The 113,634-nt window shown below is 43.4% G+C and carries 126 protein-coding genes, 1 tRNA gene, 6 pseudogenes, 3 riboswitches and 1 other annotated feature (1 of these 137 cut by a window edge); of the genes and pseudogenes, 85 read left to right on the plus strand and 48 right to left on the minus strand.

From position 1 onward, the window contains the following. On the plus strand, positions 1-211 hold the 3' portion of the coding sequence (gene degA, locus NYE49_RS05905) for a transcriptional regulator DegA (RefSeq protein WP_047182399.1). Its footprint begins 803 nt before the window's first position; only the last 211 of its 1,014 coding nucleotides appear in the window; the start codon falls outside the window, past its left edge; it ends in the stop codon at positions 209-211. 208 nt (positions 212-419) lie between these two features. Beyond that, entirely contained in the window at positions 420-1,448 is a 1,029-nt protein-coding gene (gene iolX / locus NYE49_RS05910) for a scyllo-inositol 2-dehydrogenase (protein WP_047182400.1), read from the plus strand. A gap of 49 nt (positions 1,449-1,497) precedes the next feature. Here the strand turns inward: iolX and NYE49_RS05915 are convergent, their stop codons facing one another. Beyond that, complete coding sequence (locus tag NYE49_RS05915; RefSeq protein WP_047182401.1) at positions 1,498-2,007, minus strand: DinB family protein; 510 nt, start codon at positions 2,005-2,007, stop codon at positions 1,498-1,500. A gap of 49 nt (positions 2,008-2,056) precedes the next feature. Continuing rightward, positions 2,057-2,718 (minus strand): annotated as a pseudogene (locus NYE49_RS05920) (LysE/ArgO family amino acid transporter). A gap of 66 nt (positions 2,719-2,784) precedes the next feature. Here NYE49_RS05920 and NYE49_RS05925 point away from each other — a divergent pair. Further along, the gene (locus tag NYE49_RS05925) at positions 2,785-4,239 is read left to right on the plus strand and encodes a PLP-dependent aminotransferase family protein (RefSeq protein ID WP_080344183.1); all 1,455 of its coding nucleotides are present in this window, start codon (positions 2,785-2,787) and stop codon (positions 4,237-4,239) included. A 7-nt stretch (positions 4,240-4,246) separates the two neighbouring features. On the opposite strand, the gene NYE49_RS05930 is transcribed toward NYE49_RS05925, so the two are convergent. After that, the gene (locus NYE49_RS05930; protein WP_047182404.1) at positions 4,247-4,885 is read right to left on the minus strand and encodes a pentapeptide repeat-containing protein; all 639 of its coding nucleotides are present in this window, start codon (positions 4,883-4,885) and stop codon (positions 4,247-4,249) included. A 205-nt stretch (positions 4,886-5,090) separates the two neighbouring features. On the opposite strand from NYE49_RS05930, the gene NYE49_RS05935 reads away from it, so the two are divergent. Next, the gene (locus NYE49_RS05935; protein ID WP_015483069.1) at positions 5,091-5,897 is read left to right on the plus strand and encodes an alpha/beta hydrolase; all 807 of its coding nucleotides are present in this window, start codon (positions 5,091-5,093) and stop codon (positions 5,895-5,897) included. 27 nt (positions 5,898-5,924) lie between these two features. On the opposite strand, the gene cysC is transcribed toward NYE49_RS05935, so the two are convergent. The 3 genes from cysC to NYE49_RS05950 all read right to left on the minus strand — a co-directional run bounded on the left by cysC (position 5,925) and on the right by NYE49_RS05950 (position 8,513). Next, positions 5,925-6,524, minus strand: coding sequence for an adenylyl-sulfate kinase (gene cysC / locus NYE49_RS05940; protein ID WP_003245829.1), 600 nt, complete (start codon positions 6,522-6,524; stop codon positions 5,925-5,927). Continuing rightward, complete coding sequence (gene sat, locus NYE49_RS05945) at positions 6,521-7,690, minus strand: sulfate adenylyltransferase (protein WP_047182406.1); 1,170 nt, start codon at positions 7,688-7,690, stop codon at positions 6,521-6,523. Before sat ends, cysC begins: the two co-directional genes overlap by 4 nt. Before the next feature lie 112 nt (positions 7,691-7,802). After that, the gene (locus tag NYE49_RS05950; protein ID WP_080344184.1) at positions 7,803-8,513 is read right to left on the minus strand and encodes a phosphoadenylyl-sulfate reductase; all 711 of its coding nucleotides are present in this window, start codon (positions 8,511-8,513) and stop codon (positions 7,803-7,805) included. A 186-nt stretch (positions 8,514-8,699) separates the two neighbouring features. Here NYE49_RS05950 and NYE49_RS05955 point away from each other — a divergent pair, with 186 nt between their 5' ends. Together NYE49_RS05955 and NYE49_RS05960 are read left to right on the plus strand one after the other, a co-directional pair. Continuing rightward, positions 8,700-9,386: a 2-phosphosulfolactate phosphatase gene (locus NYE49_RS05955; protein WP_047182407.1), complete on the plus strand. Its 687-nt coding sequence runs from the start codon at positions 8,700-8,702 to the stop codon at positions 9,384-9,386. After that, on the plus strand, positions 9,383-10,141 hold the full coding sequence (locus NYE49_RS05960; RefSeq protein ID WP_015252388.1) for a phosphosulfolactate synthase: 759 nt from the start codon (positions 9,383-9,385) through the stop codon (positions 10,139-10,141). Before NYE49_RS05955 ends, NYE49_RS05960 begins: the two co-directional genes overlap by 4 nt. A 44-nt stretch (positions 10,142-10,185) precedes the next feature. Here the strand turns inward: NYE49_RS05960 and NYE49_RS05965 are convergent, their stop codons facing one another. The 7 genes from NYE49_RS05965 to NYE49_RS05995 form a co-directional block, all read right to left on the minus strand. After that, a complete protein-coding gene (locus NYE49_RS05965; RefSeq protein WP_047182408.1) occupies positions 10,186-10,815 on the minus strand; it encodes a YitT family protein in 630 nt (209 codons plus the stop codon). Positions 10,816-10,910: 95 nt separating this feature from the next. Next, complete coding sequence (locus tag NYE49_RS05970) at positions 10,911-12,026, minus strand: mandelate racemase/muconate lactonizing enzyme family protein (protein ID WP_047182409.1); 1,116 nt, start codon at positions 12,024-12,026, stop codon at positions 10,911-10,913. 8 nt (positions 12,027-12,034) lie between these two features. Beyond that, entirely contained in the window at positions 12,035-13,303 is a 1,269-nt protein-coding gene (locus tag NYE49_RS05975; protein WP_047182410.1) for an MFS transporter, read from the minus strand. Positions 13,304-13,414: 111 nt separating this feature from the next. Continuing rightward, entirely contained in the window at positions 13,415-14,263 is an 849-nt protein-coding gene (locus NYE49_RS05980) for a GNAT family N-acetyltransferase (protein ID WP_047182411.1), read from the minus strand. A gap of 4 nt (positions 14,264-14,267) precedes the next feature. After that, on the minus strand, positions 14,268-14,699 hold the full coding sequence (locus NYE49_RS05985; protein ID WP_250540422.1) for a GNAT family N-acetyltransferase: 432 nt from the start codon (positions 14,697-14,699) through the stop codon (positions 14,268-14,270). Positions 14,700-14,807: 108 nt separating this feature from the next. After that, entirely contained in the window at positions 14,808-16,646 is a 1,839-nt protein-coding gene (locus NYE49_RS05990; RefSeq protein ID WP_047182412.1) for a bifunctional homocysteine S-methyltransferase/methylenetetrahydrofolate reductase, read from the minus strand. Positions 16,647-16,735: 89 nt separating this feature from the next. Then, positions 16,736-16,853: riboswitch (SAM riboswitch) on the minus strand. 106 nt (positions 16,854-16,959) lie between these two features. Then, positions 16,960-17,451: a YajQ family cyclic di-GMP-binding protein gene (locus tag NYE49_RS05995; RefSeq protein WP_003233034.1), complete on the minus strand. Its 492-nt coding sequence runs from the start codon at positions 17,449-17,451 to the stop codon at positions 16,960-16,962. 98 nt (positions 17,452-17,549) lie between these two features. Here NYE49_RS05995 and NYE49_RS06000 point away from each other — a divergent pair, with 98 nt between their 5' ends. Beyond that, positions 17,550-18,446 carry a S1 RNA-binding domain-containing protein gene (locus NYE49_RS06000; RefSeq protein WP_072173900.1) on the plus strand — a complete coding sequence of 299 codons (897 nt, stop codon included), beginning with the start codon at positions 17,550-17,552 and terminating at the stop codon, positions 18,444-18,446. A gap of 52 nt (positions 18,447-18,498) precedes the next feature. On the opposite strand, the gene NYE49_RS06005 is transcribed toward NYE49_RS06000, so the two are convergent. The 3 genes from NYE49_RS06005 to NYE49_RS06015 are packed head-to-tail and all read right to left on the minus strand — an operon-like array spanning position 18,499 to position 20,530. Next, a complete protein-coding gene (locus NYE49_RS06005; RefSeq protein ID WP_003244950.1) occupies positions 18,499-19,083 on the minus strand; it encodes a sporulation delaying protein family toxin in 585 nt (194 codons plus the stop codon). Further along, positions 19,080-20,009: a sporulation-delaying protein SdpB family protein gene (locus NYE49_RS06010; RefSeq protein ID WP_342410975.1), complete on the minus strand. Its 930-nt coding sequence runs from the start codon at positions 20,007-20,009 to the stop codon at positions 19,080-19,082. The genes NYE49_RS06005 and NYE49_RS06010 overlap by 4 nt, the downstream gene beginning before the upstream one ends. After that, positions 19,994-20,530, minus strand: a complete 537-nt coding sequence (locus NYE49_RS06015) for an SdpA family antimicrobial peptide system protein (protein ID WP_047182414.1) — start codon at positions 20,528-20,530, stop codon at positions 19,994-19,996. The genes NYE49_RS06010 and NYE49_RS06015 overlap by 16 nt, the downstream gene beginning before the upstream one ends. A 177-nt stretch (positions 20,531-20,707) precedes the next feature. Here NYE49_RS06015 and NYE49_RS06020 point away from each other — a divergent pair, with 177 nt between their 5' ends. The 4 genes from NYE49_RS06020 to nprB all read left to right on the plus strand — a co-directional run bounded on the left by NYE49_RS06020 (position 20,708) and on the right by nprB (position 23,704). Further along, positions 20,708-21,055, plus strand: a complete 348-nt coding sequence (locus tag NYE49_RS06020; RefSeq protein ID WP_003245674.1) for a PadR family transcriptional regulator — start codon at positions 20,708-20,710, stop codon at positions 21,053-21,055. Then, entirely contained in the window at positions 21,052-21,639 is a 588-nt protein-coding gene (locus NYE49_RS06025) for a hypothetical protein (RefSeq protein ID WP_047182415.1), read from the plus strand. The genes NYE49_RS06020 and NYE49_RS06025 overlap by 4 nt, the downstream gene beginning before the upstream one ends. A gap of 19 nt (positions 21,640-21,658) precedes the next feature. Continuing rightward, positions 21,659-21,952 (plus strand): DUF3784 domain-containing protein, encoded by a 294-nt coding sequence (locus NYE49_RS06030; RefSeq protein WP_003233021.1) that lies wholly within the window; start codon positions 21,659-21,661, stop codon positions 21,950-21,952. 135 nt (positions 21,953-22,087) lie between these two features. Continuing rightward, positions 22,088-23,704, plus strand: a complete 1,617-nt coding sequence (gene nprB, locus NYE49_RS06035; protein WP_342410976.1) for a neutral protease NprB — start codon at positions 22,088-22,090, stop codon at positions 23,702-23,704. A gap of 46 nt (positions 23,705-23,750) precedes the next feature. Here the strand turns inward: nprB and NYE49_RS06040 are convergent, their stop codons facing one another. Then, positions 23,751-24,602 carry a DegV family protein gene (locus NYE49_RS06040; protein ID WP_015252379.1) on the minus strand — a complete coding sequence of 284 codons (852 nt, stop codon included), beginning with the start codon at positions 24,600-24,602 and terminating at the stop codon, positions 23,751-23,753. A 137-nt stretch (positions 24,603-24,739) separates the two neighbouring features. On the opposite strand from NYE49_RS06040, the gene NYE49_RS06045 reads away from it, so the two are divergent. Together NYE49_RS06045 and NYE49_RS06050 are read left to right on the plus strand one after the other, a co-directional pair. Next, positions 24,740-25,582: a YitT family protein gene (locus NYE49_RS06045; protein WP_003245017.1), complete on the plus strand. Its 843-nt coding sequence runs from the start codon at positions 24,740-24,742 to the stop codon at positions 25,580-25,582. 18 nt (positions 25,583-25,600) lie between these two features. Then, a complete protein-coding gene (locus tag NYE49_RS06050) occupies positions 25,601-26,056 on the plus strand; it encodes a BsuPI-related putative proteinase inhibitor (RefSeq protein WP_047182417.1) in 456 nt (151 codons plus the stop codon). 30 nt (positions 26,057-26,086) lie between these two features. Here NYE49_RS06050 and NYE49_RS06055 read toward each other — a convergent pair whose 3' ends face one another. The 3 genes from NYE49_RS06055 to yitU form a co-directional block, all read right to left on the minus strand. Next, positions 26,087-26,284, minus strand: a complete 198-nt coding sequence (locus tag NYE49_RS06055) for a DUF3813 domain-containing protein (RefSeq protein ID WP_003245613.1) — start codon at positions 26,282-26,284, stop codon at positions 26,087-26,089. Beyond that, complete coding sequence (locus NYE49_RS06060) at positions 26,285-26,437, minus strand: hypothetical protein (RefSeq protein ID WP_015483078.1); 153 nt, start codon at positions 26,435-26,437, stop codon at positions 26,285-26,287. It lies immediately after the preceding gene. 103 nt (positions 26,438-26,540) lie between these two features. After that, complete coding sequence (gene yitU / locus NYE49_RS06065; protein WP_014476412.1) at positions 26,541-27,353, minus strand: 5-amino-6-(5-phospho-D-ribitylamino)uracil phosphatase YitU; 813 nt, start codon at positions 27,351-27,353, stop codon at positions 26,541-26,543. Between the two features lie 120 nt (positions 27,354-27,473). Between yitU and NYE49_RS06070 the strand changes: the two genes are divergently transcribed. From NYE49_RS06070 to NYE49_RS06130, 13 genes are all read left to right on the plus strand, one after another. Then, entirely contained in the window at positions 27,474-28,241 is a 768-nt protein-coding gene (locus tag NYE49_RS06070) for a prolyl oligopeptidase family serine peptidase (protein WP_015383329.1), read from the plus strand. 63 nt (positions 28,242-28,304) lie between these two features. Next, positions 28,305-28,613 carry a metal-sulfur cluster assembly factor gene (locus tag NYE49_RS06075; protein ID WP_014479422.1) on the plus strand — a complete coding sequence of 103 codons (309 nt, stop codon included), beginning with the start codon at positions 28,305-28,307 and terminating at the stop codon, positions 28,611-28,613. A gap of 64 nt (positions 28,614-28,677) precedes the next feature. Beyond that, positions 28,678-28,848 carry a YqaE/Pmp3 family membrane protein gene (locus NYE49_RS06080; protein ID WP_003232996.1) on the plus strand — a complete coding sequence of 57 codons (171 nt, stop codon included), beginning with the start codon at positions 28,678-28,680 and terminating at the stop codon, positions 28,846-28,848. 61 nt (positions 28,849-28,909) lie between these two features. Then, on the plus strand, positions 28,910-30,340 hold the full coding sequence (locus tag NYE49_RS06085; protein ID WP_047182418.1) for an FAD-binding oxidoreductase: 1,431 nt from the start codon (positions 28,910-28,912) through the stop codon (positions 30,338-30,340). Further along, complete coding sequence (locus NYE49_RS06090; protein ID WP_003232993.1) at positions 30,340-30,879, plus strand: MFS transporter; 540 nt, start codon at positions 30,340-30,342, stop codon at positions 30,877-30,879. Before NYE49_RS06085 ends, NYE49_RS06090 begins: the two co-directional genes overlap by 1 nt. Before the next feature lie 204 nt (positions 30,880-31,083). Next, positions 31,084-32,121, plus strand: a complete 1,038-nt coding sequence (argC, locus tag NYE49_RS06095; RefSeq protein WP_047182419.1) for an N-acetyl-gamma-glutamyl-phosphate reductase — start codon at positions 31,084-31,086, stop codon at positions 32,119-32,121. Between the two features lie 19 nt (positions 32,122-32,140). Next, complete coding sequence (gene argJ / locus NYE49_RS06100; RefSeq protein WP_047182420.1) at positions 32,141-33,361, plus strand: bifunctional ornithine acetyltransferase/N-acetylglutamate synthase; 1,221 nt, start codon at positions 32,141-32,143, stop codon at positions 33,359-33,361. 14 nt (positions 33,362-33,375) lie between these two features. After that, the gene (argB, locus tag NYE49_RS06105) at positions 33,376-34,152 is read left to right on the plus strand and encodes an acetylglutamate kinase (protein WP_014476417.1); all 777 of its coding nucleotides are present in this window, start codon (positions 33,376-33,378) and stop codon (positions 34,150-34,152) included. Then, on the plus strand, positions 34,149-35,306 hold the full coding sequence (locus NYE49_RS06110; RefSeq protein ID WP_047182421.1) for an acetylornithine transaminase: 1,158 nt from the start codon (positions 34,149-34,151) through the stop codon (positions 35,304-35,306). The genes argB and NYE49_RS06110 overlap by 4 nt, the downstream gene beginning before the upstream one ends. A gap of 70 nt (positions 35,307-35,376) precedes the next feature. Beyond that, the gene (locus NYE49_RS06115; RefSeq protein ID WP_047182422.1) at positions 35,377-36,438 is read left to right on the plus strand and encodes a carbamoyl phosphate synthase small subunit; all 1,062 of its coding nucleotides are present in this window, start codon (positions 35,377-35,379) and stop codon (positions 36,436-36,438) included. Continuing rightward, on the plus strand, positions 36,431-39,523 hold the full coding sequence (locus NYE49_RS06120) for a carbamoyl phosphate synthase large subunit (RefSeq protein WP_047182423.1): 3,093 nt from the start codon (positions 36,431-36,433) through the stop codon (positions 39,521-39,523). The genes NYE49_RS06115 and NYE49_RS06120 overlap by 8 nt, the downstream gene beginning before the upstream one ends. Further along, a complete protein-coding gene (argF, locus tag NYE49_RS06125) occupies positions 39,511-40,470 on the plus strand; it encodes an ornithine carbamoyltransferase (protein ID WP_047182424.1) in 960 nt (319 codons plus the stop codon). Before NYE49_RS06120 ends, argF begins: the two co-directional genes overlap by 13 nt. A gap of 85 nt (positions 40,471-40,555) precedes the next feature. Continuing rightward, positions 40,556-40,735: a YjzC family protein gene (locus NYE49_RS06130; RefSeq protein WP_003245356.1), complete on the plus strand. Its 180-nt coding sequence runs from the start codon at positions 40,556-40,558 to the stop codon at positions 40,733-40,735. Positions 40,736-40,780: 45 nt separating this feature from the next. On the opposite strand, the gene NYE49_RS06135 is transcribed toward NYE49_RS06130, so the two are convergent. Next, positions 40,781-40,966 (minus strand): DUF2929 domain-containing protein, encoded by a 186-nt coding sequence (locus tag NYE49_RS06135; protein ID WP_003245236.1) that lies wholly within the window; start codon positions 40,964-40,966, stop codon positions 40,781-40,783. A 250-nt stretch (positions 40,967-41,216) separates the two neighbouring features. Here NYE49_RS06135 and NYE49_RS06140 point away from each other — a divergent pair, with 250 nt between their 5' ends. From NYE49_RS06140 to comZ, 4 genes are all read left to right on the plus strand, one after another. Then, entirely contained in the window at positions 41,217-41,951 is a 735-nt protein-coding gene (locus tag NYE49_RS06140; RefSeq protein ID WP_015483082.1) for a hypothetical protein, read from the plus strand. 81 nt (positions 41,952-42,032) lie between these two features. Further along, positions 42,033-42,590, plus strand: a complete 558-nt coding sequence (locus tag NYE49_RS06145) for a hypothetical protein (protein WP_047182425.1) — start codon at positions 42,033-42,035, stop codon at positions 42,588-42,590. A gap of 89 nt (positions 42,591-42,679) precedes the next feature. Further along, positions 42,680-43,633 (plus strand): transcriptional regulator Med, encoded by a 954-nt coding sequence (gene med, locus NYE49_RS06150; RefSeq protein ID WP_047182426.1) that lies wholly within the window; start codon positions 42,680-42,682, stop codon positions 43,631-43,633. Positions 43,634-43,647: 14 nt separating this feature from the next. Then, positions 43,648-43,839: a ComG operon transcriptional repressor ComZ gene (gene comZ / locus NYE49_RS06155; RefSeq protein WP_003224559.1), complete on the plus strand. Its 192-nt coding sequence runs from the start codon at positions 43,648-43,650 to the stop codon at positions 43,837-43,839. A 29-nt stretch (positions 43,840-43,868) separates the two neighbouring features. Here the strand turns inward: comZ and yjzB are convergent, their stop codons facing one another. Continuing rightward, a complete protein-coding gene (gene yjzB, locus NYE49_RS06160; RefSeq protein ID WP_187955975.1) occupies positions 43,869-44,114 on the minus strand; it encodes a spore coat protein YjzB in 246 nt (81 codons plus the stop codon). A 164-nt stretch (positions 44,115-44,278) separates the two neighbouring features. Between yjzB and fabH the strand changes: the two genes are divergently transcribed. The 9 genes from fabH to NYE49_RS06205 all read left to right on the plus strand — a co-directional run bounded on the left by fabH (position 44,279) and on the right by NYE49_RS06205 (position 54,139). Further along, a complete protein-coding gene (gene fabH, locus NYE49_RS06165; RefSeq protein ID WP_015483083.1) occupies positions 44,279-45,217 on the plus strand; it encodes a beta-ketoacyl-ACP synthase III in 939 nt (312 codons plus the stop codon). Between the two features lie 22 nt (positions 45,218-45,239). After that, on the plus strand, positions 45,240-46,481 hold the full coding sequence (gene fabF, locus NYE49_RS06170; RefSeq protein ID WP_003244890.1) for a beta-ketoacyl-ACP synthase II: 1,242 nt from the start codon (positions 45,240-45,242) through the stop codon (positions 46,479-46,481). A gap of 75 nt (positions 46,482-46,556) precedes the next feature. Next, complete coding sequence (locus NYE49_RS06175; RefSeq protein WP_015383343.1) at positions 46,557-47,342, plus strand: DUF2268 domain-containing protein; 786 nt, start codon at positions 46,557-46,559, stop codon at positions 47,340-47,342. A gap of 191 nt (positions 47,343-47,533) precedes the next feature. Further along, a complete protein-coding gene (appD, locus tag NYE49_RS06180; RefSeq protein ID WP_047182427.1) occupies positions 47,534-48,520 on the plus strand; it encodes an oligopeptide ABC transporter ATP-binding protein AppD in 987 nt (328 codons plus the stop codon). Further along, positions 48,517-49,506 carry an oligopeptide ABC transporter ATP-binding protein AppF gene (appF, locus tag NYE49_RS06185; RefSeq protein WP_047182428.1) on the plus strand — a complete coding sequence of 330 codons (990 nt, stop codon included), beginning with the start codon at positions 48,517-48,519 and terminating at the stop codon, positions 49,504-49,506. The genes appD and appF overlap by 4 nt, the downstream gene beginning before the upstream one ends. A gap of 87 nt (positions 49,507-49,593) precedes the next feature. Further along, on the plus strand, positions 49,594-51,222 hold the full coding sequence (locus NYE49_RS06190; RefSeq protein ID WP_015383346.1) for a peptide-binding protein: 1,629 nt from the start codon (positions 49,594-49,596) through the stop codon (positions 51,220-51,222). Between the two features lie 78 nt (positions 51,223-51,300). Further along, the gene (locus tag NYE49_RS06195) at positions 51,301-52,251 is read left to right on the plus strand and encodes an ABC transporter permease (protein ID WP_041056500.1); all 951 of its coding nucleotides are present in this window, start codon (positions 51,301-51,303) and stop codon (positions 52,249-52,251) included. Between the two features lie 15 nt (positions 52,252-52,266). Then, on the plus strand, positions 52,267-53,181 hold the full coding sequence (gene opp4C, locus NYE49_RS06200; protein WP_015383348.1) for an oligopeptide ABC transporter permease: 915 nt from the start codon (positions 52,267-52,269) through the stop codon (positions 53,179-53,181). Positions 53,182-53,386: 205 nt separating this feature from the next. Then, positions 53,387-54,139 carry a YjbA family protein gene (locus tag NYE49_RS06205; RefSeq protein WP_047182429.1) on the plus strand — a complete coding sequence of 251 codons (753 nt, stop codon included), beginning with the start codon at positions 53,387-53,389 and terminating at the stop codon, positions 54,137-54,139. Positions 54,140-54,173: 34 nt separating this feature from the next. Here NYE49_RS06205 and trpS read toward each other — a convergent pair whose 3' ends face one another. Next, positions 54,174-55,166, minus strand: a complete 993-nt coding sequence (gene trpS, locus NYE49_RS06210) for a tryptophan--tRNA ligase (RefSeq protein WP_015483084.1) — start codon at positions 55,164-55,166, stop codon at positions 54,174-54,176. Between the two features lie 58 nt (positions 55,167-55,224). Next, positions 55,225-55,439, minus strand: a binding site (T-box leader). Positions 55,440-55,909: 470 nt separating this feature from the next. On the opposite strand from trpS, the gene oppA reads away from it, so the two are divergent. From oppA to spx, 8 genes are all read left to right on the plus strand, one after another. After that, on the plus strand, positions 55,910-57,547 hold the full coding sequence (gene oppA / locus NYE49_RS06215) for an oligopeptide ABC transporter substrate-binding protein OppA (RefSeq protein WP_047182430.1): 1,638 nt from the start codon (positions 55,910-55,912) through the stop codon (positions 57,545-57,547). A 107-nt stretch (positions 57,548-57,654) separates the two neighbouring features. After that, the gene (gene oppB, locus NYE49_RS06220; RefSeq protein ID WP_047182431.1) at positions 57,655-58,590 is read left to right on the plus strand and encodes an oligopeptide ABC transporter permease OppB; all 936 of its coding nucleotides are present in this window, start codon (positions 57,655-57,657) and stop codon (positions 58,588-58,590) included. A 3-nt stretch (positions 58,591-58,593) separates the two neighbouring features. Further along, positions 58,594-59,511, plus strand: coding sequence for an oligopeptide ABC transporter permease OppC (oppC, locus tag NYE49_RS06225; RefSeq protein WP_003232954.1), 918 nt, complete (start codon positions 58,594-58,596; stop codon positions 59,509-59,511). A 4-nt stretch (positions 59,512-59,515) separates the two neighbouring features. Then, the gene (gene oppD / locus NYE49_RS06230; protein WP_077670618.1) at positions 59,516-60,592 is read left to right on the plus strand and encodes an oligopeptide ABC transporter ATP-binding protein OppD; all 1,077 of its coding nucleotides are present in this window, start codon (positions 59,516-59,518) and stop codon (positions 60,590-60,592) included. 1 nt (position 60,593) lies between these two features. After that, on the plus strand, positions 60,594-61,511 hold the full coding sequence (oppF, locus tag NYE49_RS06235; protein WP_047182432.1) for an oligopeptide ABC transporter ATP-binding protein OppF: 918 nt from the start codon (positions 60,594-60,596) through the stop codon (positions 61,509-61,511). A 103-nt stretch (positions 61,512-61,614) separates the two neighbouring features. Further along, on the plus strand, positions 61,615-62,832 hold the full coding sequence (locus NYE49_RS06240; RefSeq protein ID WP_080344185.1) for an MFS transporter: 1,218 nt from the start codon (positions 61,615-61,617) through the stop codon (positions 62,830-62,832). Between the two features lie 163 nt (positions 62,833-62,995). Further along, positions 62,996-63,574: a GNAT family N-acetyltransferase gene (locus NYE49_RS06245; RefSeq protein ID WP_003224597.1), complete on the plus strand. Its 579-nt coding sequence runs from the start codon at positions 62,996-62,998 to the stop codon at positions 63,572-63,574. A gap of 180 nt (positions 63,575-63,754) precedes the next feature. Next, positions 63,755-64,150 (plus strand): transcriptional regulator Spx, encoded by a 396-nt coding sequence (gene spx, locus NYE49_RS06250; RefSeq protein WP_014476435.1) that lies wholly within the window; start codon positions 63,755-63,757, stop codon positions 64,148-64,150. 45 nt (positions 64,151-64,195) lie between these two features. On the opposite strand, the gene NYE49_RS06255 is transcribed toward spx, so the two are convergent. Beyond that, the gene (locus NYE49_RS06255) at positions 64,196-64,852 is read right to left on the minus strand and encodes a TerC family protein (RefSeq protein ID WP_003232944.1); all 657 of its coding nucleotides are present in this window, start codon (positions 64,850-64,852) and stop codon (positions 64,196-64,198) included. 169 nt (positions 64,853-65,021) lie between these two features. Between NYE49_RS06255 and NYE49_RS06260 the strand changes: the two genes are divergently transcribed. Beyond that, positions 65,022-65,162: a hypothetical protein gene (locus NYE49_RS06260; RefSeq protein ID WP_119122854.1), complete on the plus strand. Its 141-nt coding sequence runs from the start codon at positions 65,022-65,024 to the stop codon at positions 65,160-65,162. Further along, positions 65,129-65,785, plus strand: a complete 657-nt coding sequence (gene mecA, locus NYE49_RS06265) for an adaptor protein MecA (RefSeq protein ID WP_015383354.1) — start codon at positions 65,129-65,131, stop codon at positions 65,783-65,785. Before NYE49_RS06260 ends, mecA begins: the two co-directional genes overlap by 34 nt. On the opposite strand, the pseudogene NYE49_RS06270 reads toward mecA, so the two are convergent. Next, positions 65,780-65,901: pseudogene (locus NYE49_RS06270) on the minus strand (hypothetical protein). The gene mecA and the pseudogene NYE49_RS06270 sit on opposite strands and share 6 nt — an antisense overlap. A gap of 43 nt (positions 65,902-65,944) precedes the next feature. Between NYE49_RS06270 and coiA the strand changes: the two are divergent. Both coiA and pepF read left to right on the plus strand, forming a co-directional pair. Further along, positions 65,945-67,096, plus strand: coding sequence for a competence protein CoiA (coiA, locus tag NYE49_RS06275; protein WP_047182434.1), 1,152 nt, complete (start codon positions 65,945-65,947; stop codon positions 67,094-67,096). A gap of 229 nt (positions 67,097-67,325) precedes the next feature. Then, the gene (gene pepF, locus NYE49_RS06280) at positions 67,326-69,155 is read left to right on the plus strand and encodes an oligoendopeptidase F (RefSeq protein ID WP_003245178.1); all 1,830 of its coding nucleotides are present in this window, start codon (positions 67,326-67,328) and stop codon (positions 69,153-69,155) included. Positions 69,156-69,192: 37 nt separating this feature from the next. Here the strand turns inward: pepF and NYE49_RS06285 are convergent, their stop codons facing one another. The 5 genes from NYE49_RS06285 to NYE49_RS06305 form a co-directional block, all read right to left on the minus strand. Next, positions 69,193-69,360, minus strand: coding sequence for a hypothetical protein (locus NYE49_RS06285; protein ID WP_003244944.1), 168 nt, complete (start codon positions 69,358-69,360; stop codon positions 69,193-69,195). Positions 69,361-69,674: 314 nt separating this feature from the next. Continuing rightward, positions 69,675-70,574: a protease adaptor protein SpxH gene (spxH, locus tag NYE49_RS06290; protein ID WP_003245184.1), complete on the minus strand. Its 900-nt coding sequence runs from the start codon at positions 70,572-70,574 to the stop codon at positions 69,675-69,677. Next, positions 70,571-70,969 carry a group 2 truncated hemoglobin YjbI gene (locus NYE49_RS06295; RefSeq protein WP_003232928.1) on the minus strand — a complete coding sequence of 133 codons (399 nt, stop codon included), beginning with the start codon at positions 70,967-70,969 and terminating at the stop codon, positions 70,571-70,573. The genes spxH and NYE49_RS06295 overlap by 4 nt, the downstream gene beginning before the upstream one ends. A 254-nt stretch (positions 70,970-71,223) precedes the next feature. Continuing rightward, positions 71,224-71,949 carry a bifunctional muramidase/murein lytic transglycosylase gene (gene cwlQ, locus NYE49_RS06300; RefSeq protein ID WP_015383358.1) on the minus strand — a complete coding sequence of 242 codons (726 nt, stop codon included), beginning with the start codon at positions 71,947-71,949 and terminating at the stop codon, positions 71,224-71,226. A gap of 14 nt (positions 71,950-71,963) precedes the next feature. Next, positions 71,964-72,536, minus strand: a complete 573-nt coding sequence (locus NYE49_RS06305; RefSeq protein ID WP_047182435.1) for a CYTH domain-containing protein — start codon at positions 72,534-72,536, stop codon at positions 71,964-71,966. Positions 72,537-72,660: 124 nt separating this feature from the next. Here NYE49_RS06305 and NYE49_RS06310 point away from each other — a divergent pair, with 124 nt between their 5' ends. Genes NYE49_RS06310 through NYE49_RS06325 form a run of 4 tightly spaced genes read left to right on the plus strand, consistent with a single transcriptional unit; the run spans position 72,661 to position 75,426 of the window. Beyond that, complete coding sequence (locus NYE49_RS06310; protein WP_003232922.1) at positions 72,661-73,029, plus strand: hypothetical protein; 369 nt, start codon at positions 72,661-72,663, stop codon at positions 73,027-73,029. A gap of 28 nt (positions 73,030-73,057) precedes the next feature. Next, on the plus strand, positions 73,058-73,693 hold the full coding sequence (gene yjbM / locus NYE49_RS06315; protein WP_003245294.1) for a GTP diphosphokinase: 636 nt from the start codon (positions 73,058-73,060) through the stop codon (positions 73,691-73,693). A gap of 18 nt (positions 73,694-73,711) precedes the next feature. Next, positions 73,712-74,512 carry an NAD kinase gene (locus tag NYE49_RS06320; RefSeq protein WP_003232918.1) on the plus strand — a complete coding sequence of 267 codons (801 nt, stop codon included), beginning with the start codon at positions 73,712-73,714 and terminating at the stop codon, positions 74,510-74,512. A gap of 14 nt (positions 74,513-74,526) precedes the next feature. After that, a complete protein-coding gene (locus tag NYE49_RS06325; protein ID WP_047182436.1) occupies positions 74,527-75,426 on the plus strand; it encodes an RluA family pseudouridine synthase in 900 nt (299 codons plus the stop codon). A 12-nt stretch (positions 75,427-75,438) separates the two neighbouring features. Here the strand turns inward: NYE49_RS06325 and prpE are convergent, their stop codons facing one another. Further along, positions 75,439-76,173 carry a bis(5'-nucleosyl)-tetraphosphatase PrpE gene (gene prpE / locus NYE49_RS06330; RefSeq protein ID WP_015383361.1) on the minus strand — a complete coding sequence of 245 codons (735 nt, stop codon included), beginning with the start codon at positions 76,171-76,173 and terminating at the stop codon, positions 75,439-75,441. A gap of 232 nt (positions 76,174-76,405) precedes the next feature. On the opposite strand from prpE, the gene NYE49_RS06335 reads away from it, so the two are divergent. The 10 genes from NYE49_RS06335 to cotO all read left to right on the plus strand — a co-directional run bounded on the left by NYE49_RS06335 (position 76,406) and on the right by cotO (position 85,398). Continuing rightward, entirely contained in the window at positions 76,406-78,250 is a 1,845-nt protein-coding gene (locus NYE49_RS06335) for a monovalent cation:proton antiporter family protein (RefSeq protein ID WP_015383362.1), read from the plus strand. Between the two features lie 61 nt (positions 78,251-78,311). Beyond that, a riboswitch (TPP riboswitch) is annotated at positions 78,312-78,420 on the plus strand. Positions 78,421-78,498: 78 nt separating this feature from the next. Then, positions 78,499-79,209, plus strand: coding sequence for a thiaminase II (tenA, locus tag NYE49_RS06340; RefSeq protein ID WP_047182437.1), 711 nt, complete (start codon positions 78,499-78,501; stop codon positions 79,207-79,209). Continuing rightward, the gene (tenI, locus tag NYE49_RS06345; protein ID WP_047183555.1) at positions 79,184-79,801 is read left to right on the plus strand and encodes a thiazole tautomerase TenI; all 618 of its coding nucleotides are present in this window, start codon (positions 79,184-79,186) and stop codon (positions 79,799-79,801) included. The genes tenA and tenI overlap by 26 nt, the downstream gene beginning before the upstream one ends. Continuing rightward, entirely contained in the window at positions 79,785-80,894 is a 1,110-nt protein-coding gene (thiO, locus tag NYE49_RS06350; RefSeq protein ID WP_047182438.1) for a glycine oxidase ThiO, read from the plus strand. The genes tenI and thiO overlap by 17 nt, the downstream gene beginning before the upstream one ends. Next, the gene (gene thiS / locus NYE49_RS06355) at positions 80,894-81,094 is read left to right on the plus strand and encodes a sulfur carrier protein ThiS (RefSeq protein WP_072173897.1); all 201 of its coding nucleotides are present in this window, start codon (positions 80,894-80,896) and stop codon (positions 81,092-81,094) included. Before thiO ends, thiS begins: the two co-directional genes overlap by 1 nt. After that, complete coding sequence (gene thiG, locus NYE49_RS06360; protein ID WP_010886483.1) at positions 81,091-81,861, plus strand: thiazole synthase; 771 nt, start codon at positions 81,091-81,093, stop codon at positions 81,859-81,861. Before thiS ends, thiG begins: the two co-directional genes overlap by 4 nt. Beyond that, positions 81,858-82,868 (plus strand): thiazole biosynthesis adenylyltransferase ThiF, encoded by a 1,011-nt coding sequence (gene thiF, locus NYE49_RS06365; RefSeq protein WP_047182439.1) that lies wholly within the window; start codon positions 81,858-81,860, stop codon positions 82,866-82,868. Before thiG ends, thiF begins: the two co-directional genes overlap by 4 nt. Before the next feature lie 18 nt (positions 82,869-82,886). Beyond that, entirely contained in the window at positions 82,887-83,702 is an 816-nt protein-coding gene (thiD, locus tag NYE49_RS06370; protein WP_014479462.1) for a bifunctional hydroxymethylpyrimidine kinase/phosphomethylpyrimidine kinase, read from the plus strand. 135 nt (positions 83,703-83,837) lie between these two features. Then, positions 83,838-84,614 (plus strand): enoyl-ACP reductase FabI, encoded by a 777-nt coding sequence (fabI, locus tag NYE49_RS06375; protein WP_015483090.1) that lies wholly within the window; start codon positions 83,838-83,840, stop codon positions 84,612-84,614. Positions 84,615-84,714: 100 nt separating this feature from the next. Continuing rightward, complete coding sequence (gene cotO, locus NYE49_RS06380; RefSeq protein ID WP_080344186.1) at positions 84,715-85,398, plus strand: spore coat protein CotO; 684 nt, start codon at positions 84,715-84,717, stop codon at positions 85,396-85,398. A 93-nt stretch (positions 85,399-85,491) separates the two neighbouring features. On the opposite strand, the gene cotZ is transcribed toward cotO, so the two are convergent. The 5 genes from cotZ to cotV all read right to left on the minus strand — a co-directional run bounded on the left by cotZ (position 85,492) and on the right by cotV (position 88,068). Beyond that, a complete protein-coding gene (cotZ, locus tag NYE49_RS06385) occupies positions 85,492-85,941 on the minus strand; it encodes a spore coat protein CotZ (RefSeq protein WP_003239244.1) in 450 nt (149 codons plus the stop codon). A 127-nt stretch (positions 85,942-86,068) separates the two neighbouring features. Then, on the minus strand, positions 86,069-86,557 hold the full coding sequence (gene cotY / locus NYE49_RS06390; protein ID WP_003239243.1) for a spore coat protein CotY: 489 nt from the start codon (positions 86,555-86,557) through the stop codon (positions 86,069-86,071). A gap of 150 nt (positions 86,558-86,707) precedes the next feature. Beyond that, positions 86,708-87,223: a spore coat protein CotX gene (gene cotX / locus NYE49_RS06395; protein ID WP_014476454.1), complete on the minus strand. Its 516-nt coding sequence runs from the start codon at positions 87,221-87,223 to the stop codon at positions 86,708-86,710. Positions 87,224-87,311: 88 nt separating this feature from the next. After that, the gene (gene cotW, locus NYE49_RS06400; RefSeq protein WP_014476455.1) at positions 87,312-87,641 is read right to left on the minus strand and encodes a spore coat protein CotW; all 330 of its coding nucleotides are present in this window, start codon (positions 87,639-87,641) and stop codon (positions 87,312-87,314) included. Between the two features lie 40 nt (positions 87,642-87,681). Beyond that, positions 87,682-88,068, minus strand: coding sequence for a spore coat protein CotV (cotV, locus tag NYE49_RS06405; protein ID WP_015483093.1), 387 nt, complete (start codon positions 88,066-88,068; stop codon positions 87,682-87,684). 159 nt (positions 88,069-88,227) lie between these two features. Here cotV and yjcA point away from each other — a divergent pair, with 159 nt between their 5' ends. From yjcA to spoVIF, 4 genes are all read left to right on the plus strand, one after another. Then, entirely contained in the window at positions 88,228-88,584 is a 357-nt protein-coding gene (yjcA, locus tag NYE49_RS06410; RefSeq protein WP_047182441.1) for a sporulation protein YjcA, read from the plus strand. A 281-nt stretch (positions 88,585-88,865) separates the two neighbouring features. Then, on the plus strand, positions 88,866-89,072 hold the full coding sequence (locus tag NYE49_RS06415; protein ID WP_003244769.1) for a hypothetical protein: 207 nt from the start codon (positions 88,866-88,868) through the stop codon (positions 89,070-89,072). A gap of 81 nt (positions 89,073-89,153) precedes the next feature. Further along, positions 89,154-89,303: a sporulation protein YjcZ gene (gene yjcZ, locus NYE49_RS06420; protein WP_003232872.1), complete on the plus strand. Its 150-nt coding sequence runs from the start codon at positions 89,154-89,156 to the stop codon at positions 89,301-89,303. A gap of 132 nt (positions 89,304-89,435) precedes the next feature. Continuing rightward, positions 89,436-89,690, plus strand: a complete 255-nt coding sequence (spoVIF, locus tag NYE49_RS06425; protein ID WP_014479471.1) for a sporulation-specific transcription regulator SopVIF — start codon at positions 89,436-89,438, stop codon at positions 89,688-89,690. Between the two features lie 73 nt (positions 89,691-89,763). Here the strand turns inward: spoVIF and NYE49_RS06430 are convergent, their stop codons facing one another. Next, complete coding sequence (locus NYE49_RS06430; protein WP_174616626.1) at positions 89,764-92,043, minus strand: ATP-dependent helicase; 2,280 nt, start codon at positions 92,041-92,043, stop codon at positions 89,764-89,766. 116 nt (positions 92,044-92,159) lie between these two features. On the opposite strand from NYE49_RS06430, the gene NYE49_RS06435 reads away from it, so the two are divergent. Then, positions 92,160-92,414, plus strand: coding sequence for a hypothetical protein (locus NYE49_RS06435; RefSeq protein WP_003232866.1), 255 nt, complete (start codon positions 92,160-92,162; stop codon positions 92,412-92,414). 71 nt (positions 92,415-92,485) lie between these two features. Here the strand turns inward: NYE49_RS06435 and NYE49_RS06440 are convergent, their stop codons facing one another. From NYE49_RS06440 to NYE49_RS06450, 3 genes are read right to left on the minus strand one after another with little or no spacing between them, the layout of a single operon-like run. Then, positions 92,486-92,908 (minus strand): GNAT family N-acetyltransferase, encoded by a 423-nt coding sequence (locus NYE49_RS06440; protein ID WP_015383374.1) that lies wholly within the window; start codon positions 92,906-92,908, stop codon positions 92,486-92,488. A 3-nt stretch (positions 92,909-92,911) separates the two neighbouring features. After that, the gene (locus NYE49_RS06445) at positions 92,912-93,427 is read right to left on the minus strand and encodes a YjcG family protein (RefSeq protein ID WP_015383375.1); all 516 of its coding nucleotides are present in this window, start codon (positions 93,425-93,427) and stop codon (positions 92,912-92,914) included. Between the two features lie 36 nt (positions 93,428-93,463). Beyond that, positions 93,464-94,186, minus strand: a complete 723-nt coding sequence (locus NYE49_RS06450; RefSeq protein WP_015383376.1) for an esterase family protein — start codon at positions 94,184-94,186, stop codon at positions 93,464-93,466. A 167-nt stretch (positions 94,187-94,353) separates the two neighbouring features. Continuing rightward, positions 94,354-94,473: riboswitch (SAM riboswitch) on the plus strand. 67 nt (positions 94,474-94,540) lie between these two features. On the opposite strand from NYE49_RS06450, the gene metI reads away from it, so the two are divergent. After that, complete coding sequence (gene metI / locus NYE49_RS06455; RefSeq protein WP_047183556.1) at positions 94,541-95,662, plus strand: cystathionine gamma-synthase/O-acetylhomoserine thiolyase; 1,122 nt, start codon at positions 94,541-94,543, stop codon at positions 95,660-95,662. After that, on the plus strand, positions 95,655-96,827 hold the full coding sequence (gene metC / locus NYE49_RS06460; RefSeq protein WP_047182444.1) for a cystathionine beta-lyase: 1,173 nt from the start codon (positions 95,655-95,657) through the stop codon (positions 96,825-96,827). Before metI ends, metC begins: the two co-directional genes overlap by 8 nt. Positions 96,828-97,054: 227 nt before the next feature. Here metC and NYE49_RS06465 read toward each other — a convergent pair whose 3' ends face one another. Together NYE49_RS06465 and NYE49_RS06470 are read right to left on the minus strand one after the other, a co-directional pair. Then, a complete protein-coding gene (locus tag NYE49_RS06465; protein WP_047182445.1) occupies positions 97,055-97,603 on the minus strand; it encodes a GNAT family protein in 549 nt (182 codons plus the stop codon). Positions 97,604-97,672: 69 nt separating this feature from the next. Then, a complete protein-coding gene (locus NYE49_RS06470) occupies positions 97,673-98,863 on the minus strand; it encodes a DUF819 family protein (RefSeq protein WP_047182446.1) in 1,191 nt (396 codons plus the stop codon). 168 nt (positions 98,864-99,031) lie between these two features. Between NYE49_RS06470 and NYE49_RS06475 the strand changes: the two genes are divergently transcribed. From NYE49_RS06475 to NYE49_RS06490, 4 genes and pseudogenes are all read left to right on the plus strand, one after another. Then, positions 99,032-99,104: transfer RNA gene (locus NYE49_RS06475), tRNA-Val, on the plus strand. A 204-nt stretch (positions 99,105-99,308) separates the two neighbouring features. Beyond that, positions 99,309-100,264 (plus strand): annotated as a pseudogene (locus NYE49_RS06480) (phage tail tape measure protein); the annotation flags it as partial. A 112-nt stretch (positions 100,265-100,376) separates the two neighbouring features. After that, positions 100,377-101,000 carry a hypothetical protein gene (locus NYE49_RS06485; RefSeq protein WP_047182448.1) on the plus strand — a complete coding sequence of 208 codons (624 nt, stop codon included), beginning with the start codon at positions 100,377-100,379 and terminating at the stop codon, positions 100,998-101,000. Positions 101,001-101,025: 25 nt separating this feature from the next. Then, entirely contained in the window at positions 101,026-101,931 is a 906-nt protein-coding gene (locus tag NYE49_RS06490) for a hypothetical protein (protein ID WP_047182449.1), read from the plus strand. 45 nt (positions 101,932-101,976) lie between these two features. Here the strand turns inward: NYE49_RS06490 and NYE49_RS06495 are convergent, their stop codons facing one another. The 3 genes and pseudogenes from NYE49_RS06495 to NYE49_RS06505 form a co-directional block, all read right to left on the minus strand. After that, entirely contained in the window at positions 101,977-102,204 is a 228-nt protein-coding gene (locus NYE49_RS06495) for a hypothetical protein (protein ID WP_047182450.1), read from the minus strand. A gap of 206 nt (positions 102,205-102,410) precedes the next feature. Beyond that, entirely contained in the window at positions 102,411-102,563 is a 153-nt protein-coding gene (locus tag NYE49_RS06500) for a PhrK family phosphatase-inhibitory pheromone (protein ID WP_014479495.1), read from the minus strand. After that, positions 102,560-103,675 (minus strand): annotated as a pseudogene (locus NYE49_RS06505) (Rap family tetratricopeptide repeat protein). The gene NYE49_RS06500 and the pseudogene NYE49_RS06505 overlap by 4 nt, the downstream one beginning before the upstream one ends. 348 nt (positions 103,676-104,023) lie before the next feature. Here NYE49_RS06505 and NYE49_RS06510 point away from each other — a divergent pair. Both NYE49_RS06510 and NYE49_RS06515 read left to right on the plus strand, forming a co-directional pair. Further along, positions 104,024-105,787, plus strand: a complete 1,764-nt coding sequence (locus tag NYE49_RS06510) for a T7SS effector LXG polymorphic toxin (RefSeq protein WP_047182451.1) — start codon at positions 104,024-104,026, stop codon at positions 105,785-105,787. Between the two features lie 15 nt (positions 105,788-105,802). Next, entirely contained in the window at positions 105,803-106,270 is a 468-nt protein-coding gene (locus NYE49_RS06515; RefSeq protein ID WP_047182452.1) for an SMI1/KNR4 family protein, read from the plus strand. Positions 106,271-106,431: 161 nt separating this feature from the next. On the opposite strand, the gene NYE49_RS06520 is transcribed toward NYE49_RS06515, so the two are convergent. Next, a complete protein-coding gene (locus NYE49_RS06520) occupies positions 106,432-106,560 on the minus strand; it encodes a hypothetical protein (RefSeq protein WP_284675383.1) in 129 nt (42 codons plus the stop codon). A 1,101-nt stretch (positions 106,561-107,661) separates the two neighbouring features. On the opposite strand from NYE49_RS06520, the gene NYE49_RS06525 reads away from it, so the two are divergent. Then, entirely contained in the window at positions 107,662-107,928 is a 267-nt protein-coding gene (locus NYE49_RS06525; protein ID WP_014114929.1) for a hypothetical protein, read from the plus strand. Positions 107,929-107,978: 50 nt separating this feature from the next. After that, positions 107,979-108,710 (plus strand): putative immunity/bacteriocin fusion bifunctional protein, encoded by a 732-nt coding sequence (locus NYE49_RS06530; RefSeq protein ID WP_047182453.1) that lies wholly within the window; start codon positions 107,979-107,981, stop codon positions 108,708-108,710. A gap of 346 nt (positions 108,711-109,056) precedes the next feature. Here NYE49_RS06530 and NYE49_RS06535 read toward each other — a convergent pair whose 3' ends face one another. After that, positions 109,057-109,785 (minus strand): hypothetical protein, encoded by a 729-nt coding sequence (locus NYE49_RS06535; protein ID WP_047182454.1) that lies wholly within the window; start codon positions 109,783-109,785, stop codon positions 109,057-109,059. An 834-nt stretch (positions 109,786-110,619) separates the two neighbouring features. Here NYE49_RS06535 and NYE49_RS06540 point away from each other — a divergent pair. From NYE49_RS06540 to NYE49_RS06560, 5 genes and pseudogenes are all read left to right on the plus strand, one after another. Continuing rightward, on the plus strand, positions 110,620-111,018 hold the full coding sequence (locus tag NYE49_RS06540) for a hypothetical protein (protein ID WP_047182455.1): 399 nt from the start codon (positions 110,620-110,622) through the stop codon (positions 111,016-111,018). A 138-nt stretch (positions 111,019-111,156) separates the two neighbouring features. Further along, positions 111,157-111,332 (plus strand): annotated as a pseudogene (locus NYE49_RS06545) (aspartate phosphatase); the annotation flags it as partial. 41 nt (positions 111,333-111,373) lie between these two features. Then, positions 111,374-111,436, plus strand: a pseudogene (locus NYE49_RS06550) (hypothetical protein); the annotation flags it as partial. Positions 111,437-111,609: 173 nt separating this feature from the next. Further along, complete coding sequence (locus tag NYE49_RS06555; RefSeq protein ID WP_080344188.1) at positions 111,610-111,927, plus strand: putative quinol monooxygenase; 318 nt, start codon at positions 111,610-111,612, stop codon at positions 111,925-111,927. 239 nt (positions 111,928-112,166) lie between these two features. Further along, a complete protein-coding gene (locus NYE49_RS06560; RefSeq protein ID WP_047182457.1) occupies positions 112,167-112,922 on the plus strand; it encodes an SDR family oxidoreductase in 756 nt (251 codons plus the stop codon). A 159-nt stretch (positions 112,923-113,081) separates the two neighbouring features. On the opposite strand, the gene NYE49_RS06565 is transcribed toward NYE49_RS06560, so the two are convergent. Beyond that, a complete protein-coding gene (locus NYE49_RS06565) occupies positions 113,082-113,429 on the minus strand; it encodes an Ig-like domain-containing protein (protein WP_003232839.1) in 348 nt (115 codons plus the stop codon). Positions 113,430-113,634 lie beyond the last annotated feature (205 nt).

Consider the following 113,634-nt stretch of genomic DNA (forward strand, 5'->3'; position numbering starts at 1 on the left):
TGATCTTTCTATCATTGGTTTTGATAATACGATACTCGCAGAAATGGCGGCTCCGCCCCTGACAACCGTAGCCCAGCCGATAAAAGAGATGGGACGGAGCGTCATCGAACTGCTGGCAGAAGCAATAGAGGGAAAACGAAAGGCGAAACAAAAAATAGTGCTCCCGCCTGAACTTGTAGTCAGACATTCTACATCACCGCTCAACACATGAACCCGCTAATGAGCGGGTTTTTTCATTATGACAGTTGAAGCCAAAAAAACATATTGCGTGTAAACCAAAGGCAGTGTAAAATGAAATCATCTTTTGGGAAAGCGCTTGCGCAAAGTGGTAGAGCGGATAGAACCGCTGTTTTTTTAGCTGTTAAAAGAAAGCGCTTTCTCAAAGCGAGCCTGAAATGAGTTAAAGGAGAGGATGGGACGTGGAACATCAAGTAAGGTGCGCTGTATTAGGATTAGGAAGGCTCGGTTATGATCATGCGAAAAATCTTGTCACCAGTGTACCGGGAGCAAAGCTGGTTAGTGTCAGTGATCCGTTAAAAGGGAGAGCGGAGCAGGTTGCCAGAGAATTCGGTATCGAAAAATGGTCAGAGGACCCGTATGAAGTGTTAGAAGATCCCGGCATTGACGCTGTCATTATTGTAACGCCGACAAGCACACATGGTGATATGATCATCAAAGCAGCCGAGAACGGCAAACAGATCTTCGTTGAAAAACCGCTGACATTAAGCCTTGAGGAATCAAGAGCAGTTTCTGAAAAAGTGAAAGAGACAGGTGTCATCTGCCAAGTCGGCTTTATGAGACGATTCGATCCAGCATACGCAGATGCCAAACGGCGGATCGACGCTGGAGAAATCGGCAAACCTATCTATTATAAAGGCTTTACGCGCGACCAAGGCGCGCCTCCCGCAGAATTTATCAAACACAGCGGTGGAATTTTTATTGACTGTTCCATCCATGACTATGATATGGCCCGTTATTTGCTAGGGGCGGAAATCACTTCTGTTTCAGGACACGGCAGGATTCTGAACAATCCGTTCATGGAGCAGTATGGCGATGTGGATCAGGCGCTGACGTATATTGAATTTGACTCCGGCGCAGCGGGGGACGTCGAGGCAAGCAGAACCTCTCCATACGGACATGACATCCGGGCGGAGATTATCGGGACAGAGGGCAGTATTTTCATAGGGACATTGAGAAATCAACATGTGACCATCCTATCGGCTAAAGGGAGCAGTTTTGATATCATTCCAGACTTTCAAACTCGTTTTCATGAAGCCTACTGCTTGGAGCTTCAGCATTTCGCCGAGTGTGTCCGGAATGGAAAAACACCGATTGTGACTGATATTGATGCGACAATCAATTTAGAAGTGGGCATCGCCGCAACCAATTCCTTTCGAAGCGGCAGGCCGGTACAGCTAGATGTGAAGCGTGCTTATACCGGTATGTAAAAGCTAGTATGTTTCATTTGAGGCTTTCCGCAAAAAAAGCAAGGACATTTTAGCCCTTGCTTTCTCTTTTCTCATATAAATAGTACATATAATCAGTAGGTACGCCAGAATGGCCCAGCTGTCTCAGCATGGCGGTTACGTTCCCTCTGTGGTAAGTGCCGTGATTGACGACATGCAGGATGGTGTCTGCATAGGTTGATTCCAGTGTACCTAGTTTCGGATGCTGCATTGTGAAGGTCTGTTCTAAGTCCGTCTGGCGGCTGAAGAAATCATGATACTGTGACTCCAGCTCGGCAGCGTGCTGTTTAATCGCTGCCATATTACCTTGCGCGGACTCTAATTTGCCTGCGCTGTCTATAATCTCTTGGTAGGCCACTCCCGAAAGAACATTCAGCCAAATGTAGTCAGCCCTGCACATATGAAGCAGCACGTCGCTGACAGAAGGAAATACGCTCTTTACTTCTTGATAGGCAGTTTCCTCCGGCAGGTTTTCGATATGGTTAAATATTTTCTTGTTTGCCCAAGAATGATAGTCATAAAACTGTTTTGCATCAGTCATCAGCATGCCTCCTTTTCTAAGAAATTCGGTGTTTTCATTTGTTTCTCCTTCATTTGCAAAAGAGTGACACCCCAAAATATCCTGCCGCTGCCCACATTATCGCTGCAGAGCATTTGTTTACGATCAGCATAAGCCTGCCGCTCGTATCTATCGTCTGAAAGAACCGGCCCGCTATTGCAAGGCTGATAAACCAAGTCCAAGACACAGCGATGCAGGCGGCCATAAAGAGCCATTTCTCAAGCCCCGAATATTGAAGAGAGCTCGTGCCAATGACGCCGATCGTGTCCAGAATGGCATGCGGGTTTAAAAGAGAAACAGCGGCCGCAAACACAGTTTGCTTTTTTGGTGTGAACGTATGTTTCTCATTTTGGCTTGTGTTCGGACGGCTGTTCCAAGTCACCCAACCCATATAGAGCAAAAATAAAAATCCGCCGGCCATCATGACTGTCTCAAACACGGGCAGCTCCTGCACAATGACAGATACGCCCGCAACGGCTAATACGATTAACAGGGTATCGCAGACTGAAGCACTGATGACAGCTGGGAGAGCCCGCCAAATATGCTTTTGCCACGCGCCTTGCTGAAAAATAAACACATTCTGCACTCCCAGCGGCAAAATTAAGCCAAACGCGAGCACAATTCCGTGAATGATTGCATTCATGCTGAAAAAGCTCCCTTCACATTTTTTTCAATCATAAGAGAGATTGTCACTAAAGTCTCCAGCCATTTGGTTGGGTTAGGAACCAGCCAAATGTATAATGTGTAAAAAAGGGGGGCATGACCTTGTCTCAATGGCAGCCAAGCCGAAAGTCGGATGTTCCGCTGCATCGGCAGATCGAACAATATATGAAAGACAAGATTCTTCACGGAGAGTGGGCTGTAGGGACGAAAATCCCCTCACAGAGAACGCTGGCCGACATGTTTCAAGTCAACCGCAGCACAGTCACAGCAGCCATAGATGAACTCACGTCTCAAGGCTTGTTAGAGGGAAGAAGAGGCGGCGGTACGAAGGTTGTAAACAGTACTTGGAGCGTGCTGGCGGCTGAGCCTCCGCTTGATTGGAGCGATTACGTCCGTTCAGGCATTCATCGCGCCAATTCTTCCATCATTCAAGCTATTAATCAGAACGAACCAAGAGCGGATATCATCAGATTAGGAACTGGAGAACTTTCACCGGATCTTGTGCCTGCTGACACAATTGGACGGATGTTTCAGCAAATCAATCCGGGCGCCCTGTCTTTAGGATATGAGCAGCCGAAAGGAAACCGTCAGCTGCGGGAGGCAGTGGCCGACCATTTAAAAGGAAAGAAGATCCATGTGTCACCGTCTGCAATTTTAATTGTTTCCGGTGCACTTCAGGCACTTCAGCTCATCTCAATTGGACTTTTAAGACGAGATTCTGTCATTTTGACGGAGAAGCCGTCCTACCTTCAATCCTTGCATGTATTTCAATCAGCTGGGATGCGGCTTCGCGGCTTGCCGATGGATGATGAAGGGGTCAAAGCGGGGCTTGTTTCTTCTAATCGAAAACAATATGGAGGACAGCTGCTTTACACGATTCCGTCGTTTCATAATCCGACAGGCACAGTCATGTCAGAGCAGCGAAGGAAAGAGATCATCAGCCTGTCAAAAAAAGAGCAGCTGCCCATCATTGAGGATGATGCGTACGGTGATTTATGGTTTGAAGAAAAACCGCCGCAGCCGTTGAAAGCAATGGATCATGAGGGCAATATTCTGTATCTGGGCACGTTTTCAAAAACGGTTAGCCCCGGTCTGCGAATCGGCTGGCTTGCCGGTCCGGAGCCGGTTATTGAAAGGCTGGCGGACATTAAAATGCAGACAGACTACGGATCAAGCGGCCTGTCCCAGTGGGCGGCTGCCGAGTGGCTGTCACAGGGATATTATGAAGAGCATCTGACTTGGGTACGCAGGAAGCTTAAAGAAAGGAGAGACGCCGCCGTTCATTTTCTCGAGCGGTATGCCGGGGACATTGCCACGTGGCGGATTCCCGCAGGCGGCTTTTATATTTGGGTGACATTTCACAAAAACCTGCCTGTCAGCCGTTTCTTTTATGGATTGCTGAAACGGCAGGTGCTTGTGAATCCCGGCTACATTTATGACGGTGAAGACCGAAACAGCATCAGGCTGTCATATTCCTATGCATCTCTTGGAGATTTGGAAACTGGCATTAAAGCGGCAGCCGAAACAGCACGCCGCCTGATGATGTCCTAGGCTTTGGTTATACGATGACAGCTCCCAGTGCCCTGGCGAAGGCAATCGCATGCTCAGGTGCGATTTTGCAGCCTTTCAATTTGTCGAGGGAGACATGAAGCTGTTCAAAACGGCACGTGCTGACGTCCATGTTTTGAAGGGACGTGCCGGTAAAGCTGGCGCCTTCCAATTCGCACCTGTCAAAGTGTGTCTGCTGGAGCACCGTATTGCTGCATTCACTTTGCATAAGAGCACAGTGATCAAATCGAACTTGTTTCATATTTGAGTACGAAAATGAGCTGAAATGTCCGTGGCATTCCTCGAATGAAACATTCCGCAGCGTTGCTTCCGCCACATTCATTCCAACCATTTTTGACTGCTTAACAGAAGTTCTGTGAATGACAGCCCCGCTGAAATCGGCGTTTGATAAATCGCATTTTTCAAAGATCACATCGGTCAGTTCAATATGCCGAAAAGACACATCGATAAAGACGACATTTCTGAATACCGTTTTTTCCACACAAAGTCTTTCGATATCTTCGCCGCAGATTGTACAATCTTCAAACAAATGCATGCTGATTACATCATCCTGCGTCACGGCATCATGAAAATCTGCGGTTTGCAGGTTTTCCGGTATGTTCGGTTTTTGAATTGCGATTTTATTCATGTGATGACATCCTTTGCTGCCCGAAAAACAGAGGCTTCCGGGTTCAATTTAATAGATCGTTAAGGAAATTGATACATATAGTAAATCGTGAAGAGCCTTTTCTTGGTACAGCAGCCCGCTTGTTTTGTAAGCATAAATGGAAAGCTTCCTATACGTCAAGGCGTTTACAGGCCGGGAAAGCCAAAGGGAACAGGAGGAATGCGGAATGGGGCATTACGTCAAAACCGAGGAGCATGTGACACTGTTTGTAGAGGATATCGGACATGGAAGGCCGATCATCTTTTTGCACGGGTGGCCGTTGAATCATAAGATGTTTGAATATCAAATGAATGAGCTTCCGAAAAGGGGATTTCGTTTTATCGGCGTTGATTTACGGGGATATGGGCAATCTGACCGCCCTTGGGAAGGCTACGATTATGACACGATGGCTGATGATGTGAAGGCAGTCATTTATACGCTGCAGCTTGAGAATGCGATTCTTGCCGGTTTTTCGATGGGCGGCGCCATTGCAATCCGTTATATGGCAAGGCATGAAGGAGCCGATGTTGATAAGCTGATTTTACTGTCTGCAGCGGCACCCGCATTTACAAAACGCCCGGGTTATCCGTACGGGATGAGGAAGCAGGATATTGACGATATGATTGAATTGTTCAAAGCTGATCGGCCCAAAACACTGGCTGATTTAGGGAAACAGTTTTTTGAGAAAAAAGTGTCTCCAGAGCTTAGACAGTGGTTTCTCAATCTGATGCTGGAGGCTTCCTCCTACGGGACGATCCATTCGGGCATCGCATTAAGAGACGAAGATCTCAGAAAGGAACTTGCTGCAATCAAGGTGCCGACGCTGATCCTGCACGGGAGAAAGGATAGAATTGCGCCGTTTGATTTTGCGAAAGAATTGAAGCGCGGCATCAAACAGTCGGAATTGGTTCCGTTTGCAAACAGCGGGCACGGAGCATTTTATGAAGAAAAAGAGAAGATTAACAGTTTGATTGCGCAGTTCTCCAACTCATAAGAAAAAACCCGACATTGATCGGGTTTTTTATATAATACCTCTGTTTTGCAGTGCGTTAATGATGAGATCAGCTCCATCGGAAATAGAGGTCTGGTCTGACTCAATGATGAAATCGGGTGAAAGCGGCGCTTCATACGGAGAATCGATCCCGGTGAAATGTTTGATCTCTCCGTTTCGCGCTTTTTTGTAAAGCCCTTTTGGATCGCGCTGTTCACAAACATGCAGCGGGCACTTCACATAAATTTCGAAGAATTCACCTTTAGGAAAGAGTGCTCTAACCATGTCCCGATCCTCTCTGAATGGAGAAATAAAAGCCGTTAAAATCATTTGCCCGCTGTCGACAAACAGCTTCGCCACTTCTCCGATCCGGCGGATGTTTTCAATCCTGTCACCAGTCTGAAATCCAAGATCTTTGTTTAAGCCATGGCGGATATTATCACCGTCAAGCACATAGCTCTGAATGCCCTTGCGGTAAAGTTTTTCATCGACTGCATTGGCCAGCACCGATTTTCCGGAGCCGGACAAACCTGTAAACCAGAGCACGCAGCTTTTGTGTCCGTTTAAGGACTGTCTGTCAGACTTTGAGATGGCAGCGGGATGCCAAATGATGTTCGGATTGTGTGTCATTGCAATTCCCCGCTGTTTTGCTTGATGGCAACAGGCTGTTGGTGAAGTCCCTTGATCAGCACGGCTGCGACCTCAGGCCGGCTGAATTCTTTAGGCGGCTTTTTGCCTTGGCGGAGAAGCTCTCTCACTTTTGTGCCTGATAAGTGGATGTGGTCTCTCGGGCTGTGCGGACATGTTTTGGAGGTGCCCATGTTTCCGCATTTTCGGCAATAAAAGCTGTGCTCAAAAAACAGCGGCTTGATGCCCAGCTCTTCCTCTGTGAATGATTGAAAAATATTTTGGGCGTCGTATGTTCCATAGTAGCTGCCGACACCCGCGTGATCACGGCCTACAATAAAATGAGTGCAGCCGTAATTTTTTCGGACGAGCGCATGGAAAATCGCTTCCCGCGGACCTGCATAACGCATGGCGGCAGGGAAAACCGATAACATGACGCGATCCTTTGGATAATAGTGATTAAGCAAAGCCTGGTAGCTCTCCATTCTGATATCGCTGGGGATATCGTCTGACTTTGTTTCTCCGACAAGCGGGTGAAGCAGCAGACCGTCGACCGTTTCTAACGCTGTTTTTTGAATATATTCATGCGCTCTGTGAACAGGGTTCCTGGTTTGAAAGCCGACAATCGTTTTCCAGCCGAGTTTTTCAAAGGCCGCTCTTGTTTCTGCGGGCGTTGCATAAAACTGTTCGAAAGATTTGTCAGGCAGGCGGCTGACCGTGATAGGCCCTCCGATATAGTAATCCGGGCGAGCCAGCAATTTTTTTATGCCTGGGTGGGCAGGATCGTTTGTTTTAAAAACAGACAGTGCTTCTTGTGTTTTATCAGGCTGGTATATATCGGTGACTGTGATCATGCCGTAGGTAACACCGTCTTTCACAAGCTTGACGTGATCTCCGGCAGACAGCTGTTTTGCTGTTTTTTCTCCGACAGGCAGCGTAATCGGCAGGCTCCACGGCAAGCCGTTTGCCAGCCTCATCTCTTTCACAACGGAATGATAATCTTTTTCTCCCAAAAAACCTGTTAACGGGCTGTATCCGCCGATCGCGATAAGCTCCAGATCGCTCAGTGCAAGCTGATCCAGCTCTGCTTGGCACGCGCACCCTTCAAAATGGCATGCGGGATCACAGCGGTTGATTAATACCCCTCCGTGGGGCTCGTTTCCATTCAACGTGTTCAACCTCCATTTATACGTTTCCTTGTTTTCTTTTCTGCACTTAATGAAAGTTTGACATCAGCGCCTTAACATCATTTCGATTCTCACAGCAAGAACCTGCCATCCGCTATTCCTGATGCAGGCCGCATTCTGTTTTCTCCCGTCCGGCCCATCTTCCAGCCCTCTCATCGTTCGGGTCCGAGGAAGGCAATGTACACATTTCACAGCCTATGCTCGGATAATGTTGATCGTGCAGTTTGTTATAAGGCAAATTGTGCAGGCGGATGTACGTCCAAACGTCATCCCATGTCCAGTGGATGAGCGGGCAAATTTTGATGAGCTCAAACTTCTGGTCCAGGTTTACGTATTGAATATGCTTTCTCGTTGGTGACTGCTCCCGGCGCAGTCCTGAAATCCAAGCTGTCATGCCGGACAGGTGCTTTTTGAGCGGTTCGATTTTCCGCAATTGGCAGCAGAGGTTCGGGTTATGCTTCCACAGCTCTCCACCGTACTTCGTCCCCTGTTCTGTTAAGCTCAGCTCGGGTTCGAGCATCTGGATTGCAAATCCCGGATATCGCTCTTTGACGGTATCGATCAGCTCATATGTTTCCTGAAAATGAAGCCCGGTATCCAAAAAGATGATGTGCGCGTTTTTGTTGATTTTTGATATTAAGTCGAGAAGCACCATTCCTTCTGCGCCAAAGCTGCATGCGTACACAATCTTTTCTCCGTACGTTCGGTAAGCCCATTTCAACACATCAAGCTCATCGATCAATTGATCCGTTATCTGTTTGGACAGCATGTCGTTCCATGTGTCATATGTGATGGTTTCGTTCAATGTTTTCCCCCCGTTTGCATTTGCTTTTTTTATCTATTGATCGAGTTATAGGCAGACTATTCATTTTTTGCATAAAGGTTCAGGGTTTTTAGGTGCCGCGCCCGCCTAAGATGAGGTGCGGAACCATTAAGAGCCCGGCTGAATATGCTTTTTAGCAAAATGGTTTTATGCCCAAGGAGAGGTAGTATGCCGATTGCCATTTATCAGGGGCATCATCATTCGCTTGCCCCGGCTGATATTAACATCATCATTGATGTCATCAGAGCCTTTACGGTCGCCCATTATGCGTTTATCGGCGGGGCGAAAGAGATTTTGTTGGTCCGGACAGCTGATGAAGCCTTTGCGCTGAAAGACACCTATCCGGATTATGTATTGACGGGAGAGGAAAAGGGGGTCGGTATCAGCGGATTTGATTTAGATAATTCTCCAAAACGTATGGCTGGGCAGGATATGGCGGATAAGCGCCTGATCCAGAAAACAACAAACGGCGTCACAGCAGCATTGGGGGCGCTGAACGCAAAGCATCTGTTCGTAACTGGATTTTCCAATGCCAAAACAACGGCACAGCATGTGAAAAAGCTCGCCGCAAACGATTGTGTCATAAACATTGTGGCTTCCCATCCATCCGGTGATGACGATATGGCGTGTGCGGAGTATATCAAAGGCATCATTGAAGGGACAAATGCGGTAACGGCTGAGGAGGCGATTGAAAGAATAAAACGCTCTTCTGTTGCGGAGAAGTTTTTTGACAGCCGCCAGCCATTGTTTGATTCGGAAGACATCGTTTACTGTACAAAAGAACTGACGGGCGATTTCGTGATGAAAGTGAAACAAGATGGAGAAGTTCCAACGATAGAGAGGGTCATAATATGAATGATTTTTCACTAGAATTGCCAGTGAGAACAAACAAGCCGAGAGAAACCGGGCAGTCCATTTTAATTGATAACGGCTATCCCTTGCAATTTTTCAAAGATGTCATAGCCGGAGCGTCCGACTATATTGATTTTGTGAAATTCGGCTGGGGCACATCATTACTTACGAAAGATCTTGAAGAAAAAATCAGCACACTGAAAGAACATGACATTACATTTTTCTTTGGCGGCACACTGTTTGAGAAGTACGTAAGCCAGAAAAAAGTGAATGAATTTCATCGGTATTGCACCTATTTCGGCTGTGAATATATTGAGATTTCAAACGGTACGCTCCCGATGACAAATAAAGAGAAAGCGGCTTACATTGCCGATTTTTCTGATGAATTTCTTGTGCTCAGTGAGGTGGGCAGCAAGGATGCGGAATTAGCAAGCCGGCAAAGCTCTGAGGAATGGCTTGAATATATCGTTGAGGATATGGAAGCGGGCGCGGAAAAAGTGATTACAGAAGCCAGAGAAAGCGGAACGGGAGGGATCTGTTCCAGCAGCGGCGATGTCAGGTTTCAAATTGTTGACGACATCATTTCCTCGGATATTGATATCAACAGGCTGATTTTTGAAGCGCCTAACAAAACGCTTCAGCAAGGGTTTATTCAAAAAATCGGGCCGAATGTGAATCTGGCCAATATTCCATTTCATGATGCCATCGCGTTGGAAACGCTGCGTTTAGGGCTAAGATCTGATACCTTTTTTCTGTAAAGCAGCGGCTGCGGGGCTCTCGTCGTGAAGAGAGCCTCTGCCTATTATTTTTTATGGCGGTACATAGGCGTGAGATAGGTAAGTGAGGTCAGACGGATGTTGTAGATGAAGTCGATGACTCTTGTCGATATCACTTGGCATATCAGGGCTTGAATGACGATGCCCCAGTCAATAATAGACGCGGTGACCATAAAAATGATGCAATTCATGATGAGCAGGATCGTTCCAGGATTCCCGCCGCGGTAGATAGAAATCATCAGAGCAAGGGCTCCGAATCCTCCGTTCGAAATTTTATATTTGTATAAAAGTCCGATGCCGAGTCCCAATAACACTGCGCCGCTTGCCAGATCAAGCCACAGATTAGATGTGATATCCGGAAAAACCGCATCAAAGATCAATACCGAGACAGAGGTGACGGTGATAGAAGCGAGGGTGCCGGTGAATGTTCTCATCTCCAGCCATTTTAAAGCGGTAAAAAGCATTGATACATTCACAGCCCACACTGAAAACCCGTGGGGGATTTGAAACAGATAATGCAATAGCACAGCAATACCTGCTGCACCGCCTGTCGGAATATCATGCGGAAATAAAAACAAGGACATGCCGAGTCCCTGTAGTACGCCGCCTACGACAATCATAAACGTAAGTTTTGCTTTCATCAGCAGTTCAGCCATTAAGTCATTTGCTCCTTTATGAAAAGACTTGTCCGCTGTTTTCATTTTATGAGGCTGTCCATGATTTATGTCTCAAAATAAAGAAATGGCCCAGCTTAATATGCTGAGCCATCCCACTTGTAGCGATTGACGATCTCCATATTGATCTCTGTTCCAATGCCTTTTCCTTTCGGGATGTGGACCATTCCTTTTGAAGGCTGCAGGCTGACGAGATCTGTAAAAGGATTCTCCATGACGTCCCACTCGATCGGTTCAATGTGATCGTTCTTCATTTTAGACCATGGGGGCAGACAGGCTTGTGCAAATAAAGCATAGAGCCGTGAGAGCGATCCGTCATATGCATGGGCGGATGCTCTGACGCCAAAATAACGCGCGAGCTGGAGGCAGTCCCGAAACTCATCAATTCCGTTGACATGCATGACATCGGGCTGAATGATATCCAAACAGCGCTGTGAAAGGAGAGGCACAAATTGCGCCGGGCCTTTCATGTTTTCTCCGCCGGCAACAGGAACAGACAAACGGCTTCGAAGCATAGCGTAATCCTGCGGCTGATCAAAGGGTAAAGGCTCCTCAAGCCAGCCAATGTTCGTCCATTCGGAGAAATAGCGCTCCCATTTAAAAGCTGCAGCGGCATCGTAGCTTTGGTTTGCGTCCAGAATCATCGTAATGGAGCTGCCTGCTGTATGCTGCAGCGCATTGATGTGCCGGACATCCTCTTTGAATGAAGTCCCGCCAATTTTGACTTTGATTTGCTCAAAACCTTTTTTCAACTGGGCTTCAACATTGGAGACTGAGCGGCTGATCCATTGCGGGGAGTCTGAGTACGATTGAAAAGACGCGTACACAGGAATCTCCTCTCTGTATCGCCCGCCCCATAATTCGCATACCGAACAATCCGCAGCTTTGGCTGCAATCTCTGTCAGCGCCATGCTTACAGCGGAGGCCGCCCGCTGGTGCCATTTTTGAATCGTGCGCACTAATGACAGGCGGCTGCCAGCCTGTTTTCCTAATAGAAACGGGATGATCCGCTTCGTAAAACCGACATGGAGAGCAGAGAGCCAATCAACGCATTCTCCCCAGCCGTCTATCCCGCTTTCGGTGATAATCCTGATGAGATAACAAGTCCGATATCGTTTAAACCCATTGGCATCTCCGTATGGCTTTTCTAATCGGTGAAATAGCGGAAAGGTTTCAATCCGTACAATTTTCACACTGGGTGCTACCTTTCCTCAGCCGGCTGGAGCCGATTTCCAGCCATTTTAGGGTCTTCTTTTTCTTTTGTTTCTTCATTGTTTTGCTTCACATGGATGAGCATCATCACAAGAATCCCGACAACGAGAGTCAATCCCGCGATGCTTAAAAACATGCCGGGTCTGGACCATTGCATCAGGCGGCCGAAAATCGGAGGACCGATCGCTACCCCTAAGAAACGTACAGAGCCGTACAGCGAGGTGACAAATCCCCGTCTTTCCTTGCCGACAGCCCCGGTAATAAAACTGTTCACACAAGGAAGGACAAGACCTGAGCCTATACTGCTCAGTACAAGAACACTGATAAAAAGGACAAGATTTTCAATGAATGACAGTGCCGCGTAGGATACGGTCATGAACGCCAATCCAAGTACGATCAGCTTTTTCATTAACGATTGCTTTTGCCCGATTTTGCTTCCTGTTGTATAAGACGTCACACACATAACCAAAAGCGGAATCGCTAAAATTAAGCCTTTTTTCACGCCGTCGGTGTCGTATGTTTTTTCAAGAACATCTGAGAGATAAAACAGGATGCCGAATAAAGTAAACAAACAGGTCGCACCTGCTAAATAAGCGGTAAACAGCCATCTGCCTTCATGTTTAAAGACACTTAACAGCCCTTTTGCATATTTTCCGATTGGTGGCGGTTCTTTTTCCTTTTTCTTTTCTTTAATAAAAATCCAAGTCAGTACGATCGAAATGATACAAAACACAGGAAAGGCAAAAAACGCGCCATACCAGACAAGCAGGGCGATCAGCGAGCCAATGATCGGTGAAAGTACTTTCCCCATGCCGTTTGAAGCTTCAACAAGGCCGAGCACCTTGCTCTCCTGGGCGCCTTTAAACAGATCTCCCGTCAGTGCCATGGCAATTGGGCCGGTTCCGGCTGCCCCGATTCCCTGAAGCGCACGTCCTGCCATGACCCAAGGAAAGGCATTATCAAAAAAACCTGCCGCAAACCCGGCTAACAAACCGCCGGCACCATACAAAATTAAGCAGGGAATAATGATGACTTTCCTTGAGAATCGGTCTGCGAGATAACCGACAATCGGAATCGCAAATGCTGCAATCAAGGAAAATACTGTGATCACGAGACTGACTTGAAATTGTGATAAATGAAGTTCAGATTTCATTTTTGGCAAAATCGGAATAAGCATCGAGTTTCCTAGGGTTAATATTAAAGGGATTGAACCGATTGCTACAATCGTCATTCCGTTATTTTGTTTTGATGATTCCATCTCAGAGCACACTCCTTTTCTTCTGCTTAGAATGTCCCTGATGGCTTCGTTTATTCAGCGATCAGACAGCAAAAAACCGAACAGAAGATACCTGTTCGGGAAAAAAGAGGGTTAACCGAGCGCCTGTGAAATCAAAGCATATAAGTGTCCATTTTGAATAGGCGCTTTTTTCTGATAGAACAAAAGCGGAGGTTCATCATCTTTATGAAATCCCATTTCTATCAGGCTGTCATGCAGAGACGTGTGTTCACTCGGTATATCGATTCGCATCGGCCCTTGTTTGCCGGCCGCCAGCCTGTTAATTATTTGTGCTGCAACATCTGATGATGGAGCGATGATGGGGCCGAATTTCAAATTGGCCGGTGTCTGTACAGAAAGTCCGTAGCCAATTAGCTGTCCGTCATGATTTCTGGCGATGATACATTCGCATGAAGCAGAAATAAGCTGCTGCAAAAGGTTTGATCGATCTCCGCCAAAGGCAGCCAGATCCGCCGCGGTTAAGTCGTGAAAGTCTTGTTCTCTAAAGGAGGTCAGTTCAGCGTCAAGCTTTTTTGTATAAGGTTGAAAACTATGACAGCTGTACTTTCGCACTGAACCTGCCGTATGAAAACCTGCTTTTTCATAAAGGGGCAAACCTTCTTTTGTGGCGCAAAGCCTGATGGCGGTGTTTTCACCCGTTTGGGTGATACAGGCGTTTACCATACGCCGGCCGAGACCGAGCCGTTGATATTCTTTGTCCACGATAACGAGGCCGATAGAAGCAAGACGGCCAAACAAAAACAAGCCGATGCAGGAAATAATATCACCGCTGACATTTTGATAACCGAAAAAGCGTCCTTGCTGGACAAGCAGTGCCAGCTCTTGTTCGCCGTAATCCGGCCACCCGGCTTGCCTGCAAAGCCGCAATAAGCCGGAAACATGTTCTTCATGAAGCTCAATCAGCTCATCCACTACGTTCATAAGATCACCTGCTTGTTCCTAGTGTTTTGTACATGACAATATGAGTGCCTATGCCGGGAATCTCAAACGGTTCGCCGAGTTCTTCCCACCCAAGCTTTGAATAGTAGCCTTTCACATGGCTTCTGGCATTGCACCAGACTGCCTGAACGCCGTTCTTTGCCAGTTTCTCTTCCGCGTGTTTGATCAGCGTGCTCCCGCCTTTTTGATCGCGATATCCTTCAAGCGTTGCCATGCCTCTCAGCCGATATGCTGGGGATTCTGTTATTAATGGCTGAATTTGCGGGGGAAAAGAAGCGATGCTGATCAGCTTTCCTTCAAAAAACGCGCCGAGATGAAAGGAGCCTTTTGCATGATCTTCTTCATATTTGCATTGTTCAATGGATTGATGGGGGCGCAGAATGCGGTGCCGGATTTCATATGTATCTTCCGCGGAAATGGTTTTGACTTAGAGCATAATGTTCCTCCTCATGACTGTTTTTCTATATCGTAACACGAATCCCGTTGAAAAAGACCGCCCGATTGGATCAGACAGTCTTTTAAGGGATTAATGCAAAAAGATATTTTGGCGCTGCTCATCTTTTTGCTGAATATATGAAGTAAGCTCAGCGGTTAAGTCAGATCTGAGGAAAGGCGTTATCAAGTAGATGCCGTTGAACAGCTCGCATGCCGTATCCAGCAGGGAGCGTGCAATCGCAAGGCTTTCCGCCTTTTGCTTTTCTTTATCTTCACCGGCATGGGCCATTTTTTCGCGAATCGTATCAGACAGCTTAATGCCGGGAATTTCATTATGGATGAATTCGGCATTCCGGCTGCTTGTCAGCGGCATGATGCCGATATAGATCGGCGTCTTCAGATGTTTTGTTTCATTATGGATATCGACAAGCTGCTGCTCGGAATAGACAGGCTGAGAAACAAAATAATCTGCGCCGCAATCTATTTTTTTCTCAAGCCGTTTTACCGCTTTATCCAGATGGCGGACGTTAGGATTAAATGCAGCGGCAACTGAGAAATTCGTTTTCTTGCCGAGCGGTTTTCCAGACAGAGACAGACCTTCATTGAATTGTTTGATCAGCCTGATTAAATCAAAAGATGTTAAATCATATACAGACGTCGCACCAGGAAAATCCCCGATTTTAGAAGGGTCACCTGTAATAGCAAGCACGTCATTCAGCCCTAACGTATCAAGGCCCATTAAATGTGACTGTAAGCCGATAATGTTACGGTCACGGCACGTAATATGGACAAGGGAACGCATATCGAGCTGCTGCTTGACAAGGGCGCCGCAGGCAACATTGCTGATCCGCGGGGTCGCCAGAGAATTGTCGGCGAGTGTCAGGGCATCGATTCCCGCTTCTTTTAATTCAGCCGCCGCCGATAGAAATTTGTCAAAGCTCAGTTTTTTTGGCGGGTCCAGTTCTACGATAATAGAGCGTTTTTTCGCCGCGATCTCATCCAGGCCGGGCTCGGTTCGCTCATGATGAACAGAAATGAATTCTTTCGCCCGGGTTTTGACTTCTTTTTCCGTAATCGGAGCCAGCCCGCCAACTGCTTCCGCCATCGCCCGGATGTGATTCGGCGTTGTGCCGCAGCACCCGCCGATAATCCGCGCGCCTTGCTTACGGAATTCTGACGCGCTGTTTTGAAAATACGTGTCGTCTGTTTCATAGACGAGCCGTCCCTCTTCAAGCGAAGGAAGACTGCTGTTCGGATAAACGGATAAGAATACGTCATCAAAAATCGGCACTTCGCTGAGCGCTTCAATCATGTGATAAGGGCCGAGGCGGCAGTTAATGCCGACAATATCAGCTCCGAGATCCGCAATCGAGCGCAATGCGTCAGAAAGCGGCGTTCCGTCCTGCAATACGCCTTGCTCGTGCATGGAGACATTGAGCATAATCGGAAGATCAGTCTCTTTGCGCGCGATTTTCAGCACTTCACGGGCTTCTTCCAAATCATAATATGTTTCTAACAGCAAGCCATCCGGCTCTTCATGCAGCAGCAGGTACAGCTGCTCGCGGAAGCTGCGCTTAATTTCGTCAAGACTGTACGCGTTTTTATTAAATGTGCGTATGCCGCCCATCGTTCCAAGCACGTATGCATCGCCTGCTGAAGCCCGCGCGATCTTTACGGCTTCCTGATTCATTTTTTTGATGTCATCCTCAAGCCCGTGTCTGGATAATTTAATATAGTTGGCCCCGTACGTATTCGTTTGAATAATGTTGGCTCCCGCTTCAACGTACGCTTTATGTATGCGCTGAATTTCCTCCGGCTTTGAAATATTGAGCTCCTCAAAACACCTGTCAATGCCATAGGAGTAGAGGAGTGTCCCCATGGCGCCGTCACCGATTAACACCTGTCTTTGCAAATCTTCTAAAAGTCCCATTGTCTGCCTCCTTTATTCACATCAGCAAGGAAAAAAGAGAAATAAAAAAAGTCCTCTTAAGAAGAAGACTTTGTCAGTGATTTTGTCTCTTCTTATCTTCCAAGCTGTTCGAGCTTGCTGGATTTAGCACCTTGGTCATGGCTGATCGCCATTACACCGGTTGCTGAAGCTTCGTCGGGCCAGTCCCTCTGCTTCTCTTGATAAGAACGGATATGAAATTTTCGTGTCAGGAAGTGCCAAAAGATACCTAGCGTTTTTCCCTTTCTCCAAATTTACCGAAAATAAAGACAATAATCAATAGGAATCAGAAAATTTATCTGAAATTTATAAATTGAACGTCAATTGGCAGATCTGCTCCCCGCACAGCTGAGATAATCTGCTGCAGGTCATCTTTGTTTTTTCCGGTGACACGCACTTGATCATCCTGCACCTGAGACTTTACTTTCAGTCCGGAGTTTTTGATGATCGTATTGATTTTTTTTGCGTTGTCCTTGTCAATGCCTTGAACAAGCTTTGCACGCTGGCGTACCGTTCCGCCTGACGCGTTTTCAACCTTGCCGTAATCAATGTTTTTTGTCGGAACGTTTCGTTTAATCAATTTGCTGACCAGCACATCTTTCAGCTGGCTTAATTTGAATTCGTCATCGGAAACGAGGACCAGCTCCTCTTTATCTAAAGAAATGTCGCTTTTGCTGCCTTTAAAGTCATATCGGGTACTGATTTCCTTCAGTGCGATTTGGATTGCGTTTTGTACTTCAGGCAATTCCACCTTGGATACAATATCAAATGAGCTTTCTTTTGCCATATGAAAACCTCCATAACATTTAACTTATGTGTTGATTATAGTAGAATAAAGAGAAACTTCCAACAGAACAAAGAATCAATTTGTGATGATTGGAAAAAATGTTAACAAAATCCGCAGAGAATAAGCGGAACAGGAAGGACGATAGCATGAGACCAGGGCAGCAATTAACCTTGAGTATAGATCACCAAACCGACTTCGGTTACTTTTTAACCGATGGGGAAGATACGATTCTCTTACATAACAGTGAAATGACTGAGGATATCGAGGACAGAGACGAAGTAGAAGTCTTTATATACGTCGACCAGCAGGAAAGGCTTGCGGCCACGATGAAAATTCCGGTCATCAGCGCGGATGAATATGGCTGGGTTGAAGTGGTGGATAAAGTTGAAGATATGGGCGTTTTCGTTGATGTCGGTTTATCGAAGGACGCACTAGTCGCAACTGAGCATTTGCCGCCGTACGAAGATGTCTGGCCGCAAAAAGGGGACAAACTTTACTGTATGCTGAAGGTGACGAACCGGGGGCGCATGTTTGCGAAACCAGCGCCGGAAGATATCATCAGCGAACTGTTTACCGACGCTTCAGAAGATCTGATGAATAAAGAGCTGACAGGTACGGTGTACAGGCTGATCGCATCGGGTTCATTCGTGATCACGGATGACGGTATCCGCTGTTTTATTCACCCGTCAGAAAGAAAAGAGGAGCCAAGACTGGGTTCAAGAGTCACAGGCCGGGTGATTCAAGTGAAAGAAGACGGTTCAGTCAACTTGTCGCTGCTTCCGAGAAAACAGGATGCAATGTCTGTTGATGCTGAGTGCATTCTAACGTATATGAGAACGAGAAACGGTGCCATGCCGTACAGTGACAAAAGCCAGCCTGACGATATCAGAGAACGTTTTAATATGAGCAAAGCCGCCTTTAAACGCGCACTGGGCCATTTGATGAAAAACGGAAAAGTGTATCAGGAAAATGGATGGACATACGAGAAAAAATAGCATGAAAACGGCTCGCCTGCAGCAGACTGCGGAGCGAGCCGTTTTTTTATGTCTAGTTTAATTCATCAACCAGCGTTCTGATTGCCATTTCGCGATCCACATTGTCTGAAATCGCAATCGGCGTAATATCAATGGCGAGAATGATCAGAATCAGGGCACCTGCTGCAGCAACATAAGAAACATAATAGAAATAGTTAGCGGTATCAACAGTGTTAACAAGCTCGGCCTGAACTCTGGATGTATCATCCTTGGAAGCGGCGATTTCCTTTGCTGCTTCTACTTTTTCTTCAACGATTTGACCTGCTTTTTTCAGCAGTTCATCCACTTTCAATGCATCTTTGCTGTAAACAGCTTTCTTCAGGTTATCAAAAAAGTCAGCATCCTCTTTTTTAATATCAGCGACAACCTGATTGGCAAAAGCCTTTGCCTGTTTTGTGTTGAGTTTGTCTGTCATCGCTTTATTAAAGACCTCTGGAAGCTGTTTGCCAACTTCCCCTTGGGCAAACACAAAGCCTTTAAAAATTTCCTCACCTGAATACTCAAGCTGCTTTGCCTGTGCCACACTTTCTTGCTGCTTTACCAAAAACACAGTCGTCACCAATACAACCGACAAAAAAACTAGAAACGCCTTCTTCAAACTGAAACCTCTCCCTTCTTGTGTTTTTTATTCCACAACAGTCTGCGAATATATGTAAATTGAATCGTGGAATCGATAGGAGTGAGATACAATATCAAAATGCCGGCCATGATAATCGAAAAACTGATGAGGCCCAGCATGACTGCAAAAATCTCATGCATAAAAACAGCGATGATCAAAATCAATCTCCAATGCTTCTTCGGCGCAAACAGCGCCGCGAAGACGACAATTTGAACCAGCAGCGTCCCCCATGTCGGAATCACCACGAACGGACTTGTTACAATTGGCTTCGTTAACGCCTGAAAAAAGCCGTTAAAGCCAATGGTTTTTTCCTGGGCGAAATAATAGACGGCCGTTCCGTCCACCCATTCCTGCTGAGACAGCTTAGCGACGGTAGAGTGAAAATAAAGCACCGCCACTTGGATTCTGATCACAAAATAAGAAATAAAAGCTGTTATTTTTCCAAGTGTTCTTTTGCCCTCTATAGGTCTCGTGCTCCAATGCCATTTTCTCGGATCGGTCAGCGTGATGGGAAGCAATAAAAAGGTCATGACGGCTGCTGCCTGCTCGCCTCCGTCGATGACGATCAGCGATGACTGCAGGCTGTAACTGACATACCAATGCAGAACCCCGGTGATTCTGGGGCGCCAGCCAATGACAACAAGCACCAGAATGGCAATGCAGACCCACCTGAAAAGATTTAACATCATATAGTTATTTTCGCCGAGGCAAAAGAGACTGAGATTCATTTTACAAGCTGGATAGCTGCTGATCCCGCTGGCTGGCTTCATAATGAGGCTCGGGTGATTGATGAGCAGCGTCAGCAGGCTGGATAGCGCAATGATGCTTCGCGCGAGGCCGTATACATTTGTCCACGGGTTTCTTTCGTCCCATCTGGTGATGGTCTGTTTTATGTTTTCGAGCATGAAATCACAACCTTGACTATGCTTTTTACCTGATAAGACGAAGGGGTGTATTTAGAATAGCTCCAAGGAACAATATCCTCTTTCGTTAAATAGTAGCTGCCACAAAGCAGCGGGCGGGGAGCGGGTGTTTTTAATTGCACGGTTTTGGCTTTGCTTTTGCATGCGCCGAGGTCCTTTTCTTTACATGCTGTCCACTGTTCCTTGCTGACTTGGCTGTAGATCACGCCCATTTCAACGCCTTGTGACCGCCCATACCGATACAGGCCGAATAGGTTGTCAGCCCTCATATTGGGCCATCTGACCATGGCGCTGGCATTTTCAGCCTCATATAAGCCGATTGCAGTATCACGCGGATTTTTGCTAAAAAAGCCCCAGCCCTGAGGGAGAATGCTGGACATGAGAAATTTGGAGTCCTTTGTCAGCGGAATCGGGGTTGTCCCTAAGCTGCCAATAATAGAAAACAGAAATAGCGAACCCCAAAGGATTGAAAAAATGACAAAAAATGATATCGATTTCTGCATTCGACTGCTCCTTTTAACCTGAAGAATCGTTTTTACACTTTTCATAATATAAAAACATTTATGTAATAAAAAGGTTAAAAAGTATGAGAAATTCCATTTTTGTTAAAAGAAAAAACAGGACATTTTACACTGCTATATGTGATTGATATATAGTGTTTTTTTCGATATATTTAAACCATGAAAACGAATCAAGTTAATGACCGCTGGATTGTTCAATTTCGAAAAGGGATTTTCGAGCTGGCCATCCTATCCCTGCTGCGTTCTAAACCGATGTACGGTTATGAGCTGACGTCATCCTTAAAAACCACCTCGGCGCTGGCTATTTCAGAGGGAGCGATTTATCCGATTCTGAAACGTATGACCGAGAAGGGATGGATCGAATTTTTTTGGGAAGATTCACTGGACGGCCCGAAAAGAAAGTATTACAAAATGACGCAAAAAGGAGAAGAAATGTTAAAAGAACGGCTGGAGAAATACCTGGAAACCCATCAAGCCTTACTGTCTTTATCGGGGGATTTGCTATGAATGGACAGCTTATCATTGACCGATACATGGAGGAACTAAATGCAGAGCTGGCGAATATGCCTGATGTAGAGAGAGAAAACGCTATCGACGAATTAAAGGGGCATATCACCGCTTTCGTTCAAGACAGAATCAAAGCCGGCCTTAGTGAAGAGGAACTGCAGGAAGCTGTTGAATCTGAATTTTCTCATCCAAGTGAGCTTGCCGAATTGATGATGGGTGATGGAGGAGAGACGAAAAGGAGGAGGTCTTTATTGGGCAAAAGCTGGCTTTCGGTCCTTCTCATTGTCGCAATTATCGCCCTGCCGCTGCTGCCGTCCGACTTCAGACATCTGCCGCTGGCTGTTTATTTAATGGTGCTCGCCGGATATGTATGGAAGCGGAAAAAATTGATGATGTTTGCAGGTGTCAGAAAAAACAAAATGCGCTCTCAAAAGGAGATTGTCAAGATTTCGCGAGTCGGTGCGGTTTATCTGCTGTTTTTAGCAGTGCTGCTTCTTTTGAGCCCGTTCCTCAATGCGCTTGTCGTCCTGCTGCTGATTGCAGTAAGCTGTGCCGCTTTTTTTCTTTTTCTTAACATCAAGTAATCTTGTAGGAGGCTGTAAGATGGAAATCAGCATCAATTATCTATTAATTGTCATCGCGCTTTTATTCTTTGTGGTTGCCTATTTTGTCGGAATCAAAAAACAAACCTGGATGCTGGCTGGGTTTAACGAGGCGCGTATACGGGATAAAGATCGGCTGGCCAGAATAGCAGGCTACTTTTTCTTGAATTCCGGTTTGTTCATTTTGCTGAATAGTTTTATCTCATTTCAAGGTCAGGAGCAGCTCATACCTCCGCTTATACTGGCATATGGAGCAGGGGTTATTATTTATGTCAATAAAAAATTAGTAGAGTAGAAAAAGAAGGGCAGAGCGAAATATCTCTGCCCTTCTTTTTTGGGAAAATAAGAACGAAGCACCACATACAAGTTTTTGTATTTTTGATAGGATGAAGAAAAATGATAGATTCTAAAATAGGAAGGATGTGGTGTTTTGCGCAACCTGACCAAGACATCTCTATTACTGGCCGGCTTATGCACGGCGGCCCAAATGGTTTTTGTAACACATGCCTCAGCTGATCAAAGCATCAAATACGACCATACGTATCAAACCCCTTCATACATCATCGAAAAGTCACCGCAGAAGCCGGTACAAAACACAACCCAGAAAGAATCGCTATTTTCCTATCTTGACAAGCATCAAACGCAGTTTAAGCTCAAAGGGAATGCGAACAGCCATTTTCGCATTTCGAAAACCATAAAGGATCCAAAGACAAAACAAACGTTTTTTAAATTAACGGAGGTTTACAAAGGAATTCCGATTTACGGCTTTGAACAAGCGGTCGCGATGAAGGAAAACAAACAAGTGAAAAGTTTCTTTGGAAAGGTGCACCCGCAAATCAAGGACGTCTCCGTCACACCGTCTATTTCTGAGCAAAAAGCAATGCATACAGCGAGGCGTGAGCTCGAGGCTTCCATTGGAAAAATCGATTATCTTGATGGGGAACCAAAAGGCGAATTATATATCTATCCACACGACGGTGAATATGATCTCGCCTACCTTGTGAGACTCTCGACATCTGAACCTGAGCCTGGCTATTGGCATTATTTCATCGATGCCAAAAACGGAAAAGTCATTGAGTCCTTTAATGCCATTCATGAAGCGGCAGGCACAGGAATCGGCGTGTCAGGTGATGAAAAAAGCTTTGACGTCACAGAACAAAATGGGCGCTTTTATTTGGCTGACGAAACAAGGGGAAAAGGGATCAATACGTTTGACGCGAAGAACCTGAACGAAACCTTGTTTACGCTTTTGTCTCAACTGATCGGGTATACGGGCAAAGAAATTGTCAGCGGCACGTCCGTATTTAATGAACCTGCGGCTGTAGACGCACACGCAAATGCGCAAGCCGTTTACGATTATTACAGCAAGACATTTGGCCGTGATTCTTTTGATCAAAACGGAGCAAGGATTACGTCTACCGTGCATGTCGGCAAACAATGGAACAATGCTGCGTGGAACGGTGTCCAGATGGTATACGGGGATGGAGACGGTTCGAAATTTAAGCCGCTGTCTGGATCGCTCGACATTGTCGCGCATGAAATCACACACGCAGTCACACAGTATTCCGCCGGTCTTTTATATCAAGGAGAACCCGGTGCATTAAATGAGTCCATTTCTGACATTATGGGCGCGATGGCTGACCGTGATGATTGGGAGATCGGCGAAGATGTCTATACTACTGATATTGCAGGAGATTCATTGCGGTCATTGGAGGACCCATCTAAGCAGGGAAATCCAGATCATTACTCGAACCGCTACACAGGAACAGAGGATTATGGCGGAGTCCATATCAATTCGTCCATTCACAATAAAGCAGCTTATCTTCTTGCAGAAGGAGGCGTGCACCACGATGTACAGGTTGAAGGGATTGGGCGTGAAGCAAGTGAACAAATTTACTATCGGGCTTTAACATATTATGTAACGGCGTCTACAGATTTCAGCATGATGAAGCAAGCGGCGATTGAAGCTGCCAATGATTTATACGGTGAAGGCTCGGAGCAATCAGCTTCAGTCGAAAAGGCGTATGAGGCTGTCGGCATTCTATGAGCAAACAAAAACAGTCAGGACACAGAGTCTGACTGTTTTTGTTTGCTCATTTTCTTAAAAAGAATATCGCCAATGTACCTGGACCGGCATGCGAGCCGATTGCTGAACTGATTGGATGCATAATGATTTCTTTCGGCTTGAACGCTTCCTCAATCAGGTGTTTCATGTCCGTGGCTTTTTCTTTGTTCGCGGCGTAGCTGATCCCGACGGTTTGATTGCTCCAATCATCCCCGCGCTCTTTCATAAGCTCGATGATCCGTTTGAAAAGTTTCTTCTGTCCGCGGATTTTTTCCAGAGGCACAAGCTTGCCGTCCTCCATCTGAAGCAGCGGTTTAATATTCAACAGGCCGCCGACAAAAGCGGACGTTTTGGATATCCGGCCGCCCCTCGCGAGATATGTTAAATCATCAACGGTAAAAATGTGTTCAAGCTGGCTGCAAAAGTTCTTTACAGACGTTTCAATTTCTTGTATTGTATTCCCGTTGATACAGAGATCGGCAGCATGCCGGACAGCCAGACCGTATCCTAATGAAGCGCATTTGGAATCAATGACCCGCAAATCGAAATCGGGGAATTCCTCCTTCACTTCATTGGCGATCATTACAGCTGTCTGATACGTGCCGGAGAGACCTGAGGAAAAGGCAATGTAAAGAGCGGGATCACCTGTTTCGGCATATTGCAAAAACACATTTTTAATCGTTTGCGGTGAGGCTTGGGACGTCTTAGGCGTTTCTCCATTTTGCATCGCTTCAAATATTTGATCTGCTTGAATTGTGACTGCATCTTCGAATTCTTTATCGCCGAGAGAAACCCTGAGTGGAATAAAGCCAATGCCTTTTTCTTCAAAATAAGAACGAGGCAAATCAGTGGCGCTGTCAGCGATGAGATGAACTGTCATATTGCTTCCCTTCTTTCCGTTATCGCTCGTTATCATGAGAGTTAAGCCAACTATATCATATTAATTTGCCAAAATCGTGTTCAAATATTTGTTTTAAGGGAAAACATAATAAAGAAGAAAGAGCGGAGGAACATGCCATGGTACTAGATCAAACAAAAAAATTACTCATCGTCATCATCGGCGCTTTACTCAATGCTGCCGGGCTGAACTTATTTTTGATTCCGGCAGATGTATATGCCAGCGGATTTACAGGTGTTGCCCAGCTTTTATCAAGCGTCGTTGATCAATATGCCCCCTTTTACATATCGACGGGAACGCTCTTGTTCCTCTTAAACATTCCGGTCGGTATTTTAGGATGGCTGAAGGTCGGCAAATCGTTTACGGTTTACAGCATTTTAAGTGTCGCACTCACTACTCTGTTTATGGGGATCTTGCCGGAAACAAGCCTGTCACATGACATTTTGCTGAACGCGGTGTTCGGCGGCGTCATTTCCGCAGTCGGTATCGGCTTAACATTAAAATACGGAGCTTCGACAGGCGGGCTTGATATCGTCGCCATGGTGCTCGCAAAGTGGAAGGATAAACCCGTCGGCACGTATTTCTTCATTCTGAACGGGATTATCATCTTGACGGCAGGATTATTGCAAGGTTGGGAGAAAGCATTATATACCCTGGTTACACTATATGTGACAACGAGGGTGATCGACGCCATTCACACTCGCCACATGAAGCTCACGGCAATGATCGTGACGAAAAAAGCGGACGAAATCAAGGAAGCCATTTACGGAAAAATGGTGCGCGGCATCACAACTGTTCCGGCAAAAGGAGCTTTTACGAACGAACAGAAAGAAATGATGATTATCGTCATCACGAGGTATGAACTGTACGATTTAGAAAAGATCGTCAAAGAAGTTGATCCGAAAGCATTTACGAACATTGTTCAAACGACTGGGATTTTTGGTTTCTTTAGAAAAGACTGACGAAAGCAGGTGGAAGTCGTGAAACGGCTGCTTGTGATGCTCCTCCCCGTGCTGCTTTTGATAGGCTGCGGGAAAGATGAGCAGACAGAACCCGATAAGGAGGTATCAGGCGGAATGGAGAATCAAGAGGTTGTTTTATCTATTGACGCAATTCAGGAGCCTGAACAAATCAAGTTTAACATGTCGCTGAAGAACCAAAGCGAACGTGCTATTGAGTTTCAATTCAGCACAGGGCAAAAATTTGAACTTGTCGTGTATGATTCTGAGCACAAAGAAAGATACCGTTATTCGAAAGACAAAATGTTTACGCAGGCTTTTCAAAACATGACGCTTGAATCTGGAGAAACATATGATTTCTCTGATGTGTGGAAGGAAGTCCCTGAGCCCGGAACCTATGAGGTAAAGGTGACATTTAAGGGCAGGGCGGAAAATCTCAAGCAGGTTCAGGCTGTTCAGCAGTTTGAAGTCAAATAAGAGGCTATGGCGAGTCGCCATAGCCCTTTTTTATTGCAGTTTGTCCAGCTGATTTTGAAATTGATGCAGCTGTTGACGTTCCGCATCTGTCGAATTGGCATACGCAGAAGATACAGCATTTTTGGCTCTCAGAATCGCTTGCTCCTGATCGCCTTCCTCAAAGCCGTTTGTCACCATGACCGCCTGTTGAACAAATGATTTTGCCTGCTGAAACAGTTCATTTCTCATTTAATATTCATACTGCCTTTCAGCCGAGTCTCGTGCCGCGGCATGCTGATGAGCTTCTTCTAAAGTAGACCGATATGGAAATTTTGCGGCGTGTAGCCCGATGGAGTCTTTACCCTGCTGAATAAACCTTCTGGATTTGCTTCGTTTACCCATTTTGAGACTGCCCCCTTCCATACTTTGACGAGATGAGTCGTCTTCAATAGTATGGTGGGGTAAAGTAAGGTTTATGAGTGGGAAAAATTAATACGGACCTTCTTTAAAGTGAGAAATATTCTTTCAAAAACCTTGCCACGCCGTCCTCTTCATTTGTAGCCGTTGTTCGGTTGGCAATCTGCTTGACCGCGTCAATTCCATTTCCCATTGCAACGCCGCAGCCTGCAAATTCAAGCATTTCCAAATCGTTATCCTCATCCCCGAAAGCAATGATCCGCTCCCTCGGCACGCCGTAATAATCGCTGATTTTCTGCAGGCCGACCGCTTTATTCATGCCGCTTTTGATAATTTCAATGACATGCCACGGCGCGGCCCATCTTCTATGGTCGATTACCTCGGCATGCACATCCGATAAATATGAGCGTATTGCTGGCACATCCTCTTCTTTTGCATGTATGAGTACAGACGTCACATCTTCACCAAGATTTTCCCTCAAGTCTCCGACTGTTACATTTGTTGTGTTCATGTTAAAGGCATCTATCAGGTGCTCATCATGGTAATGAAAGTATACGTCGTCAATCACTTCAGCAAGCACGTTATGTACGTTGTAGCTCTCGCTGATATCCACGAGCTGTTTGACAACATCAAGCGGCAGTGACGTATGATACCGCCCCCAGCTGTCGTCTTGCGGATGATGGACAAATGCTCCGTTAAAATTGACAATTGGCGTTGTCAGCTCCATCTGCTGGTAGTACATGGAACTTGAACGATACGGACGGCCTGTTGAGATGCAGACATAATGCCCGTCATCTTTTAGGCGCTGTATCGTCTGAAGGGTGTTTTCAGATATGGTTTTATCATCCTTTAATAATGTTCCATCTAAATCTAATGCGATTAAATAGGGTTTTGTCTCCATGAAAAGCTCCTTTAACCTTAGATTTTGCTTGTTTTGCCTTACTTACAGTGTAGCTTTTTACCATCTTTATTGTCTACATGTTACACTTATGATTATGGTTATCCTAAGGAGGGGCACATTGTGATACAAATTGAGAATCAAACCGTTTCCGGTATTCCGTTTTTACATATTGTAAAGGAAGAGAACAGGCACCGCGCTGTTCCTCTCGTGATCTTTATACATGGTTTTACAAGCGCGAAGGAACACAACCTTCATATTGCTTATCTGCTTGCGGAGAAGGGTTTTAGAGCCGTTCTGCCGGAGGCTTTGCACCATGGGGAACGGGGAGAAGAAATGGCTGTCGAAGAGCTGGCGGGGCATTTTTGGGATATCGTCCTTAACGAGATTGAAGAGATCGGCGTACTTAAAAACCATTTTGAAAAAGAGGGCCTGATAGACGGCGGCCGCATCGGTCTCGCAGGCACGTCAATGGGCGGCATCACAACGCTTGGCGCTTTGACTGCATATGATTGGATAAAAGCCGGCGTCAGCCTGATGGGAAGCCCCAATTACGTGGAGCTGTTTCAGCAGCAGATTGACCATATTCAATCTCAGGGCATTGAAATCGATGTGCCGGAAGAGAAGGTACAGGAGCTGATGAAACGTCTCGAATTGCGGGATCTCAGCCTTCAGCCGGAGAAACTGCAACAGCGCCCGCTTTTATTTTGGCACGGCGCAAAAGATAAGGTCGTGCCTTACGCGCCGACCCGGACATTTTATGACACGATCAAATCCCATTACAGCGAGCAGCCGGAACGCCTGCAATTTATCGGAGATGAAAACGCTGACCATAAAGTCCCGCGGGCAGCTGTGTTAAAAACGATTGAATGGTTTGAAACGTACTTATAAAGCACTAAGTTATTAACAAGAGCTGAATTTACGTTATACTGTAGAAAAAAGGAGTGAGGGAACGTGGAAGAAGCATTAAAAGAAAACATCATGGGCGCCCTGGAACAGGTTGTGGATCCTGAGCTTGGCGTTGATATCGTGAACCTTGGTTTGGTATACGATGTTGACATGGATGAAGACGGCTTAACGCACGTGACGATGACACTGACATCAATGGGATGCCCTTTAGCGCCGATTATCGTGGATGAGGTGAAAAAAGCATTAGCGGACCTTCCTGAAGTGAAAGACACAGAGGTTCACATTGTATGGAATCCGCCTTGGACTAGGGATAAAATGTCCAGATACGCAAAAATTGCGCTTGGCATTCAATAAAACAATAGAGGACAGCCTGACATGTGAGGCTGTCCTTTTTTACAGCTGAAAGGAGTGAAAGGAAATGATGTACCTGCTGGCAGTTTTATGCCCGCCGCTTGCTGTTTTGTTTTCGGGAAAACCGTTTCAGGCCTTGCTGAATCTCATATTGACCTGTATCTTTTGGCTGCCGGGCGCGATTCACGCCTGCTTTATCGTCGCCGACCGCCGTGCCGAAAAACGGGCAAGAAGATAATTTGGAAAAATGAGGACGCAGTCATGGTATAATGGTCATAAAAAACAGCAGGGAGAGCACTATGAAAAAGAAATTGCTTGCATTCGCGCTTTGTACTGGCGCGTATGCGGCCCTGTTTGCGTACTCTGTGAACTCAGAGCAAAAAACAGACACAAGCGAGATGACGGATGTCAGCCGACTGATGCCTGTAAAAATAAAGCAGACAGTGAAAGGGCAGGAAGAGGAAACGCTCATTGACACAGTCAAAGAGGCAAATCGAAAAAACATAAAAATTTCAATCGCCGGGGCCCAGCACTCCATGGGCGGCCATACATATTATGAGGACGGCATCGTTCTCGACATGACGGGCTACAACAAAATCCTGTCACTCGATCAAGAGAAGAAAACCATCAGGGTGCAAAGCGGTGCAACGTGGAATGATATCCAGAAATACGTGAATCCATACGGACTCGCGGTAGAAGTCATGCAGTCACAAAACATTTTTACAATCGGCGGATCTCTCAGCGCAAATGCACACGGGCGTGATATTCGCTACGGCTCGCTGATTGATACAGTTAAATCATTCCGGCTTTTAAAAGCTGACGGGACGATTATCACTGTCACTCCAAAAGATGATTTGTTTACGGCGGCCATCGGAGGGTACGGCCTTTTTGGCGTGATTCTTGATGTAACGCTTGAGCTGACAGATGATGAGCTGTATGTCATGAAGACAGAAAAAATGAATTACAGCACATACGCAGACTATTTTTCAAAGCATGTAAAAGGAAATCCAGATGTCCGAATGCATCTGGCGCGAATTTCAACAGCGAAAAAAGGATTTCTGAAAGACATGTATGTCACAAATTACGTATTGGCTGATCACCAGGATCAACTGCCATCATACAGCGATCTCAAAGAAGATGAGTATACGGGAGCCACAAAGTTTGCACTCGGTTTGTCAAGACGGTATGAATGGGGCAGGAATTGGCTGTGGGACACACAGCAATCCTATTTCCTGAGCCAAAACGGCACAGAGATTTCACGCAATAACGTCATGCGGTCCGAATCAAAGTTTCTTGAGTATGAAAACAATGACAACACAGATGTTTTGCAAGAATACTTTGTGCCCGTGAAGGAGTATGGGTCCTATATTGATGACCTGAGACAAACGCTGTGGGACGAAGATCTGAACCTGCTGAACATTACGATCCGCTACGTGCAGAAAAATGAAAAGGCCGACCTTTCCTATGCGAAGGACGATATGTTTTCGCTCGTGCTATTAATAAACGAGGGCTTTTCAAAAGAAGACCAGGCAGATACTGCCCGAATCATCAGGCGCATGACAGACGTTGCCATCAAGCACGGCGGCAGCTATTATCTGCCTTATATGATCTACCAGACAAAAGCGCAAATGAGACAGGCATATCCGAAAAGTGAAGCGTTTTTTCAGAAAAAACGAACCTATGACCCGGATGAGCGCTTTATGAATTACTTTTATCAGAGGTATAAATAATGGGGAAAAACAAATTAAAATGGCTGACATTATCACAAAGCAGCGTGTTTTTCGCAAGCAGCTTAATCTTTCCGTTTTATATTCTGTTTGTGAAAAATATCGGCTCAAGCTACACACAGTTCGGTTTTTCCTACGGATTGTTCGGGTTGAGCGGAGCGCTCATTTACCCGCTCCTCGGACGGCTGTCTGAAAGGTTTGACAGCCGTTATTTTCTGCTTCTGAACTCGTGGGGGATGGCTGTTCTGCTTTTATATGTCCCGCATATCGGAAGCGTCGTTCAAGTGTATATCGTCCAAGTGCTGTTAGGGCTCTTTGGAGCGATGCAAAAGCATGGAGAAAAAGTGCTGATCGCTAATTTTACAGACAGCGGAGAGCGTGGAAAGAAGATTGGGAATTACCATTTTTGGACAGCTGTCTTTTCAGCAGCAGCCATTATGCTCGGGGGTTTTCTCGCTGACTTTTTCACAGTGCAAATGATTTTTTATGCAAGCTCTATTCTATATTTTTTGAGTGGGTTGATGATGATGAAAACAGGCTGACGCGGTCAGCCTGTTTTTTTATGCGGCTGAAAAGCGGCGACACATCAACGTTTTCTGCTGGAGTCGTGCTGATTTTTTTGAGCGGAATTTCCATTGAACAGAAAATTTATAAATGAATAAAAATATTAAATATACGATTGAATTAATTTTTATTCATGTTATAATGTTAAATAATTTCACAAAGACCAAGAGGGTGAACTTGTTTTGAAAATAGGAATTGTAGGTGCTACAGGATATGGAGGCACCGAACTTGTCAGGATTCTCTCGCATCATCCTCATGCAGAGGAATGCATACTTTATTCATCCAGCGGAGAGGGGAATGTCTATAGCGAGGGTTATCCTCATCTTACCGGCTTAGCGGATCAGAAGCTGAAGCCGATTGATATGAATACGATCAAACACGAAATAGATATCATGTTTCTCGCTGCGCCGCCCGGAGTATCAAGTGAATTGACTCCAAAGCTGGCAGACGCGGGAATTCCGGTCATTGATCTGTCAGGTGATCTGAGGATACAAGAACCGGCTGAATATGAAAAATGGTATAAACGGACAGCGGCACCGAAGGCGGTGATTCAAGAGGCGGTATACGGTCTGGCAGAACTGAATCAACAGCAAATTCAACAGGCGAAACTCATTGCCAATCCAGGCTGTTTTCCAACAGCTGTTTTGCTTGGCCTCGCGCCATTGGCTCAAAAGAAACTGCTCGATGAATCTTTCGTTATCGTTGACGCGAAGACGGGTGTTTCCGGAGCGGGAAGAAAAGCATCCATGGGAACCCATTTTTCTGAGCTGAACGACAATTTTAAAATTTATAAAGTCAATGAACATCAGCATACGCCGGAAATTGAGCAGGCGCTGAATGAATGGCAGCCAGGTCTCGGGCCCATTACATTTTCGGCTCACTTGGTTCCGATGACAAGGGGCATCATGGCGACGATGTATACCAGATTAACCTGTGATCTATCCGCAGATGACCTGCATGATTTATATTCGGAATTTTACCAAGATTCATATTTTGTGAGAGTGAGGCCAAAAGGTCAGTACCCGCAAACGAAAGAAGTGTGCGGCAGCAATTTCTGTGATATCGCCGTGACCCTCGATGAGAGAACGAACAGAGTCACGATCGTCTCGGTAATCGATAATTTAATGAAGGGTGCCGCCGGTCAGGCAGTGCAAAACTTTAATTTGATGAATGGCTGGAATGAAGAAACTGGACTCACCATCACGCCAATTTATCCATAGAACGGGAGAGAATCGAACCATGATTCAGTTAAGTGAAGATCAAATTATAAAAGTAACAGGTGATGTATCCTCGCCAAAAGGGTTTCAGGCAAAGGGTGTGCATTGCGGGCTGCGTTACTCGAAAAAAGACCTCGGCGTCATTATCAGCGAGACACCGGCCGTGAGTGCAGCGGTTTATACCCAAAGCCACTTTCAGGCTGCTCCGATCAAAGTGACACAAGACAGCTTAAAGCACGGACCGACACTGAAAGCCGTCATCGTCAACAGTGCCATTGCCAATGCCTGCACGGGAGAACAAGGCCTAAAGGATGCATACACAATGCGGGAGAGCTTTGCTTCACAGCTTGGCATTGAGCCGGAGCTTGTCGCTGTTTCATCAACGGGTGTCATCGGCGAGCACTTAGACATGGATAAAATCCATGCGGGGATCGAGCTGCTGAAAGAAACACCTGCGGGATCAGGCGATTTTGAGGAAGCGATTTTAACAACTGATACGGTGATCAAGCAGACGTGCTATGAACTGGCAATCGGCGGCAAAACAGTCACGATCGGCGGAGCGGCCAAAGGCTCAGGGATGATACACCCGAACATGGCCACGATGCTGGGATTTGTGACAACTGACGCGGCAATCGAAGAAAAAGCGCTGCAAAAGGCGCTTCGGGAAATCACTGACGTTTCATTTAACCAAATCACAGTTGACGGAGAAACATCCACGAACGACATGGTATTAGTTATGGCGAATGGCTGCGCCGAAAACGAGTGCCTGACAGAAGACCATCCAGACTGGCCGGTCTTTAAAAAAGCGCTCTTGCTCACTTGTGAGGATCTGGCTAAAGAGATTGCCAGAGACGGAGAAGGCGCGACAAAACTAATTGAAGCCCAAGTACAGGGGGCGAAAAATAATCTTGATGCAAACGTCATTGCCAAAAAGATTGTTGGCTCAAATCTTGTAAAAACGGCAGTATACGGAACAGATGCCAACTGGGGGCGGATCATCGGAGCCATCGGACACTCCGCAGCACAGGTGACGGCAGAAGAAGTAGAGGTTTATCTTGGCGGCCAATGCCTGTTTAAGAATAACGAACCTCAGCCATTCTCTGAATCTCTCGCCAAGGAATACCTTGAAGGAGATGAAATCACCATTGTCATCAAGATGGATGAGGGGGACGGAAACGGGAGAGCGTGGGGCTGTGACCTGACCTATGACTATATCAAAATTAACGCGAGCTATCGCACGTAATAAAGGGGAGCGAAATGAAGAAAACAATCGTTTTTAAATGCGGGGGAAGTGTCATCCGTGAGCTGTCGGAGGAATTTTTTCAAAATCTGAAAGAGCTGATGGCGTCAGGCTGGAAGCTGGCGATCGTACATGGCGGGGGACCGGAAATCACAAATATGCTGAAACGGTTAAATATCAAGACAGAGTTTTCGGGCGGACAGAGGAAAACAACGAAGCCGGTGCTGGAAGTGGCGGAAATGGTTTTATCCGGTTCTGTCAATAAATTTTTCGTTGCTGAGCTTGCCAAACACGGACTGCGAGCCGCAGGCATTTCTGGTAAGGATGGCGGTCTTTTGGAGGCTGATTATCTAGATCCGGAAACATACGGAGAAGTGGGAGAAATCAAAAAAGTCGATGCGTCCATGGTGAACGCGCTGATGGAAAATGGCATCATCCCCGTTATTGCGCCGCTGTCTATGACAAGCGACTGCAAAACGCTGAATGTAAATGCTGATCTGGCTGCTTCAGCAGTCGCCGGAGCGCTTGAAGCCGATAAGCTGATGTTCGTCACGGATGTCGATGGAATCATGAAGGAAAAGCAGCGTCTGGACGTCCTGACCCCTAAGGAGATTCAGATGCTGATCAAGCAGGAAGTGATCACAGGAGGGATGATCCCGAAGGTCAATTCAGCCTTGTCAGCTTTATCAGATCAGGTGTCTGAAGTCATGATCGTAAACGGAAAAGGATCATTCTTCGCAGAACAAACCTTTCAAGGGACAAAAATCGTCAAAGCAAAGGAGGCTGTTTCATGAGCAGCTTGTTTCAAACCTACGGCCGTTGGGATATTGACATCAAAAAAGCAAAGGGAACGTACGTTGAGGATCAAAACGGCAAAACGTACCTCGATTTCATTCAGGGGATTGCGGTATCAAATCTAGGACACTGTCATGAAGCGGTGACAGAGGCAGTCAAAAAACAGCTTGACAGCGTATGGCACGTATCCAACCTGTTTCAAAACAGTCTCCAAGAGCAAGCGGCGCAGAAGCTGGCAGCGCATAGTGCGGGAGATCTTGTCTTTTTCTGCAACAGCGGCGCGGAGGCGAATGAAGGTGCGATAAAGCTTGCCAGAAAAGCAACTGGAAAAACAAAAATCATCACTTTTCTTCAGTCGTTCCATGGCCGCACGTATGCAGGGATGGCTGCGACCGGACAGGATAAAATCAAAACAGGCTTCGGCCCGATGCTTGAAGGCTTTCACTACCTGCCATACAATGATCCTTCTGCTTTTAAAGCTCTTGGGGAGGAAGACGATATTGCCGCGGTGATGCTTGAAACAGTGCAGGGAGAAGGAGGAGTCAATCCGGCGAGTGCTGAATTTTTATCAGCCGTACAGTCGTTTTGCAAGGAAAAGCAAGCCCTTCTCATCATTGATGAAATCCAGACCGGCATCGGACGGACGGGAAAAGGCTTCGCATATGAGCACTTCGGACTCTCACCGGATATCATCACAGTCGCCAAAGGATTGGGAAACGGCTTTCCGGTCGGCGCTGTCATCGGAAAGAAACAGCTTGGAGAAGCGTTTGCCCCTGGTTCTCACGGAACGACTTTCGGAGGAAACATGCTGGCGATGGCTGCTGTGAATGCCACATTGCAAATTGTATTCCAGCCTGACTTTTTGCAAGAGGCTGCTGACAAAGGGGCGCTTTTAAAAGAACAGCTTGAGGCAGAGCTAAAGAGCCCTTTTGTTAAACAAATCCGAGGTAAAGGATTAATGCTTGGAATTGAGTGTGATGGCCCGGTTGCTGACATTATTGCTGAATTGCAGACATTAGGCTTGCTTGTATTGCCGGCCGGCCCGAACGTGATTCGGCTGCTGCCGCCGCTCACCGTGATTAAGGATGAAATAGCAGAAGCCGTCAGCAAGCTGAAACAGGCAATCGCTCATCATTCCGCTGTAAACCAGTGATTTTTTTTCGATATAAAGGCATAAAAATTCATTTTTATAATTAATTATTCATCAAGAGGTGGGCTGTTAGATGGAAGGTTATTTAGTGTTAGAAGATGGGACATCGTTCAGCGGCGAGCTGGACGGTCATGAAAACTGTACGGGAGAAGCTGTTTTTTTCACAGGAATGACAGGCTACCAGGAAGTGCTGACAGATCCATCATATAAGGGACAGATTATTGTATTTACCTACCCGCTGATTGGCAACTACGGCATAAATGAAAAGGATTTTGAAAGCAAGAAACCGCAAGTAAAAGCCGCGGTTGTCTATGAGGCGTGTGATCACTTTTCTCATTATGAAGCGGTATACAGCCTCAAGGAGTATTTACAGAAATGGAACATTCCGCTGTTAACCCATGTTGATACGAGGGCTGTCGTGAAGAAAATCCGGGCAAACGGGACGATGGGTGCGACAGTCACAGCCTCTAAAGAAGGAGCTGAGATTGCCCTTCAACCAGAGAATGCGGCAGAGCAGGCTTCCGCCCAGAAAATCAGCACATTTGGCGACGGGAATAAACACATCGCTCTCATTGATTTTGGCTATAAAAAGTCAATCGCATCATCACTTGTCAAACGAGGCTGCAAGGTTACCGTGGTGCCATACCAGCAAATGGAGGCCGTATACAACATCAAACCCGATGGCATTGTGCTATCGAACGGACCTGGAGATCCGAAAGCCATTCAGCCATATTTAGGAAAGATCAAAAGCATCATCAGCCGCTTTCCGACTCTCGGCATTTGTCTCGGACATCAGCTGATCGCGCTCGCGTTCGGAGGGAATACTTTTAAGCTGCCATTCGGGCACAGGGGAGCTAATCATCCGGTCATCGACCGTGAGACGAAACGGGTCTTTATGACAAGCCAAAACCACAGCTATGTGGTTGATGAACAGTCGATTAATGAAGAAGAGCTCACGATCAGGTTTCATCATGTCAATGATACGTCAGTTGAAGGGATTGCCCATAAAAAACTGCCTGTCATGAGTGTTCAATTCCACCCGGAAGCCCATCCCGGACCGGCGGAAAGCGAATGGATTTTTGATGATTACCTAAAGAATGTGATACCAGCAAGGAGAGAAATCGCGCATGCCTAAAGACACCAGTATTTCAAGCATATTAGTAATCGGCTCAGGCCCGATCATCATCGGGCAGGCAGCAGAATTTGATTATTCAGGCACTCAAGGTTGCATCGCGCTGAAGGAGGAGGGCTACCGGGTGATTCTCGTCAACAGCAATCCGGCGACAATTATGACTGATGAAGCCTTCGCTGATGAAATTTATTTTGAGCCTCTGACAGCAGAAAGCCTGACAGCCATCATTAAGAAAGAACGGCCTGATGGGCTTCTTGCCAATTTAGGCGGTCAGACCGCGTTGAATTTAGCGGTGGAGCTTGAAGAAACGGGTGTTTTAAAAGAGCACGGCGTCAAACTTCTCGGCACATCCGTTGAAACGATACAAAAAGGAGAAGACCGGGAAAAATTCCGTTCGTTAATGAATGAATTAAAACAGCCCGTACCGGAGAGTGAAATTGTTGATAACGAGGCCGATGCCCTCCATTTTGCGGAATCCATCGGTTTTCCTGTTATTATCAGACCAGCTTACACATTAGGCGGAAAGGGCGGAGGAATCGCCCCTGATAAAGAAGCCTTTACAGCTATGATTAAGCAGGCGCTATTAGCAAGCCCGATCAATCAATGCCTTGTCGAAAAAAGCATTGCCGGTTTTAAAGAAATTGAATATGAAGTCATGCGTGACAGCAATAACACATGCATTACCGTCTGCAATATGGAAAATATCGATCCGGTCGGCGTGCATACAGGTGACTCTATCGTTGTGGCGCCGTCACAAACATTGACAGACGAAGACTATCAAATGCTGCGGACAGCAAGTCTGACGATCATCTCAGCACTTGATGTTGTAGGCGGCTGCAACATTCAATTCGCGCTTGATCCATTCAGCAAGCAATATTACGTCATTGAAGTGAATCCGCGTGTAAGCCGGTCATCGGCTCTCGCGTCTAAAGCGACCGGTTATCCGATTGCGAAGATGGCCGCGAAACTGGCAGTCGGATACACCCTTGACGAGCTGAAAAATCCGCTCACAGGCTCGACTTACGCAAGCTTTGAACCGGCACTGGACTATGTGATCGTCAAATTTCCGCGCTGGCCGTTTGATAAATTCAAAAACGCAGATCGCAAGCTTGGCACAAAAATGAAAGCCACCGGTGAAGTGATGGCGATTGAACGGAATTTAGAAGCGGCGATACAAAAGGCAGCCGCGTCGCTTGAATTAAAAAATATCGGGACACACCTTCCAGAGCTCAGCGGGTTGTCAATTGATACGCTATGGGGTTTGGCAATCACTCCGGATGACCGCAGATTTTTCGTTGTCATGGAGCTGTTGAGCCGCAGCGTCTCGATTGATGACATCCATGAAAAAACAAAAATTGATCCGTTTTTCCTTCATACCTTTGACAACATCATCAAATTGGAAAACCGCCTGATGGAAGCAGGGAGCGATCTCACTTTTGAATTATTGAAGAAAGCAAAGGAAAAGGGATTCTCAGACGCAACGATTGCCTCGCTGATCAGCAAAACAGAAGAAGAGGTGCGCGCGCTTCGCAAGGAGATGGGCATTACGCCTTCCTTTAAAATCGTAGATACATGCGCGGCAGAGTTTGATGCGAAAACAAACTATTTTTACTCCACATATTTCGGAGAGACCGATGGAGACATCAGCCGCAAAGAGAAAAAACGCGCGCTCATTATCGGATCAGGCCCGATTCGGATCGGCCAAGGCGTTGAATTTGATTACAGTGCTGTTCACGGTGTGCTGACACTGCAAGAGCTTGGGTTCGAAACCATCATGATTAACAATAACCCGGAAACGGTCAGCACCGATTATGAAATTGCGGACCGCCTGTATTTTGAACCGATGACAACGGAGCATATTGTAAACGTGGCGGAGCAGGAAAATATTGATTTTGCAATTGTGCAATTCGGCGGCCAAACTGCAATCAATGCTGCTGAAGCGCTCGAAAAAGCCGGCATTACTCTTCTTGGCACATCATTTCAAACGCTCGACGTGTTAGAGGATCGGGATCAATTCTATCAGCTTCTTGACGAGCTGGGATTGAAGCACGCAAAAGGAGAAATTGCCTATACAAAAGAAGAAGCTGCTTCAAAAGCCAGTGAGATTGGCTATCCGGTGTTAATTCGTCCATCTTACGTTATCGGCGGAATGGGCATGATCATTGTTGACTCGCAAGCCCAGCTTTCTCAGCTGCTGAATGATGAGGACAGCATGCCATATCCGATTTTGATTGATCAGTATGTGTCTGGAAAGGAAGTCGAAATTGATTTGATTTCCGACGGCGAGGATGTCTTTATCCCGACATATACCGAGCATATTGAACGGGCAGGTGTCCATTCGGGGGACAGCTTTGCCATTCTTCCCGGACCGTCCATCACGAGCGGGCTGCAGCAGGGCATGAAAGATGCGGCACAAAAAATTGCCCGAAAACTTTCATTTAAAGGCATCATGAACATTCAATTTGTGATCGACAATGGAAACATACTCGTTCTTGAAGTGAATCCGAGAGCGAGCCGCACGGTTCCTGTCGTCAGCAAAGTAATGGGCGTTCCGATGATTCCGCTCGCCACACGTCTGCTGGCGGGAGCGTCCTTAAAAGATCTAAATCCGGCAGTTCAAAATTATCATGGAGTTGCCGTGAAGTTCCCTGTTTTTTCTTCTCATGCGATCCAGGATGTGGATGTCAAGCTTGGGCCGGAAATGAAATCAACGGGAGAAGGCATGTGTGTCGCCTATGATGCCAACAGCGCCTTGAAAAAAATCTATACAAGAGTCTGGAGTCAAAAAGGAAGCATTTATTTGCAAAACGTTCCGGAAGATGTGAAGGAGTTAGCAGAAAACGCAGGTTTTACAATACATGAAGGGACATTTGCCTCATGGATGGAACAGGAAGGAAAATCGCTCCACATCAATCTGAGCGGTTCTGAAGAAGCACGCAAAGAACGTTTGGAAGCCATGACGCACGGCATCCCCGTCTTTACAGAAGAAGAAACTGTGCGGGCGTTTTTACAAAGCGGTTCAGGCCATCCGCAGCCTGTATCTCTCAAAGACCTCTATAAAAAGGAAGTGGCATCATGCACACAGTGACGCAAACCAGTTTATACGGAAAAGATTTATTAACGTTAAAGGACCTTAGTGAAGAGGATATAAACGCCTTGCTCGCAGAAGCCGGTGAGCTGAAACAAAACAAAATTCAGCCTATATTCTATGGCAAAACCTTGGCGATGATTTTTGAAAAATCATCAACGCGGACCCGTGTTTCATTTGAAGCGGGCATGGCGCAGCTGGGCGGGAACGCCCTCTTTCTAAGCCAGAAAGATCTGCAGCTGGGGCGCGGTGAGACTGTCGCTGATACGGCAAAAGTGCTGTCAGGCTATGTGGATGCCATCATGATCCGGACCTTTGAACATGAAAAGGTGGAGGAACTTGCCAAAGAAGCTGACATTCCGGTGATCAATGGACTTACCGATAAATACCACCCATGCCAGGCGCTGGCGGATCTCTTGACGATTAAGGAGATAAAAGGGAAGCTTAAAGGCGTAAAAGTCGCATACATCGGTGACGGAAATAACGTGGCGCACTCCTTGATGATCGGCTGCGCGAAAATGGGCTGTGATATCTCGATCGCTTCACCAAAGGGATATGAAGTGTTAGATGAAGCAGCTGAAGCGGCAAAGACATATGCACTTCAATCCGGCTCTTCTATCACGCTGACAGATGATCCGATTGAAGCTGTAAAAGACGCGGACGTGATTTATTCTGATGTGTTTACAAGCATGGGGCAGGAAGCGGAAGAGAAAGAACGTCTTGCTGTCTTTGCGCCTTATCAGGTGAATGCGGCGCTAGTCAGCCATGCCAAGCCTGACTATACATTTTTACATTGTCTCCCTGCGCATCGTGAGGAAGAAGTGACTGCGGAGATTATTGACGGGCCGAACTCTGCAGTGTTCCAGCAGGCGGAAAACCGTCTTCATGTGCAAAAAGCACTGCTGAAGGCCATTTTATATAAAGGGGAATCATCAAAAAACTGCTGAGCCAAACTCAGCAGTTTTTTTGATGGCAACATATTCACAGCCGCTTAGGCGCATACTACAGCAAAAAGGAAAAGGAGGAAAAACAGTGGGACAGCAGCACCAATTCCGGCCCGGACAGAAAGCGCCTAATAACGGTGTCTACGTAGAAATCGGCGAGACAGGGAGTATGGTTAAAAACCCTCAAAAGGTCCATCTGTCAGCAGGGGAAATGTTTCCCGAAACATCAAACCACAACCGGCTGTGGACCTACAAAAGAAAGCCGTGACCACTAAAAAACCCAAAACAATAAATGTTTTGGGTTTTTGGCTTTTTAATGCTGGCTTGCATTTTTGTTCATAGGCATGATTTCTGCTAAAACCATGATTAAGACATACAGTACAACAGCAATGACAGATGATGTTTTGAAATTATACGTAACGCTGTTCATGCTTGCAACCAAGTAGCATGCCATATGTGATAAAAGGAACGTCCAAATAAAGGCAATAATATATCGCACGTTTCCACCTCGTCCTTCTCATTCTATTCTAAAAGTTATCATACCATACAAAAAGCGAAGGGGGAATCCAATTTTAGCAGAAAGTGAGGTGACAAAAGAGTCTGATTCGTCACACTTTAATGGTAAAATATAAAAAACGTCAATCAGTATAATAGCCAAAAATGTAAAAGGCTAGGACTTTACCTTATTCGTTTCTTTTCTATTTACATAAGATAGCGTGAGATGAAGTGTGAAAGGAGGCGGGCAAGCGATGGGAATAACGGAAAGATACTTTCAACTGGGAACGGAGCATAATGTCATTCATCTGCCCTATCGCCCGAACGGCTTCGGCATCTTTATCTTGGGGGATAGAACCCACTTTGTCGGACATGATTCAAGCTTTTGGCAGCAGCATTACGGCAGAAATCAGCTTCTGAGCATGTTGAGGAATGAAGGATATACTCTTTTTAACAGCAATCTGTTCGGAAGGCATTGGGGGGCGGAAAAAGCAGTCACCTATGCCAAACAGCTGATACATTCTGTGCTGAAGCAGGAAATCCTCAATCCGAAGATTCATATATTAGCAGAAGGCATGGGTGCTCTCGTGGCCGATGAACTGCTTCGTTTTTCCCCGGATCATATCCGCTCAGCCGCAATGTTGAATCCTTGTCTCGATCTTCAGGCACATTATGAATCGGAAAAAGAAAATAAATTTTTCTATAAGCAATTTTTGAAAGAAGTTTCGAAAAGCTACGGAATTTCTGAAAAAGAAGCGGAAGCGCTTCGTTATAAAACAATTCAAAGCTACCCGAGCGGCGTACCGGTTCATATATGGCAGCGTATGACCGGATCTCCATATCCCTACAGTGTACATGCGGAAGTTTTTAAGGAAAAACAGCAAAAGCAAGGCTCACCGGTCGACATGACATTTCATTTATTTGAGCATCCAAGCAGAATTTATGCATCAATTTGCAAATTCTTTCACAGTCATGAAAAAGAATTATAGAGAATATAATGACAACAGCCTTCTCTTTTGCGGAGGCTGTTTTATTTTGGGAAATGAAAAACCGGAAGGGCGGCAGATGCAATGGAATCAACGCTGATTGTAGGTGCGGACGAATTTTTCGGCCTTTCATTATGTGAGCGAATGATGGATGAAGGCATACATGTTGACGTTGTTCTGGCGGAAACAGAAGATAAAATGAGACAAATGTACTTAGAAGAAAGACTCATGTGGCTTGGGAGAAATGAACTCTTTCGCCAGCTTGAACACATTGGAGACCAAAATTATGATACAATTTGTATCCAGTTCGGAAGTTTTTTGCCTTTAGACCAATGTGATTCTCCTTATATTTTAGTATATGAAGAAGACCGAAAAGAATGGGAAAAACGTGAAAAAACAGGCTCGGAAAAAACCGTGATCCTGCCGAAAATGTATGGGCCATGGAAAGAAGAAACAGAGGAAGACGGCTATTATACAAACGACGTCGCTGACGAGTTGCTGAGATTCCTGTTAGAACCAATCGGTCATAGCAAAGATCAGCTTTTTGAATTGCAAGTCACAGAGAAAACCTCAAAAGAAGAAGCAAAAACAAAAATTATCGAGTGGAAAAGACAATTTTCATCAATTTTCGACAAATATTAAGAAAAACCTTCCATGTTTCGAGTTTTCTAGATACAATAAACGTATAAAATAATACATGTTATAGCTTGTCAAAAGGAGTTGAACATGACTTGATCACAAGGCTTGTCATGATCTTTTCTGTCCTCCTTTTATTGAGTGGATGTGGACAAACTCCGTTCAAAGGAAAAATTGAGAAGGTCGGCATGCTCTTTCCTGATACGATTAATGACCTCGTATGGGGCACAAAAGGGTATAAAGGATTACTGAATATACAATCCAAATACAATGTGGACGTCTATTATAAAGAAGGCGTTAAAACAGAAGAAGATATCATAAATGCGATTGAGGATTTTCATAAGAGGGGCGTCAATCTGCTCTACGGCCATGGGAGTGAATATGCTGAGGTGTTTAACTTGGTCGGCGAAGATTATCCAGATATGAAATTCGTCATTTCCAATGCGAAAGCGAAAGCTGATAATGTAACGAGTGTCCATTTCAGCGGGGAAGCAATGGGCTTTTTTGGAGGAATGACTGCTGCCCATATGTCGAAAACGAATCAGGTCGGTGTAATTGCCTCCTTTACGTGGCAGCCTGAGGTTGATGGTTTTATCAAAGGGGCCAAGTATGAAAATCCGGATATAGAGGTAAATACGAAATATACGGATCATTGGGATGATGATACAACAGCAGTAAAGCTTTATCAGAAAATGAAGAACGAAGGCGCGGATGTTGTGTATCCCGCCGGAGACGGGTATAATGTTCCTGTTATTCAGCAAATCAAAAAAGACGGTCTTTATGCCATTGGCTACGTCACAGATCAATCGGATCTTGGCGAGAATACCGTATTAACCAGCACGGTGCAAAATGTGGACAAGGCCTATGAAATCATTGCTGAACAATTTAATAAAGGCACCCTTGAGGGCGGCGATCATTACTACGACCTGAATACGGGAGTCGTTGAGATGGGAACATTCAGCCCGCTCGTCGACAAAGACTTTCAGCAAAGAATCGCCAAGCTGATCAAAACATACAACAAAACAGGCGAGCTGCCAAAAAACGAGTAATGGAGTGACGTCACATGCAGCACGAAAAATCACTTGAATTCTTGCAAATTGCCATGAAATATCTCCCTGAAGCGAAAGAACAGCTTGAGAAATCAGGCATTGAGCTCTCAATGGAGGCCATCCAGCCGTTTATGAATCTATTTACAACGGTAATGGCGGAAGCTTATGAGCTTGGCAAGTCTGACGCTAAATCTGAAACAGAATAAGAAGAAGCCACTTTTTTGAAAGTGGCTTTTCACATGATTTTCTTTTTAATAGCGGAGAGCATGGGCGCAAGCTCCTTTAAAGCGGGCTTGATTTGATCAAGAGAGTTCATAATTGAACCGATTTGGTCCATAATATGCATGTAATTAATCGTCTCTTCGTCGTTTGTCTGAGAAACCTGAGAAACCTGAGAAACCTCCTCTTGCTGTTCCTCCTTCTCTTCTGTTGGTTTTGCTGCATCGCCGAACATCATTCTTGAAAACACATCCAACTGCATACGCCTCCTTTCCATATACCATACTCTATGAGTAAGATGAACTGATAGTTTAGACGAATATATTGCCATGTGAAAAAAAATAGGATAGAATTAGTACCTGATACTAATAATTGATCACAACCTGATTGATCTTCTAAATTTAAGATATAAAGGAGTCTTCCCTTATGAAAGCTGGAATACTTGGTGTTGGACGTTACATTCCTGAGAAGGTTTTAACAAATCATGATCTTGAAAAAATGGTTGAAACTTCTGACGAGTGGATTCGTACAAGAACAGGAATAGAAGAAAGAAGAATCGCAGCAGATGATGTGTTTTCATCACATATGGCTCTTGCTGCAGCGAAAAATGCGCTGGAACAAGCTGAAGTGGCTGCTGAGGATCTGGATATGATCTTGGTTGCAACTGTTACACCTGATCAGTCATTTCCTACGGTCTCTTGTATGATTCAAGAACAGCTCGGCGCGAAGAAAGCGTGTGCTATGGATATCAGCGCGGCTTGTGCGGGCTTCATGTACGGGGTTGTAACCGGTAAACAATTTATTGAATCCGGAACCTACAAGCATGTTCTAGTTGTCGGTGTAGAGAAGCTCTCAAGCATTACCGACTGGGAAGACCGCAATACAGCCGTTCTGTTTGGAGACGGAGCAGGCGCTGCGGTAGTCGGACCAGTCAGTGATGACAGAGGAATCCTTTCATTTGAACTAGGAGCCGACGGCACAGGCGGTCAGCACTTGTATCTGAATGAAAAACGACATACAATCATGAATGGACGAGAAGTTTTCAAATTTGCAGTCCGCCAAATGGGAGAATCATGCGTAAATGTCATTGAAAAAGCCGGACTTTCAAAAGAGGATGTCGACTTTTTGATTCCGCATCAGGCGAACATCCGTATCATGGAAGCTGCTCGCGAGCGTTTAGAGCTTCCTGTCGAAAAGATGTCTAAAACTGTTCATAAATATGGAAATACTTCTGCCGCATCCATTCCGATCTCTCTTGTAGAAGAATTGGAAGCCGGTAAAATCAAAGACGGCGATGTGGTCGTTATGGTAGGGTTCGGCGGAGGACTAACATGGGGCGCCATTGCTATCCGCTGGGGCCGATAAAAAAAGGTGAGGTGCACACAAGATGACTAAAAAAAGAGTAGTTGTTACAGGACTTGGAGCATTATCTCCACTTGGCAACGACGTCGATACAAGTTGGAATAACGCAATCAACGGTGTGTCCGGAATCGGTCCGATCACTCGTGTTGACGCTGAAGAATATCCGGCAAAAGTTGCCGCTGAATTAAAAGATTTTAATGTTGAAGATTATATGGATAAAAAAGAAGCCAGAAAAATGGACCGCTTTACACAATATGCGGTTGTGGCTGCGAAAATGGCGGTTGAAGATGCAGATCTTAACATTACCGATGAAATCGCGCCGAGAGTCGGTGTTTGGGTAGGCTCCGGTATCGGAGGACTTGAAACACTAGAGTCTCAATTTGAAATCTTCTTAACAAAAGGCCCAAGGCGGGTAAGCCCGTTTTTCGTGCCAATGATGATTCCTGACATGGCGACAGGCCAGATTTCTATTGCATTAGGAGCAAAAGGGGTGAACTCTTGTACGGTTACAGCATGTGCTACAGGAACGAACTCCATCGGTGACGCGTTTAAGGTTATTCAGCGTGGTGATGCAGACGTGATGGTCACAGGCGGAACAGAAGCGCCGCTGACAAGAATGTCATTCGCCGGCTTTAGTGCCAACAAAGCGCTGTCTACTAATCCAGATCCGAAAACAGCGAGTCGCCCGTTTGATAAAAACCGTGATGGCTTTGTCATGGGGGAAGGTGCAGGGATTATCGTTCTTGAAGAACTTGAGCATGCCCTGGCCCGCGGCGCTAAAATTTACGGAGAAATTGTCGGCTACGGCTCAACCGGAGACGCTTATCATATCACAGCACCGGCCCAAGACGGTGAAGGCGGAGCGAGAGCGATGCAAGAAGCCATTAAAGATGCAGGCATTGCACCTGAGGAAATTGATTACATCAATGCTCACGGGACAAGCACGTATTACAACGACAAATACGAAACAATGGCGATTAAGACCGTTTTCGGTGAGCATGCGCATAAACTTGCGGTAAGCTCTACAAAATCGATGACAGGCCACCTCTTAGGAGCAGCCGGCGGTATTGAAGCCATTTTCTCTATCCTGGCCATTAAAGAAGGCGTGATTCCGCCGACAATCAATATTCAAACACCTGACGAAGAATGTGATTTGGATTATGTGCCTGATGAAGCCCGCAGACAGGAACTTAATTATGTTCTCAGCAACTCATTAGGATTCGGCGGACACAACGCAACATTAATCTTTAAGAAATATCAATCATAATTAAGCCAAACCGGCTGCCCTTAAAGGGTAGCCGGTTTTTTTTGTGTGCATAGGATTAAAAGAGGAGGCGATCACATGAGTGTAGAACAAACATATAGCTGGCTCAGGAAGGCTGATTCAATAGATGATTTGGCGCATTACATTATCCCGCTTTTTTCAGGTGCGGAGAAAAAGAACTGGAAGGGCATTCTGGGGCATCTTCAGCATCATGGGATGTTTAAAAACATAAAAGAGGGTATTCAGACTGTTTCCAAGCTGAAGGAAAAAGGTTTTTACGGACATATCCAAAAGGAAGAACAGTACCTCAAAAACAAATGGCAAGGTCCTGATGTACCAATTGTCACGCTGCCGGTTGATGAACGAAACAGGAGAATCCGTTTAGAATTCGGATCAAAATCAGGACTCGCCTTTCAAGACAAAATGTTTCTTTTTCTTTCGTCAGATTTAGATTTTGGGTCGGTATCTGCCCTTATGACGCATGAGTATCATCACGTTTGCCGGTTAGGTCATCTGACAAAAGAGGAAAAGGATGTCACATTACTTGATACAATCATCATGGAAGGGCTGGCGGAATATGCTGTTTATGAGAGGTTCGGCCGAAGTCAAACGGCTGAATGGACGACTTGGTATACACCGGAACAGCTTCAGTCTTTATATGAAAAAAAGATTGCGCCCCATCGGGATATCAAACGGGATAATCGATTATTTCCCCAGCTGTTATTCGGCAAAGGATATCAGCCGAAAATGCTTGGATACGCAGTTGGATTCAATATTGTAAAAAAATATTTAACCGCCAGCAAGGCAAGCGCCGCAGACGGACTGTCCATTCCTGCTGAAACCTTTTTGGATGCAATGCTTTAAAAGGATAAAATAATGGAATTTCATTAATAATATTACATTTATCCTAAAAAATTCTTGATTTTGCAAAATGATTGTAATAATATACAACTATAAAATTTTTCGATAATTCAATATTATTTATTATTTCTGAATAAGGGGATTGCTTTCTCTTGAAAACGTTTGACGACAAGAGGGGGGAAAGGGGAGCTAGCATGAGCACACTTTTAGAAGTGAATAATTTAAAGACTTATTTTTTCAGGAAAAAGGAGCCGATCCCTGCGGTTGACGGAGTCGATTTTCACATCAGCAAAGGCGAAACCGTCGCGCTTGTAGGTGAATCGGGCTCCGGAAAAAGCATTACTTCTTTATCAATTATGGGCCTCGTCCAAAGCTCAGGCGGAAAAATCATGGACGGCTCTATTAAACTCGAAGACAAAGACCTCACCTCATTCACTGAAAACGATTATTGCAAAATCCGCGGTAACGAAGTATCCATGATCTTTCAGGAACCAATGACCTCCCTTAATCCGGTGTTAACAATCGGAGAACAAATTACCGAAGTGCTGATTTACCATAAAAACATGAAGAAAAAAGAAGCCCATCAACGAGCTGTTGAACTCTTGCAGATGGTCGGTTTCTCCCGGGCGGAGCAAATTATGAAGGAGTACCCGCATCGGCTGTCCGGCGGTATGAGACAGAGGGTGATGATTGCCATCGCACTGAGCTGTAATCCTAAACTGCTCATTGCCGATGAACCAACGACAGCGCTGGATGTGACAATACAAGCCCAGGTGCTGGAGCTCATGAAAGATCTCTGTCAGAAGTTCAATACATCGATTCTTCTCATCACACACGACTTAGGTGTCGTGTCTGAGGCTGCCGATAGAGTAATTGTCATGTACTGCGGACAAGTCGTAGAAAACGCTACCGTTGATGACTTATTTTTAAAACCGCTTCATCCGTATACAGAAGGCCTGCTTACGTCAATTCCTGTTATAGATGGAGAGATTGATAAATTAAATGCGATTAAAGGCAGTGTGCCTACACCGGATAATCTGCCGCCGGGATGCCGTTTTGCCCCAAGGTGCCCGAAAGCTATGGATAAGTGCTGGACAAATCAGCCTTCGCTTTTGACACACAAAAGCGGAAGAACGGTGAGATGCTTTTTATATGAGGAAGAGGGTGCCGAACAATCATGACAGCAGCTAATCAAGAAACAATCTTAGAGCTTCGTGACGTAAAAAAATACTTTCCGATCCGGTCAGGCCTTTTTCAAAGAAAAGTCGGTGATGTAAAAGCGGTGGATGGTGTTTCATTTTCGTTAAAAAAAGGAGAAACACTCGGAATCGTTGGAGAGTCGGGCTGCGGAAAATCGACTGCCGGCAGAACGATGATCAGACTGTACAAACCGACAGAGGGCCAAATTCTTTTTAAAGGGCAGGATATTTCCAATCTGTCAGAGGAGAAGCTGCGGAAGAATGTCCGCAAAAATATTCAAATGGTTTTCCAAGATCCATTTGCTTCGTTAAACCCGAGAAAGACCCTGCGTTCCATCATAAAGGAGCCGTTTAATACGCACAACATGTATACCATGCGTGAACGAAACGAAAAAGTTGAAGAGCTGCTTGCAAGAGTAGGGCTTCACCCGTCGTTTGCCAGCCGTTATCCTCATGAGTTTTCAGGCGGCCAGCGTCAGCGGATCGGCATTGCCAGAGCACTCACTTTGAATCCAGAGCTGATCATTGCAGATGAGCCGGTTTCCGCACTTGATGTATCTATTCAGGCCCAAGTGATTAACTTGATGGAGGAATTACAGGAAGAATTTAATCTTACGTATCTATTTATCTCTCATGATCTGAGTGTCGTACGCCATATCAGCGACAGAGTCGGAGTAATGTATCTTGGCAAAATGATGGAGCTGACCGGCAAGCATGAGCTTTATGACAACCCGCTTCACCCATATACCCAAGCGCTTTTATCCTCCGTTCCAGTTACAAGAAAAAGAGGATCTGTCAAACGTGAACGCATTGTCCTGAAGGGAGAACTGCCTAGTCCGGCCAACCCGCCAAAAGGCTGCGTATTCCACACAAGATGTCCTGTTGCAAAACCGATATGCAAGGAACAAATACCAGAATTTAAAGAAGCTGCTCCCAGCCACTTTGTGGCTTGTCACCTTTATAGCTAATGTTGCCCGCACAGCTTTGAGAGGGGGTATGCACACTACATAAACAACAGCTGAGAGGAACGAACATTTCAAGAGGGGGAATATCTAATGAAAAGACGGAAAACCGCACTGATGATGCTAAGTGTATTGATGGTTCTGGCCATTTTTTTATCAGCCTGCTCGGGATCAAAATCAAGCAACAGCAGCGAGAAAAAATCCACAGGCAAACCGCAGCAAGGCGGGGATTTGGTTGTTGGTTCAACTGGGGAGCCAACGTTGTTTAATCCACTCTATTCTACAGACGTTTCCAGTTCAGATATTGAAGGGATGATCTATAGTACATTATTAGAAACGGATGAAAAACTAAATGTGAAACCTGCTTTAGCTGAGAAAGTAACGGAATCCAAAGATGGCCTGACTTATGATGTCAAAATTAGAAAAGGTGTAAAATTCCATGATGGAAAAGAACTTACAGCCGATGACGTTGTTTTCACTTATAGCATCCCTTTAAACAAGGACTATAATGGTGAACGGGGTTCTGGTTTTGAATCACTAAAATCTGTTACAAAAAAAGGTGATTATGAAGTTGAATTTAAATTAAAGAAAAAGGATGCGTATTTTTACAATGTTGTTTTAGACAGTTACGGTATTCTGCCTAAACACATTTTAGGGAAAGTACCAGTTGCAGATTTAGGAGAAAATGAATTTAACAGGAAGAATCCAATTGGTTCGGGTCCATTCAAGTTTGTTGAATGGAAGAAGGGCGATTATGTAAAACTTGAAGCAAATGATGACTATTATGGCGGAAGACCGTATTTAGATACAGTGACAGTTAAGACGATTCCTGATTCTAATGCAGCTGTTGCTCAATTAAAAGCTGGAGATATTGACTTCTTTGTTGTACCAGGCACAGACTTTGAGACAGTTAAAACATTTGATAATGTGCAAGTTAAATCAGATCTTGGTTTGAACTATAGCTATATTGGATGGAATGAAAAAAATGAATTATTTAAAGACAAAAAAGTCCGCCAAGCTCTTACGTATGCACTTGATCGAAAAGCAATGGTAGATCAGGTGTTAAACGGTGATGGTAAAGTTGCAAATGTTCCTGAAAGTCCGCTTTCTTGGAACTATCCAAAAGGTGATGTACCTACATTTGATTACAATCCTAAAAAGGCTAAAAAGCTCTTGGAAGAAGCAGGATGGAAAGATACAGATGGAGACGGTTACCTTGATAAGGACGGAAAGAAATTTTCATTTACCATTAAAACTAACCAGGGTAATAAGATTCGGGAGGATTTAGCAGTTGTTGTTCAGCAGCAACTTAAAGAAGTAGGAATTGAAGCAAAACCGCAAATTGTAGAATTTAGTGCTCTTATTGAACAAACAAGCGCACCGAATTGGGATTATGATGCACTACTGCTCGGTTGGAGCTTGGCTACATTCCCAGATCAATTTTCGATTTTCCACTCCAGTCAATCTAAGAACGGATTAAACAACATATGGTATAAGAATCCTAAAGTCGATAAACTTTTAGAAGAAGCTAAGTCTATTACAGATAGAAAAGAATATCAGAAAAAATATGAAGAAATCTATAAATTGATTGCTGAGGATCAGCCTTATTCATTCCTGTTTTATTACAATTATCATAGGGCAATCCCGACAAACATGAATGGATATGTATTCCATCCGAAAAATGACTTATATCATATTGAAAAATGGTGGCTTGAACAATAATAATTAAATCCCTAGAGAGGGGAGGATCAAGCAAGCATCCTTTCCTCTTTATCCTATTTTAGAAAAGGGGACAAGAATATGGTTACATATATTGTTCGTCGAACATTAATGTCTCTGCCAATTCTTTTGGGCATTACAATTTTATCATTTGCGATAATGAAAGCGGCGCCAGGTGACCCGATGTCACTTATGATGGATCCGACAATCAGCCAAGCTGACAGAGCGAAATTTATTGAAAAGTACGGGCTCAATGATCCAGAACCTGTTCAATACTTAAAATGGCTAGGAAATATGCTCCAAGGCGACTTTGGGACATCTATTGTAAAAAAGGGGACACCAGTTTCCGATCTAATCCTTTCACGTTTACCGAATACTCTGGTGCTTATGGTTTTTTCAACTCTTGTTGCTCTTCTGATTTCAATTCCCTTCGGTGTTCTTTCTGCAAAACGCCCTTATTCTAAGCTTGACTATGGTATAACTGTCACGTCATTTTTAGGGCTGGCAATACCAAATTTCTGGTTCGGATTAATTCTTATAATGGTTCTTTCCGTAAATCTCGGCTGGTTTCCTACGGGGGGTGTCAGCACTTTAAACGCTGACTTTAGCATTATTGACAGGCTCCATCATTTAATTTTACCTGCGTTTGTTTTAGCAACTGCTGATATGGCAGGTATTACTCGTTATACTCGATCTAGTATGCTCGATGTATTAAAACAGGATTATATTAGAACAGCTCGTGCAAAAGGTTTTAAGGAAAATAAAGTTATTTTCAAACACGGATTGAGAAATGGCCTTCTGCCTGTTATTACAATTTTCGGATTGATGATCCCTTCATTTATTGGCGGTGCTGTAGTAGTTGAACAGATTTTTACTTGGCCGGGATTAGGGAAGTTATTTATTGATTCGGCATTCTCTCGAGATTATCCGGTTATTATGGCCATGACTGTAATTTCTGCTGTTTTGGTTGTACTGGGGAACTTGATTGCAGATATTTTGTATGCATTAGTTGATCCGAGAATTGAATATTAAAAGGGGGAGACACATATGGCACATCCAAACACTGCGGCTCCCTCTAATGAGGTAAAGCTAAAAGAAAATATTAGAAAAAAACCAGAAACAATGACTAGGATCTTTTTTGAGAAATTTTTCAAAAATAAGCTTGCTGTTGTTGGGGGTATCATATTAACAGTTATTATTTTAATGGCAGTCTTTGCCCCTTTTATTGCGCCTTACTCACCTGAGAGTCAATCACTTTTAAACAAACTGAAGCCGCCAAGCCCTAAAAATCTAATGGGAACGGATAAATTTGGGCGAGATATATTTACAAGGGTGTTATATGGAGCTCGTGTGTCTTTATTAGTCGGTTTTGCTTCAGTAATTGGTGCGATTACTATAGGTACGGTTGTTGGAGCTGTAGCAGGGTACTTTAAAGGAATAGTAGATGCTGTATTAATGAGGGCTGTCGACGTAGTCTTATCTATTCCTGATATTTTTCTGCTTATTACCTTGGTTACAATTTTTCAACCCGGAATGGATAAGTTAATTTTGATTTTTTCTTTGACGGGTTGGACTACAACAGCGAGACTAGTCAGAGGTGAGTTTTTATCTCTAAGGTCAAGGGAATTTGTATTGGCTGCTAAAACAATAGGCACAAAAAATCACAAAATTATTTTTTCGCATATATTACCGAATTGTATTGGACCAATTATTGTCTCCGCTACTCTAAAAGTAGGCAGTGTCATTCTAGCTGAATCAACGCTAAGCTATTTGGGTTTCGGTATCCAGCCGCCAATCGCTAGCTGGGGAAACATGCTTCAGGATGCTCAAAACTTTACATTAATGATTCAAGCATGGTGGTACCCGTTATTTCCCGGGCTATTTATTTTAATGACCGTTTTATGCTTCAACTTTGTCGGTGATGGCCTGCGGGATGCGCTTGACCCGAAAAATATTAAATAAAAATGAATATCATATCTGTTATAAAATATCACCAAATCAGAAAAAAAGCAGGTCTCCTTTTGTCAGAAAATATACAAAGAGATCTGCTTTTTGTGATTCTTACATAAAACTAGTGATTCCAGATTTCCTCAATCTCTTTGGAATAATTTCTCTATCCCTTGCCTATACTGTGGACAACAGTTTTTATAAAAGTGAGGGGTTAGAGATGTTATTTCTTCATGATGTGTGGGTCAATTGGTTTGAAGGGGAAGAAAATGGCTACAATGTATGCCACTTTCACGAATGGCGCAAGGAAGATACGGTTGAGCTTTTGGATCAGGTGCCGCTGCTAAGGGTGCCGTCAGTACTGTTTCATTACATAGAAAACGATTTGTCAGAGCTTCCGAAAGGTTTGCTTGAAGACGTACATCAGAAATCGTACATTCGGAAAAATCATGAGCGGACAAAGCTTGAGTATTGTTTTGTCGTAACAGACGGAATCGGCATTTTAGCTGTCGACACGATCGGCTACACGATCCCTGTCAGAAAAAGCCGTCTGATCCCAAGACAGGAGCAGCTCGTTTATGACATGGTGAAAGATGTAGAGCCTGAAACATATGAATTTGAGCCAAAGAAGCTGGAATCCTCCAAGGAATATCACATCTTATCATTAGCACCAGAACATGTCAGAGGACTGACTAGAAAAGAACGGCAAATCAAGCAGCTGATGTTTATGGCGCTTGACCAATTAAAAGGGCTGAAAAACCGGGCTGAAATCGGCTACTGGTACACAGAGTGGAATCCGCATATGTATGAACAAATCAAAAGGATGAGCTTTGAAGAGATTTGGGACATGCTGTATAACGAAACAATTGAAGGCTGGTCGGACAAGCACCTAGCTTTTTGCGAAAACCTAATAAAAGGTCAGCCTTTTTTCGAAAAGCTTTGGGAAATGGAAAACGAATCAAAGGTAAACTGAAAAAAACCGCTCTTTGCAAAGAGCGGTTTTTTGATTAGCGTCTTTTTCTTCCAAGACCCATGGCATTCTCCATTTTTTTCAGCATTTTGTTTGCTGTCCGGTTCGCTCGTTCCGCGCCTTCATCAAGAATCCGGTCTAATTCTTCAGATTCTATCAGCTCATAATAGCGGTCCTGGATCGGTTTTAATGCGTTCACCACGACTTCTGCCAAATCACCTTTAAACTCGCCGTAGCCTTTTCCTTCGTACTTTGCTTCAAGCTCTTCAATTGTCGTATTGCCGAGGATTGAATAAATCGTAAGAAGGTTGGAAACGCCCGGTTTGTTTTCTTTATCAAATTTCACAATGCCTTCAGAATCTGTCACAGCGCTTTTGATTTTCTTTTCAAGAAGCTTCGGTTCATCCAGCAGGGTAATATAAGCTTTCTGATTCGGATCAGATTTGCTCATTTTCTTCAGCGGATCATTCAGAGACATGATACGTGCACCGACTTTTGGAATTTTCACTTCCGGAATCGTAAAGATGTCGTTGTATTTTTTGTTGAATCGTTCTGCAAGATTCCGCGTCAGCTCAAGGTGCTGCTTTTGATCCTCGCCGACAGGTACAAGATCCGTTCCGTACAGCAGAATATCAGCGGCCATCAGCGGCGGATATGTTAACAGGCCGGAGACGACAGCTTCATTGCCTTTGGATTTGTCCTTAAATTGAGTCATCCGCTCAAGCTCGCCGATATATGCGACACACTGCATCATCCATCCGGCCTGCGCATGCGCGGGGACCTCTGATTGAATAAACAATGTTGCTTTTTCTGGATCAAGTCCGACAGCTAAGTAAAGCGCTGCGAGATTGCGGATATTCTTTCTAAGCTCTAGCCGGTCTTGAGGAACAGTTATCGCATGCTGGTCCACGATGCAAAAATAGCTGTTATAATCATGCTGCAGTTCGACAAACTGCTTCATTGCACCGATATAGTTGCCGAGCGTCACTGAGCCGCTTGGCTGAATGCCTGAAAAAATCGTTTGTTTCATGAAAACATCAACCTCATTTCTTAAAACATAATAAAAAAGGCTCATTCATCCCCTGTAAAAAAGGGACGAATGAACCGTGGTACCACCCTGATTATTCCATTAAAATGGAATCACTCTGACGTTTGTAACGGAGACTGCTCCGGCTGAGCCTACTTTTTTCCAGTTCGGTCAGCTGCTCCAAAGTCCATTCCACATTGCCCGTTATCTGCTCCCAGCACCGCAGACTCTCTTCAAACAGGTGAAATGTGTACTACTCTTTTTCATAGCAAGCTTTTCTTTTGATTGCTTCATTATAAATCAATTATAACCAATTGTCATCATGAAAAAACATTCTTTTTTCCAGTAAAATTGTAATAATATAAATAACACGCGTGTTGTAAAATCCTTAAATGATAACTGCTATCAGCGTAAAAACAGGCAGATATTATATGTAAAAAGCAATATGGGCAGAAAACACATGAAAAAGTTTTTAATCAATTTATGCTTTAAATGGTAGAAGGATATTATGTTCATGGAAGAAAAACTAACGAAGTTTAAATATTTTAAATTGATAAAATAATATTGCAATAAATTATTTGTTTCATTATAATGAACTTGTTCACTCTATTGTTACAGCTTTTTTACAAAAATAATCAGAAAAGACGGAACAGAATAAAAGTTGTGGAAACTCAGGTTCATTTGTCTGATATTTCTGAGGATTTAGCCGTAAGGAGCTGAAAATTATTATTAGGGGGTTTGCGAATATGAAAAAACGTTGGTCGATTGTCACGTTGATGCTCATTTTCACTCTCGTGCTGAGCGCGTGCGGCTTTGGCGGCAGCGGATCAAACGGTGAAGGGAAAAAGGACAGTAAAGGAAAGACGACACTTAACATTAATATTAAAACTGAGCCGTTCTCCTTACATCCGGGATTGGCAAATGATTCAGTATCAGGCGGTGTCATCCGTCAGACTTTTGAAGGATTGACACGTATCAATGCAGATGGTGAGCCTGAAGAAGGCATGGCTTCTAAAATTGAAACGAGCAAGGACGGAAAGACATATACATTTACCATTCGTGATGGTGTGAAATGGTCTAATGGAGACCCTGTAACAGCACAAGATTTTGAATATGCTTGGAAATGGGCGCTTGATCCTAATAACGAATCACAATACGCTTACCAGTTCTACTACATAAAAGGTGCTGAAGCGGCGAATACCGGCAAAGGCAGCCTAGATGATGTGGCAGTAAAAGCTGTGAATGACAAAACGCTGAAGGTTGAATTAAATAACCCGACTCCATATTTCACTGAATTAACTGCGTTCTATACGTATATGCCGATCAACAAGAAAATTGCAGAGAAAAATAAAAAGTGGAATACAAATGCCGGAGATGATTATGTATCAAACGGGCCGTTCAAAATGACGGCATGGAAACACAGCGGTTCTATTACTCTCGAAAAAAATGACCAGTATTGGGATAAAGACAAAGTCAAACTGAAGAAAATCGATATGGTTATGATCAACAATAACAATACGGAACTGAAAAAATTCCAAGCTGGCGAACTTGATTGGGCCGGTATGCCGCTCGGACAGCTTCCAACAGAATCCCTGCCGACCCTGAAAAAAGACGGTTCTTTACATGTTGAGCCGATTGCAGGTGTGTATTGGTACAAATTCAACACTGAAGCTAAGCCATTAGACAACGTAAATATCCGTAAAGCTTTAACATATTCGCTTGACCGTCAGTCGATTGTTAAAAACGTTACGCAAGGAGAGCAAATCCCGGCAATGGCTGCAGTGCCGCCTACAATGAAGGGATTTGAGGATAACAAAGAAGGATACTTCAAAGACAATGATGTCAAAACAGCAAAAGAATACCTTGATAAAGGCCTGAAAGAAATGGGCTTAAGCAAGGCATCTGATTTGCCAAAAATCAAATTGTCTTACAACACTGATGACGCACACGCGAAAATCGCTCAAGCAGTACAAGAAATGTGGAAGAAAAATTTAGGCGTTGATGTTGAGCTTGATAACTCAGAGTGGAATGTCTATATTGATAAGCTCCACAGCCAAGATTATCAAATCGGCCGTATGGGCTGGCTCGGCGACTTCAATGATCCTATCAACTTCCTTGAATTGTTCCGTGACAAAAACGGAGGAAATAACGATACAGGCTGGGAAAATCCAGAATTCAAAAAGCTTCTGAATCAGTCACAAACTGAAACAGATAAAACAAAACGTGCAGAGCTGCTGAAAAAAGCAGAAGGTATTTTCATTGATGAAATGCCGGTTGCTCCAATCTATTTCTATACTGATACTTGGGTACAGGATGAAAACCTAAAAGGTGTTATTATGCCAGGTACTGGTGAGGTTTATTTCAGAAACGCATATTTTAAATAAGGCTACGTCTGAAAATAAAAGACCTCAAGGTATATGGGGAGAAAAGCCCCATATACCTTTCTTACTGATGGAGTATAAAAATGTAAAAACCATGGAGGTGTTCCCCCTTGCTAAAATATATCGGAAGACGCTTAGTCTATATGATTATCACACTATTTGTGATTGTAACTGTGACATTCTTCTTAATGCAAGCAGCACCGGGCGGGCCATTTTCAGGTGAGAAAAAGCTTCCGCCTGAAATTGAAGCAAATTTAAATGCGCATTATGGCTTGGACAAGCCGTTGTTTGTACAATATGTAAGTTATTTGAAATCAGTTGCAATGTGGGATTTCGGACCGTCATTTAAATATAAAGGTCAGAGTGTTAACGACCTGATCAGTTCAGGTTTCCCCGTTTCATTTACTCTTGGAGCAGAAGCTATTCTCCTCGCTTTAGCGTTAGGTGTATTGTTTGGGGTCATTGCAGCCCTTTACCATAATAAGTGGCAGGATTATACCGTCGCGATTTTAACGATATTTGGTATTTCGGTTCCGAGCTTTATCATGGCGGCTGTTCTGCAATATGTGTTCTCCATGAAGCTTGGGCTGTTTCCGGTCGCGGGGTGGGATTCCTGGGCATACACCTTTTTGCCTTCAATCGCACTTGCTTCCATGCCGATGGCGTTTATTGCCAGACTTTCCCGTTCAAGCATGATCGAAGTGTTAAACAGTGATTATATCCGCACAGCGAAAGCGAAAGGGCTTTCCCGCCCAGCGGTTACAGTGCGGCACGCCATTCGAAACGCGCTTTTGCCGGTTGTTACATACATGGGCCCGATGGCCGCCCAGGTCTTAACGGGAAGTTTTATCATTGAAACGATTTTTGGGATCCCGGGTCTTGGTTCACACTTCGTAAACAGTATTACAAACCGTGATTATACAGTCATTATGGGTGTAACGGTGTTCTTCAGTGTCATCCTGCTATTGTGTGTATTAATCGTAGACGTGCTTTACGGCATTATTGATCCAAGAATCAAGCTTTCCAAAGCAAAGAAAGGAGCCTAGGCCATGCAGAACATTCCGAAAAACATGTTTGAACCAGCCGCAGCGAATGCCGGCGATGCAGAAAAAATAAGTAAAAAGAGCCTTTCCCTCTGGAAAGATGCGATGCTTCGCTTCCGCAGCAATAAGCTTGCAATGGTCGGGCTTATCATTATCGTACTTATTATCCTTATGGCAATTTTTGCGCCGATGTTCTCAAGGTATGATTATTCAACTACTAATCTCTTAAATGCGGATAAGCCGCCTTCAAAAGATCACTGGTTCGGAACAGATGATCTTGGACGGGACATTTTCGTCCGTACATGGGTAGGGGCGCGAATCTCAATCTTTATTGGTGTTGCAGCTGCTGTTCTTGATTTGCTGATCGGCGTCATTTGGGGGAGCATTTCAGGCTTCCGCGGAGGCAGAACGGATGAAATCATGATGCGTATCGCTGATATCCTTTGGGCAGTTCCTTCATTATTAATGGTTATCTTACTGATGGTTGTTCTTCCGAAAGGTCTATTTACGATTATTATTGCCATGACGATTACAGGCTGGATTAATATGGCCAGAATCGTGCGCGGACAAGTGCTGCAGCTGAAGAATCAGGAGTATGTGCTTGCTTCACAGACACTGGGTGCAAAAACATCCCGTCTTCTGTTTAAACATATCGTGCCAAACGCAATGGGTTCTATTTTGGTCACGATGACACTGACAGTTCCTACTGCGATTTTCACAGAAGCCTTTTTAAGCTATTTGGGACTTGGTGTTCCGGCTCCGCTGGCAAGCTGGGGAACGATGGCTTCTGACGGATTGCCTGCATTGACCTATTATCCGTGGCGTTTATTCTTCCCTGCCGGATTTATCTGCATTACAATGTTTGGTTTTAACGTTGTCGGTGACGGATTAAGAGACGCATTGGATCCTAAGTTACGTAAATAAGGGAGTGATACGGGTGACACGCCTATTAGAAGTAAAAGATTTAGCAATTTCATTTAAAACATATGGCGGAGAGGTCCAGGCAATCCGCGGAGTGAATTTCCATCTGGATAAAGGAGAGACGCTGGCCATTGTTGGAGAATCAGGTTCCGGAAAAAGTGTAACCTCTCAAGCGATTATGAAGCTGATTCCAATGCCTCCGGGTTATTTCAAACGCGGTGAGATCCTGTTTGAAGGAAAGGATCTGGTGCCGCTGTCCGAAAAAGAAATGCAAAATGTCCGGGGAAAAGAGATCGGCATGATATTCCAAGATCCGATGACCTCTTTAAATCCAACGATGAAGGTCGGTAAACAAATTACGGAAGTGCTTTTTAAGCACGAGAAGATCTCGAAGGAAGCGGCTAAAAAACGCGCGGTTGAACTGCTGGAATTAGTCGGTATCCCAATGCCGGAAAAGCGGGTGAACCAATTTCCGCATGAATTTTCAGGCGGGATGAGACAGCGGGTTGTCATTGCCATGGCGCTTGCAGCGAATCCGAAGCTTCTGATCGCCGATGAGCCGACAACTGCTCTTGATGTAACGATTCAAGCGCAAATTTTGGAATTAATGAAGGATTTGCAAAAGAAAATTGACACGTCCATCATCTTTATCACACACGATCTTGGTGTTGTGGCTAACGTTGCTGACCGGGTCGCTGTCATGTACGCGGGACAGATTGTAGAAACCGGTACGGTAGACGAAATCTTCTATGATCCGAGACATCCATACACTTGGGGGCTTCTTGCATCCATGCCGACACTGGAAAGTTCAGGTGAGGAAGAGCTGACTGCAATTCCGGGCACGCCGCCTGATTTGACAAACCCGCCAAAAGGAGATGCTTTTGCCCTGCGGAGCTCTTATGCGATGAAAATCGATTTTGAACAGGAGCCGCCAATGTTTAAGGTATCCGATACTCATTATGTAAAATCGTGGCTGCTTCATCCTGACGCGCCAAAGGTAGAGCCGCCTGAAGCGGTAAAAGCGAAAATGCGTAAACTGGCAAATACGTATGAAAAACCTGTCTTAGTGAGAGAAGGTGAATGAATTGACTGAAAAATTATTAGAAATCAAACATTTAAAACAGCACTTTGTCACGCCGAGGGGCACGGTTAAGGCTGTAGATGATTTATCATTTGATATCTATAAAGGTGAAACATTAGGGCTGGTTGGTGAATCTGGCTGCGGTAAATCGACAACAGGCCGAAGCATTATCCGGCTGTACGAAGCAACCGATGGTGAGGTGCTGTTCAACGGTGAAAATGTGCACGGGAGAAAATCGCGGAAAAAGCTGCTGGAATTCAACCGCAAAATGCAGATGATTTTCCAAGACCCATATGCATCCCTGAATCCGAGAATGACAGTTGCTGATATTATTGCTGAAGGCCTTGATATTCATAAGCTGGCGAAAACAAAAAAAGAGCGGATGCAGAGGGTTCATGAACTATTGGAAACAGTTGGTTTAAACAAGGAACACGCGAACCGCTATCCGCATGAATTTTCCGGCGGCCAGCGCCAAAGAATCGGGATTGCCAGAGCTCTTGCTGTTGATCCGGAATTCATTATCGCGGATGAGCCGATTTCCGCTTTGGATGTATCCATTCAAGCGCAGGTCGTGAATTTAATGAAAGAACTGCAAAAAGAAAAAGGGCTCACATACCTGTTTATTGCCCACGATTTATCGATGGTCAAATACATCAGTGACCGCATTGGAGTCATGTATTTCGGGAAACTGGTTGAGCTTGCGCCGGCAGATGAGCTTTATGAAAATCCGCTTCACCCGTATACAAAATCATTGCTTTCTGCGATTCCGCTTCCAGATCCGGACTATGAGAGAAATCGCGTCCGCCAGAAATATGATCCGTCCGTCCATCAATTAAAAGATGGGGAAACGATGGAATTCCGTGAAGTCAAACCGGGACATTTTGTGATGTGCACGGAAACCGAATTTAAAGCTTTTTCATGATTCATCAATCCTTCAAGAATCTCTTGAAGGATTTTTTTGCGTCTTCATAGAAAGTGAGAATGATAACATTTACAATTAGAGGAAAAAGCGGAGGCGAAATACGATTCAATTTCTGCATAACAAAAATGTTTTTGCGCTATTGCTGTCTCAATCTTTTCAATCTTTAGCAGGAGTCCTCGTCACAATCGTTTTAATGGTCCGGGTCTATCAAATGACTGACTCCGTTTTTTTGGCGGGTCTTATTTTATCGTTCATGTCGTTTGCGAGTATAGCAGCAAGCTTTTGCGTCTCTCCGGTGCTTCGCATTCTCGGTTTTAAAAAGGTGCTTGTGGGGGCGAATCTGCTGAGAGCGGTCTTTACAATACTGATGGCATACAGCGTCACTCATCACGGACAGGCATTCTTTTGGATTACGCTGCTGTTTGTGTTTTGTTTTTCCTTCGCGGGCGCTTTTTTTCAGCCAGCAAGATTTGCGCTGCTGCCGATTATTGTTCCAAAGAAGCAATATGTAAAAGCGAATGGTGTGATCTCCCTCTCGAATCAATTGTTCTTAACAGCAGGCTGGGGCCTTGGAGGCCTTCTGACGTCCGCCGTCCCTTTTGAACTCGTTGTCGGCACTGCCATTTGCCTGTTTGTTCTATCGGGTGCTTCCATCAGTGTGCTGCATGTAAATGAAGAAGAGGCTGTAGGAACTGCTGAAACAGCATCTGCCAGAAGTATATGGAAGGATTTAATGATCATCCCTATTGTAAGAGACATTACTGTAATGGACATGATAGAAGCTTTGGCGGGTTCCGTATGGTCATCTGCTATTCTCCTCGCATTTACTGCGGCTGTTTTGCATGAAACAGAGGTGTGGTGGGGGATGTTTAACGCTTCCTATTTTATAGGCGCAATTGTCGGCAGTGTGATTGCCATTCGTTTTTCTTCTTTTTTTGAGCGGAATATGGGCTATGCCATTATGTTCAGCTCGCTTGTAATGTCGGCGCTGACCCTTTTGTTTTCGTTTTCTCCAGTCCCATTTTTATGCGCTCTGGCTTGTGCTGCAATGGGGCCTTTTTATCAGGTGCGTGATATTTGCCAGGAAACCATGCTGCAGGAGGTTATTCCCGAGCAGAAACGAATCGGAATCATGGCTGCAAAAAATGCGATTTTGACTCCTTGGTCAGGCGTCACCTACTCCATTATGGGGCTAGTGGCTGATGCTGCTGGTGCGAAAATAGCTTTTATCGCGGCTGCTGCATTATATATCATGACATTTCTGATTGCACTGGCGCAGTCCCGCCTGATTCATTACAGGCGGGAAAACCGAGTTCAATGAGATACACTTCAAAATGAACGGAGCAGCTGGCTCCGTTTTTGCTGAAAAAAAATGAAACCATGGCGGAAGTTCGCACGTCTTTATAGATGTAAGGCTGTTTAAACAAGAAGAAATGGGGTATATCTAAAAGTATGAAGACAACGAACTCATAAGGAGCAAATCAATGAACTGGTATGAAAAGCTTAGCGAGTACTTTCCAATTGAAGAAATGAAATCAAAAGCGCATATGGAAGCTCTTCTGAAAGAGCGAAGCGATATTTATCATAAAGATGAAGGCAAACATCATATTTTAATGTTTGCGGAATTCGATTCTTTTATCTTCGTTGATTATCTGTATGTGTCTAAGGATGCAAGAGGGCAGGGGCTTGGCGGCAAATTGATCGCGAAGCTGAAAAAGAAAAATAAGCCCATATTGCTCGAGGTGGAGCCTGTGGATGAAGATGATACTGATACAGAAAAACGCCTGAGGTTTTATCAAAGAGAGCATTTCAAGCATGCTCAGTCAATTGGGTACCGGCGCCGGTCATTGGCTACGAATGAAGTAAACAAGATGGAGATTCTGTACTGGTCACCAAAAACAGAATCAGAAGAAGAAATTCTTGAAGCCATGAAACAAACATATGAAAACATTCATACTTATAAAGACGAGAAATGGTACGGGGAATCGTACGAAAAAACGGATGAAGTCCTGAAACTCATTGATGAAGAAAAACAAAAAAATATTTTCGATCAGTTAAGCTAATTGAGAATTAGAACATATCATGAACATTAAAAATTTGCTGGATTGACACATTTTTTTCTTAGGATACTGTTCACACTTACTTTTTTATAGTATAATACCTGTAAAGATTCCTTTTTTAGAGTAATTTCAATTTAAGAATAAAATAGATGTTCATCCTACTAATTAGAGGAGTGAAGATGAATGGTTACACTATACACATCACCAAGCTGTACTTCATGCAGAAAGGCGAGAGCGTGGCTCGAGGAGCACGATATTCCATTTGTAGAAAGAAACATTTTCTCTGAACCTTTATCAATTGATGAAATAAAACAAATTCTTCGAATGACTGAGGATGGAACAGATGAAATCATCTCAACCCGTTCAAAAGTATTCCAAAAACTGAATGTGAACGTTGAATCTATGCCGCTGCAAGATTTGTACCGCTTGATCAACGAGCATCCAGGTTTGCTTCGCCGTCCGATCATCATTGACGAAAAACGTTTGCAGGTCGGATATAACGAAGACGAAATCAGACGTTTCCTGCCAAGAAAAGTTCGCTCTTTCCAATTAAGAGAAGCACAGCGTTTGGCAAACTAATAGATCGTATCATCAAAAGAAGGCTGAGTCATCAGCCTTCTTTTATTATTTTTCAACCTGCTGGTAATAAATGCTCGCAAGAATGACAAACGCAACCGTCAAAATGGGGAGGAGCGTTTCAACTGTGCCGTGCTGCGCCATAAAAAGAGACAGCTTTTTGTCTCTGACAATCATTTCTCCGCCAGTATAAGCAAGCAGCCCGCTTCCCGCGTAAATCAGAAGCGGTATTTTCTCTAGTGCAATATGGATGAGTTTGCTGCCCCAAATAATAACCGGAACCGATACACACAAACCTATAACAACGAGAGAAAACTCACCGTGTGATGCTCCCGCAACTGCGATGACGTTGTCCAGCGACATAAAGAGATCTGCAAGCACAATCGTTCGTATCGCTCTCCACAGGGAGGTGCTGCTTTTAATGTGTTTCGTGTCTTTTTTTTCAATCAGCAGCTGATATCCTAAATACAGCAGGAAAATTCCGCCGGCGCACTGCAAGAACGGAATGTTCAAAAGATATACAGCTGCACTTGTTAATCCGATTCTCATGGCAACGGCAATAAATGTTCCGAGAATAATGGCCTGCTGTCTTTGCTTGTCCGGCAAATGTCTGCTGGCCATGGCAATGACAACCGCATTATCTCCGCCGAGGATCAGGTCAATCCCAACAATGACAAGCAGAGAAATCAGATAGTCATGCTCCATGAAGCGGCACCTCGCTTTCAGTCCTTCGCTTGTACTACTACTATATGAGACAGGTCATATTTTATGATATCAGCCGCCTGATCTGCCGTTTTTTAGGCAAAGGTGCATTTTTATTTCTTTTGTGACTGTTTTATCATAAAATAGAAATACAAAGGAATTCACACTGGCCTTGGTTAAGGTTAAGATGTGGACGGAATGGGTAAAGTGTAGTAAAGTACAATTAATCGGGAGCTTAGATGTCCCTTCAACATCTTATATAGAAGGGAAGGTTGGCAAATGGAAATTGAAAGAATTAACGAGCATACAGTAAAATTTTATATGTCTTACGGAGATATTGAAGATCGCGGTTTTGACAGAGAAGAAATTTGGTATAACCGTGAGCGCAGTGAAGAACTTTTCTGGGAAGTCATGGATGAAGTTCATGAAGAAGAGGAATTCGCTGTGGAAGGCCCACTTTGGATTCAAGTTCAGGCACTGGACAAAGGATTAGAAATCATCGTCACAAAAGCCCAGCTTTCCAAAGACGGACAAAAGCTCGAACTGCCGATTCCTGAGGATAAAAAGCAAGAACCAGCATCTGAGGATCTTGACGCCTTGCTGGATGATTTCCAGAAAGAAGAGCAAGCCGTCAATCAGGAAGAGAAGGAGCAAAAGCTTCAATTTGTCTTGCGATTTGGCGATTTTGAGGATGTTATTTCTCTATCTAATTTGAACGTTAACGGAAGCAAAACGACTTTATATTCGTTTGAGAACCGATATTATTTATATGTAGATTTTTGCAATATGACTGATGAAGAGGTTGAAAATCAGCTAAGCATCCTGCTGGAGTACGCAACTGAATCCTCAATCAGCATACACCGTCTTGAAGAGTACGGCAAGCTGATTATTTCAGAGCATGCTCTAGAAACGATAAAAAAACACTTTGCATCATAGCAAACCGATTTCCTTCCGGAAATCGGTTTTTTTTATGCACGAAAATGCCTTTTTAGAGATGTGAAAAATCAAAAACATATAGACAAGCAGAAATACAGCGAACAGGAGTTGATCATCTTTTCCAGAAAGTATACTTCATCTGGAAAGGAGAGATGACAATTGTTTAGTGCTGTGACTGAAGACGGCCAAATGTTTCACCTTTTAGGCGCTCAGCAAAACCAGAAATTAAAGCGGAGACGGTTCTTCTGTCCGGTATGCGGGGGAGAGCTAGCTGTGAAGCTCGGACTTCAAAAAGCGCCGCATTTTGCCCATAAACAGAACAAGTCCTGCTCCATAGACATCGAACCGGAAAGCGCCTACCACTTAGAAGGAAAAAGACAGCTGTATGTATGGCTGAAAACACAACGGGCTTCACCAATATTGGAGCCGTATATAAGGACAATCAACCAAAGACCGGACATCATGGCAAGGATCAAGGAGCATATGCTTGCTGTTGAATATCAATGCGCCACTATCGCACCAAATGTCTTTCAGAAGCGGACAGAGGGCTTCAAACAAGAAGGAATCATCCCGCAGTGGATTATGGGATACAGCCGCTTAAAACGGACTGCTTCGTCCTTTTATCAGCTTTCAGCTTTTCATTGGCAGTTTATCAATGCAAGTCCATACAAGGAACTGATATGTTATTGTCCTGAAAGGCGTTCTTTTCTCCGGCTTAGCCACATCATACCATTCTACACAAACCATTCTTATTCCTCAGTCCAAACGATCCCTATCCATCGGGCAGGTGTAGATGATCTTTTTTTCACTGAACCGAAACCCTCAATTCAATATTCAGGCTGGACGAAAGCGATTCACCGTTTTCGCCATAAACCCCATCGGTTTAACTCAAAGGAAACAAATCGCCTTAGGCTGCTGTTTTATGAGAAACGGCAGACGCCTTTTTCTTTTCTGCCGACTGAAGTGTTTGTTCCTGTTAGTAAAGGGGCAGTTTTTAAGAGTCCGGTTTTTGTGTGGCAGGGGTTTCTTTATTTGTTTATGACGGATCTTGGAGGTAAACGTGCGCCAATTCGTTTTTCAGCCGTTTTGCAGCAGTGCAAACTGCACATTCATAATAAGAACATTGCACTCAGGTTTGAATGCAGCGAAGAGTGTCTTTCAGAAGCGGTTAAACAGTATATTGATTTTTTGTGCAAGAAGGGATTTTTAAGGGAGACTCAGAAAGAAGTATATGTGCTGAATCAGCCTGCAGGTGGCATACACTCAATGCAGGATCTCATAGAAAGAGACCGCAGCTGTTTTATAGAATGAGTTTGTCTTATTTGGCTCACCCTAAGACAAAGGTGGTGGGCAGGCTGTGAAAGGCACAAAAGGAAAGGTTTTTCGTGTTTTTACTGCTTTTTTGGCATTCGTTCTCTTCATTACTGCATATGATTTGACAAAAGGCAGTGAAAAACCGGAAGATATTCACAACACAAGTTTATTGAGAAACAGCTGTTTTTTCAATTGGCTTGAATCAAAGAAGACGAGGGGGATCACCATGGCTGAGGAAAAAAAAGCAAACCAACTGCCTGACAGAAGTGAGGTAAAGGCAGAAGACACATGGAGACTTGAGGATATTTTTCCTAGTGATGAGGCCTGGAATAAAGAATTTCAAGCTGTAAAAGAATTAATTCCGAATTTATCTAAGTATAAAGGAAAGCTGGCAGATTCAGCTGATCATTTATACGAGGCTCTTACGTATCAAGATAAAGTGATGGAGCGGCTGGGTAGGCTGTACACATATGCGCATATGCGCTCTGACCAGGATACTGGGAACTCCTTTTACCAGGGGCTGAATGACAAGGCGGGAAACCTGTATACACAGGCCGCAAGCGCGACAGCTTATTTGGTTCCGGAGATTTTATCCATAGAAGAAGACAAACTGCAGCAGTTCATTCTTGAAAAAGAAGAATTGAAGCTGTACTCTCATGCGATTGAGGAGATTACAAAGGAACGTCCGCATGTGCTGAGCGAGAAGGAAGAGGCGCTGCTTGCTGAAGCCTCCGAGGTACTGGGGTCATCTTCAAATACATTCAGCGTGTTAAATAACGCAGATATAACGTTTCCGTCCATTAAAGACGAAGATGGGAATGAAAAACAGATCACTCACGGCAACTTTATTAATTTCTTGGAAAGTGAAAACCGTGAAGTCCGCAAAAATGCGTTTGACGCAGTGTATAAAACGTACGGACAATATAAAAACACAATGGCCACGACGCTTAGCGGCACTGTGAAAAAGGACAACTTCTACGCGAGAGTGAAAAAGTACAAGTCAGCGCGTGAGGCTGCGCTTTCTAACAACAGTATTCCTGAGGAAGTATACGATAACCTTGTTAAGACGATTAATAAGCATTTACCGCTCCTGCACCGCTATATTGCGCTGAGAAAGAAAGTGCTTGAGCTTGATGAAGTGCATATCTATGACCTGTATACACCGCTTGTGAAAGATGCGGGGATGAAGGTGACATACGAGGAAGCCAAAGATTACATGCTGAAAGGCCTCGCACCATTAGGGGAAGAATATGCCTCAATCCTAAAAGAAGGACTGGAAAACCGCTGGGTAGACGTTTACGAAAATAAAGGCAAACGCAATGGGGCTTATTCATCAGGAGCTTACGGCACGAATCCGTATATTTTGATGAACTGGCATAATAACGTCAATAATCTCTTCACGCTCGTGCACGAGTTTGGACATTCCGTACACAGCTACTATACGAGAAAGCACCAGCCTTATCCATACGGCAATTACAGTATCTTTGTCGCGGAAGTTGCCTCTACGACAAATGAAGCGCTCCTTGGCGAATATTTGCTGAACAATTTAGAGGATGAAAAACAGCGCTTATATATTCTCAACCATATGCTTGAGGGCTTCAGGGGAACGGTCTTCAGACAAACGATGTTCGCTGAATTTGAACATCTGATCCATACAAAGGCGCAAGAAGGCGAGCCGCTTACACCTGAGCTTCTGACAAATGTCTATTACGACCTGAATAAAAAGTATTTTGGAGACGGCATGGTGATTGATAAGGAAATCGGCCTTGAATGGTCGCGTATTCCGCACTTCTATTACAATTACTATGTGTATCAGTATGCGACAGGGTACAGCGCTGCCCAAGCATTAAGCAGCCAGATTTTGAAGGAAGGAAAGCCGGCGGTTGACCGTTATATTGACTTCCTGAAAGCGGGAAGCTCACAATACCCGATTGATGTCCTGAAAAAAGCGGGCGTTGATATGACGTCTCCAGAGCCAATCGAAGCCGCGTGCAAAATGTTTGAAGAAAAACTTGATGAAATGGAAGAGCTGCTGATGAAAGTCAAGCAGTCTTAAAAAAGTAAGCCTGTGCGGAAATGACGCACAGGCTTTTTTAAAACCCTTTAAAGGTTTTCCGGTGATTCAAGCGGTAGAGGGTAAACAAAATAGACAGAAACAGCAGAGGAGAGGTAATATAAAGCGGCAGCATATGCATCATGCCTAAGATATTCAAGCAGAAAAAAACAGCAATGCACACGATTGAGATCAAAGTAGACATCATGGCGGTCCTCCTCGTCCTTTTTCCTTATAAGGATATGAGTGAATGCACTTCGTTATGTTTTGTGACAAAAATATGAACATTAAGCATAGAGGTTGTCAAAAGTCGACATCTTTTGTTATCATAAGGATGTGAAATTGATCACAAACAAACATTACCCCTTTGTTTGACCGTGAAAAATTTCTCCCATCCCCTTTGTTGTCGTTAAGACATATGAAACCGCGCTTATCCCGGCGCGGTTTCTTTAGCACTAAAAACAGAACGTATGTTTGGTTCGTGGCGTAAAAAAACAGCCTCAAGCATATGCACGCCTGCGGCTATTTTTCACATGATTGATATTCATCAGAATAAGTGCTGAGAGACTTCCAAAACATTCCGTGTTTGGCTTCCACCTTGGCAACCTTTTTAGCAAACGCCAGTTTTTTCATTTCTTTTTCTACCTCTTCAAGGCTCAGGTCATATACAAGAGCAATTTCCTTCGAGGCAACGAAGCGGAAATATTCAATAAAACATTCTAAAGGCGGTGTTTCCGACGGCTTCGGCTCGTCGCCAAGCATCTCAAATAAAATTTCTTCATATACATCATATGAGTAGCTGCCAGGAACTTTAAGCCCTTCATCCTCATGCTGCGTATTAAAAAACGTCAGTGTCGGATTAACAGAAACATCCATCTCAGCAGCAATTTTCATGTCACATTGAAGCGCCTTGACCGCGCTTTGAGAATGCAGATCTTTTTTGAATTCTTCAAGATCGAGACTTGTATTTTCAGCAATCTCCAAAAGCACGTTTTCATCCGTAATATTTTTCTTTGAAACAAATAGGCTCTCCTGCATATTTCTGAGAAATTGCATGCCGGCTTTTCGTCCTTGCAATTCGGCTGCTTTAAAAGCGAGAGCAGCCATATAAGGCGATGAAAGCGGCTGATCCTGTTCGAACCAGACATTGCCGTCACATGACATGCCAGAGCGGCTCGCGATCTTTTCCCATGCTTCTGCGAGAAGATGCTTTTTTCGCTTTTTATTTAAAGCGGTAAGGCTTGCGGAAGCGATAATGCGTAAGGTGAAAAAACGTCCGTATCTGATTTTCAGCTTTTTGATGACGGGCTCTAAGGACCAGCATTCAGGACATAAAGGGTCTACAAACATATAAATTTCAAGCGGTTTTTTTGGATGACCGTGGCAATGGGCGAAGTATAGCTCATGCTGATAGTTTGTCAAGATGATCGATCCTCCGCTTCCGTTTGATTCACCATATGCCTTGCTGTCAACTCCAGCCGGCCAAACAAAAACTCACGAATTTCGCCCTCCAGCCCTACATGGTCCATTGCGTCCTTCATACAGCTGAGCCACGCATCAGCTCTCTCGTTTGTAATTGGAAAGGGAAGATGCCTTGCTCTGAGCATAGGATGGCCGTGCTCCTCAGTATAAAGAGGAGGCCCGCCTAAATACTGAGTTAAGAATTGCTTCTGTTTCCTGGCGGTTTCTGTCAAATCGCTTGGAAAAATCGGCTTCAGCAAAGGATGAGACGCGACACGCTCATAAAAAGTATCAACAAGTTGCGATAGAAGTTCCTCTCCAATCGCTTCATAAGGTGCGTTAAACGATTGTCCCATGTTGACTACTCCTTTAAATATGGCTAATAGGAATCATAAATCCTATTGCAAAAAGTAATTTTCTGTATTTCATTGTTTCATCTAGGTTTATTTTAGCAACAAGGCATCATTTCTACAAACAAACTGCCTTTTTTGCGTATGATGACTCATTTCGGCTGACAGCCGGGGTTTGTATTTCATATCATATCACATAAAAATCAGGAATGCGTAAGATTTCACTTCGCAAAAAAACCAGAGGGAAAGAGCCCCTCTGGTTACGCGTAATAAGCTGAAGTTATTTTTTTTACATAGTTTTGCGTTTCTTGGAAAGGAGGAATGCCTCCGTATCGGTCAACATTTCCCGGCCCGGCGTTGTAAGCCGCTAATGCCATAGACACATTGCCGTCGTATTTATCCAGCATTTGTTTTAAATATTTCGTTCCGCCCTCCACATTTTGCTGTGGATCAAGCGGATTGGAAACGCCAAGTGAGCTTGCTGTTGACGGCATCAGCTGCATGAGGCCCATCGCGCCTGCTCCGCTGACCGCTTTTGCATTAAAGCCTGATTCCTGTTTGATGACGGCACGGATCAGTTTTTCATCAACGCCATATTTATCAGCGGCTTTTTTAATCGCACTGTCAATAGAGAAGTCTCCCGAACTGATCTGATTTGCTTCATGTTTGTTTGAAGCTGAATCTGCAGCAGCTGTTTCAGTGCTTTCTGCCGCTTTTGTGACTGAACCTGAATTGCTGCTCGTATATGAGTTAAGCCCATACGCTGAAAGCAGTGACGGCGCTGTTGTATTCGCGCTGTTCAGCATGCTTGGCGATGAAGAAGGTGCTGATTGCTGAGATGTCAGACCGTTTGTATATTGGCTGAGCAAAGAGCTAAAACTTGAAAGCGGGCTTTCCGTATTCTGAGTGTCCGAGCTGCTGCGTGCATTAGATATGGACTGTAGTGCCTGAAGCTGAAGTAAAGCTGCCCAATTCGTTACATTCACGATGTCATTCCACCTTATATAGACTTTCGTTTTTCTTCATAAAAACGCAGAATTTTATTTTTGGTTTCGCGCTGAGGAATGCTGAATTGCTGAAGCAGCTTCTCGAAGGCTTGTCTGCCCTCATGCCAATCCGCCGCCTCAAATTCAATTTCATAGTCCTCTTTATTTAAATATCGGCTGTGGTCTAAAACTATTAAGCCTTTTTCTGTTTCTTTTTCCGCACGGTTTGTTGCTAAAGATCCAAAGTATTGAATGGCATTCGTATCGATCTGAAGCTTGTGCAGCTGGTCCTTCACAGGGCCCTCGGGAACTGAAAATCCAGCGAGATCTGATACCTCTGAAAGCTGCTGGTGCGTTTCCAGAAGCCCCACATAAGCCGGCTCCTTTAATGTAAGGACATACTTTCCGTTTTTTCTGCGGATACGAAGCGCAGCATGTTTTTGTTTCAGCGCGAAGCTGTCTGTATCAAAATAATGATTCTTTTGATCTGTAAAATCTTTTTCTGTCAGCTGGAGTGCCGCTGCTATGTTCTTGAATTCTTGTTTGGTCAGCATATTTTTAAATTCGATTTCAATTTCTTGGCTCATGATGCTCTTCCTTTCCGCCCTGTAAATCTTATTTTTACTATTATCTCTTTAGATGTTAGGTTTATCAATATCGAGCTCGATATGATAAAATGAATCTGTACTTTGTTTAAAAAAGGAGAGCATTATGCAAAACAGAATCGAAATTTTGAATGCAACATTATCGGATGATCAGCTTCGCCTTGCCTGTCAGACAGAAGGAAACGAAGCGGAACGCAAGCCGTCAGGTCAAATGCTTGTTGATTCTGACCACTTTGCTTTTGTATACATACTTGAATTAGCTGATTCTTTTGAATATGTCATTATAAAGGAACATGTATGGCCGGAACTGAAGCAGGCCCATGCACAAAAAATACCGGTTGTTTTAGAGGCAGGAGACCAAACAATTGAACTGGCAGGCCTGCATGAGGAGCTGGAATATCTTTTAGAAAATATAAAGGATAATGCAAACTACGGAGAAGAAATGGAAGAAAAAGTGAAACGCGTGTTTTTATAGAAACTGGTTCGGAATTGGGGGATGTATGATGGATGACAAACAATGGGAGCGTTTTTTAGTGCCGTACCGCCAGGCTGTCGAAGAGTTGAAAGTGAAGCTCAAGGGGATCCGCACACTATATGAATACGAGGACGACCATTCACCGATCGAATTTGTGACCGGACGCGTCAAGCCTGTGGCGAGCATACTTGAAAAAGCGAGACGGAAAAGCATACCGCTGCATGAAATTGAAACCATGCAGGACATTGCTGGCCTTAGAATCATGTGCCAATTTGTCGATGACATCCAAATCGTAAAAGAGATGCTTTTTGCCAGAAAAGATTTCACCGTCGTGGATCAGAGAGATTATATTGCGGAACATAAAGAGAGCGGATACCGGTCATACCATCTTGTTGTGCTGTACCCTTTGCAGACGGTATCCGGAGAAAAGCATGTTCTCGTGGAAATACAGATCCGTACACTGGCGATGAATTTTTGGGCGACCATTGAGCATTCATTGAATTATAAATACAGCGGAAACATTCCTGAAAAAGTAAAACTAAGGCTTCAGCGCGCTTCTGAAGCGGCTTCCCGGCTTGATGAAGAGATGTCGGAGATCAGGGGTGAAGTACAGGAAGCTCAAGCTGCCTTTTCAAGAAAGAAAAAAGGAAGCGAGCAACAATAGGTAAAGGGGAAGAAGAGCATGAAATTTGCCGTATCATCAAAAGGAGATCAAGTTTCTGATACGCTGAAAAGCAAAATACAGGCGTATTTATTGGATTTTGATATGGAACTGGATGAAAATGAACCGGAAATCGTTATTTCAGTCGGAGGCGACGGAACGCTTTTGTATGCTTTTCACAGATACAGCGACCGCTTGGACAAAACAGCATTTGTCGGCGTTCACACAGGTCATCTGGGTTTTTATGCCGACTGGGTTCCTCATGAAATTGAAAAACTTGTTCTTGCCATCGCGAAAACGCCGTATCATACAGTCGAATATCCGCTTCTCGAAGTCATTGTGACCTATCACGAAAACGAGCGGGAAGAAAGATACTTAGCTTTGAATGAATGTACGATTAAAAGCATCGAAGGAAGCCTTGTTGCAGATGTGGAAATCAAAGGGCAGCTCTTTGAAACCTTCCGGGGCGACGGCCTCTGCCTGTCAACTCCATCAGGCAGCACAGCCTACAATAAGGCGCTGGGCGGAGCGATTATCCATCCCTCTATCAGGGCGATCCAGCTTGCGGAAATGGCTTCAATTAATAACCGCGTGTTCCGTACGGTCGGGTCACCTCTGCTTCTCCCATCCCATCATGATTGCATGATTAAGCCGAGAAACGAAGTTGACTTTCAAGTGACGATTGACCATTTAACCCTTCTCCATAAAGATGTAAAGTCGATCCGCTGCCAGGTTGCATCCGAAAAAGTGCGGTTTGCGAGATTCCGTCCGTTTCCATTTTGGAAAAGAGTCCAGGATTCGTTTATTGGAAAAGGTGAATAGAAAGAGGACATATCGTGGAGCATTTTTTTATCAGAAAGAACATTACTTCCGCTGAGGACGGGATGACTGTAAAAGAATATGCCGGTGAACTGGGAATTTCGAAACGTCTGCTGACCGATATTAAGTTTGGCGGGGGAGACATGCTGATCAACGGTGAGCATGTGACGGTTAAATACGTTTTGAAAGAGGGAGATCTTCTTATCGTGAAGTTTCCTGAGGAACAGGTGAGCGAGACGCTGTTGGCAGAGCCTGTTCCGCTCGATATCCTTTATGAGGATGAACATGTGCTTGTGATAAACAAACAGCCGTATGTGTCATCAATCCCTTCGAGAGAGCATCCCTCCGGCAGCATTGCCAATGGAATTATTGATCATTATCAAACAACCGGAGTGAGGGCGACAGTACATCTTGTCACCCGGCTAGACCGGGATACATCTGGTGTCATGCTTGTTGCCAAGCATCGATTTGCCCACTCCATTTTATCGTCTGCGCAAAAAAACGGCCTTGTGAAACGCCGGTATGCGGCAGTGGTTCACGGGCGGATGGCACAGATGGAGGGAACAGTCGATGCTCCGATTGGCAGACATCCTGACAGTATTATTGAACGGACGGTAACACCGGACGGCCAGAAGGCTGTTACTCATTTTTACGTCACATGTGCAAATGATGACATGACCTCGGTGGCATTGCAGCTTGAGACTGGACGAACCCATCAAATTCGTGTTCATATGAGCTATCTCGGGCACCCGTTGTGCGGCGATACACTGTACGGCGGAACGAGACAGGAAATTGGCCGGCAGGCTCTGCACAGCGAGCATCTTTCGTTTATCCATCCGCTGACACAGGAGAACATGACGTTTCATGCTCCACTGCCTCAGGACATGAGAAAACTGATAAAAGGAGAGAATCATTGATTCTCTCCTTTTTTATATGGGGCGAAATCTTGATTCGTCGTAAGGCAGGGAGCTTGGAACAGAGACGGTTTCTATTTCTGGAAAGCGAAAGCCTGTCAGTTGATTTCCGAACACGCAGCCTGTATCAATGTTGATGGTGCGATTGACCTTCCGAGGCTCTTTCACAGGTGTATGACCGTATACCACCCAAGCCTTTCCATTATAGGCTGCCGCCCAATCACGTCTGACGGGTCTGCCGTCCGGATATGTTTCACCCGTCACGTCACCGTAAAGCACAAAGTCCTTCACTCTGCGGGTATATTTGCCGATATCGTCAGCTCTTATGCCAGCATGGGCGACAACTAATTCTCCATTATGTAAGATGTCGTAAAGCGGCGCTGTTTCGTACAGCTTCATAAACTGTTCACTGACTGCTTTTCTCTCATCTTTGGAAAGTTCCTCAAGCTCTGCCGCTGTTGTTTCGAGACCATGCATCACTTTTACTGGATTTCCTTTTAAGTAACGATATAATTTATTGCAATGGTTTCCCGGGACATAACGTACAGCGCCTTTTTCGTAAGCGCCTGCTACAAATCGGATGACCTCTATCGATTTAGGCCCTCTGTCAGTTAAATCTCCGGCAAAAACAAGCACCCTGCCTTCTTCGTGGACAGGTACTCCATTTTTGATTGTATAGCCAAGCTTCTGGATTAATGCAGTCATTTCGTCATAGCAGCCATGAATATCGCTGATGATATCGTAAGCCATGCGGTATCCTCCTTACCGATTGTTTTATTTATTATGAAGCAAAGTGTTGTGAGTCATCACAAGCTTTTATGTGCAAATTATAGAAGAATCATTTTCTAAACAGGATTAAGACCATATTACTTTATTTTTCATCATCACCCTTGTTAAAATCGCGTTATGTTTTTTAAAAATGAGGTTTTGTTCTTTGAGTGAGAACTGGCATAACCCTGATCTAAAGAAGGAGGTTCTTATTATGGCGCATACATCTGTCGCATCTTTAGTTGTTGTACTTATCGTTGCATTTTTGACACCCATCCTTTTGCATCGGTTTAAACTCAGCATCCCGGTTGTTGTTGCTGAAATCATTATGGGGCTGATTATTGGGAAAAGCGGCCTTAATTTAGTTGTGGAGGGTGACACCTGGCTCCAGACACTTTCTATGCTCGGATTTATCTTTTTAATGTTTTTAAGCGGGCTTGAAATTGATTTTTCATCGTTTGAGAAAGGGAAGAAAAAGCAGTTCCTGCCGAATGGCAAGGAAGCGCCGAATACGTTTGCTGCGGCATCTATTATTTTTGTCGGCATTTTTATTTTATCATTGCTCTTGTCCTATGGGTTCGTCTTGGCTGGATTTATCCAAAATGCTTTTTTAATGACCCTGATTATTTCAACGATATCGTTAGGCGTTGTCGTTCCAACATTAAAAGAAGAACGGATCATGAATTCGAATATCGGGCAGATTATTTTGCTTGTTGCTGTTATTGCTGATTTGGCCACGATGATTCTTCTTGCTGTTTTTTCTTCTTTATACGGAGAGGACAGCGGAAACATGTGGCTCCTGATGATTCTGTTTGCGGCCGGAGTGGTGCTATACTTTTTCGGCCGGGTCTTTAAACATCGCTCTTTTGTTCAGTCCATGTCAAAAGGGACGATCCAGATCGGGACGCGTGCCATTTTTACGTTAATTATTGTACTCGTTGCCCTGTCTGAATCACTTGGGGCGGAAAATATTCTCGGCGCTTTCTTAGCGGGGGTTCTCGTTTCCCTGCTTTCGCCAAACAAAGAACTTGTTCAGCAGCTGGATTCATTTGGTTATGGGTTCTTAATACCGATTTTCTTTGTGATGGTCGGTGTGAAGCTGGATATTTGGACTCTTTTTCAGGATAAAACAATTTTAATCATGATTCCGCTCCTGCTGCTGGCGCTGTTAGTCAGCAAAATCATTCCTGTCATGTACCTAAAGAAGTGGTATGATAACCGAACCATTTTCGCGTCTGGTTTCTTGCTGACATCAACGCTTTCGCTCGTGATTGCTGCTGCAACAATCGGCCAGCAGCTTCACGTGATCAGTGCAAATATGTCAGGAGCGCTAATTTTAGTAGCCGTCATTGCAAGTATTTTTACGCCGATCTGTTTTAAAAAATTATACAAACGGGAAGAGCAGCCGGAGGAGAAAAAGACGATTACGTTCATCGGCGCCAATCAAATGACTTTGCCTGTTACACTCGAATTGCCAGAGGAAGAGTATGACGTGCGTGTTGTACACGTCTACCAAGAGAATGCGGAGGAAAAGCTTTCAGAATCAGTGTTTGCTGTTGAAACAATTTCTGACTATGAACACGAGACGCTTGAATCACTCGGCATTTTTGAAACGGATATCCTCGTTGTGGCGACAGGAAATGAAGATATGAATGCAGACATTGCATTACTTGCAAAAGAAAAAGGCACAGAAAGAGTCATTGCAAGCGTAGGATCACCGGAGCATGAAGCAGCTCTGAAGGAGCAGGGAATCAGCATCTTTTCTATTCTGCTGTCGACAAAAACGCTGCTTCGCGCACTGATAGAAGCGCCTGGCGTCATGAAGCTGCTCACGAACCAAGAGTCTTCGCTGTATCAAATTAATATGGAGAACAGTAAATATGATGGTGTCATTTTACGGGAATTCCCTTTAACAGGTGACGTCATCTTTGTCAGGATTTTCAGAGGTGTGGACAGCATCGTTCCTCATGGGGATACTAGGCTGAAACTGGGAGATCGCTTAATTGTCACCGGATCTCGGGGATACGTAACGGATCTTAAGAAAACATTGGAAGGATAAATCTTGACCAAATAAGGATTCGTGTTAATATAGAGGTGCAGAACAATTCAATATGTATTCGTTTAACCACTAGGGGTGTCCTTCATAAGGGCTGAGATAAAAGTGTGACTTTTAGACCCTCATAACTTGAACAGGTTCAGACCTGCGTAGGGAAGTGGAGCGGTATTTGTGTTATTTTACTATGCCAATTCCAAACCACTTTTCCTTGCGGGAAAGTGGTTTTTTTATTTTCAGAGGGGGAATGATTTGTGAAGTTTTCAGAAGAATGCCGCAGTGCAGCCGCAGAATGGTGGGAGGGGAGCTTTGTCCATCCGTTCGTTCAAGGAATCGGTGACGGAACGCTTCCGATTGACCGTTTTAAATACTACGTACTTCAGGATTCCTATTATTTAACGCATTTTGCAAAGGTGCAGTCATTTGGCGCCGCTTATGCGAAGGACCTTTATACAACGGGGCGGATGGCAAGCCATGCCCAAGGTACATATGAGGCGGAAATGGCGCTTCATCGGGAGTTTGCCGAGCTGTTGGAAATCAGCGAGGAAGAGCGTAAGGCGTTTAAGCCGTCTCCTACGGCGTACTCTTATACATCCCATATGTACCGTTCGGTTTTGAGTGGGAATTTCGCTGAAATCTTAGCGGCCTTGCTGCCATGCTACTGGCTCTATTACGAGGTTGGTGAGAAATTACTGCATTGCGATCCTGGGCATCCGATTTATCAAAAGTGGATTGGGACGTACGGCGGTGACTGGTTTAGACAACAGGTTGAGGAGCAAATCAACCGCTTTGATGAGCTGGCGGAAAACAGCACGGAGGAAGTGCGTGCCAAGATGAAAGAGAATTTTGTCATCTCCAGCTTCTATGAATATCAATTTTGGGGAATGGCCTATCAAAAAGAAGGCTGGTCGGAGCGCGGCATAAAAGAGGTGGAGGAATGTGGAGCTTCACGCCATAACGGATAACTGCAAGCCGGTAGAAGAGCTAGCGAGAACCATCATTTCGATTCAGAATGAAGTTGATTTTATTCACATTCGGGAACGCTCAAAATCGGCGGCGGATATTCTGAAACTGCTCGAGCTTATTTTTGAAGGCGGTATAGATAAACGAAAACTGGTGATGAACGGGCGCGTGGATATTGCGCTTTTCTCTACTATTCACCGCGTGCAGCTGCCAAGCGGCAGCTTTTCACCGAAGCAGGTCAGAGCCAGATTTCCACACCTTCATATCGGGAGGTCGGTGCATTCACTGGAGGAAGCGGTTCAAGCAGAAAAGGAAGACGCGGACTACGTGCTGTTCGGCCATGTGTTTGAAACGGATTGCAAAAAGGGTCTTGAAGGCAGAGGGGTGTCTTTGCTGGCAGATATCAAACAGCGGATTTCCATCCCTGTTATAGCCATCGGGGGGATGACGCCGGATAGGTTAAGAGACGTAAAACAAGCAGGAGCAGACGGTATCGCTGTTATGTCAGGAATTTTCTCTTCCGTTGAGCCTTTGGAAGCAGCCAGACGATATTCCCGCAAGCTAAAGGAGATGCGCTATGAAAAGGCATTATGAAGCAGTGGTGATTGGAGGCGGAATTATCGGTTCCGCGATTGCTTATCATTTGGCAAAGGAAAACAAAAGCACCGCATTATTTGAAAGCGGAACAATGGGCGGCAGAACGACAAGTGCCGCTGCCGGAATGCTGGGCGCCCATGCCGAATGCGAGGAACGTGACGCGTTTTTTGATTTCGCCATGCACAGTCAGCGTCTGTACAAAGGTCTTGGAGAAGAGCTTTATGCATTATCCGGTGTGGATATCAGGCAGCATAACGGCGGTATGTTTAAGCTTGCATTTTCTGAAGAAGATGTGCTGCAGCTGAGACAGATGGACGATTTGGACTCTGTCAGCTGGTATTCAAAAGAAGAGGTGTTAGAAAAAGAGCCGTATGCGTCAGGTGACATCTTTGGTGCATCTTTTATTCAGGATGATGTGCATGTGGAGCCTTATTTTGTTTGCAAGGCATATGTGAAAGCAGCAAAAATGCTTGGAGCGGAGATTTTTGAGCATACGCCCGTCCTGCATGTCGAACGTGACGGTGAAGCCCTGTCCATCAAGACCCCTAGCGGAGACGTATGGGCTAATCATGTTGTCGTTGCCAGCGGGGTGTGGAGCGGAATGTTTTTTAAACAGCTTGGACTGAACAATGCTTTTCTCCCTGTAAAAGGGGAGTGCCTGTCCGTTTGGAATGATGATATCCCGCTGACAAAAACGCTTTATCATGACCATTGCTATATCGTACCGAGAAAAAGCGGCAGACTGGTTGTCGGCGCGACAATGAAGCCGGGGGACTGGAGTGAAACACCAGATCTTGGCGGATTGGAATCGGTTATGAAAAAAGCAAAAACGATGCTGCCGGCTATACAGAATATGAAGGTGGATCGTTTTTGGGCGGGACTCCGGCCGGGAACAAAGGATGGAAAACCGTACATCGGCAGACATCCTGAGGACAGCCGTATTTTATTTGCGGCTGGCCATTTCAGAAATGGCATCCTGCTTGCTCCCGCAACGGGCGCTTTGATCAGTGATCTCATCATGAATAAAGAGGTCAACCAAGACTGGCTGCACGCATTCCGAATTGATCGCAAGGAGGCGGTTCAGATATGATGCTACAGCTGAACGGTAAAGACGTGAAGTGGGAAAAAGACACAGGTACAATTCAAGACCTGCTGGCGTCGTATCAGCTTGAAAATAAAATCGTTATCGTGGAAAGAAATAAAGAAATAATCGGGAAAGAACGCTATCACGAGGTTGAGCTTTGTGATCGTGATGTCATTGAAATTGTCCATTTTGTAGGAGGCGGATGAGCATGTTAACAATTGGCGGAAAATCATTTCAATCAAGATTGCTGCTAGGCACGGGGAAATACCCATCGTTTGACATTCAAAAGGAAGCAGTAGCTGTTTCCGAGTCTGATATTTTAACATTTGCTGTGCGGAGAATGAACATCTTTGAAGCATCTCAGCCGAATTTTCTGGAACAGCTTGATTTATCCAAATATACGCTTTTGCCGAATACAGCGGGCGCCAGTACTGCTGAAGAAGCGGTTCGGATTGCAAGGCTGGCAAAAGCGTCAGGCCTTTGTGACATGATTAAAGTTGAAGTCATCGGATGCAGCCGTTCCTTGCTGCCTGACCCTGTTGAGACATTAAAAGCGTCTGAACAGCTTCTTGAAGAAGGCTTTATTGTGCTCCCGTACACGTCGGATGACGTTGTGCTGGCGAGAAAGCTGGAAGAGCTCGGCGTTCATGCCATCATGCCGGGTGCATCTCCGATTGGATCGGGACAAGGAATCTTAAATCCTTTGAATCTGTCATTTATTATTGAACAGGCGAAAGTGCCGGTCATCGTGGATGCTGGAATCGGCTCGCCTAAAGATGCGGCATACGCAATGGAGCTTGGAGCGGATGGCGTACTGCTCAATACGGCTGTATCGGGCGCTGACGATCCTGTGAAAATGGCTCGTGCCATGAAGCTCGCGGTGGAAGCAGGACGCCTTTCTTATGAGGCGGGCCGAATCCCGCTTAAGCAATACGGAACGGCAAGCAGTCCGGGAGAAGGTCTTCCTGTATGACGGGCAGGTATTCAAGGCAGAAGCTGTTTGCTCCGATCGGCTCATCCGGCCAGAAAAAATTGAAAGAAGCGCGCGCCGTGATTATCGGCGCCGGCGCGCTCGGAACAGCCAGTGCAGAAATGCTGGTGAGAGCGGGAGTCGGCTCTGTGAAAATTGCCGACAGAGATTATGTGGAATGGAGCAACCTCCAGCGCCAGCAGCTGTATACAGAAGATGATGTCAAAAAAGAAATGCCGAAAGCAGCCGCTGCGGAGCGCCGTCTCCGTTCGATTAACAGCGATGTTGATGTGACCGGCCTTGTCATGGATGTGACAGCAGAAAATATCTTCGAGCTGATTAGGGATGCATCGATTATTGTGGATGCGGCTGATAATTTTGAAACCCGCCTGATCGTAAATGATGCTGCGGTAAAGGAAGGGATTCCTTTTCTTTATGGTGCCTGTGTAGGGAGCTACGGCCTCACCTTTACCGTGGTGCCGGGTTCTACTCCTTGCCTGCATTGCTTGCTCGATACACTTCCGATTGGCGGAGCAACATGTGACACAGCCGGCATCATCAGTCCGGCTGTTTTGCAGGTAGCAGTCTTTCAGGTAACAGATGCGTTGAAGCTGCTGACGGGAGAGGAGTGCGAGCCGGTGCTGCGCTCCTTTGACTTGTGGAAAAACGAGCGGTCAGAAGTGAGAGCGGCCAGTCTCAAACATGACGCATGCCCAAGCTGCGGCACAAAGGATTTTCCGTTTTTGTCATATGAAAATCAAACAAAAGCGGCTGTATTGTGCGGCAGGAACACGGTGCAGATCAGATCATCTGTTACAAAAGAAGCGGATCTTGAAGCGCTTGCCGGTCAGCTGAGACAGGCCGGGCTTGAAGTGGCTGCGAACCCGTATTTAATTTCTTGCCGCTCGGATGATATGAAAATGGTGCTGTTCCGGGACGGCAGAGCTTTGATCCATGGAACAAATGATGTTGCCCGGGCAAAATCCATTTATCATAAATGGATCGGGTAATAAAAGGAGTGTAGTGTAGTGAGTATATATAAAGCATTGACAATCGCCGGATCAGATTCAGGCGGCGGCGCGGGGATACAGGCTGATATTAAAACCTTTCAAGAGCTTGATGTATTCGGAATGTCTGCGATTACGGCGGTAACCGCTCAAAATACGCTTGGCGTTCATGGGGTGCATCCGCTGACTGTAGAGGCGTTGAGACAGCAAATTGACGCTGTTGCTGAGGATTTGAGGCCGGATGCAGTAAAAACGGGAATGCTCTGGAATGCCGACATGATTGAAGAAGTGGCGAGAAAAATTGACGAGTACGGATTCAATCGTGTAATTGTTGATCCGGTTATGATCGCAAAGGGCGGGGCATCCTTGCTGCGTGATGAGTCAGTTGCCACCTTAAAGGAGTTGCTCATTCCAAGAAGCTACGCGATTACGCCGAATGTCCCGGAAGCAGAAACGCTGACAGGAATGACAATCAGCTCGCTGGATGACCGGAAAAAAGCAGCAGAGCAGCTCGTCAAGATGGGTGCGCAGCATGTCATTATCAAAGGCGGGCACCAGCCTGAGGACAATCACATTACTGACCTTCTTTTTGATGGCAGCATGTTTATGCAAATCACCCATCCTTATATCAATACGAAGCATACGCATGGCACAGGCTGCACCTTTGCTGCGGCTTTAACGGCCCAAACGGCTAAAGGAGACAGCATCCATCAGGCATTTGAGGTTGCGGCCAACTTTGTCCGCGAAGCGGTGGAAAATACGCTTGGCATCGGGTCGGGACACGGGCCGACAAACCATTTCGCTTTTAAACGAAATAGCTTAAATACAAGCCGATGAGATCACCAGCTGATGGTGATCTCTTTTGCGTTTGCTACGGTATGCGCTTTTCATCTGGACAAGGTTATGATATGATAGGAATTAAGATCAGGTACTAATACTATGTCTTTATTAAATATAGGAGGCTTTATACATATGAATTTTTCACTTGAAGGCCGCAACATTATTGTGATGGGGGTAGCCAACAAACGCAGCATCGCCTGGGGCATTGCGCGTTCTTTACATGAAGCGGGCGCACGTTTGATTTTCACATACGCTGGTGAACGCCTGGAGAAATCCGTTCACGAGCTTGCCGGAACGTTAGACCGCAATGATTCCATCATCCTTCCTTGCGATGTAACAAACGACGCAGAAATCGAAACTTGCTTCGCAAGCATTAAGGAGCAGGTCGGTGTAATCCACGGTATCGCGCATTGTATCGCGTTTGCCAACAAAGAAGAACTTGTCGGCGAATACTTAAACACAAACCGTGACGGCTTCCTTTTGGCTCATAACATCAGCTCATATTCTCTGACTGCTGTTGTCAAAGCGGCACGCCCGATGATGACTGAAGGCGGAAGCATTGTCACTTTGACGTACCTTGGCGGAGAGCTTGTGATGCCAAACTACAACGTCATGGGTGTAGCAAAAGCTTCTCTTGATGCAAGTGTGAAATATTTAGCTGCTGACTTAGGAAAAGAAAATATCCGCGTCAACAGCATTTCTGCCGGCCCGATCAGAACATTATCTGCTAAAGGCATCAGCGATTTCAACTCTATCTTAAAAGACATCGAAGAGCGTGCACCGCTTCGCCGCACGACAACACCTGAAGAAGTGGGCGATACAGCTGCGTTCTTGTTCAGCGATATGTCCCGCGGGATTACAGGTGAAAATCTTCACGTTGATTCAGGTTTCCATATCACTGCCCGCTAAGCTGGAACTATATCAAGCAATCCCGAATAGGGATTGCTTTTTTATTTCTTCTGATTTTCAGCTTTCTGTCATATAGATAGAATATGACACAATCGGAGGGATGAAGATGTCTAATAAGAATAGAAACGCGGATAAAAAACCGCTCATGTATATTGTTCAGCCGGATTATGCAGAAACTACAAGGTCATCCATGCAGGAGATTGTCATCAAAAGAAAGGCCGACAAACCTGCTCCGCCAAAAGCTGAGGAAAAGCCGGTTTACCATGAGAAGCAGCAGGAGGAAGCCGTGGCACAGGATGTCCTGCAAGAAGACCAAAAGCCTGCAGCCGAACCAGTGAGTCAGCAAACACAAGAGGTGAGAGAGCCAGAGAACATAAAAAGCCAGGAGGAACAGAAAGCAGAGCCGCAGGCCGTAGAAGAAACCGTCGAACACGAGCCCCCGAAAGCAGAAAAAAAGGAAGAGCCTGCACTTGAGACCCGGAAGCCTGAGAAAGAACCGGAAGCTGTCCATAATGCTGCCAAAGCGGAGGAAAAAGCACCGCCGGCAAGAAAAGTAAAGAAACCGATGAGCAAGATGTCTATTCATGAAAAAATTGATTTTTTAACAAAGCTGCCTCATAACATGCCGAGAGCGCTTTGTTTGATTGAAGCCAATGGAAGAACGTACAGGGGCGTGATTGTCGGAAGAAGAAATGATTCCGTCCTGCTTCGAACAACCGGAAACGGAGCCCCAACCGAACTTGCAATCGATGATATTACCTCTTTGCACCCGCTCGGTTTTTAACGAAAAAGAAAAAAGCTGCCCGGTCGATGTTGCCGGACAGCTTTTTTTACTTAGAGAAAAGCCTGCAGGCCTGCAAGCTTTTCCAGCTTATGATTAATGATGATGATGTGTACGATTGATTAATCGAGGATTTAAGCAGTTGATTGCGCAGAAGCAGTCTAAGTCAACTTCAATACAGTAGTTTGTTTTTTCAAGTCGGAAAACTTCACACACCGTATCTTTATCGGTGAAGTCCAAAATGTGTTTGTGTTCGTCAAATGCGATTAATAATGACAGTGTTGCGCAGCTTCCATGCACTCTTTCGACCCTGAAAAATACTGTATTAAAGCAAGGGCCGTTATCGAGTTCGCCGACATTTCCGAAGGCGACTAATGGCGTTGATTTTGATGTAAATATTGCAAAAGGCACTGTGTCGCCTAACGAATGGCTTACAGATAAAAGCTTAGAGTGGCAGCCGGTCGGGCAGTCTTCTTCAACAGCGTTTTGTAGTTCTTCAATATTTTCTACAGCTTCACGCACGCAGCTTGATGTTTTCTGGCTCATATTATCCCTCCTGCCTTATAAATTTGAGACTGGCGAAATGATGGAGAGTCAGCTGCCTCACGCTGGAAGCAGCTGAATGATTTGCACCTGTAATAGAGTTTGGAAGGGGATTCCTCTTTACAAGTGTTTATCCATTGTGATGATGCTTTTTATCTTTATGAGGCGATGTTCTGTCAACTAGCTCTGGTGACAGGCACTGAATCGCGCAGAAGCATCCGAGATCCACTTCAATGCAGAAATCTGTTTTTTCTAGCCCGAAGAAATCCGGGTCGCAAGGGTGGCAAACACTTAAGGTATCGCCTTTGACATCGACCGGGCGTAAAATAGAAAGTGTTGCACAGCAATCGCATAATTTTTCGACGCGGAAGAAAATGGATTCAAAGCATTGCATATCATCCACAAATCCCCCTACGTTTCCGAATGTGGAGAACAATCCGCCTTTTTTATCGAAAACGAGAAACGGAATTGTGTCTTTTCCAGCAATCGTAGGGTTTAAAAGGTTGGTATAGCAGCCAGTCGGACACTGTTCTTCAACTGCCTCCTGCTCTGCTAAAATCTTTTCCACTGCATCGCATACACAGTTCTCATGCCGGCCATGGGTTTTTCCGCAGCTCATTGATTTCAGCTCCTTCTTTATAGGGTATTTGACTTTAGTCCTTAACAACATATGTACCCGTGCCCCACTTGGTGTGGGTGAACGTCTATATATTCATCATATGCTTGGAAAATAAGAAAAAGCAGAGCGTTTTTAGCTCTGCTTTTAGAGTTAGAGGACGAGTGTGATGGCTAAGAGTGCCACAAGTGTGTTAGTAGCTGTGGAAACCAATGTTGCTATATCAGCATCTACTGTTGTGATATTTACGCCCCGGGAGCATTCGATGAGAAGTTTTTGGCGGTTTACTTGTTTGTTAGCTGAAAGCTGTAACAAATCTTGTGCGACTAATTCGGCAATTACGCCGTCTGCAATGGATGTGAGAGCTACTGTTAGGACAGCTGCATTAACCGCCGTTACAACTGATGTTACGGCTTGAACGTCTGTAGATGAAACGTTGATGTCACAAGAGTCTCTGATAATAATTGTTTCATCGGAGACTTGTTTATTGAGATTTGCCTGAGCCAGATTTTGGTCAATGAAGGCATTGTCGTTGCCAAAAAACCCATTGCCATTACAGCAAACATCGCAATGACATTTTCTTTCTTCTTTTTTATCTTTTTCTTTTTCGTCTAACGGATGGTCACAGTCAGGATCAAGTGCAACCCAAGAGTATGGTCTGCTTTCCATATCTATTCCTCCTTTTCTTTTACTGTTATTAAATGAGCGAGCCTCTTACTTTGACTGAGGCATATATCCTGATGAAGAACCCTATTTTTTATGATTGGTTTGAATTGTTATTGTTTTGACGTCTTTGTCTGAGCTGTTCAATTAATTGTTCTCTCCGGCTTAGCGGTTTTTCGTTCTTTTTCTCTTGCGCGGCGGCTTCTTCTTTTTTCTTCTTTTGATTTTCAACTAATGCAGCTGATTTAGCCTGCAAGTCTTTTACCAGATTCAAGAGCATTTCTTTTTCTTCATCTGATACTTTTTTCATTTTGTCTTTCGTGACACCGTGTTTAAGAAAGATATTTTGAACCAGCATTTTCGTCATTGGATCAGCTTCCGGAAGCTTTTCAAGCTCTTCTTTGATTTTATCGTTATCTGACATTTGTTTTCACCTCGGCTTTTAAGTTTGTGAAAAGAAAGGGTTAAAGGACGTCAATTTCAAGGAGAATGCTGTTAAGCACCTGAAGCAAAATTTGTACAAAGGTTATTATTTCGTCGGCAGACAAAGTAATTTTGATGTTGCGGCTGTTGATAATTTTAATGATGGTTCTTTTTTTTATTTGCGAGTTATCGAGAATAAGAATTTCGCTTGCCACTGCGTCAGCCAAGTCCTCGTCGGCGATGACGAGCTGTGTTGCCAGGATAATCATTGTTGTCACCAAGGCTTGTATAGAAAGGGCAGCTGTTATATGTGACGTGTCAATTGTGATATTTTCGCAATCAATGACTTCGATCTGCTGTTCGAATTCGCTTGATAATTGCTCAAATATTGCAGGGTGCAGGGATTCGACTTTTTCTTCAAATGACATAACCTTCACTCCTTTCTTATCCATACTCTATATAATGCAAATGGGGTGCCGAGCGGAATAATAAAAATAACCAATTTTCTGCCGGACAAGATACAATTCATGAAGAATAGGGTTTTCGCATATAAGTGAAGGGATCATGGTTGGCAAAGGAGTGAACGAGTGGTTATAAATGGGCTGACAATTGTTCTTCTATCGCTTGCGGTCTTTCGGCTCGCCCGCCTGCTGGTGTTTGACACGATTATGGCGCCGCTTCGCAGTCTGTTTCATGAAGAGAAGGAAGAAAAGGATGCGGACGGGAACATTCAAACCTATATCGTGATTAAGGGAACCGGTGTCAGGGCGTTTATTGGTGAATTGCTGAGCTGCTATTGGTGCACAGGCGTGTGGTGCGCCGGCTTTTTGATTTTATGCCAGGCGGTGATCCCGCAAGCGGCGCAGTGGCTGATTTTACTTTTGGCGATCGCCGGACTTGCCGGCATTATAGAAACGCTCGTATCAAAATGGCTGCAAGAATAAGGCGTTACCACTAGCAACTTTCTGTCAGAATACGCATAAAGTAGCATATATGACATAAGGAAAGGAAGGGGACAAAAATGAATCAGCATAATAAACCTTCCCAAAAATCTCCATATACAGATTCATTATATCAATCAAAAAAGATAAAAAAGAAAGGCTGTGGGTGCGGAAATAAAAAGAAAAAGCCTCAATAGCCTGGCAAAGAAACCGGAGAACTCCGGTTTTTTGTTTTTTTAACGAGGCGGCCTCGCTCAGCATATATCATAAGCGGGGGGATAAAAGTGAATGAGTTTGAAAAATGGATAGAAGGAAGATATGAACCACACGAACAAAAGCAAAAAGAGCATGAAGACACGATGGGCAGTATCAGAAAAGACTTGGATGCATTTGATAAAGCCGGTCTGGAGTTTGAAGATGAGATTGAAGAGCTCGCTGAAAAAACGGAGGCCTTACTTAAAAAACATCAAGCTCAATATGATCAATCGTAAATCCGCAAACGCCCTATGCGAATATCCAAGCCGATCCCAGCAGCTCACATAGTGTATAGAGAGTAAAGGAGGTGCTTATCTATGGGCTTTGGATACGGATTCGGCGGCGGCTACGGCGGCGGCTGTTATGGCGGTTATGCTGGCGGTTACGGCGGCGGCTATGGTTCAACATTTGTTTTGTTGGTCGTATTATTCATTCTCCTCATCATCGTAGGTGCATCTTTCTTTTAAGATGTATTGAGGAAGTACGGGTTATAACCCGTGCTTCCTTGCCTTGTGTTTATTTTTAAAAATGTTGGAAAAGCACATTGTATTATGTGCATTCATACAATACCGTATTACTCCGCCAAAAGGAGGCGCATTATGGATAATCAATTTTTTAAGAACATCGAAAAGAAAACAGGTGTGAAGATGCAGGATGTAATGAATCTTGCCGGATCACTCCAAAACGCTAATTTTAAAGATGAAAATACAGTGCGCAGTGTGATTAACCGCGTAGCGCAGCTCGCAAACAGACGCGTACCAAAAGAATTAGAAGATAAAATTGTGGAATCTATTACAAGCGGAAAAGAAAAGCTTGATTTTGGCACGATTTCTAAAATGATGGATAATAAATAAGTGGATGGCCTGGCTGACTCACTGCAGCGGGCCTTTTTTTACAGTAAAAACCCGGCAGTAATCTGCCGGGTTTTTAATGATGCAAGGGCTGTCTTGCTTTCTGTAGCAGGGGATACAAAAATCTTGAGCGGTTGGCTGTTTTGCCGCGCCTGTTAGCGGGGCAAGACAAATATAAATGCTGTTTCGCCCGGGTCATGGCTACATATAAAAGGCGTCTTTCCTCCTCAAGAGCGGCCTCGTCTCCTTTTCTTGCCGTTTCTAATGAGAAATCGTGCGGAATCGAGCCGTCTACAGTGCCTAACACGTAGACTGTTTTGAATTCAAGGCCTTTTGACCGGTGAATGGTCATCAGCTGAACGCCATGTTCATCCGTTCTATTTTTCTCAGCGGCCCTCATATGGTCTACGTGGGCAAGAAAGTCAGGAATCGTTTTGAACTTCTTGGCGACAACCTTGATGTCACGCAAGTCATCAGAGCCTTTTTCCAGCTTGTTACCCTCATTGCCCCGCTTTTTTAAATACTCGGAGAAGCCCATTTTTCCTTCTGCAAAGGTGATGGCTTCTACGGGCTTCATCGTGCGGAGGCTTGCAAAAAACGGTACGATTTTCTTGATTTTGTCCAGCTGGAATGGCTTCAGATCAGGCAATTTGGCCAGCGCTTTGATCATGGTACAGTCCTCTGTAATCGAGAGCGCCTTCAGCGTATTCAAAGCGGACTGTTTTAAAAACAAGGCGGGAAGCAAGTGTTTAATCGCTTCGGTGTCATCCTCATTTTGGCTGGCATACAAGTAGGCGAGAATCTGGCGGACGATCCGTCTGCTGTAAAACGATTGGACGCCGCGGTCAGCTGTATACGGAATTGACGATTGATGAAGCCTTTCATATATAGCACGGCCTCCGCTGTTTGTGCGGTAAAGAACCGCAAAGTCTTCTGGACTGGCTCCATTTTGAATTTTTTCTTTGATATCGGAAACGACCATTGTGGCTTCTTCCTCTTCATCATAAGGATAAAACAGCACAGGGACCTGAATGTCATCGCGGGCCGCTTCAAGCGTTTTGGCATATCTGTTTTTGTTCTTTTTCACGACGATATCAGCACTAGAGACAATCGGGTGCGTAGACCTGTAGTTCGCAGTTAAATAGATCGTCTTCGCTCCCGGATAATCCTTTTGAAAATCAAGAATGAAAGACGGATTGCTTCCGCGAAACGCGTAGATGGACTGGTCATCGTCTCCGACACAGCACAGGTTTTGCTCCGGGCTGGCGAGCATTTGCATGATTTTGTATTGAACCGGATTAATGTCCTGAAACTCATCAATTAAGATATACGTAAACCGAGATTGATATTGTTCCAGAAGGTCAGGCCGCTCGATAAACAATTCATAGCAGGCTGAAGCCATGTCATCAAAATCAAATTGGCTGTGTTCTTTTTTCTGGCGTTCATAATGTTCATATAAACGATAAACTTGTTTTTCCCACTCATCTTTTAGAGGGATGCGTTCATTTGGGACATAAGTGTTTTTCCAAAAACCGATCTGCTGCAGGGCTTGGTCAACTGGGAATTCTTTCTCATCGATGCCCTCTTCATAGAGTGCTTTTTTGATATATTGTTCCCGCTGCCACTCCATTTTCAGCAGATGCTCACCGTTCCATTTAGCAGAATTAGAGTGATACAAGATCTTATAAAACAGACTGTGGAATGTTCCTGTCACAAGTCTTCTGACTTTTGCCGGCTGTAATCCGTACTGGTTCGCCATACGCTCTTTCATTTCAGCGACAGCTTTTGTTGTAAAGGTGACAAGCAGCATATTTTCAGGCGGTATGCCTAAGTGTTCGAGCATGTGGGCGGCACGGGCTGTCAGCACCCGTGTTTTTCCGCTCCCCGCACCTGCAAGCACAAGCAGCGGGCCCTCTGTTTCCGTGACAGCTTTCAGCTGATCCGTGTTTAAACCGACAGACGGAAAAAGGCTCGTATCGGGTTCTATTGTTTTTGGCACAAATGGTGTTCCTGGTTTAATGCTTCTAGGACGGTGCCATTCCGTAACAGCTGGGGACGGGTCAGCGGCGATCGCTTTTCCCTTGGGTAAACGAATGACACCAGATTCCTGATCGTCTTCTTTTTTTTCCTCTTTAGCGGGCTTCGGTTCGCACGCCTCCTCACATGCCGGAAAATCGCCTGGCTGGCGATGGATAAACTCTGGCGGATCGGCGATGTTAAGCCGTAACAGAACGGGCTTTCCGCAATGAGAACAAAATAAATGTCCTTTTATTCCCTCTTCAAAGAGGAATTGATAATGTTCTCTCGAATATGTATGTAAATGTATGATTCTATCATTCAGTCGGGCGCATTTCAAAAAGGGGTCCTCCCAATCAAAAGGTGTTCATTACAGACAATGACTATCATATCAAAAGAAATGTGTTTCAAAAAGTAAGTTTAAGGGAAAAGAGACAGCAGAGGGGTGGGTATTGTATGATATATGCAGGTCAAATTCAGAACCAGCAATACGCTCAATATGCTAATAGAACGATTGGACATAAGCAGGATTATGCCGGAACCGAAAAAATCAGCTATGTCCCGTTTCAGCGGGTATACAAAGAACTGGAAAAGCAGCAGGAGAATCAAACGGCCGCTGAAAGAAAAGTAAACGAGATGAAACGTAAGCGCTCTCTTTATAAGAGGTTGCGAGAAAAAGGAATGGGCACATATATTAATCGATATGTATAAAAAACCGTTCATACCAGAGAACGGTTTTTTATATGCAGTAAAAATCCGGATCTCAAAAGATCCGGATGCGTTCAGTCCTTCATCATTTGTAAGTGCGGAATGCCGGCATCGAGGAATTCTTTTTCAGAAAGCACGCGATACCCGTGTTTCTTGTAAAACGGCACAGCCTGTGTTTGCGCGTTTAAAATGAAACCGGAAGCGCCTCCGTCTGCCGCGGCTTTTTCGAGCGCTTTCATAATGATGCCGCCGACACCGGCTGAGCGGTGGCTTTTCAGTACGCAAATCCTCTCTAACTTGCCGTAGCCGTCCTTCATGCGCCATCTTCCAGCGCCGACAGGCTTTTCACCGTCATACACGACGATATGCTCTGACTCATTTTCAAGTTCGTCAATTTCTTCTTCAGCAGGCACGTTTTGTTCTTTGACAAAGACTTCTTCTCTTACATAGAATGCATCTTTCAGTTGTTCTTCACTTTTTGCGATAACTGCTTTCAAACATTATTCTCCTCTGCCTAGCAAGAAGGTTTCATATACTGTCCACGATCCGTTTTCCAACTGGTAAAGCAAGTGGAAACGGTCAACGATTTCTTCATGCGACACTTCCTGCATTTTTAATTGTCCCAGCACATCTGAATGCTCGTCGTCGGAAAGATTTTGGCCGACCGTCACATGCGGAACGAAATTATATTCCTGTTCGCCTGCCAACACACCGGTGTATAGCTTTTCATTGAGTGTTTTTAACTCTTCCGTCGGTTCTGCTTTAATATAAATGACATTATTAACAGGCGCAAATGAGCTGTATTTTGTCATTTTGAGAACGATTGGGTGGGACTCTTTTGCGATGTTTCTTAAATGTGATACGAGCTGATCCGCTTTCTCCTCCGCGCATTCAAAGGATGCTCTCAGCGTCAAATGAGGCGGGATCAGAGAGTAGCTTGGGTCATAGCGCTTTCTGTAAGAGTTTGCAAGGTCTTGGAGCTTTTTTGATGGAAATAAAACGATTCCGTATTTCATATTATGTCCCTCCTGGAAATAAAGTATGATAGAGTGTTAAAGCATTTTTTTCAGCGCCGGGGTGATGAGCGGCTGCCAGTATGTCCATTTGTGGTCTCCGTCAAATGGCTCAAAATAATAATCAGAAAGCTTCTTCTCCAGCAGCTGCTTCAGCTCCTGGTTCGGTTCTGTAAAGTCCAGGATGTTCCCGTCTGTCGTGTGGACGTCAGTTTCTTTTGTTCCAATTTGGTGATAAATAGAGAGGTGTTTGATATCGTCTGACTGTTTTACGGCTTCTAGTACGTGTTTGTCAACATAGGGAGACTGCATGATGATGTTGCCAAACATATTCGGATAATCAAGCGCTGTCATAAGTGACACGGTTGCTCCGAGCGAATCACCGATCAGCGTTCGGCCGTAACCGATCTGATAGGTTGGATACTCATCATCTGCAAAAGGAACGAGCTCATGGGCGATGAACCGTTTATACGCCGAAAATTTTGAACCCTCCGGATGATAGGTGTTTCTGCGCTCTTTTACATCCTTATAAGGAACACCGATAATAATGCTCCGGTCTATTTCGCGTTTCGACAGCAATTCCTCAACCTGTCTGCCGATTCTCCCCAGCCTGAAATAATCGTGGCCGTCCTGCGCGATAATGACATGGTATTTATAAAGCGGGGAGTAGTTGGACGGCAGATAAACAAGCAAGGTCATTTCCTCGTTAAGCTCTTTTGAAAAGAATTTCTTTTCTTGCACTGTGCCGTTTTTCGGTGCCATAAAAACATTCCTCCAGGACATCACTATACTTTCTTGCATTTTCAATTATTGTACCATGAATTATTAGAAATTTCTCTCTTTAAACGGTTCGGCACACGAAGAAAAAAGTGTTGAAATAAACTGTGAATTGCGCTAATATAAAACAATCAGAAAATTGAAATCGATATTTCTTATCGTGAGAGGTGGAGGGACTGGCCCTTAGAAACCTCAGCAACCGGCTTGTTTTGCATGTGCAAAGCGCCAAGGTGCTAAATCCAGCAAGCGTTTTTATGCTTGGAAGATAAGAAGAAGCGTTAAACCCCTTCTTCTTATGAAGAAGGGGTTTTTATTTTGAAAAGGGAAGGTGTCAGCTATATGTCACAGCACGTTGAAACGAAATTAGCCCAAATTGGGAACCGAAGCGATGAAGTCACGGGAACAGTGAGTGCTCCTATTTATTTATCAACAGCATACCGCCACAGAGGGATCGGAGAATCAACTGGATTTGATTATGTCCGCACAAAAAATCCGACACGCCAGCTTGTTGAGGACGCCATCGCTAACTTAGAAAACGGCGCAAGAGGGCTTGCCTTTAGTTCGGGAATGGCTGCTATCCAAACGATTATGGCGCTGTTTAAAAGCGGAGATGAACTGATCGTTTCATCGGACCTATATGGCGGCACGTACCGTTTATTTGAAAATGAATGGAAAAAATACGGATTGACTTTTCATTATGATGATTTCAGCGATGAGGACTGTTTACGCTCTAAGATTACGCCGAATACAAAAGCGGTGTTTGTGGAAACGCCGACAAACCCCCTCATGCAGGAGACGGACATTGAACATATTGCCCGGATTACAAAGGAGCACGGTCTTCTGCTGATCGTAGATAATACATTTTATACACCGGTCTTGCAGCGGCCGCTTGAGCTGGGAGCTGACATTGTCATTCACAGCGCAACCAAGTATTTAGGCGGGCATAACGATCTGCTTGCTGGACTTGTCGTGGTGAAGGATGAACAGCTCGGAGAGGAAATGTTTCAGCATCAAAATGCAATCGGCGCCGTCCTGCCGCCATTTGATTCGTGGCTTCTGATGAGAGGAATGAAGACGCTGAGCCTCAGAATGCGTCAGCATCAGGCAAACGCGCAGGAGCTTGCGGCGTTTTTAGAAGAGCAGGAAGAAATTTCGGATGTGCTGTATCCCGGAAAAGGCGGCATGCTGTCCTTCCGTCTGCAAAAAGAAGAATGGGTCAATCCGTTTTTAAAAGCACTGAAGACCATTTGTTTTGCAGAAAGTCTCGGCGGGGTGGAAAGCTTTATTACATACCCTGCGACCCAGACGCACATGGATATTCCTGAAGAGATCCGCATCGCAAACGGGGTGTGCAATCGGTTGCTGCGCTTTTCTGTCGGAATTGAACATGCGGAAGATTTAAAAGAGGATCTAAAGCAGGCATTATGTCAGGTCAAAGAGGGGGCTGTTTCATTTGAGTAAACACAATTGGACGCTGGAAACCCAGCTCGTGCACAATCCATTTAAAACAGACGGCGGAACCGGGGCGGTCAGTGTACCGATTCAGCACGCCTCGACTTTTCACCAATCTTCATTTGAAGAGTTCGGGGCATATGATTACAGCCGCTCTGGCACGCCGACAAGAACAGCTCTCGAAGAAACAATTGCCGCACTGGAAGGCGGAACAAGAGGATTTGCTTTCAGTTCAGGCATGGCTGCCATCTCAACAGCATTTTTACTGCTGTCACAGGGTGATCACGTTCTTGTGACAGAAGATGTATACGGCGGAACCTTCCGTATGGTGACAGAGGTGCTGACCCGGTTTGGCATTGAGCATACGTTTGTCGACATGACGGATCGTAATGAAGTGGCGCGGAGCATCAAGCCGAACACAAAGGTCATTTATATGGAGACGCCATCAAATCCGACACTTGGGATTACGGATATTAAAGCGGTTGTTCAACTTGCAAAAGAAAACGGCTGCCTGACCTTTCTGGACAATACATTCATGACACCGGCACTGCAGCGTCCGCTTGATCTCGGAGTGGATATTGTACTTCACAGCGCGACAAAATTCTTAAGCGGACACAGCGATGTGCTCTCAGGTTTGGCTGCTGTCAAAGATGAAGAGCTTGGGAAGAAGCTGTATAAGCTGCAAAACGCGTTCGGCGCCGTCCTTGGCGTACAGGATTGCTGGCTTGTCCTGCGCGGATTAAAAACATTGCAGGTCCGTTTAGAGAAAGCGAGTCAAACAGCCCAGCGGCTTGCGGAATTTTTCCAGAAGCACCCGGCGGTGAAGCGCGTGTATTATCCGGGACTGGCTGATCATCCCGGCGCTGAAACCCATAAAAGCCAGTCGAAGGGAGCGGGCGCCGTGCTATCTTTTGAGCTTGAAAGCAAAGAGGCCGTTAAGAAATTAGTCGATAATGTGTCACTGCCGGTCTTCGCTGTCAGCCTTGGCGCAGTGGAATCAATTTTGTCCTATCCGGCAACGATGTCTCACGCGGCAATGCCTAAGGAAGAGCGTGAAAAACGCGGTATCACTGATGGCCTGCTCCGTCTGAGTGTGGGCGTCGAACATGCAGACGATTTAGAACACGATTTCGAACAAGCGCTGAAAGAAATTGCTCCAGTTGCGGTTCGTTAAAAAAGAAGCCGGTGGCCCGGCTTCTCAGATTGTAGACAAAGTCCTAAAACGGTTTCTGTTTTAGGATTTTGTCATCTTTTCAGCGTGATTGAAAACCCTTGAAGTCTAGGAAGGACGAGCATTGGAGCGGAGCGAATGTTATAATTCGTGAGCACTAACGCGCAGGACTGACAACGAATGCGAGGGTTTGTCGACACGCTGAGAAGCCGGGGATGACCCGGCTTCTTTTAGTATTGTTCGTCATCAGGATTCAGAATCGCGAGGACTTGATGATCCTCCCAAACGCCGTTAATTTTCACATTTTTTCGGGCGATGCCTTCTTTGTGAAATCCCGCTTTTTCTAATACACGCATGGACCCGAGATTGCGGGGCATCACACCGGCTTCAATCCGATGCAGTTTCAATTCGTGGAACGCAAAATCAACAACCAATCTGACTGCCTCTGTCATAATGCCCTTTCCATTATGGGCTTTGTCTAAAAAATACCCAATGAAAGCAGTTTGCAGCGCGCCACGGATGATTTGAAAGAGCGAAACCGTCCCGATTAATCTATCGTCTGACGCTGTAAAGATGCCAAAATGATATTCTTCATCTTTCTCAAGTCTTTCCTGATACTCGGTTATTCGTTTTCTTTGCCCCTCAACCGTATAGTAATCGTCTGCGCGTATCATAGAAAACTGTTCGAAAAAATCCCGATTTTCGCTTTGCAGCCGCAAATTTTCTTCGGCGTCCTTTACTTCTAAAGGTCTAACATAAATGGTTTTTCCTTTTAACATACAGTGATCTCTCCATTCTCATGTCAGCATTCCTCTTGTATTATTCTCAGGGATATGCAAACATCCTTTTTATAAGAAGGAAGAAAACCAATTTCCCATAAAAGTGCCAACATAGTTGCCGATTAAGTAGCCGAGCGTACCGACAAGCATGATCGGGGCGACAAGCTCCCGCCATCCCTTGGCAATTGCCATCGCAGCCGCAGTCGTCGGTCCCCCGACAGTAGCGTTGACGGCGAGCAGAATTTCTTCAAGCCGCACGCGGAACAATTTTCCGGCAGCTAAGGAAACTGCTAAATTGCTGATCGCAATGATAAACACGAATAATAGAATAAGAGGCGCATTCGTGACGATTAAGCGGAGATCTGCAGGAATGCCGATCACCACAAAAAACAAATAAATCAAAAAGGTTCCAAGCTCCTGAGATCCATTGAGCCTTTCAAAAAAACGCGGGAAAAGAAAAATGATAAGAACAGTTAAAGACGTAAGCACCAGGTACTGATCGCCAAGCGTACCGGTCAGCAGGGGATGAGAAAAAATGCTTTTAAAATAACCGGAAACCTTCATACTCACCGCTACAAGCGCGAAAGCGGCACCGGCATTAAAAGCGATATCCTTTAAGGAAATATCCTTCCGTTTCCAATAGCTTTCAGCACTGTTTCCGCTGTTTCCATCGGCTTTTACTTTCTCTTCAAACGGCATGGCATAATGCCGCTGAAACCATTTGAGTGCAGGAATGCTGATTAAAATAAAAAACAAAAGCGCCATCATAAAATTATCAGCCACAACGGTAGCCGACACATATTCACCAGGCGTCTCAAATTTTGCCGCCATCGCCGCAAAGTTGATCCCGCCGCCGATATAAGAGGCGCTGATCATCCCACCGATTTTATCTAAGTAAGGAATATGCTGTTTGAGTAGAAAAAAAGCCAGGATACTGCCAAGCACTGTTCCAACGGAGCTAATCAGAAAAATAAACAGCAAACGCCTGCTTTCCTTAAAAATTTGCCTAACATTGATCTGAAACAATAAAAGTGGTATCGCCAGTGGTACCACATAAGACCACACAGTGTCATACACAGGCGACTCAACAGGAAGCACTCCTACATTTGTAAACACCATAGCACCTGCCAGGGCGATAATAGCACCCGACACAGCGGACGCCCACTTAAAGCGCTGCTCCAGCCCGATGCTCACTGCCGCCCACACCGCAATAAACCCCCATAATATCCAAACATCATCGGAAGAAATCAAAGAATGCAAAACCCCATCACCCCTATTGTTAGAAAATTAAGACATATTATAATGGCCGGGGAACAGAACAGCAAGTCCAAAAAAAGTTTTTCTGAAAAAGCAGTTGACGAATAGAAGGTAAGGTTATATAATAGAACTTGTCAGAAAGACAACAACATACCCAGCCATACATATCATGATTCCGTAGCTCAGCTGGGAGAGCGCTACCTTGACAGGGTAGAGGTCGCTGGTTCGAGCCCAGTCGGAATCATAGCTTAAACCCTTGCGTAGCAAGGGTTTTTTATTTTGCTTTAATAAAGCCGGTTTATTAAATTCGCGAGTTGTTGGCAAACTTGATTTTTGGCTTCGAATTCATTAACCTGTATAGCATCTAAATTGTTGGGAAATTCAGCTGTCTTATCAGCTAATTTTATTGTTGCATGGCCATATCTATCGAATGTAGTTTGATTACTGGAAAGCGACACAAGATAAGATTGATGAAATCGACAAAGAAGATGACGAAGCTAAGTATCGAAAGAATTAAAAGAGAAGAATCAAGCCATCCAGGAAACTAAAGATAAAATTAATAAGCTTTCAATGGATGATTCTGATGAAGCCAAAGCTCAAGTCAAAGACCTGGAGAAACAGCTTCAAGAACAACAGGAAGCATTAGATGAATTCATTAAAGACCGCAGCAATACAAAACGGAAAGAAGCTCTACAAGATCAGCTTGAAAAAGATCAGGACGCCATAAATGATAAGTACGACAATTTAACGAATGACGAAAGAGCATTTAAGAAGATTGAAGACAAACTCATGAATGGAAAGATAACTGATATCAGCAAGCAATTGAACGAGTTTTCAAAGTTTATTAACAGCAATATGGAGTCTATCGGTAAGAGTATTTCAAACAACCTTATTGATAAGTTAAAAGAGGCTTCAAATGCACTCTCCGCAGTAGTTAAGGGGAACACAACCGGTAAAAAGGTATCGTCATTTGATACAGGCGGATACACAGGAACAGGCTTAGGTGCTGGCAAGCTTGCATTCCTGGATGACAAAGAACTGATCTTAAATAAGACAGATACTGACAACATGCTTCAAGCTGTAAAAGAAGTACGTAAGCTATCGAATAGTGATTTAGAAGCTGAGAAACAAGTTAAACCCGACCTAAGCAAGTACAAAGATATTCTCAGTTCTGTATCGTTTGCAGCTGGGAAATTAGGATTACCAAACCTAAATGCAAATGTAAAGACGAATGTTCCAAATTCCATAGTGAACAATAATACTGAAAACTCAACGGTTAATAATGATGTTAAACTCCAATTTACAATCACTGAAGCCAACAATGCAAAAGAAACTGCAAGCTTAGTTTATAAAGAGATCACAAATTGGCTGAAAAACAAAGGGTTGAATTTTAATATGGTATAACAGGGGCGTATTTCTCATTCGTATATTGAGTGGGAAGTACGTCTTTTTTTGTTTATTTTTGTCTGATAATACCCGATAATGGTAAATATAATAATTGTTAGGGGGATTTAATATGAGCACACAGGAAATGCTAATTTTGTTTAAATCAAAAAAAGAAAGAATGTTGAAATCACTTTCTGAAAAACGGATTGCTTTAACGAAAGAACTAGGGCTGTATACGCAAACTTGGTATGGAAACAAGATATTACAAATATTGAATGAAGATCCTAATAAAATCCTAGGTTTAGGCGAAGAAAAAGCTAAAGAATTAAAAATTAAAGTCAATAAACTTCAAAATAATGCTGTTGCAATTGTAGATGAATATTTAAGTGATGATTCAATTTGGTGGGAACATAAGCAAGATGATAAAACATATAATGACTACCAACTTCCAGAAAAAATCAACAATCAGTTTAAGTATGTTCTAGGTAAACTAGGTGAAGTCTTATCTGAGTATCAATTGATTCGGGTAACATCTGAATCTTCAACCTCAGGAATGTGGGTATATGATAAGAATAAAAAAATAAAATATGCTTATAATGCATTGTATACTTCAGTGGAAACTGAGAATTTAGATAACGCTATTAATGAATATGTGTCTACAATTACTGATTGTCAAAAGATTAACCAGGAGATTAAAAATATAGAAAAAGAGTTGAAAAAAGAGAATATCGTTGGTTGGTGGAATGAATTGTAAAGTCAACTTGAGAGGAGAAATTTAATTGAAATGTAGGAATTTGCAGGAAAAGAAATATGAATCATCAACATCTATAAATACTATTTTAAACTCATCATCTATTATGCCGACTTTAAAATTGGGCATAAGCCTTAATGAGGAGAAAGAGAAAATAAAACAGTCATTTAAGAGAATTATAGAGGAAGCAGAAAAATCAGAGGAAGATTTTAAACGGTTTAAGGAAGTAATACTTTTTTTGGGGTATCCCCCTTCTGACAATATGGATATCAGATTAATAAGAAAAATAGGCAAGGTATGTATTGAGGAGGGAGTAAATCATCTCAAAAAGATCATAGATGATTTAATGAAGGAGTTTTACTCACCTGAAAGAATTGATCACTTAATGAAGGAATGGGAAAGTTATAGTTTTCTAAAAGATAGATTGCCTTTATTAGGACAAGCGCTTAAAGCTCATAATTTAGGCATGTATTCTGTTGCCGTACCATCACTTCTTTCGCAAATGGAGGGTATTATTATTGATGGTTTTGACGTTAAGGGAGAGGTCCCAGGATATCTTTTTAAACGCTTAATTAGTTTGCTTTTTGATAATGAAAGTATCAGTGATAAAACGGATAAATCTAAGGCAGAAGAACTTGCAGAACTTCTTCGATTTGAAAAATTGATTTGTGATTATTATTTCAACTTTTTATTGGAACATTTTGAGCATGGGCAAGAGGAAGTTTCTAATGTAAGTAGGCATGCTATACTTCATGGAGGAGCAAGGCCTATAAGTTATAATCACGAACATATTTCTTTAAAAATGATAATAATGATGGATAATATTATTTACCAAGTGAGTTTGTTAAATACGGACAAAAAAGAAAAAGCTATACCAATATTAAAAAGGATTCAACAAATTACGAAAAAAAATAGGGAGAAAAAAAAAGCATGAAGCTCTATCCTAATGGGATAGAGCCATTTTTGGTTTAGAGTTTTCTTATTGATGTACTCGATAGCCACACTCGCAAATAAAGTGTACATGCTTATTCCCATTCCAATTACAGACATAATTAGTCGATTTTCTTTGACATGAAGGGCAAGGTACGCCAGGTTTAATATTAGGTTCGCCTTCATACTGTTCATAAATCTCTAATACATCATCAAACATTTTAAGAACTCTTTTTAATTCCTCATCAAGTTCTTTTGTATTTATTTCTTTGCTCATCTTTTTCACCTCGCACTTAATAGCCTAAGTTCTTATCTAATACAAAAAAGCCCATTATAGGGCTGTTCTTTAGAGATCTGCTTTTTTACGCTGACGGGGTCTGATAATAAGCTACAACTCCTATTAATGCTAACACGATAAATACGGCTAGGATGCTCCACAAGGTTATTTTAACGCCTTTTGTCATCTTATGCCCCTCACTTTTATTAAGTTCCAACCGGTCTCTCTGCGATTTGAATATCAGTTCCGACTGGTTTTTCACTAAATTGAATGTCTGACTGAGTAAACAAACTAGCACCAGCAGCTAACCCACTTAAGATAATAGCTGTAACAGACACACGAAGTATTAATCTTTTCATCCTATTCCCTCCAACTGCCTCATTTTCTTTTCGGCTAAAATAGCTAGCTTAGAAAATTCAAGAGCATCCTTATAACATTCTTTTTCCTCGCAGTACTGAGAGATAATCAAGGAAAGATCAAGAACACTGTCTAAGTCATTCTTTTCTTGAAGGAAATGAATGTAACTCCAACATTGCTCAATGGTTTCGTTTTGATTATCTTGAAGAAGTGCATAAATGATGTTTATTTTAGCCTCATACACTTTATTCTCTTTTTGAGTTAAATTTTCCTGTCCTTTTTTGTAATAATATACAGCTTTATCTTTTTGACTCATGAGGAATAACTCTTTGGTAGCCATGTAAAGAGAGTTAATGTAATAAACTGATTGTCTCCACTCTTTATTTCTTATGGCTTTTCTCAGAGCGTTGAGACAGTCTTGGGATCTGTTTGCTGCTGAGTATGTAATACTAAGATTGTGATGGATTTGAGCTTCGAAAAATTTATCATCAAGCTCTTTTGAAATTCTAATGGCTTGGAAGTAAGCTTCTTCAGCTTTATCGAATTGTCCTAGATCTGTATAGTTAGTTCCAACAACCATCAGTGCTGTTGCGTACTTCCTTTTGTAATTTTCATTCCCTTTATAAATGTTAAGTGCGTTGTTTATATAATTTAATGAAACAATACTCTGACGGAGCATCATGTACATTGAGGCCACTTTAGAATGAAATTCGGCAGCTTCAATTTCATCAGGAATAATGGATAGCTTTTTCTCAGTAATTTTAAATAAGCTTATGGCATTCTCGAAGTTTCGATTATAGGATTCGTATAACGCTTCAAACAAAAAGAAGTAGTACTCTATCATGTTATCTGTTTTTTGAATTTCTCTCGCATGTCTTTTGTTGAAGTAGGAATGCTTTGGGAAATCTGTTCCTTAAACTTGGTACATCATCATTTTATGTCTTTCTTCAAGTAGAGAAAAATACATCAATACTTCCTGGTCTTCTTCCATGTCATCAAATAAAAATTTGACTTCTTTAAAATATTTTTCAGCAGCCTCAACATTCTGCTGTTTTATGGCCATATACCATTCATTTAAGAAATTAGCAACGTATTCAGAAGCAAGTTTACTCATAATAAACCCCTCTTTCTGTCAAAATTCTAAATTATCAAACAAATGTTAACACAACTTTAACATTAAATGTAATATATAGAAAAAATTTTCGATATAGCGCAATTCTGCTTTCGTGATGACGCAATTCAACTCAAGGGATAATTTACCTAATTTTCAAGATACGAAAGAACAGATTGCCTAGGTCTTGTATATCGATTATAAGGAAATGTCCTTTTTTGGACAATGAATTGAGTGAAAATAACTATTTCTATCGGAGGATTTCTGGTATTTGTCCGATCTTAAAGCCGTTAACTCTCCTAAACTATGGTAAAATTTTGAGTGTTGAGTGTCAGAAAAAAGGAGAATGGTATGAAGGTATTTGAAGCAAAGTCATTACTTTCTGAAGCGGATAAACGTGCAAAAGAGTACAAGGAACTAAGGTCACAAATGGTTAAGCTAAGAAAAGCATTTAAAGACTTTGCTAATCTTGATGACAGCGAGTTTTCAGGCAAGGGTGCTGACAACATTAAAGCATTTTATCATGATCATGTCGGTGTTACTGATCAATGGATTGATTTAATTGACATGAAGATTGCTTTCCTTACAAGTATCTCTGGAGTTATAGAGGAAGCTAGCTTGTCAGATGCATACGTCGAGGAGTCTTTTTTAGAGCATGAACTTTCAAATGCTTATAAAAAATCAAAAGCTATTATGTCTGAACAGAAGAAAGCAATGAAGGATATTCTGAACGATATTGACGATATCCTGCCACTTGATCTGTTTTCAACAGAAAACTTTAAAGATGAACTTGCCAGTGCAGATAAGAAACGTGAAAAAACAATTGATAAAATTGGGGAAGTAGATGATGATTTAACAACTGAATATGCACTAACAGAGCCTAACGAACAATTCATTCAGCAAGATTTTAAAAAGCTGCAGGAATCTACAGGCAAAGGGAAGAACGCCACTCCGATTCACTATAACGCTAAAGCGTATAGAGAAAGTGACATACATAAGAAAAAAGGCGATATTGAAAAACGTACTGAAGCTTATTTGACGATTAAGAAAAAGGAAGAAAAAGAACGTGAAATCGAGAAACTGAAAGATAGACTAAAGAATTACGATTATGCAGATGCCGATGAATTCTATTCAATGGCCAAAACAATTGGGTATGAAAATCTGACAGCAGAACAACAAAGGTATTTTACACAGATTGAAAACACACGTGAGTTGATGGCTGGAGCCAAAGGCACTGTTACCGCCCTATATGATATGACAGCTGAAACATTAGACTATATGGCACATAATCATCCTGTCGACATGTTTATTAATTCTGCAGTTGCAGTTTATCACTATGATTCCACGTTTAATTCAATTAAAGATGCAATAATAACCTCCTATGTTAGAGACGTAAAGAACGGAGACGCAGAATCAACAGCTCATTGGATTACATGTGCAGCAGTAAACATCTTTGCTTTAAAAGGTGCTGGTTCAGTTGCTAAAATTGGAGTGAAAACAGCCGGAAAAGCAGCAGTTAAAAAAGTGTCTAAAAAACTGGATGAAACTCCTGATCCACTAACAGCAATTAAACCGTTTGTCATGCGAGAAGATGTTGTTGTAGCAGGCGGCATGCCTTATAATGTCATCAATGATGTGAGCGCAAAAGACAGATTGCTTCAGCTTGCTAAAAAATTAGATGAAAGCAGAAAGCCATTTACTGGTCAGAAAGTAAATGTCCCTTGGTTAAATAAAGAGAAGTATGGTGCCTATGAGGTTAAGGGCAAGGTGAAAGTAAAAGGAAATATCAAAGATGTAAGCAGAAGAGTTTATACAATGAAAGATATCGATATTAATCAAAAAGATCGTAAAGGTCGAACAAATCTTGAATTAATGAAAGACGGTAAGGCACCTCTAGCCAAAGACGGTACAAAAATCAACTTGCATCATTTAATCCAAGAAGAACCTGGAAATATGGTTGAAATTCCAAACAGTTTACACACAAAATATAGTGAGATCATACATAAACTTAAAACTGATGGAGAGAGTTTTAGAAATAATCCAGAATTGAAAGTTCAATATGAATATTTTAGAGCGAGATATTGGAAATGGAGAGCCACTCAATATACAGAGTAAGAGAGGTTGGGAAAAATGGAACTATACACGCAAGTGGAACAGTTTTTAAATGATAATGCCAAAGAAAGAAATTTCACAGGAGGAATTGGAGAAGACAAAATATCTAAAATAGAACAAGATCTTAAAGTGAATCTTCCAGAGAGCTATAAATGGTTTCTGCGGAACTATGGTTCTGGTGGAGTTTATGGAGTTGATATTCTAGGCTATGATTTTGGAGGCCCATCAGTTGTTGAATATACCAACGAGTATCAAGAACACTATAACTTGACCGAAGGTCTTGTTGTAATAGAGGATGTTGATTACTTTGCATATTGTTTAGATACCAATAAGATGAAAAATAAAGAATGTCCTGTATTTACGTGGGATAGAGTAATGGGTTACCAAGAAGTTGTTGCGGATAATTTCATTGAATTTTTCTTTGATAAGCTCCAAAGAATGAAAGAAAACTGGGAAGAAGATGAAGATGAAAACTGGGAAGATTAACTAGAACGAAATAACCCCCTCACAATAATGTGAAGGGGTGTTTTTTTTATTTATCTTCTTTACTGACCCAATATTTATAGTTATCTTCACTTGAGACATCGTATTCCATTCTTAAGACTCTAACATGAATATCTTCATCCTTAAGACCAAGGGTGAAACTGTCACCTAAACTCTTCGAATTCTTTCCCGTTAGTCTTTAGTTCATCTGCTGTACCTTTAAACAGCAGTTTTCCTTCTTGATCTTTTAAATCCTCTATATATCTAATCTCAACATTAGCGTTTGGTTTCACTAAGTTTCCTCCCGTTGTTTAGACATATATTAATTTTAGCACATGTCTAATGAAAAATGTGGAAGAACAGTCTGTTTATCACTTACTTAAACAAATCTCTCATAATCGGGCAACTTACTTACAGTACCTTATAGCTCCGTACAGTATAAACAGCTATTGCAATACTTTTGTTTAAGAGTCTGTGTCTTCAACCTCTATTATCTCTAATAATCGTTATTTCACAATCAAGAGCTTTGCATAGCTTTTCAAGAGTACCAAATTTAATACCTTCAGTTTCTTCGTAATAAAGCCTGGATATTCTATTTCAGTCTATGCTCCTGAATTAAGGTGTTGTCTTTAGTGATGCCTTTTTAAGGCGCTGTTAAGGAGCATACAAATTTGGGTGCGTACCCAAATATGAAAAGACTGCCGTGGAATGCGCTAACACACGTAAAACTTGAAAGGGTAGTGACTCAGCCGCTGCAATAAATGAGGATAGGATGCCTTCTGTGTTTCCCTATTTACACATGCATCTGAAAGGCGAAAGCTGCCATAAAGTGCTGACGAAGGATGGGTGTATCGTTTCTGACGATGCAGGACAAGCCATAAGTATACTAAACGCAAAATTGCGTTCAGTGGAACCTGTTAGGGACACTTGACACAGTAGGTTTGTTTGGGGAATAACCAACGGCAAATAGGGTGATACACACGGATACCACAAGTTAATATACAATCAAGTTTATCAGTCGCATGCCTGAGTTTGTTTATTTTTTACAAGCAAATTCAGGCAGACAACTTGCCTAGCCGTTGTCCACAGTCTCAACCAATCAAGCAAAAAATCAAAAGAAAAGTCAAGACAATTAATGGAGAAATTTGTGAGGTTCATAGTGAACCTGGCAAGGGATAACATACTACTGTAAACCTGTCAAACAGTACTAAAAGATAAAACATTACTTAAGCTATTATCAATTGTGAGAGTGGCGCAGAAGTAAGACCTATTAATATGTAGAATGTCTCAATCTTAAAATAGAAAATAAGTAACGAAGTTGTATAGAATTTAATTCGTAATATTCATTTTTTGGAAAAAGAGTTTGTGTTAACCTAATTAAAGAGGTGATGAAAATGGCAAAAAGAAAATTAACTATCGAACAAATGAAAAAGAATTTTACAACATGGGTTAGAAGTTTACCTCTAATTACGACAGGAATGTCAGTGGTGTTTGTTCTTGGACAACTGTTAATAGGTTATTTAAAAGGAAAGCCTGTATTTACCGTTGAATTTCTTATTTTCTCAATTGGATTTGTGATCTTTGGAATTGCTTTAGGTTTTACTTTAAAATACTTCTATTCAAAGATTGGAGATGTTTGGATAGATGATAGTAAGGATTAAAATACGTTTTTGCGTATTTTAAATATATTAATGGAAAGGAAGGAAAGTGTATGAAAAGGTTTGTGCTGATGTTTTTAATTGCTATAGTATCTATCATGCCAATAAATGCTTTAGCGATTGGAAATGGAAGTAATGCTAAAACAGAATGTACAACTTGTTCGAAAGAGAGAGACAGAGAACAAATCATCGAGGAAATTAAAGATGTTTACAATGTCGAAACTGAAGTACTTAGTGAGCAAGAGGTAAAAAATGTAGAGCAAATAGCTCTAGATAAGAAAGAAACGTTTAAAAAGTACATTGAAGAATACAAAAATGCCGGATACAAAAAGGTAGATTTAAAGGATAAGAGTCTTTTATTCAAAGGTGCTCAAATTGACAAAGAAGGTACAAAATCTGATTTAGAATTTGTTTATGGGGCTTATAAAAATGGAGAAGGCGACTCCATAATTTATACTTTGGGTTATAGCAAAGAGACTAAAGAGTTTTTTAACTTTAGCTTATTAGGAATACCTAAAGATTTTAGCGGCGATTCTGATGAACTTGATGTATTGATCCAAGATAATGATAACTCTTTTAAAATTTATGGAAAGAATTTAGATGGTCTTCAGGAGGGTGACTTCCACACAAATGGCTTTAGTGTTTGGGGAAAGAACTTTGCCTGTGGAGCGCTAGGTTTATTGGCTTGTATCAACTATTGTGGGGTTGTTGGTTTGATTAATGTTGGAGCTGGTGTAACTTGTGGAGTTGTTTGTGATTTAGCAATGGTTGCTGCATGTGCATAGAATATTAGCTTTGAGGGATGGACAAATTTTCTATTCTTTTTTGGTTTAATTTGCAAAATGACATAAAAGAAAGACTGAAACTTTCGGATAAAGATCACAGAACAATTATTAGATCCAAAAAAATTTTAGTCGGAAAAGGGAATTGCTGTTTGTTGTCGAATAATGTTTAAATCCTGTTAGTAAGTGCAAAAAGAGGTGATTATTATGGCAACAAAACAACTTATTCCCATGAATGAATCAGGCAAAAGACCAGTTGTCCAAGCCCCGAAGGTTCAAAAAGGTAATGAGACAAGATCAGGTAACAGACCTACTGTGTCTGCGCCAAGACCAAGAAGTTAACAAATTATTAAGTGATATGTTTGAATTCTAATTCATTAACTATCAATCCTGATTTGGTATCAAAGTAAGTTCTTTTAACAGGATATCTATAAGTATTATATGCTATTTTCCACTCATCAGGCTCTTGGAGGATTAAAGCTCGTTCCGCCTCAAAAGGGCGGGACATGTTTGAAACGGCTCCATACATTCTCTTGTCTGGATCACTTAAATAATAAATTTCTACGATAAGAGGAGGTTCACTTTTACTCTTATTATTTTCTTCATTATTACCACCTTCATAAGTATTTTCATCAGCTTTATCTCTACTTTCTTCATAATTAAGAAAGTATGTATCCCAGATTGAAGCATGAACATCCAAAGAGACAATTTTTCTAAATGACCTTATTTTATTAATAATGATCAAGAAGGTTGGGTATAAAAAAACTGACCAAAGAAGAGAGACACAAAAACTTGAGAAAAGTGTTATTACTGTATAAAAGGTGAGGAAAAGTAAGTCCCCAGAGTTAATTTTAATATCACTAACACTATTCATATGTATCCAAAAATGCCCCTTATCAGCTAATACATTCATAACTCCTACATTTATCAATGATACTGGTATCCATAATAATGCAGAGAGTCCAACAAGTTCCCCTGAACTATGTTTAACAGATGGATTAAGGCCAAACATTTGTATCCAGAAATACGCTAGTAATCCAGGTAAAGAGAATATGAGAATAGAAATTAGATTATCCATATTATTTTGTCCTTTCAGTTTTGTTAAATAAAATTATACCACTAGAAATGCTATAAATTTTTTGTGTTTGGCTTTTTTATAAAGAAATTAAAGGATGCAAAAATAATGTGTTCTAGTGTACAAATTGGGTCACCATGGAGTCACATCGGAGTCACAAAAACTTTAAAAACCACTTAGTAACAACAAATATCAATCAGGAAACTAAATCCTATGACCCCTTATGTGACAAGGGTTTAGGTGATTTTTTAGGATTGTTAAAGATTAGTCAGAATACGTGTCTCGTCCTTGACAGGGTAGAGGTCGCTGGTTCGAACCCAGTCGGAATCATACACGGCGGTTAGAGGCGTTATATCAATGTTTATAGCCGTTTTTTATTGCGTTGACTTTAGGCGTATTAGGAATGCATTGTAGCGGTGACCGTTACCATGTTTGAACGTTATTATTCTATTAAACCGGAATAGGAGGCGTTTTTTTATGGATGATGTTCGGAAAGGGAAACCGATTAAACGAATACGCAGAGGTAACGAGGCCTCAATATTTTGAAGAACAAAAGCAAATAACTGTTATGACTCTTACTCTATTTAACTATCAGGAGGGCTCTTTTACTTAATAGAAACGAGATGTGTGTAACTTTGGTGTGAATGTAATTCCATATGACCGTGGCGGTTGCCACCATACTTTACAAACGTGTAATCAGAATTGGCAATTGCATACTTAGCCGTTTTGTCAATGATTTTTTTAGAGGTGATTTTACCATTAAAAGGTAAATGATAGCACTTGCCCATTTAAACAATCTTTTGGCGGGTGTATATTGAATGAAGGGGAGGGATGTAATTGGTCAAGGTTATATTGTCATTTGTTTATTTACTTGGCTTTATTTTTTTAAGTAGATGGTCTTTTGATGGTTTTTTTCATCAGGATTATTTTTCGATTGTTGGTTTGTTGTGGTCTATTATTGTTACATTTTTCTTCGGCATTTACACTGGAAGCCCATTGCTTTTTAACAAGATCACACAATCGAAACGATTAACTGTTAAAAACAAAAAAGCATTTTACGTTTTAAGCGGAGCGGCAGTTATCTTTTTTGTCTTTTATTTCATCTTCTCTAAATCTCTCATAAATGAAATTGCGCCCTACACTGTCTTGAGTGGCTATATTCTGACTTGGGTATCTGGGATAACTCTAACTAAACTATTGAAGCCAGAAACAGATGGGAATGCGCAAAAAACATAAACGTAATAATATAGACCGCAAGCAAATTGCGGTTTTTTTTCGGTTAAACGTTAGAAAGATATATTAGTAGGTGTCCTGTGAATCCAGATTTACCATCGTCAGAAGTTGGTATTAAAATCAATGAATGTTATTAAGATGATTCGTGCAGTGGATCAACATGGAGTTAATCAAACCATAGAATACTTAGAAAAAAGTAACGATTCTTATGTTGAAGACATTGCCTTTGGGACTGCACCTGCTTATGTAAACTCAAAAGAATTTGAAACCTCTATCATCAAAAAATGGTTGAAACTCAAACACAAATTCAAAGGTGAGAATGCCTGTATAACTTTTAAATAGAGATTAAGCTTATCCGGGGCTTGTCATTAGTTTTAGTACGTGGTTTCGCTACAGACTTTACAGTGAAACAAACACCTAACACATTTCACATTGCTTCAGATTGCCTTCAAACTTGATAAAATAACTTTTAAACCTTCCTATAAAATGAAGGTTTTTTATTTGATTTCAATTTTTAAATCCTTTACATACAGCGATTGATTAACTCGAGCAATCAATGTCGCAGTTATATTTATTTTTCAAGAAAATGTTATAATGAAAAGCCATAAAATGATGGGAGGGGGATTTTCGATGCATTACATAACGGCATGTTTAAAAATCATCAGTGATAAAGACCTTAATGAGATAATGAAGGAATTCAAAAAACTTGAGGAAGAAACGAACAAAGAAGAGGGTTGTATTACATTCCATGCTTATCCGCTTGAGCCATCAGAACGTAAAATAATGCTTTGGGAGATTTGGGAAAACGAAGAAGCTGTGAAAACCCATTTCACGAAAAAACACACAATAGACGTTCAAAAACAAGAATTAACGGAAGTAGAATGGTTAATGAAAAGCAATGTGAATGATTGAAAGGCTCTTTAAAAAAAAGACATTCAATGACTTAGAATCAGCCACTTGTGATTAAGTAGTAAATTGTTGTCCAACTCTTATTTTTTTCTATTTAATATTTTTTGAGACGAAAATGTTTTTTTTGAGCTGATTTTGAAATGTATTCAAAGTCAGCTCTGTTTGATTTCATGGATTATATTCTTTGGAGAACTTGTTACCATAATAATGGAGATACTCCGTATAAATTGGAGGTTAAAATAATGAGTCATTCTCAAGAAAAAATTGCACTAATTACAGGAGCAAGCAGTCAAGGGGATATTGGTACGGCTATTTGTCGTAAGTTAGCCTCACAAGGTATACATATCTTCTTTACTCACTGGAATTCTGATGCGGCCTGGATAGAAGAATTTCAACAAGAAATTTTACGTATGGGTGTGCGCTGTGAGGCAATGAAAATTGATTTATCAGATGCACATGCTGCATTCACAATACATGAAAAAATTTCAGATAAATTAGGATATCCTTCCATCCTTATTAATAATGCAGCTCATTCCGCAAGTGATAATTATGTATCGTTAGATGCTAAATCACTTGATGATCATTATGCGGTTAATATGAGATCGAATTTTCTTCTTTGTGTTGAATTCGCCCGTCGGTTTAAAAAATCTAATTTACTATCAGGAAGAATCATCAATATGACATCAGGGCAGGATTTAGGTCCTTTGCCTGGGGAGTTAGCGTATGCAGCTACTAAAGGAGCTATTTCTGCCTTTACTAGGTCGTTATCACAAGAACTTGCACCATTGGGCATCACTGTTAACGCTGTAAACCCAGGTCCAACAGATTCTACATGGATGACAGATGAAATAAGAAATTTTCTTTCACCTAAATTTCCAATGGGGCGTATTGGCACACCAGATGATGCGGCACGAATTATTGCTTTTCTTGCAAGTGATGAGGCTGAATGGATAACTGGACAAATTATTCATTCAGAAGGTGGATTTATTCGGGGTTAAGCTACTGAAACACAATATACACCAATGTATGATGTATTCCCAAAACTAAATCTAAACTTGAAGCGCAATTGAATTAAAATAAGGTCCCTTCTCTTTTTAGAGGGGGACCTTATTTTATTCATGCGTGTTTTACATCCAGAAAATCTGGCGGATAAGAGATTAATAAACCGTTACATATACTTTTCCGAATACTGCAGTACCTTTAAACAAAGTAATCGTGGCTTTCCCTTTTGATTTAGCCGTCACTAAACCATTTTGATCGACTTCAGCAACTTTTTGGTTATCAGTCCAATAACGAGTAGCTGAATTATTTTTAACAGAATAGGTTTCTCCAACTTTTAGAGGTAAATTATAGTCTTGAATCTTGATAACATGTGTAGGTGAAATAGAAATGTTCTTTACTTCAGTAGGTGTGGAGTTTATTTCATGAGCTGAAGCTACCCCGCTGACCGACAGAGCTAACGCAGAAATCGATAAAGCAGAAACAACAGTTTTTTTGAAATTCATTTTGAAACACTCCTTTAAAGTTTTTTGTCTTGCACTATAACAATTCAATAAAAGTAATTATTTTCCTTGTAAATAAATGTTAATAATATGTGAACGATCAATTGATTTGAGCTAAGACTATTGTGTGCTCTGCACAGAGTTTGTATTTATGATTGAAAATTGCTGAGAGAGAATGGCCATCCTTAAAATGTTAATAGCACACATT

Origin of the sequence: Bacillus sp. FSL L8-0358, from assembly GCF_038593095.1 — a bacterium.
In the GTDB taxonomy this organism is placed as follows: Bacteria; Bacillota; Bacilli; order Bacillales; family Bacillaceae; genus Bacillus; species Bacillus subtilis.

Bases quoted from the DNA above. Each gene is read 5' to 3' on its own strand.
- argJ (WP_047182420.1), top strand. From the start codon at position 32,141: ATGATTCAGTTAAGTGAAGATCAAATTATAAAAGTAACAGGTGATGTA.
- argF (WP_047182424.1), top strand. From the start codon at position 39,511: ATGCACACAGTGACGCAAACCAGTTTATACGGAAAAGATTTATTAACG.
- NYE49_RS06010 (WP_342410975.1), bottom strand. From the start codon at position 20,009: ATGCTCGAAAACATAAAACAGACCATCACCAGATGGGACGAAAGAAAC.
- NYE49_RS06080 (WP_003232996.1), top strand. From the start codon at position 28,678: ATGATGTACCTGCTGGCAGTTTTATGCCCGCCGCTTGCTGTTTTGTTT.
- NYE49_RS06555 (WP_080344188.1), top strand. From the start codon at position 111,610: ATGAAAAGCCATAAAATGATGGGAGGGGGATTTTCGATGCATTACATA.
- appF (WP_047182428.1), top strand. From the start codon at position 48,517: ATGACAGCAGCTAATCAAGAAACAATCTTAGAGCTTCGTGACGTAAAA.
- cotZ (WP_003239244.1), bottom strand. From the start codon at position 85,941: ATGAGCCAGAAAACATCAAGCTGCGTGCGTGAAGCTGTAGAAAATATT.
- thiF (WP_047182439.1), top strand. From the start codon at position 81,858: ATGACGGGCAGGTATTCAAGGCAGAAGCTGTTTGCTCCGATCGGCTCA.
- NYE49_RS06255 (WP_003232944.1), bottom strand. From the start codon at position 64,852: ATGGAGCATGACTATCTGATTTCTCTGCTTGTCATTGTTGGGATTGAC.
- NYE49_RS05915 (WP_047182401.1), bottom strand. From the start codon at position 2,007: ATGACTGATGCAAAACAGTTTTATGACTATCATTCTTGGGCAAACAAG.
- NYE49_RS05935 (WP_015483069.1), top strand. From the start codon at position 5,091: ATGGGGCATTACGTCAAAACCGAGGAGCATGTGACACTGTTTGTAGAG.
- yjzB (WP_187955975.1), bottom strand. From the start codon at position 44,114: ATGCAGTTGGATGTGTTTTCAAGAATGATGTTCGGCGATGCAGCAAAA.
- comZ (WP_003224559.1), top strand. From the start codon at position 43,648: ATGCAGCACGAAAAATCACTTGAATTCTTGCAAATTGCCATGAAATAT.
- pepF (WP_003245178.1), top strand. From the start codon at position 67,326: ATGGCTGAGGAAAAAAAAGCAAACCAACTGCCTGACAGAAGTGAGGTA.
- cotO (WP_080344186.1), top strand. From the start codon at position 84,715: ATGAAGATGTCTAATAAGAATAGAAACGCGGATAAAAAACCGCTCATG.
- metI (WP_047183556.1), top strand. From the start codon at position 94,541: ATGTCACAGCACGTTGAAACGAAATTAGCCCAAATTGGGAACCGAAGC.
- NYE49_RS06195 (WP_041056500.1), top strand. From the start codon at position 51,301: ATGGTTACATATATTGTTCGTCGAACATTAATGTCTCTGCCAATTCTT.
- NYE49_RS06190 (WP_015383346.1), top strand. From the start codon at position 49,594: ATGAAAAGACGGAAAACCGCACTGATGATGCTAAGTGTATTGATGGTT.
- NYE49_RS06485 (WP_047182448.1), top strand. From the start codon at position 100,377: ATGAGCACACAGGAAATGCTAATTTTGTTTAAATCAAAAAAAGAAAGA.
- NYE49_RS06450 (WP_015383376.1), bottom strand. From the start codon at position 94,186: ATGGCACCGAAAAACGGCACAGTGCAAGAAAAGAAATTCTTTTCAAAA.
- NYE49_RS06055 (WP_003245613.1), bottom strand. From the start codon at position 26,284: ATGAGAAATGAACTGTTTCAGCAGGCAAAATCATTTGTTCAACAGGCG.
- NYE49_RS06025 (WP_047182415.1), top strand. From the start codon at position 21,052: ATGAATGGACAGCTTATCATTGACCGATACATGGAGGAACTAAATGCA.
- NYE49_RS06145 (WP_047182425.1), top strand. From the start codon at position 42,033: ATGGAATCAACGCTGATTGTAGGTGCGGACGAATTTTTCGGCCTTTCA.
- NYE49_RS06285 (WP_003244944.1), bottom strand. From the start codon at position 69,360: ATGATGTCTACTTTGATCTCAATCGTGTGCATTGCTGTTTTTTTCTGC.
- NYE49_RS06515 (WP_047182452.1), top strand. From the start codon at position 105,803: ATGGAACTATACACGCAAGTGGAACAGTTTTTAAATGATAATGCCAAA.
- NYE49_RS06000 (WP_072173900.1), top strand. From the start codon at position 17,550: ATGTTAACAAAATCCGCAGAGAATAAGCGGAACAGGAAGGACGATAGC.
- NYE49_RS05990 (WP_047182412.1), bottom strand. From the start codon at position 16,646: ATGGGACTTTTAGAAGATTTGCAAAGACAGGTGTTAATCGGTGACGGC.
- yitU (WP_014476412.1), bottom strand. From the start codon at position 27,353: ATGGAGACAAAACCCTATTTAATCGCATTAGATTTAGATGGAACATTA.
- NYE49_RS06090 (WP_003232993.1), top strand. From the start codon at position 30,340: ATGGGGAAAAACAAATTAAAATGGCTGACATTATCACAAAGCAGCGTG.
- opp4C (WP_015383348.1), top strand. From the start codon at position 52,267: ATGGCACATCCAAACACTGCGGCTCCCTCTAATGAGGTAAAGCTAAAA.
- thiO (WP_047182438.1), top strand. From the start codon at position 79,785: ATGAAAAGGCATTATGAAGCAGTGGTGATTGGAGGCGGAATTATCGGT.
- NYE49_RS05955 (WP_047182407.1), top strand. From the start codon at position 8,700: ATGCCGATTGCCATTTATCAGGGGCATCATCATTCGCTTGCCCCGGCT.
- NYE49_RS06310 (WP_003232922.1), top strand. From the start codon at position 72,661: ATGCAAAACAGAATCGAAATTTTGAATGCAACATTATCGGATGATCAG.
- cotV (WP_015483093.1), bottom strand. From the start codon at position 88,068: ATGTCATTTGAAGAAAAAGTCGAATCCCTGCACCCTGCAATATTTGAG.
- NYE49_RS05925 (WP_080344183.1), top strand. From the start codon at position 2,785: ATGACCTTGTCTCAATGGCAGCCAAGCCGAAAGTCGGATGTTCCGCTG.
- NYE49_RS05995 (WP_003233034.1), bottom strand. From the start codon at position 17,451: ATGGCAAAAGAAAGCTCATTTGATATTGTATCCAAGGTGGAATTGCCT.
- NYE49_RS06110 (WP_047182421.1), top strand. From the start codon at position 34,149: ATGAGCAGCTTGTTTCAAACCTACGGCCGTTGGGATATTGACATCAAA.
- NYE49_RS06445 (WP_015383375.1), bottom strand. From the start codon at position 93,427: ATGAAATACGGAATCGTTTTATTTCCATCAAAAAAGCTCCAAGACCTT.
- NYE49_RS06560 (WP_047182457.1), top strand. From the start codon at position 112,167: ATGAGTCATTCTCAAGAAAAAATTGCACTAATTACAGGAGCAAGCAGT.
- NYE49_RS06510 (WP_047182451.1), top strand. From the start codon at position 104,024: ATGAAGGTATTTGAAGCAAAGTCATTACTTTCTGAAGCGGATAAACGT.
- fabF (WP_003244890.1), top strand. From the start codon at position 45,240: ATGACTAAAAAAAGAGTAGTTGTTACAGGACTTGGAGCATTATCTCCA.
- NYE49_RS06465 (WP_047182445.1), bottom strand. From the start codon at position 97,603: ATGTTAAAAGGAAAAACCATTTATGTTAGACCTTTAGAAGTAAAGGAC.
- yjcZ (WP_003232872.1), top strand. From the start codon at position 89,154: ATGGGCTTTGGATACGGATTCGGCGGCGGCTACGGCGGCGGCTGTTAT.
- cysC (WP_003245829.1), bottom strand. From the start codon at position 6,524: ATGACACACAATCCGAACATCATTTGGCATCCCGCTGCCATCTCAAAG.
- spx (WP_014476435.1), top strand. From the start codon at position 63,755: ATGGTTACACTATACACATCACCAAGCTGTACTTCATGCAGAAAGGCG.
- NYE49_RS06060 (WP_015483078.1), bottom strand. From the start codon at position 26,437: ATGGGTAAACGAAGCAAATCCAGAAGGTTTATTCAGCAGGGTAAAGAC.
- NYE49_RS05980 (WP_047182411.1), bottom strand. From the start codon at position 14,263: ATGAACGTAGTGGATGAGCTGATTGAGCTTCATGAAGAACATGTTTCC.
- spoVIF (WP_014479471.1), top strand. From the start codon at position 89,436: ATGGATAATCAATTTTTTAAGAACATCGAAAAGAAAACAGGTGTGAAG.
- NYE49_RS05930 (WP_047182404.1), bottom strand. From the start codon at position 4,885: ATGAATAAAATCGCAATTCAAAAACCGAACATACCGGAAAACCTGCAA.
- trpS (WP_015483084.1), bottom strand. From the start codon at position 55,166: ATGAAACAAACGATTTTTTCAGGCATTCAGCCAAGCGGCTCAGTGACG.
- cotY (WP_003239243.1), bottom strand. From the start codon at position 86,557: ATGAGCTGCGGAAAAACCCATGGCCGGCATGAGAACTGTGTATGCGAT.
- fabH (WP_015483083.1), top strand. From the start codon at position 44,279: ATGAAAGCTGGAATACTTGGTGTTGGACGTTACATTCCTGAGAAGGTT.
- NYE49_RS06500 (WP_014479495.1), bottom strand. From the start codon at position 102,563: ATGAAAAGATTAATACTTCGTGTGTCTGTTACAGCTATTATCTTAAGT.
- mecA (WP_015383354.1), top strand. From the start codon at position 65,129: ATGGAAATTGAAAGAATTAACGAGCATACAGTAAAATTTTATATGTCT.
- NYE49_RS06015 (WP_047182414.1), bottom strand. From the start codon at position 20,530: ATGCAGAAATCGATATCATTTTTTGTCATTTTTTCAATCCTTTGGGGT.
- thiG (WP_010886483.1), top strand. From the start codon at position 81,091: ATGAGCATGTTAACAATTGGCGGAAAATCATTTCAATCAAGATTGCTG.
- prpE (WP_015383361.1), bottom strand. From the start codon at position 76,173: ATGGCTTACGATATCATCAGCGATATTCATGGCTGCTATGACGAAATG.
- NYE49_RS06335 (WP_015383362.1), top strand. From the start codon at position 76,406: ATGGCGCATACATCTGTCGCATCTTTAGTTGTTGTACTTATCGTTGCA.
- NYE49_RS06045 (WP_003245017.1), top strand. From the start codon at position 24,740: ATGGTACTAGATCAAACAAAAAAATTACTCATCGTCATCATCGGCGCT.
- appD (WP_047182427.1), top strand. From the start codon at position 47,534: ATGAGCACACTTTTAGAAGTGAATAATTTAAAGACTTATTTTTTCAGG.
- NYE49_RS06205 (WP_047182429.1), top strand. From the start codon at position 53,387: ATGTTATTTCTTCATGATGTGTGGGTCAATTGGTTTGAAGGGGAAGAA.
- NYE49_RS06120 (WP_047182423.1), top strand. From the start codon at position 36,431: ATGCCTAAAGACACCAGTATTTCAAGCATATTAGTAATCGGCTCAGGC.
- NYE49_RS06115 (WP_047182422.1), top strand. From the start codon at position 35,377: ATGGAAGGTTATTTAGTGTTAGAAGATGGGACATCGTTCAGCGGCGAG.
- NYE49_RS06140 (WP_015483082.1), top strand. From the start codon at position 41,217: ATGGGAATAACGGAAAGATACTTTCAACTGGGAACGGAGCATAATGTC.
- yjbM (WP_003245294.1), top strand. From the start codon at position 73,058: ATGGATGACAAACAATGGGAGCGTTTTTTAGTGCCGTACCGCCAGGCT.
- NYE49_RS06030 (WP_003233021.1), top strand. From the start codon at position 21,659: ATGGAAATCAGCATCAATTATCTATTAATTGTCATCGCGCTTTTATTC.
- NYE49_RS06530 (WP_047182453.1), top strand. From the start codon at position 107,979: ATGAAAAGGTTTGTGCTGATGTTTTTAATTGCTATAGTATCTATCATG.
- NYE49_RS05960 (WP_015252388.1), top strand. From the start codon at position 9,383: ATGAATGATTTTTCACTAGAATTGCCAGTGAGAACAAACAAGCCGAGA.
- NYE49_RS06525 (WP_014114929.1), top strand. From the start codon at position 107,662: ATGGCAAAAAGAAAATTAACTATCGAACAAATGAAAAAGAATTTTACA.
- NYE49_RS06435 (WP_003232866.1), top strand. From the start codon at position 92,160: ATGATATATGCAGGTCAAATTCAGAACCAGCAATACGCTCAATATGCT.
- NYE49_RS06085 (WP_047182418.1), top strand. From the start codon at position 28,910: ATGAAAAAGAAATTGCTTGCATTCGCGCTTTGTACTGGCGCGTATGCG.
- NYE49_RS06565 (WP_003232839.1), bottom strand. From the start codon at position 113,429: ATGAATTTCAAAAAAACTGTTGTTTCTGCTTTATCGATTTCTGCGTTA.
- NYE49_RS06175 (WP_015383343.1), top strand. From the start codon at position 46,557: ATGAGTGTAGAACAAACATATAGCTGGCTCAGGAAGGCTGATTCAATA.
- argB (WP_014476417.1), top strand. From the start codon at position 33,376: ATGAAGAAAACAATCGTTTTTAAATGCGGGGGAAGTGTCATCCGTGAG.
- NYE49_RS05965 (WP_047182408.1), bottom strand. From the start codon at position 10,815: ATGGCTGAACTGCTGATGAAAGCAAAACTTACGTTTATGATTGTCGTA.
- NYE49_RS06295 (WP_003232928.1), bottom strand. From the start codon at position 70,969: ATGGGACAATCGTTTAACGCACCTTATGAAGCGATTGGAGAGGAACTT.
- oppC (WP_003232954.1), top strand. From the start codon at position 58,594: ATGCAGAACATTCCGAAAAACATGTTTGAACCAGCCGCAGCGAATGCC.
- NYE49_RS06040 (WP_015252379.1), bottom strand. From the start codon at position 24,602: ATGACAGTTCATCTCATCGCTGACAGCGCCACTGATTTGCCTCGTTCT.
- NYE49_RS06305 (WP_047182435.1), bottom strand. From the start codon at position 72,536: ATGAGCCAAGAAATTGAAATCGAATTTAAAAATATGCTGACCAAACAA.
- thiS (WP_072173897.1), top strand. From the start codon at position 80,894: ATGCTACAGCTGAACGGTAAAGACGTGAAGTGGGAAAAAGACACAGGT.
- NYE49_RS06245 (WP_003224597.1), top strand. From the start codon at position 62,996: ATGAACTGGTATGAAAAGCTTAGCGAGTACTTTCCAATTGAAGAAATG.
- fabI (WP_015483090.1), top strand. From the start codon at position 83,838: ATGAATTTTTCACTTGAAGGCCGCAACATTATTGTGATGGGGGTAGCC.
- NYE49_RS06535 (WP_047182454.1), bottom strand. From the start codon at position 109,785: ATGGATAATCTAATTTCTATTCTCATATTCTCTTTACCTGGATTACTA.
- NYE49_RS06495 (WP_047182450.1), bottom strand. From the start codon at position 102,204: ATGAGCAAAGAAATAAATACAAAAGAACTTGATGAGGAATTAAAAAGA.
- cotW (WP_014476455.1), bottom strand. From the start codon at position 87,641: ATGTCAGATAACGATAAAATCAAAGAAGAGCTTGAAAAGCTTCCGGAA.
- NYE49_RS06320 (WP_003232918.1), top strand. From the start codon at position 73,712: ATGAAATTTGCCGTATCATCAAAAGGAGATCAAGTTTCTGATACGCTG.
- NYE49_RS06020 (WP_003245674.1), top strand. From the start codon at position 20,708: ATGAAAACGAATCAAGTTAATGACCGCTGGATTGTTCAATTTCGAAAA.
- cotX (WP_014476454.1), bottom strand. From the start codon at position 87,223: ATGGAAAGCAGACCATACTCTTGGGTTGCACTTGATCCTGACTGTGAC.
- oppA (WP_047182430.1), top strand. From the start codon at position 55,910: ATGAAAAAACGTTGGTCGATTGTCACGTTGATGCTCATTTTCACTCTC.
- NYE49_RS05975 (WP_047182410.1), bottom strand. From the start codon at position 13,303: ATGGAATCATCAAAACAAAATAACGGAATGACGATTGTAGCAATCGGT.